The 114339-nt window shown below is 68.2% G+C and carries 100 protein-coding genes and 2 tRNA genes (2 of these 102 running past the window's edge); 31 read left to right on the forward strand and 71 right to left on the reverse strand.

The features are described 5' to 3' along the window. Nucleotides 1–495, reverse strand: partial view of a ribosome maturation factor RimM gene (gene rimM, locus AACX88_RS08215; protein WP_339392555.1) — the 5' portion only. Its footprint begins 6 nt before the window's first position; the window shows 495 of its 501 coding nt (coding positions 1–495); its start codon is at nucleotides 493–495; its stop codon lies off the left edge, out of view. 240 nt (nucleotides 496–735) lie between these two features. Between rimM and AACX88_RS08220 the strand changes: the two genes are divergently transcribed. Together AACX88_RS08220 and AACX88_RS08225 are read left to right on the forward strand one after the other, a co-directional pair. Next, entirely contained in the window at nucleotides 736–2223 is a 1488-nt protein-coding gene (locus AACX88_RS08220; RefSeq protein WP_339392556.1) for an outer membrane protein assembly factor BamB family protein, read from the forward strand. Beyond that, nucleotides 2220–3818: an outer membrane protein assembly factor BamB family protein gene (locus tag AACX88_RS08225; protein ID WP_339392557.1), complete on the forward strand. Its 1599-nt coding sequence runs from the start codon at nucleotides 2220–2222 to the stop codon at nucleotides 3816–3818. The genes AACX88_RS08220 and AACX88_RS08225 overlap by 4 nt, the downstream gene beginning before the upstream one ends. 195 nt (nucleotides 3819–4013) lie before the next feature. Here AACX88_RS08225 and AACX88_RS08230 read toward each other — a convergent pair whose 3' ends face one another. The 7 genes from AACX88_RS08230 to smc all read right to left on the reverse strand — a co-directional run bounded on the left by AACX88_RS08230 (nucleotide 4014) and on the right by smc (nucleotide 13526). Continuing rightward, nucleotides 4014–4244 carry an RNA-binding protein gene (locus tag AACX88_RS08230; RefSeq protein WP_009378338.1) on the reverse strand — a complete coding sequence of 77 codons (231 nt, stop codon included), beginning with the start codon at nucleotides 4242–4244 and terminating at the stop codon, nucleotides 4014–4016. Between the two features lies 1 nt (nucleotide 4245). Beyond that, nucleotides 4246–4719: a 30S ribosomal protein S16 gene (gene rpsP / locus AACX88_RS08235; RefSeq protein WP_339392558.1), complete on the reverse strand. Its 474-nt coding sequence runs from the start codon at nucleotides 4717–4719 to the stop codon at nucleotides 4246–4248. A 155-nt stretch (nucleotides 4720–4874) separates the two neighbouring features. Continuing rightward, nucleotides 4875–6476, reverse strand: coding sequence for a signal recognition particle protein (ffh, locus tag AACX88_RS08240; protein ID WP_339392559.1), 1602 nt, complete (start codon nucleotides 6474–6476; stop codon nucleotides 4875–4877). 197 nt (nucleotides 6477–6673) lie between these two features. After that, complete coding sequence (locus AACX88_RS08245; protein ID WP_339392560.1) at nucleotides 6674–7894, reverse strand: ammonium transporter; 1221 nt, start codon at nucleotides 7892–7894, stop codon at nucleotides 6674–6676. 185 nt (nucleotides 7895–8079) lie between these two features. After that, the gene (gene ftsY / locus AACX88_RS08250) at nucleotides 8080–9222 is read right to left on the reverse strand and encodes a signal recognition particle-docking protein FtsY (RefSeq protein ID WP_339392561.1); all 1143 of its coding nucleotides are present in this window, start codon (nucleotides 9220–9222) and stop codon (nucleotides 8080–8082) included. 123 nt (nucleotides 9223–9345) lie between these two features. Next, a complete protein-coding gene (locus AACX88_RS08255; RefSeq protein ID WP_211979015.1) occupies nucleotides 9346–9747 on the reverse strand; it encodes a hypothetical protein in 402 nt (133 codons plus the stop codon). A gap of 218 nt (nucleotides 9748–9965) precedes the next feature. Next, complete coding sequence (gene smc, locus AACX88_RS08260) at nucleotides 9966–13526, reverse strand: chromosome segregation protein SMC (protein WP_339392562.1); 3561 nt, start codon at nucleotides 13524–13526, stop codon at nucleotides 9966–9968. A 155-nt stretch (nucleotides 13527–13681) separates the two neighbouring features. On the opposite strand from smc, the gene AACX88_RS08265 reads away from it, so the two are divergent. Further along, on the forward strand, nucleotides 13682–15592 hold the full coding sequence (locus AACX88_RS08265) for a BCCT family transporter (RefSeq protein WP_339392563.1): 1911 nt from the start codon (nucleotides 13682–13684) through the stop codon (nucleotides 15590–15592). Nucleotides 15593–15699: 107 nt separating this feature from the next. Here the strand turns inward: AACX88_RS08265 and AACX88_RS08270 are convergent, their stop codons facing one another. From AACX88_RS08270 to AACX88_RS08290, 5 genes are all read right to left on the reverse strand, one after another. After that, nucleotides 15700–17472, reverse strand: a complete 1773-nt coding sequence (locus AACX88_RS08270; RefSeq protein WP_339392564.1) for an AIPR family protein — start codon at nucleotides 17470–17472, stop codon at nucleotides 15700–15702. A 186-nt stretch (nucleotides 17473–17658) separates the two neighbouring features. After that, complete coding sequence (mutM, locus tag AACX88_RS08275; RefSeq protein ID WP_339392565.1) at nucleotides 17659–18543, reverse strand: bifunctional DNA-formamidopyrimidine glycosylase/DNA-(apurinic or apyrimidinic site) lyase; 885 nt, start codon at nucleotides 18541–18543, stop codon at nucleotides 17659–17661. Nucleotides 18544–18562: 19 nt separating this feature from the next. Beyond that, nucleotides 18563–19267, reverse strand: coding sequence for a ribonuclease III (gene rnc, locus AACX88_RS08280; RefSeq protein WP_339392566.1), 705 nt, complete (start codon nucleotides 19265–19267; stop codon nucleotides 18563–18565). Nucleotides 19268–19270: 3 nt separating this feature from the next. Further along, nucleotides 19271–19474, reverse strand: coding sequence for a 50S ribosomal protein L32 (gene rpmF / locus AACX88_RS08285; protein WP_144588255.1), 204 nt, complete (start codon nucleotides 19472–19474; stop codon nucleotides 19271–19273). A 2-nt stretch (nucleotides 19475–19476) separates the two neighbouring features. Beyond that, nucleotides 19477–19995, reverse strand: coding sequence for a YceD family protein (locus AACX88_RS08290; RefSeq protein WP_144588252.1), 519 nt, complete (start codon nucleotides 19993–19995; stop codon nucleotides 19477–19479). Between the two features lie 298 nt (nucleotides 19996–20293). On the opposite strand from AACX88_RS08290, the gene AACX88_RS08295 reads away from it, so the two are divergent. The 3 genes from AACX88_RS08295 (at nucleotide 20294) to AACX88_RS08305 (ending at nucleotide 22172) form a co-directional block, all read left to right on the forward strand. Continuing rightward, nucleotides 20294–20974: a hypothetical protein gene (locus AACX88_RS08295; protein ID WP_339392567.1), complete on the forward strand. Its 681-nt coding sequence runs from the start codon at nucleotides 20294–20296 to the stop codon at nucleotides 20972–20974. After that, complete coding sequence (locus tag AACX88_RS08300) at nucleotides 20974–21615, forward strand: hypothetical protein (protein ID WP_339392568.1); 642 nt, start codon at nucleotides 20974–20976, stop codon at nucleotides 21613–21615. The genes AACX88_RS08295 and AACX88_RS08300 overlap by 1 nt, the downstream gene beginning before the upstream one ends. A gap of 101 nt (nucleotides 21616–21716) precedes the next feature. Further along, nucleotides 21717–22172, forward strand: a complete 456-nt coding sequence (locus tag AACX88_RS08305) for a hypothetical protein (protein ID WP_339392569.1) — start codon at nucleotides 21717–21719, stop codon at nucleotides 22170–22172. A 3-nt stretch (nucleotides 22173–22175) separates the two neighbouring features. Here AACX88_RS08305 and AACX88_RS08310 read toward each other — a convergent pair whose 3' ends face one another. From AACX88_RS08310 to AACX88_RS08325, 4 genes are all read right to left on the reverse strand, one after another. Beyond that, nucleotides 22176–23363, reverse strand: a complete 1188-nt coding sequence (locus AACX88_RS08310) for an MFS transporter (RefSeq protein ID WP_339392570.1) — start codon at nucleotides 23361–23363, stop codon at nucleotides 22176–22178. 3 nt (nucleotides 23364–23366) lie between these two features. Next, nucleotides 23367–23855 (reverse strand): pantetheine-phosphate adenylyltransferase, encoded by a 489-nt coding sequence (gene coaD, locus AACX88_RS08315; protein WP_339392571.1) that lies wholly within the window; start codon nucleotides 23853–23855, stop codon nucleotides 23367–23369. 52 nt (nucleotides 23856–23907) lie between these two features. Further along, the gene (locus AACX88_RS08320) at nucleotides 23908–24369 is read right to left on the reverse strand and encodes a hypothetical protein (protein WP_339392572.1); all 462 of its coding nucleotides are present in this window, start codon (nucleotides 24367–24369) and stop codon (nucleotides 23908–23910) included. 69 nt (nucleotides 24370–24438) lie between these two features. Beyond that, entirely contained in the window at nucleotides 24439–25188 is a 750-nt protein-coding gene (locus AACX88_RS08325; protein WP_339392573.1) for a GntR family transcriptional regulator, read from the reverse strand. Nucleotides 25189–25312: 124 nt separating this feature from the next. Between AACX88_RS08325 and ehuB the strand changes: the two genes are divergently transcribed. Genes ehuB through AACX88_RS08345 form a run of 4 tightly spaced genes read left to right on the forward strand, consistent with a single transcriptional unit; the run spans nucleotide 25313 to nucleotide 28498 of the window. Continuing rightward, a complete protein-coding gene (ehuB, locus tag AACX88_RS08330; RefSeq protein ID WP_339392574.1) occupies nucleotides 25313–26194 on the forward strand; it encodes an ectoine/hydroxyectoine ABC transporter substrate-binding protein EhuB in 882 nt (293 codons plus the stop codon). Nucleotides 26195–26215: 21 nt separating this feature from the next. After that, a complete protein-coding gene (gene ehuC / locus AACX88_RS08335; protein ID WP_339392575.1) occupies nucleotides 26216–27007 on the forward strand; it encodes an ectoine/hydroxyectoine ABC transporter permease subunit EhuC in 792 nt (263 codons plus the stop codon). Beyond that, nucleotides 27007–27663, forward strand: a complete 657-nt coding sequence (gene ehuD / locus AACX88_RS08340) for an ectoine/hydroxyectoine ABC transporter permease subunit EhuD (protein WP_222125959.1) — start codon at nucleotides 27007–27009, stop codon at nucleotides 27661–27663. Before ehuC ends, ehuD begins: the two co-directional genes overlap by 1 nt. Then, nucleotides 27650–28498: an amino acid ABC transporter ATP-binding protein gene (locus AACX88_RS08345; RefSeq protein ID WP_422614421.1), complete on the forward strand. Its 849-nt coding sequence runs from the start codon at nucleotides 27650–27652 to the stop codon at nucleotides 28496–28498. Before ehuD ends, AACX88_RS08345 begins: the two co-directional genes overlap by 14 nt. A 141-nt stretch (nucleotides 28499–28639) precedes the next feature. On the opposite strand, the gene rsmD is transcribed toward AACX88_RS08345, so the two are convergent. The 4 genes from rsmD to thiL all read right to left on the reverse strand — a co-directional run bounded on the left by rsmD (nucleotide 28640) and on the right by thiL (nucleotide 34187). Next, nucleotides 28640–29227 carry a 16S rRNA (guanine(966)-N(2))-methyltransferase RsmD gene (rsmD, locus tag AACX88_RS08350; RefSeq protein ID WP_339392576.1) on the reverse strand — a complete coding sequence of 196 codons (588 nt, stop codon included), beginning with the start codon at nucleotides 29225–29227 and terminating at the stop codon, nucleotides 28640–28642. Nucleotides 29228–29338: 111 nt separating this feature from the next. Next, entirely contained in the window at nucleotides 29339–31489 is a 2151-nt protein-coding gene (locus tag AACX88_RS08355; protein ID WP_339392577.1) for an ATP-dependent DNA helicase RecG, read from the reverse strand. After that, complete coding sequence (locus AACX88_RS08360; RefSeq protein ID WP_339392578.1) at nucleotides 31486–33156, reverse strand: DAK2 domain-containing protein; 1671 nt, start codon at nucleotides 33154–33156, stop codon at nucleotides 31486–31488. The genes AACX88_RS08355 and AACX88_RS08360 overlap by 4 nt, the downstream gene beginning before the upstream one ends. A 5-nt stretch (nucleotides 33157–33161) precedes the next feature. Then, on the reverse strand, nucleotides 33162–34187 hold the full coding sequence (gene thiL, locus AACX88_RS08365) for a thiamine-phosphate kinase (RefSeq protein ID WP_339392579.1): 1026 nt from the start codon (nucleotides 34185–34187) through the stop codon (nucleotides 33162–33164). Between the two features lie 32 nt (nucleotides 34188–34219). Between thiL and AACX88_RS08370 the strand changes: the two genes are divergently transcribed. Beyond that, nucleotides 34220–34813: a DUF3515 domain-containing protein gene (locus AACX88_RS08370; RefSeq protein ID WP_339392580.1), complete on the forward strand. Its 594-nt coding sequence runs from the start codon at nucleotides 34220–34222 to the stop codon at nucleotides 34811–34813. 28 nt (nucleotides 34814–34841) lie between these two features. On the opposite strand, the gene AACX88_RS08375 is transcribed toward AACX88_RS08370, so the two are convergent. From AACX88_RS08375 to leuC, 7 genes are all read right to left on the reverse strand, one after another. Next, nucleotides 34842–35957 (reverse strand): D-alanine--D-alanine ligase family protein, encoded by a 1116-nt coding sequence (locus AACX88_RS08375; protein WP_144588224.1) that lies wholly within the window; start codon nucleotides 35955–35957, stop codon nucleotides 34842–34844. Nucleotides 35958–36012: 55 nt separating this feature from the next. Then, on the reverse strand, nucleotides 36013–36546 hold the full coding sequence (locus tag AACX88_RS08380; protein ID WP_339392581.1) for a YbhB/YbcL family Raf kinase inhibitor-like protein: 534 nt from the start codon (nucleotides 36544–36546) through the stop codon (nucleotides 36013–36015). A 43-nt stretch (nucleotides 36547–36589) separates the two neighbouring features. Continuing rightward, the gene (locus tag AACX88_RS08385) at nucleotides 36590–37603 is read right to left on the reverse strand and encodes an NAD(P)H-dependent glycerol-3-phosphate dehydrogenase (RefSeq protein ID WP_339392582.1); all 1014 of its coding nucleotides are present in this window, start codon (nucleotides 37601–37603) and stop codon (nucleotides 36590–36592) included. Next, nucleotides 37600–38385, reverse strand: coding sequence for a lysophospholipid acyltransferase family protein (locus AACX88_RS08390; protein ID WP_339392583.1), 786 nt, complete (start codon nucleotides 38383–38385; stop codon nucleotides 37600–37602). The genes AACX88_RS08385 and AACX88_RS08390 overlap by 4 nt, the downstream gene beginning before the upstream one ends. Beyond that, a complete protein-coding gene (gene murA, locus AACX88_RS08395) occupies nucleotides 38382–39698 on the reverse strand; it encodes a UDP-N-acetylglucosamine 1-carboxyvinyltransferase (RefSeq protein ID WP_339392584.1) in 1317 nt (438 codons plus the stop codon). The genes AACX88_RS08390 and murA overlap by 4 nt, the downstream gene beginning before the upstream one ends. Nucleotides 39699–39817: 119 nt before the next feature. Then, the gene (leuD, locus tag AACX88_RS08400) at nucleotides 39818–40417 is read right to left on the reverse strand and encodes a 3-isopropylmalate dehydratase small subunit (RefSeq protein ID WP_339392585.1); all 600 of its coding nucleotides are present in this window, start codon (nucleotides 40415–40417) and stop codon (nucleotides 39818–39820) included. A gap of 9 nt (nucleotides 40418–40426) precedes the next feature. Then, complete coding sequence (leuC, locus tag AACX88_RS08405) at nucleotides 40427–41911, reverse strand: 3-isopropylmalate dehydratase large subunit (RefSeq protein WP_339392586.1); 1485 nt, start codon at nucleotides 41909–41911, stop codon at nucleotides 40427–40429. Between the two features lie 187 nt (nucleotides 41912–42098). On the opposite strand from leuC, the gene AACX88_RS08410 reads away from it, so the two are divergent. The 3 genes from AACX88_RS08410 (at nucleotide 42099) to AACX88_RS08420 (ending at nucleotide 44909) form a co-directional block, all read left to right on the forward strand. After that, the gene (locus AACX88_RS08410; protein ID WP_009378215.1) at nucleotides 42099–42815 is read left to right on the forward strand and encodes an IclR family transcriptional regulator; all 717 of its coding nucleotides are present in this window, start codon (nucleotides 42099–42101) and stop codon (nucleotides 42813–42815) included. 17 nt (nucleotides 42816–42832) lie between these two features. Beyond that, nucleotides 42833–43759: an aldose 1-epimerase family protein gene (locus AACX88_RS08415; protein ID WP_339392587.1), complete on the forward strand. Its 927-nt coding sequence runs from the start codon at nucleotides 42833–42835 to the stop codon at nucleotides 43757–43759. A 244-nt stretch (nucleotides 43760–44003) separates the two neighbouring features. After that, nucleotides 44004–44909, forward strand: a complete 906-nt coding sequence (locus AACX88_RS08420) for a DUF4282 domain-containing protein (RefSeq protein WP_339392588.1) — start codon at nucleotides 44004–44006, stop codon at nucleotides 44907–44909. 82 nt (nucleotides 44910–44991) lie between these two features. Here the strand turns inward: AACX88_RS08420 and AACX88_RS08425 are convergent. From AACX88_RS08425 to AACX88_RS08445, 5 genes are all read right to left on the reverse strand, one after another. Then, nucleotides 44992–45064: transfer RNA gene (locus AACX88_RS08425), tRNA-Glu, on the reverse strand. A 37-nt stretch (nucleotides 45065–45101) separates the two neighbouring features. Then, nucleotides 45102–45173: transfer RNA gene (locus AACX88_RS08430), tRNA-Gln, on the reverse strand. A gap of 192 nt (nucleotides 45174–45365) precedes the next feature. Continuing rightward, nucleotides 45366–46619, reverse strand: coding sequence for an alpha/beta fold hydrolase (locus AACX88_RS08435; RefSeq protein WP_339392589.1), 1254 nt, complete (start codon nucleotides 46617–46619; stop codon nucleotides 45366–45368). A gap of 41 nt (nucleotides 46620–46660) precedes the next feature. After that, nucleotides 46661–48127, reverse strand: a complete 1467-nt coding sequence (gltX, locus tag AACX88_RS08440) for a glutamate--tRNA ligase (RefSeq protein ID WP_339392590.1) — start codon at nucleotides 48125–48127, stop codon at nucleotides 46661–46663. A 65-nt stretch (nucleotides 48128–48192) separates the two neighbouring features. After that, a complete protein-coding gene (locus AACX88_RS08445; protein WP_339392591.1) occupies nucleotides 48193–48999 on the reverse strand; it encodes a fumarylacetoacetate hydrolase family protein in 807 nt (268 codons plus the stop codon). A gap of 79 nt (nucleotides 49000–49078) precedes the next feature. Between AACX88_RS08445 and AACX88_RS08450 the strand changes: the two genes are divergently transcribed. From AACX88_RS08450 to AACX88_RS08465, 4 genes are all read left to right on the forward strand, one after another. Beyond that, complete coding sequence (locus AACX88_RS08450; RefSeq protein ID WP_339392592.1) at nucleotides 49079–50098, forward strand: FAD-dependent monooxygenase; 1020 nt, start codon at nucleotides 49079–49081, stop codon at nucleotides 50096–50098. A gap of 59 nt (nucleotides 50099–50157) precedes the next feature. After that, on the forward strand, nucleotides 50158–52854 hold the full coding sequence (gene hrpB / locus AACX88_RS08455) for an ATP-dependent helicase HrpB (RefSeq protein WP_339392593.1): 2697 nt from the start codon (nucleotides 50158–50160) through the stop codon (nucleotides 52852–52854). 11 nt (nucleotides 52855–52865) lie between these two features. Further along, entirely contained in the window at nucleotides 52866–53789 is a 924-nt protein-coding gene (locus tag AACX88_RS08460) for a 3-methyladenine DNA glycosylase (RefSeq protein ID WP_422614422.1), read from the forward strand. A gap of 153 nt (nucleotides 53790–53942) precedes the next feature. Then, the gene (locus AACX88_RS08465; RefSeq protein WP_339392595.1) at nucleotides 53943–54998 is read left to right on the forward strand and encodes an alcohol dehydrogenase catalytic domain-containing protein; all 1056 of its coding nucleotides are present in this window, start codon (nucleotides 53943–53945) and stop codon (nucleotides 54996–54998) included. Between the two features lie 50 nt (nucleotides 54999–55048). On the opposite strand, the gene AACX88_RS08470 is transcribed toward AACX88_RS08465, so the two are convergent. The 11 genes from AACX88_RS08470 to AACX88_RS08520 all read right to left on the reverse strand — a co-directional run bounded on the left by AACX88_RS08470 (nucleotide 55049) and on the right by AACX88_RS08520 (nucleotide 67712). Next, nucleotides 55049–55627: a CG0192-related protein gene (locus AACX88_RS08470; RefSeq protein WP_339392596.1), complete on the reverse strand. Its 579-nt coding sequence runs from the start codon at nucleotides 55625–55627 to the stop codon at nucleotides 55049–55051. A 33-nt stretch (nucleotides 55628–55660) separates the two neighbouring features. Then, entirely contained in the window at nucleotides 55661–56446 is a 786-nt protein-coding gene (thyX, locus tag AACX88_RS08475; RefSeq protein WP_339392597.1) for an FAD-dependent thymidylate synthase, read from the reverse strand. Nucleotides 56447–56545: 99 nt separating this feature from the next. Next, the gene (locus tag AACX88_RS08480) at nucleotides 56546–56986 is read right to left on the reverse strand and encodes a hypothetical protein (RefSeq protein ID WP_339392598.1); all 441 of its coding nucleotides are present in this window, start codon (nucleotides 56984–56986) and stop codon (nucleotides 56546–56548) included. A 52-nt stretch (nucleotides 56987–57038) separates the two neighbouring features. Next, nucleotides 57039–57785 (reverse strand): Type 1 glutamine amidotransferase-like domain-containing protein, encoded by a 747-nt coding sequence (locus AACX88_RS08485; protein ID WP_339392599.1) that lies wholly within the window; start codon nucleotides 57783–57785, stop codon nucleotides 57039–57041. Then, nucleotides 57764–58843, reverse strand: coding sequence for a lipoate-protein ligase small subunit (locus AACX88_RS08490; protein WP_339392600.1), 1080 nt, complete (start codon nucleotides 58841–58843; stop codon nucleotides 57764–57766). Before AACX88_RS08490 ends, AACX88_RS08485 begins: the two co-directional genes overlap by 22 nt. Before the next feature lie 89 nt (nucleotides 58844–58932). Then, complete coding sequence (locus tag AACX88_RS08495; RefSeq protein WP_339392601.1) at nucleotides 58933–61152, reverse strand: prolyl oligopeptidase family serine peptidase; 2220 nt, start codon at nucleotides 61150–61152, stop codon at nucleotides 58933–58935. A gap of 20 nt (nucleotides 61153–61172) precedes the next feature. Next, complete coding sequence (locus tag AACX88_RS08500; protein ID WP_339392602.1) at nucleotides 61173–61823, reverse strand: N-acetyltransferase; 651 nt, start codon at nucleotides 61821–61823, stop codon at nucleotides 61173–61175. Between the two features lie 112 nt (nucleotides 61824–61935). Continuing rightward, nucleotides 61936–63621, reverse strand: a complete 1686-nt coding sequence (locus AACX88_RS08505) for an HNH endonuclease (protein ID WP_339392603.1) — start codon at nucleotides 63619–63621, stop codon at nucleotides 61936–61938. 162 nt (nucleotides 63622–63783) lie between these two features. After that, nucleotides 63784–65283, reverse strand: a complete 1500-nt coding sequence (locus AACX88_RS08510) for an MFS transporter (RefSeq protein ID WP_339392604.1) — start codon at nucleotides 65281–65283, stop codon at nucleotides 63784–63786. A gap of 173 nt (nucleotides 65284–65456) precedes the next feature. Continuing rightward, the gene (locus tag AACX88_RS08515; RefSeq protein ID WP_339392605.1) at nucleotides 65457–66548 is read right to left on the reverse strand and encodes a branched-chain amino acid aminotransferase; all 1092 of its coding nucleotides are present in this window, start codon (nucleotides 66546–66548) and stop codon (nucleotides 65457–65459) included. 123 nt (nucleotides 66549–66671) lie between these two features. After that, nucleotides 66672–67712 (reverse strand): 3-isopropylmalate dehydrogenase, encoded by a 1041-nt coding sequence (locus AACX88_RS08520; protein ID WP_339392606.1) that lies wholly within the window; start codon nucleotides 67710–67712, stop codon nucleotides 66672–66674. A gap of 315 nt (nucleotides 67713–68027) precedes the next feature. Between AACX88_RS08520 and AACX88_RS08525 the strand changes: the two genes are divergently transcribed. Continuing rightward, nucleotides 68028–68879: an HpcH/HpaI aldolase/citrate lyase family protein gene (locus tag AACX88_RS08525; protein WP_339392607.1), complete on the forward strand. Its 852-nt coding sequence runs from the start codon at nucleotides 68028–68030 to the stop codon at nucleotides 68877–68879. A 74-nt stretch (nucleotides 68880–68953) separates the two neighbouring features. Further along, nucleotides 68954–69577, forward strand: coding sequence for a phosphatase PAP2 family protein (locus AACX88_RS08530; RefSeq protein ID WP_339392608.1), 624 nt, complete (start codon nucleotides 68954–68956; stop codon nucleotides 69575–69577). A 9-nt stretch (nucleotides 69578–69586) separates the two neighbouring features. Here the strand turns inward: AACX88_RS08530 and AACX88_RS08535 are convergent, their stop codons facing one another. The 3 genes from AACX88_RS08535 to AACX88_RS08545 all read right to left on the reverse strand — a co-directional run bounded on the left by AACX88_RS08535 (nucleotide 69587) and on the right by AACX88_RS08545 (nucleotide 73418). Then, nucleotides 69587–70159 carry a DUF805 domain-containing protein gene (locus AACX88_RS08535; RefSeq protein ID WP_339392609.1) on the reverse strand — a complete coding sequence of 191 codons (573 nt, stop codon included), beginning with the start codon at nucleotides 70157–70159 and terminating at the stop codon, nucleotides 69587–69589. A gap of 136 nt (nucleotides 70160–70295) precedes the next feature. Continuing rightward, on the reverse strand, nucleotides 70296–71888 hold the full coding sequence (gene serA, locus AACX88_RS08540) for a phosphoglycerate dehydrogenase (protein ID WP_339392610.1): 1593 nt from the start codon (nucleotides 71886–71888) through the stop codon (nucleotides 70296–70298). Nucleotides 71889–72035: 147 nt separating this feature from the next. Next, nucleotides 72036–73418 carry a GNAT family N-acetyltransferase gene (locus tag AACX88_RS08545; RefSeq protein ID WP_339392611.1) on the reverse strand — a complete coding sequence of 461 codons (1383 nt, stop codon included), beginning with the start codon at nucleotides 73416–73418 and terminating at the stop codon, nucleotides 72036–72038. A 103-nt stretch (nucleotides 73419–73521) separates the two neighbouring features. On the opposite strand from AACX88_RS08545, the gene AACX88_RS08550 reads away from it, so the two are divergent. The 4 genes from AACX88_RS08550 to AACX88_RS08565 all read left to right on the forward strand — a co-directional run bounded on the left by AACX88_RS08550 (nucleotide 73522) and on the right by AACX88_RS08565 (nucleotide 79000). Next, nucleotides 73522–74481 (forward strand): ABC transporter permease, encoded by a 960-nt coding sequence (locus AACX88_RS08550; protein ID WP_339392612.1) that lies wholly within the window; start codon nucleotides 73522–73524, stop codon nucleotides 74479–74481. Beyond that, on the forward strand, nucleotides 74478–75473 hold the full coding sequence (locus AACX88_RS08555; protein WP_339392613.1) for an ABC transporter permease: 996 nt from the start codon (nucleotides 74478–74480) through the stop codon (nucleotides 75471–75473). The genes AACX88_RS08550 and AACX88_RS08555 overlap by 4 nt, the downstream gene beginning before the upstream one ends. Before the next feature lie 91 nt (nucleotides 75474–75564). Then, nucleotides 75565–77235 (forward strand): ABC transporter substrate-binding protein, encoded by a 1671-nt coding sequence (locus AACX88_RS08560; RefSeq protein ID WP_339392614.1) that lies wholly within the window; start codon nucleotides 75565–75567, stop codon nucleotides 77233–77235. Between the two features lie 4 nt (nucleotides 77236–77239). After that, complete coding sequence (locus AACX88_RS08565; RefSeq protein ID WP_339392615.1) at nucleotides 77240–79000, forward strand: dipeptide ABC transporter ATP-binding protein; 1761 nt, start codon at nucleotides 77240–77242, stop codon at nucleotides 78998–79000. A 174-nt stretch (nucleotides 79001–79174) separates the two neighbouring features. Here AACX88_RS08565 and ilvC read toward each other — a convergent pair whose 3' ends face one another. From ilvC to AACX88_RS08580, 3 genes are all read right to left on the reverse strand, one after another. Continuing rightward, on the reverse strand, nucleotides 79175–80203 hold the full coding sequence (ilvC, locus tag AACX88_RS08570) for a ketol-acid reductoisomerase (RefSeq protein ID WP_339392616.1): 1029 nt from the start codon (nucleotides 80201–80203) through the stop codon (nucleotides 79175–79177). Nucleotides 80204–80337: 134 nt separating this feature from the next. After that, a complete protein-coding gene (gene ilvN / locus AACX88_RS08575) occupies nucleotides 80338–80850 on the reverse strand; it encodes an acetolactate synthase small subunit (RefSeq protein WP_339392617.1) in 513 nt (170 codons plus the stop codon). Then, nucleotides 80847–82784, reverse strand: a complete 1938-nt coding sequence (locus tag AACX88_RS08580) for an acetolactate synthase large subunit (RefSeq protein ID WP_339392618.1) — start codon at nucleotides 82782–82784, stop codon at nucleotides 80847–80849. The genes ilvN and AACX88_RS08580 overlap by 4 nt, the downstream gene beginning before the upstream one ends. 367 nt (nucleotides 82785–83151) lie before the next feature. Between AACX88_RS08580 and AACX88_RS08585 the strand changes: the two genes are divergently transcribed. Both AACX88_RS08585 and AACX88_RS08590 read left to right on the forward strand, forming a co-directional pair. Further along, nucleotides 83152–85026 (forward strand): ABC transporter ATP-binding protein, encoded by a 1875-nt coding sequence (locus tag AACX88_RS08585; RefSeq protein WP_339392619.1) that lies wholly within the window; start codon nucleotides 83152–83154, stop codon nucleotides 85024–85026. After that, on the forward strand, nucleotides 85023–86918 hold the full coding sequence (locus tag AACX88_RS08590) for an ABC transporter ATP-binding protein (RefSeq protein WP_339392620.1): 1896 nt from the start codon (nucleotides 85023–85025) through the stop codon (nucleotides 86916–86918). Before AACX88_RS08585 ends, AACX88_RS08590 begins: the two co-directional genes overlap by 4 nt. Nucleotides 86919–86963: 45 nt before the next feature. Here the strand turns inward: AACX88_RS08590 and AACX88_RS08595 are convergent, their stop codons facing one another. After that, nucleotides 86964–87554, reverse strand: coding sequence for a protein-L-isoaspartate O-methyltransferase family protein (locus AACX88_RS08595; protein WP_339392621.1), 591 nt, complete (start codon nucleotides 87552–87554; stop codon nucleotides 86964–86966). Nucleotides 87555–87747: 193 nt separating this feature from the next. Here AACX88_RS08595 and AACX88_RS08600 point away from each other — a divergent pair, with 193 nt between their 5' ends. From AACX88_RS08600 to AACX88_RS08615, 4 genes are all read left to right on the forward strand, one after another. Further along, on the forward strand, nucleotides 87748–87975 hold the full coding sequence (locus AACX88_RS08600; protein WP_339392622.1) for a helix-turn-helix transcriptional regulator: 228 nt from the start codon (nucleotides 87748–87750) through the stop codon (nucleotides 87973–87975). Continuing rightward, nucleotides 87972–88532 carry a hypothetical protein gene (locus AACX88_RS08605; protein ID WP_339392623.1) on the forward strand — a complete coding sequence of 187 codons (561 nt, stop codon included), beginning with the start codon at nucleotides 87972–87974 and terminating at the stop codon, nucleotides 88530–88532. Before AACX88_RS08600 ends, AACX88_RS08605 begins: the two co-directional genes overlap by 4 nt. Before the next feature lie 56 nt (nucleotides 88533–88588). Further along, entirely contained in the window at nucleotides 88589–89107 is a 519-nt protein-coding gene (locus AACX88_RS08610; protein ID WP_339392624.1) for an adenine phosphoribosyltransferase, read from the forward strand. A 234-nt stretch (nucleotides 89108–89341) separates the two neighbouring features. Then, on the forward strand, nucleotides 89342–90163 hold the full coding sequence (locus AACX88_RS08615) for an aldo/keto reductase (protein WP_339392625.1): 822 nt from the start codon (nucleotides 89342–89344) through the stop codon (nucleotides 90161–90163). Between the two features lie 152 nt (nucleotides 90164–90315). Here AACX88_RS08615 and AACX88_RS08620 read toward each other — a convergent pair whose 3' ends face one another. From AACX88_RS08620 to cysK, 11 genes are all read right to left on the reverse strand, one after another. Further along, nucleotides 90316–90816 carry a MerR family transcriptional regulator gene (locus AACX88_RS08620; protein WP_339392626.1) on the reverse strand — a complete coding sequence of 167 codons (501 nt, stop codon included), beginning with the start codon at nucleotides 90814–90816 and terminating at the stop codon, nucleotides 90316–90318. 2 nt (nucleotides 90817–90818) lie between these two features. After that, nucleotides 90819–91856, reverse strand: a complete 1038-nt coding sequence (locus AACX88_RS08625; protein ID WP_339392627.1) for an SDR family NAD(P)-dependent oxidoreductase — start codon at nucleotides 91854–91856, stop codon at nucleotides 90819–90821. A 113-nt stretch (nucleotides 91857–91969) separates the two neighbouring features. Continuing rightward, on the reverse strand, nucleotides 91970–92911 hold the full coding sequence (locus AACX88_RS08630; RefSeq protein ID WP_339392628.1) for a D-2-hydroxyacid dehydrogenase family protein: 942 nt from the start codon (nucleotides 92909–92911) through the stop codon (nucleotides 91970–91972). Nucleotides 92912–92931: 20 nt separating this feature from the next. Then, nucleotides 92932–94644 carry a dihydroxy-acid dehydratase gene (ilvD, locus tag AACX88_RS08635; protein ID WP_339392629.1) on the reverse strand — a complete coding sequence of 571 codons (1713 nt, stop codon included), beginning with the start codon at nucleotides 94642–94644 and terminating at the stop codon, nucleotides 92932–92934. A 208-nt stretch (nucleotides 94645–94852) separates the two neighbouring features. Beyond that, nucleotides 94853–95812 (reverse strand): 2-hydroxyacid dehydrogenase, encoded by a 960-nt coding sequence (locus AACX88_RS08640; protein WP_339392630.1) that lies wholly within the window; start codon nucleotides 95810–95812, stop codon nucleotides 94853–94855. A gap of 29 nt (nucleotides 95813–95841) precedes the next feature. Further along, nucleotides 95842–96321 carry a MarR family winged helix-turn-helix transcriptional regulator gene (locus tag AACX88_RS08645; RefSeq protein ID WP_339392631.1) on the reverse strand — a complete coding sequence of 160 codons (480 nt, stop codon included), beginning with the start codon at nucleotides 96319–96321 and terminating at the stop codon, nucleotides 95842–95844. A gap of 2 nt (nucleotides 96322–96323) precedes the next feature. Further along, entirely contained in the window at nucleotides 96324–97031 is a 708-nt protein-coding gene (locus AACX88_RS08650; protein WP_339392632.1) for a CE1759 family FMN reductase, read from the reverse strand. Then, on the reverse strand, nucleotides 97028–98230 hold the full coding sequence (locus tag AACX88_RS08655) for an LLM class flavin-dependent oxidoreductase (protein WP_339392633.1): 1203 nt from the start codon (nucleotides 98228–98230) through the stop codon (nucleotides 97028–97030). Before AACX88_RS08655 ends, AACX88_RS08650 begins: the two co-directional genes overlap by 4 nt. A gap of 259 nt (nucleotides 98231–98489) precedes the next feature. Then, nucleotides 98490–99443 carry an endonuclease domain-containing protein gene (locus AACX88_RS08660; RefSeq protein WP_339392634.1) on the reverse strand — a complete coding sequence of 318 codons (954 nt, stop codon included), beginning with the start codon at nucleotides 99441–99443 and terminating at the stop codon, nucleotides 98490–98492. Nucleotides 99444–99744: 301 nt separating this feature from the next. After that, a complete protein-coding gene (epsC, locus tag AACX88_RS08665) occupies nucleotides 99745–100458 on the reverse strand; it encodes a serine O-acetyltransferase EpsC (protein ID WP_339392635.1) in 714 nt (237 codons plus the stop codon). A 220-nt stretch (nucleotides 100459–100678) separates the two neighbouring features. Further along, the gene (cysK, locus tag AACX88_RS08670; RefSeq protein WP_339392636.1) at nucleotides 100679–101608 is read right to left on the reverse strand and encodes a cysteine synthase A; all 930 of its coding nucleotides are present in this window, start codon (nucleotides 101606–101608) and stop codon (nucleotides 100679–100681) included. Between the two features lie 511 nt (nucleotides 101609–102119). On the opposite strand from cysK, the gene def reads away from it, so the two are divergent. Then, nucleotides 102120–102692, forward strand: a complete 573-nt coding sequence (gene def, locus AACX88_RS08675) for a peptide deformylase (protein ID WP_339392637.1) — start codon at nucleotides 102120–102122, stop codon at nucleotides 102690–102692. A gap of 42 nt (nucleotides 102693–102734) precedes the next feature. Here the strand turns inward: def and AACX88_RS08680 are convergent, their stop codons facing one another. From AACX88_RS08680 to AACX88_RS08720, 9 genes are all read right to left on the reverse strand, one after another. Then, complete coding sequence (locus AACX88_RS08680; protein ID WP_339392638.1) at nucleotides 102735–103796, reverse strand: hypothetical protein; 1062 nt, start codon at nucleotides 103794–103796, stop codon at nucleotides 102735–102737. Between the two features lie 181 nt (nucleotides 103797–103977). Next, nucleotides 103978–105459 (reverse strand): Asp-tRNA(Asn)/Glu-tRNA(Gln) amidotransferase subunit GatB, encoded by a 1482-nt coding sequence (gene gatB / locus AACX88_RS08685; RefSeq protein ID WP_339392639.1) that lies wholly within the window; start codon nucleotides 105457–105459, stop codon nucleotides 103978–103980. Then, nucleotides 105456–106955 (reverse strand): Asp-tRNA(Asn)/Glu-tRNA(Gln) amidotransferase subunit GatA, encoded by a 1500-nt coding sequence (gatA, locus tag AACX88_RS08690; protein ID WP_339392640.1) that lies wholly within the window; start codon nucleotides 106953–106955, stop codon nucleotides 105456–105458. Before gatA ends, gatB begins: the two co-directional genes overlap by 4 nt. Before the next feature lies 1 nt (nucleotide 106956). Then, on the reverse strand, nucleotides 106957–107262 hold the full coding sequence (gene gatC / locus AACX88_RS08695; RefSeq protein ID WP_339392690.1) for an Asp-tRNA(Asn)/Glu-tRNA(Gln) amidotransferase subunit GatC: 306 nt from the start codon (nucleotides 107260–107262) through the stop codon (nucleotides 106957–106959). 181 nt (nucleotides 107263–107443) lie between these two features. Then, a complete protein-coding gene (locus AACX88_RS08700; RefSeq protein WP_339392641.1) occupies nucleotides 107444–109840 on the reverse strand; it encodes a molybdopterin-dependent oxidoreductase in 2397 nt (798 codons plus the stop codon). Further along, entirely contained in the window at nucleotides 109837–110322 is a 486-nt protein-coding gene (locus AACX88_RS08705; RefSeq protein ID WP_339392642.1) for a hypothetical protein, read from the reverse strand. Before AACX88_RS08705 ends, AACX88_RS08700 begins: the two co-directional genes overlap by 4 nt. Before the next feature lie 86 nt (nucleotides 110323–110408). After that, nucleotides 110409–112637 (reverse strand): NAD-dependent DNA ligase LigA, encoded by a 2229-nt coding sequence (gene ligA / locus AACX88_RS08710; RefSeq protein WP_339392643.1) that lies wholly within the window; start codon nucleotides 112635–112637, stop codon nucleotides 110409–110411. A gap of 63 nt (nucleotides 112638–112700) precedes the next feature. Further along, a complete protein-coding gene (locus tag AACX88_RS08715; RefSeq protein WP_339392644.1) occupies nucleotides 112701–113855 on the reverse strand; it encodes a uroporphyrinogen decarboxylase/cobalamine-independent methonine synthase family protein in 1155 nt (384 codons plus the stop codon). After that, on the reverse strand, nucleotides 113812–114339 hold the end of the coding sequence (locus tag AACX88_RS08720; RefSeq protein ID WP_339392645.1) for a S9 family peptidase. Its footprint extends 1500 nt past the window's final position; the window shows 528 of its 2028 coding nt (coding positions 1501–2028); the start codon falls outside the window, past its right edge; it ends in the stop codon at nucleotides 113812–113814. The genes AACX88_RS08715 and AACX88_RS08720 overlap by 44 nt, the downstream gene beginning before the upstream one ends.

Consider the following 114339-nt stretch of genomic DNA (forward strand, 5'->3'; position numbering starts at 1 on the left):
GGCGTCGAGGAGACCGGCGGGCGGGGTGAGCACGATCCGCCCGGAGTCGGTGTCGACCTCGGGCACGATCGCGGTCACGAAGGGGATGAGGATCTCGCGGCCGTCGGTGTGCTTGAGGTGGAGGAGGTCCTGGGCGGTTCCGCTCGTGACGTCGACGATCTCGCCGACGGCGTCCTCGCCGACGTAGGCCGTCAGCCCGATGAGGTCATCGAGTGCCCACGCATCGTCTTCGTCGGTCTCGTCGTCCTGCTCGGCGAGGATGAGGGTGTTGCGGATCTCCTCGGCACGCGTGCGGTCGGGCACCTCGTCGAAGGCGAGGAGAAGACGATCACGGTGCCAGCGGGCGGACTTGAGGGTGAGCTCGCCGATGTCGGGGTCCGTCGCATAGGTCATTCCGGGCACGAGGCGCTCGTCGGGTCGGTCGGTGCGGACCTCGACGGTGAATTCGCCTCTGATGCCGTGCGGTTTGCCCAGGCGGGCGATCACCATGTCCATGCGTGCTCCTCATCGCGTGCGAGTGCTCGGTCAGCACCCCTCGATTCATGCTCGACCAGTCTAGTCGGACGTGCCCGGCGCCTCGTTCGGAGTCTGCCCGACCGTGCATGTGAGCCCACTCACCTTGTGATACTTTTGCTGTAGTCGGACCTGCCACCAGCAGTTTCGACCACTCTGCCCCTTGACGCCCCGACGACACCCACTCGAGACACCCGCGGTCCCCGCCACGAAGGAGCTCGCATGCGACCGTCCCCACTCGCCGCTCTCGCCGTCATGGCGCTGCTGCTCTCCGGATGCGGATCCGGGGCATCGGATGAGTCGGATCAGGCCTCCCCCACCTCGGCGCCGAAGGCGGAATGGTCGGACTGGATCGAGCTCGACGCGCCGATGGCGATCATGGCCGCCACCGCCGACTACGCGGTTCTCAGCGAAACGGGAGAACCGAACCTCGCCGTCTACGACCGGTCCGGCAAGGAGCTGTGGACGCTGCCCGAGCCGCAGGACTTCCGACCCGACCTGCCCTCGGCGACGATTGCGAGCAATGGGGAATCGGTGTTCGTCGTCGAACAGAAGGCCCTCACCGCGTTCGACTGGTCGACAGGGAAGCAGCAGTGGGCCTTCGACTTCGCTGAGTTCGGGGAGTGCGTCCTCCCCGCCGACGTCAGCCTCCTCACCTCTCGACTCACCGAGGCGGTGGGCACCGGTGGGACTCTCGTGCTCAACGCCAACGCCGCCGAGAGCTCGTACGATCGGCTCCCCCAGTCGTGCTTCGGTGAGATCACCAGCGACTTCAAGGACGTCGACGTCCTGGTCGGCATCGATGCGAAGACCGGCGAGAAGAAGTGGAGTCAGGCCGACAATCTCAATCACAAGCAGCTCGACGCCGCCCTCAGCCTCGACGGCAGGTTCGTCGACCGGGTCGTGACGAACAAGCTGCCCATCTATCTCGAACGCACTGAGATCGGCACCGGCAAGAAGAAGCGAGCTCGCCTCATGCTCGACGAATGGGGCTATTCGTTCCCCGACCCCGTCTTCATGAGCGATATGGGCCAGGACGAATTCGCCATCGACCTGGGCGGCAACGGGTTCGTGCTCACCCAGGTCGAGAAGTGGACAGAGAGCGTCGACGACGCGAAGTCGTTCCCTCCCGGCGACGCCGACCCGTGCGAAGTCGACGTCTCGACGTCACGGTCGGGAATCCAATACTGTCTCGAGGCACCCAACGGCGAAGGAGACTACCGGTCCAAGCTCGTCCGCGGACTCGCGGCCGACGGGACGCCGGCCCCGGTGACGACGCCGATCACCGATGCACCGTGGACCGCAGCAGGACCGACGAACGTGCCGACCGATCCCGAAACCTCCGGACCCGGCATCTTCGGCATCGATCCGGTCGCCCCACGCGACGGTGCTGACCCGCTCATCGGACTGCCCGGGAAGGACGCCCCGCTGCAGGGGATCAACCTGGCCTCGGGTGAGGTCGAATGGACCGTCCCAGGCGAGAAGGGGACTTACGCCGAGTACACGAGCTACGTCCCTCCCACCGGAGAGTTCGTCACGAGCATGGGCGGCGAGATCGTCGGCATCGACGCAACGAGCGGTGAGGAGACGTGGAGGGAGCCGGCTCCATTCGACGGTGCCTCGCCGATGAGCGCGCAGGGCCCGTTCGTCCTCGTCCGCAGCGAAGACGCGGGGCGGTCCGTTCTGAGAACAGTGGAGGTAACGCAATGAGTTCCAGGTCAGCCCGCGTGAGACGCTCCCGGTCGATCCGTGCGACGGTGGGGCTCGCCTGTCTGGGCGTCCTCGCGCTCGTCGTCAGCGGGTGCAGCAGCGATGAGGAGCCCGGTGACGCTCCTGACTCCGGTTCCGCCTCGGCGCCGGCGGGGAAATGGTCGGACTGGATGAGCTTCGACTCCTCCTCGGTGCTCGGGGCCAACGATGAGAGCTTCCTGCTGAGCACCTCCTCAGGGCGCCCCGCGATCCATACGCGTCGGGGCGAGCTCGTCGCCGAACTTCCGCCGGTCCTCGACGCGACATTCTCTCCCCGTGTCCAGGTCACCCCGGGGAGGATCATCGCCCAGCTCGACGACGACGCCGGCACCGTCGCGGCATTCGACTGGTCGGGGAAGAAGGTCTGGGACCTCGATCCGGGCACCATCGACGAGTGCGCCCCCGGCCCCTACTTCTCGATCCGCCCGTCGGAGTCGATGACGCAGAACATCAGCGCCGGTGCCCGGGTGCTGCTCAACTATCAGGAGCAGTACGCCGACGACGGCATCGTCGCAGACATTCCCGACCAGTGCTACGACGGCAGTCGCGCCGACTACTCCGATGCGACTCACGTCCTCGCTCTCGACCCCGACACCGGGAAGGAGCGGTGGCGGGTCAAGGAAAGAGTCGACGAGCAGGTCGACGGCACCTCTGTCGACCCCACCGGCCGCTTCCTCGATCGCGTCGTGTCCTCACGGGGATACCCGGCACTCGTCCGCACCGAGATCGCGACCGGGAAGTCCTCAGCGGCCTCCGTCGACCCTCTGGCCGTCGGCGGCGATTCCGCGCTGGGCAGCAGATACACGATCGACCACCTCGGCGATGATGTCTTCTATCTCTCCCCCTACGACACGGAGGGCAGCGGCGAACCGGCACCGGTCCGCGTGACGAAGTGGCGCGACGTGGATGCTCCGCCGGATCCGGACGCAGCGACGGGCACCGACACCGAAGTCCTCGACCCGCTCCCCCACGGCGCGTGCCAGATGAGCACGCGGGCCAGCGAATCCGGATTCGTGTACTGCCTTCTCCCGCCCGGCAACGGACCGGACTGGAGGTACAGCGGAGGTCTCGTCGCGACACCGGGGACGGACGCGATCACGCCGCGCACGGCACCGAAGGACCTCAAGCCGTGGTCGCTCGAGGCACCGCAGGAGCTCAAAGACGTTGACGCCGAGGACGAATCCCTGCTCTTCCTCGGGCCTGATCCCGTCATCGCGAGGCCGGGACAGGCACCGCTCATCGTGGTGCCGTCGGGCAAGAACACTGCGGTGGCCGTCGATCTCACCACCGGTGACGAGGTCTGGCGCAGCCCCGACCTCGGCAAGGTCGACCCGACCACGGCCGCCTACGTCGCACAGCCGACCTCTGTGCCGACGATCGGTGAAGTCGTGGTCGCCCACGGCGAGAAGCTCGTCGGCCTCGATGCCACAACCGGCGAGGTCGCGTGGAGCGAAACCGTCGACGGCGGGGTGCAGATGATCACCCACTCCAACGGGGTGCTCGCGGTCAAGGACTCTTCAGGTACGGCACGCGTGAGAGTCGTCGAGGGCGCCTGAGCGAGCGGCCGGAGCGGTGCCCGCCGGAGCGATGCCCACGGCGAGTGATCGCTCGGTTCGCATCCGTATGGCGTGGTCTGATCCACGCCATACGGATGCGAACCGAGCGGTTGCGGGAATCGGCGCCGCACCCCGCCCCGTGAATGCACGAAAGGGCGCCGGCGCATATGCGCCGACGCCCCCGTCGTGGTGGAACTACGCTTCGATGAGGTCCACCCGCACCGACTCACGGCCGGCAAGGGAGTTGATCACAGTGCGCAGGGCCTTCGCGGTGCGACCCGCGCGGCCGATGACACGTCCGAGGTCGTCGGGGTGAACCCTGACCTCGAGCGTCGTCCCACGCTGGGACGACCGGGACCGAACTGCGACGTCGTCGGGATGATCGACGATGCCGCGGACCAGATGTTCGAGCGAATCTGCCAACATGTCAGGCGTTGTCCTCAGCGGCTTCGGCCTGAGCGGCGTCCTCGGCCTCGACGGCCTTGGCGACGTCGTCGGCAGCGGTGTCCTCAGCTTCGACCTCGGCGGCGTCAGCCTTACCGGAGCTCTTCTGCGTGATGGCTTCCTTGATCACCGAGTCGGCGGTCGGAGCCACGAAGGCTTCCTTCTCCGGCTGCGGCTTCACGGTGCTGACGGCTTCGCCCTCACCAGTGAACTTCTGCCAGTCGCCGGTGAGCTTGAGCAGGTTGCGGACCTGATCGGTCGGCTGCGCGCCGACAGAGAGCCAGTACTGCGCCCGCTCCGAGTCGATCTCGATGACCGAGGGGTCGCGCAGCGGCTGGTAGATGCCGATCTGCTCGATCGCGCGACCGTCACGACGGGTGCGCGAGTCGGCGACGACGACGCGGTAGAAGGGTGCATGGACCTTGCCGATGCGGGTCAGACGAATCTTGACTGCCACTGTAGTGGTGTCTCCTTTTGTGTTCTGTTTGCACAGAGATACCGCACAGTCGTGGGGTTGACGTGACGGAGTCTGCGACCTGGACTATCGACTCGAGGCAGAAGAGAGGGCCCGCGCCGAGGCGAAAGTACAAGAGTTCATTGTGCCAGAAAGGGCTACTTCTTTCCACCTGGGAACATCCCGCCGAAGCCCTTGGGCAGCTTCGCGAGATCGAAGTCGTCGTCCCCGCCGAGGTCGACGCCGCCGAAGGCCGAACCGACCGGGTCCTTCGCCTTGCCCGACTTCCGGTCCTGGACAGCCTGCGCCTGCTCGGCGCGCTTGGCCGGGTTGCCCGACTGACCGCCCTTGCGGCCCTTCTTCTTCCCTGCGGCCTTCTTCTTCCGGTTGGCTCCCCCACCAGGCAGTGAACCCAGTCCCGGCATGCCGCCGGCCCCGGGCATGCCCGGCATACCGCCGCCGCGGCCCATGCCGCGCATGAGCTTCTGCGCCTGTGTGAAGCGCTCCATGAGCTGGTTGACCGCGGTCACGGTGGTGCCGGCGCCCTTCGCGATGCGGGCACGCCGGGAGCCGTTGAGGATCTTGGGGTTGCTGCGCTCGTACGGTGTCATCGATCTCACGATCGCCTCGACCCGGTCGACCTCGCGCTCGTCGAAGTTCTCGATCTGATCCTTGTACTGGCTCATGCCCGGCATCATGCCGAGCATCTTCTTCATCGAGCCCATCTTCCGCAGGCCCGCCATCTGGGTGAGGAAGTCGTTGAGGTCGAAGTCCTCGCCGGACTCGAACTTCTTCTGGAGCTTCGCAGTCTCCTTCTCGTCGAAGTTCTTCTCCGCCTGCTCGATGAGCGTGAGGATGTCGCCCATGTCGAGGATGCGGTCGGCCATCCGGTCGGGATGGAACTGCTCGAAGTCGGTCATCGACTCGCCGGTGGAGGCGAACATGATCGGTCGGCCGGTCACCTCGGCGACGGAGAGGGCGGCGCCGCCACGGGAGTCGCCGTCGAGCTTCGAGAGCACGACACCGGTGAAGTCGACGCCTTCGAGGAACGCCTCGGCGGTCTTCACGGCGTCCTGACCGATCATCGCGTCGATGACGAAGAGGACCTCGTCGGGGTTGACGGCGGCACGGATGTCCGCGGCCTGCTGCATGAGCTCTTCGTCGATGCCCAGGCGACCCGCGGTGTCGACGATGACGACGTCGTGGAGCTTCGACTTCGCGACCTCGATCGCGTCGGTGGCGACCTTGACCGGATCGCCCACGCCGTTGCCGGGTTCGGGGGCGTAGACGACGGCACCGGCCCGCTCACCGACGATCTGCAGCTGTCCCACGGCGTTGGGGCGCTGGAGGTCGGCGGCGACGAGCATCGGACGATGCCCCTCGGACTTCAGCCAGTGGGCGAGCTTGCCGGCCAGCGTCGTCTTGCCGGCACCCTGGAGTCCGGCGAGCATGATGACCGTGGGCGGGCGCTTGGCGAAGGTGAGGCGACGGGTCTGCCCACCGAGGATGGCGACGAGTTCCTCGTTGACGATCTTGACGACCTGCTGGCCCGGGTTGAGCGCCCCCGAGACCTCCTCCGACAGCGCCCGATCGCGGATCCGCCCGGTGAAGGCGCGGACGACGGGCAGGGCCACGTCAGCGTCGAGCAGGGCTCGACGGATCTCGCGGATGGTGGCATCGACATCGGCTTCCGAGAGCCTGCCCTTGCCGCGCAGATTCTTGAAAGTCGCGGTGAGCCTGTCGGAGAGGGAATTGAACACGTGCACGCCTTCTTCAGATTGGTCGACTCCCTAGCCTAACAACTCCCCCTGGGAGGTCCGAAACCCCGCCGGACACGAGAACACCCCACCTGCGGCGTCTGCTGGAACCGCGGGTGGGGCGTCCTGTGAGCACTCCGGCGTACTCCCCCGCCTCGGTGTCCGGCGAGACCGACCGGCGCCGAGGCGGGAGCATCGGGTCAGCGGAAGGAGTAGGCCCTCTCCGCGTGTTCGACGTTGTCGATGCCGTCGAGTTCGTCGCGCGGATCGATCCGCAGACCCATGGTCTTGCGCAGCACGAGCGAGATGACGAGGGTCACCGCTCCGGCGTAGACGATGGCGACGATGCAGGCTACGATCTGGGCGATGAGGAGTTCGAGTCCGCCGCCGTAGAAGAGTCCCGCAGCCGTCTCCGCGGTGGGCACGGCGAAGAATCCGATCATCACGGTGCCGATGATGCCGGCGACGAGGTGGACGGCGACGACGTCGAGGGCGTCGTCGTAGCGCAGGCGGTTCTTCGCGACGACCGCGAAGTAGGCTCCGGCGCCGGCGGCGATGCCGATGAGGATCGCGGCGTAGGGTTCGACGTCGGCACAGGCCGGGGTGATCGCGACGAGGCCGGCGATGAGTCCGGAGACGCTGCCGATGCTGCTCGGTCGTGAGGCCCGCAGGCGTTCGATGGTGATCCACGTGATCATGCCGGCGGCCGGGGCGACGAGGGTGTTGACCCAGATGAGTCCCGCCTGTTCGATCGTCGAGGCGGCTCCGCCGTTGAACCCGAACCAGCCGAACCACAGGAGGGCGGCACCCAGGACGGTGATGGGGATGTTGTGCGGCTTGTGCGGGGTGGAGAAGCGTGCCCGGCGGCCCATGACGACGACGAGGACGAGGGCGGAGATGCCGGCGTTGATGTGGACGACGGTGCCGCCGGCGAAGTCGATCGCGGGTCCGAAGACACTGCCGATCGCGCCGTCGGCCGACAGGATCCCGTCACCCCAGACCATGAAGGCCAGCGGGCAGTAGACGAGGGTGACCCAGGCGGCGGAGAAGACCAGCCACGTGGAGAACTTCGCACGGTCGGCCACGGCCCCGGCGATGAGGGCGATCGCGATCATCGCGAACGTCGACCCGTAGCCGATGGAGATCAGCGTCTCCGGCTGGTTGGCGACGGCGTCGGCGAGGCCGAGCTGGCTGAGCGGGTTGCCGACGATCCCGGCGATCGAGTCGCCCGAACTCAGGCCGTAGCCGTAGAGCACCCAGACCAGCGCCCCGACGGCCATGGCCGAGAAGACCATCATCATCATGTTGATGCTCGAACTGATCCGAGTCATCCCTCCGTAGAAGAAGGCCACGCCGGGGGTCATCAGCAGCACGAGCCCCGCAGCGACCATCATCCACACATTCACTGCATCGAGTTCCATGTCTCTGTCTCTCTGTCGTCTCAATCGGTTCCGGTGCGCCCAGTCTTCAGGGGCGAGGTCACGGGAATGATTCGACGATGTTTCGAGAATGTGACGAGGGCCTCAGGTGAGGCGGAATGCCTGGTCAGAGGCAGTGAGAAGCCCGCTGAGACCGATTGTTCGACTGTCTCAGCGGGCGGGATGTCTCAGTCGAGGAGAGCGTCGACGAACCCTTCGGCGGTGAATGGGGCGAGGTCGTCGGCACCTTCGCCGAGGCCGATGAGCTTGACCGGGACCCCGAGCTCGCGCTGGACGGCGATGACGATGCCGCCCTTCGCGGTGCCGTCGAGCTTCGTGAGCACGATGCCGGAGATGTCGACCGCCTCGGCGAAGACCTTGGCCTGCTGCATGCCGTTCTGCCCGGTCGTCGCATCGAGGACGAGGAGGACCTCGTCGATGTCGTGGCCCTCGCCGAGGGGACGGGTGGCCACGCGCTTGACCTTGCGCAGCTCGTCCATGAGCCCGACCTTGTTCTGCAGGCGACCGGCGGTGTCGATGAGGACGACGTCGGCGTTCTCCGCCTTTCCCTTCTCGACGGCGGCGTAGGCCACCGAGGCGGGGTCGGCGGCCTCCTCGCCGCGCACGGTCTCCACGCCCACGCGCGAACCCCAGGTCGTCAGCTGGTCGGCGGCTGCGGCGCGGAAGGTGTCGGCGGCACCGAGGAGGACGGACTTGTCCTCGGCGACGAGGACGCGGGCGATCTTGCCCACCGTCGTCGTCTTGCCTGCGCCGTTGACGCCGACGACGAGCATGACGGCAGGATCTCCTGCGGTGCCGGAGGTGGCGAGCTCACGGTCCATCGTCGGATCGACGAGCTTGATGAGCTCCTCGCGCAGCAGTCCCCGAACCTCGTCGGGATCGCGAGTGCCGAGCACTTTGACGCGTTCGCGGAGGGTGTCGACGAGTTCGGAGGTCGGCTCGACGCCGACGTCGGCGAGGATGAGGGTGTCCTCGATCTCCTCCCAGGTCGCCTCGTCGAGGGTGTCGCGGGAGAGCAGGTTGAGCAGTCCGCGGCCGAGCCCGGAGTTCGACTTCGCGAGCCTCTCGCGGAGGCGGACGAGGCGACTGGCCGGTTCGGTCGGCACCTCGGAGCCGGCCGCCTTCTCCTTCTCCTTGGCCACGGCCTCGGTGATGTCGTCGATCTTCAGTTCGCCGGTGAAGTCGGCGTCGATCGACTGGTCCTCGCCGAATCCCTTGCGTTGGGCGTTGATGCGCAGGCTGATGCCCAGCGCCACGACGAGGATGAAGACGATGGCTGCGACGATGAGCAGGATGATCGGCTGGTCCATTGCGGGACGTCCTCCTTGGTCTGCTGTCCTAGCGCCGTAAGGGTTACGGCCTGGTCTCCGTGAACGTGTCACGGGCGGTGCCGCGCGCGGACAGTCCCCTGCCCAAGGCGGTCAGGGGTGGTCTCAGGTGCCGCGGGAGCCGAAGAGCAGACCGGCGGTGGTGCGCCAGCCGGTGCCCGAATCGGGGATCTTCCAGTGGCGGGTGCGCGGCCGGACGGTGAGCAGCGAGGGTGCCGCATGTCGGCGCGGCTGCGGGCGGAGCACGTACGAGTGGTCGCGGATCGCGGTGACGGCGGCCTGTTCACGGGTGGCCAGGTGGGAGGTGCCGTCGTCGTGGCCGAAGAACTCGTGGACTTCGTCGTCGTAGCCGGTCCACTGGCCGGGCAGTCGGAAGCGCTGCACATCCGAGGAGTACCGCAGCCGTCCTTCCGCGCGCAGCCCGGGAAGGGCGACGAGGAGCACGACGACGAGGGCGAGGGCGAAGGAGATGGCGAGTCCGACGATGACGACGAGTACTGCATTCATGCCAGGCAGTCACCCCGTGGTTCAGCCGACTCGGCCATGGACGTCCCGCTCCTCATAAGTTCTCGACAGTGCTTCTTCGTCCCACAAGTCTATAGTCCCTGCACAGGGCTGGAGTCACACGGGGTGGCGTGGCCGCTGGAGAATTCCCTGGGACTCCGCTGAATGCCCCCGACACGCAGGCTCACCGCGCCCGGGCACGCGTGCCCCGACACTCAGGCTCACTCCTCGGGGCGGGTCGGGATGCGCTGGGAGATCACCTTCGAGACGCCGTCGCCGTGCATCGTCACCCCGTAGAGGGCGTCGGCGATCTCCATCGTCCGCTTCTGGTGGGTGATGACGATGAGCTGGCTCGAATCCTGCAACTCCCTGAACACCGTGAGCAGACGGGAGAGATTGAGATCGTCGAGGGCGGCTTCGACTTCGTCCATGACGTAGAAGGGGCTCGGCCGGGCTTTGAAGATCGCGACGAGCATCGCCACGGCCACGAGTGAGCGCTCCCCGCCGGAGAGCAGCGAGAGTCGTTTGACCTTCTTGCCCGCCGGCCTCGCGTGGACGTCAACGCCGGTGGTGAGCATGTCGTCGGGGTCGGTGAGGCTGAGGCTGCCTTCGCCGCCGGGGAAGAGGCGGGAGAAGATGTCCTCGAACTCGCGGGCGGTGTCGGCGTAGGCCTCGGCGAAGACGCGTTCGACGTGCCGGTCGACCTCGTCGACGAGCTGCATGAGGTCCTTGCGGGAGGATTCGATGTCGGCGATCTGCTTCTCGAGGAACTGGTGGCGCTCCTTGAGCGCTTCGTACTCCTCGAGGGCGAGCGGGTTGACCGTGCCGATCCGCGCCAGCTGCTTCGACGCCTCCTTGTGCCGCTTCTCGACCTCGGAGCGGACGTAGGGCCGCTCCTCCTCCCCATCCTCGAAGCCGGGCACCGGGGTGTCGGGTCCGAAGAGTTCGATGAGCCGGTCGATGCCGAGTCCCGTCTCCTGCTCGGCGCGGTGCTCGATCTCCTCGAGCTTGAGCCGGTACCGCTCCTTCGCGAGCTCGGCCTCCGCGGCGGCGTCCTTGAGCCGGCCCAGTTCCTTCCGCGTCTGACCCAGTTCCTCGCCGAGGCGGCCCTTCTCCTCCCGCAGGCCCGCGCGCTCGTCGACGAGGACGCCGATGGTCTCGGCGAGTTCGGTCACGGTCGCGGCGGCGAGTGCTGCGGCCTCCTCGGCGACCTCGGCGATCGTCAGCGCCGAGGCGGCGGCGGTGGTCTTGCGGACGATGGCCCGCTGCGCCTGTTCCCGGGCGGCCTCCTCGGCGGCGGCCTGCCGGGTGAGGGAGTCGACGCGGTCGCGGAGGAACCGTGCGCGGTCGGTTGCGGCCTTGTGTGCGATGCGGGTTTCGATGACGTCTTCGGAGGTCTGGGAGACCTCACGGCTGAGCGCGTCCCGGTGTGAGGTGTCGACGACCTCGTCGACGTCCTCGACCCCGGCCAGCGCCGCCTCGGCGGTGTCGGCGTCCTGCTGGGCTGCGGCGAGGCGGCGGCGGAGTTCGGTGTCGTTCTCCCCGGCCCGGCTCAGGCGGGTCTCGTCGGCGGCGATCTCACCGGTGATCCGGGAGACCTCCTCGGCGGCGGCCATGATCTGCGCATCGGAGGAGTGGAGGGCCTCGAGGGCCGCGGCGGTGACGGGTTTCGCCTCGGCGAGCCTCAGTTCGGTTGCGGCGATGTCGGCGTCGAGCCCGGTCACGGTCGCTTCGAGTCCGGCGATCGTCTCCTCGGTCTCGGTCAGCGCCGTCTGCGAGGCGAGCCGAGTGCCCGAGGCGGTGCGGGCGCGGCTGACCCGGGTCGAGGTGATGACCTCGCCGTGGACGGTGACGGCGGTGAGCTGCGGGTCCGCGTCGACGACGGCGAGCGCGGCGGCGGCGTCGGGGGCGCAGACGACGGCGGCCAGGGCGGTCCTGACGAGGGTGTCGAGGGCGGGGTCGTCGGCGCGGACGAAGTCGGCCAGGCGCTGGGGTCCGGCGTCTCCGCCCTTGCCGGATCCTCCCGCCGAGGCGGTCGCCTCGGCTGTGCCTGCAGGGGCCGGGCGGGTTCCGCTGGGGATGGTCAGGGAGACGTTGGTGTCCTCGCCGAGGTGGTCGAGCACCGTCAGTGCCGCCTGCCCGGAGTCGACGATGACGCCGCTCACGGTCGTCGACAGAGCCGCGGCCACGGCCATCTCGTACCCGGTGGTCACCGTGAGCTTCTCCGTCACGGCCGTCTCGACACCGGGCAGGCCGGAGGAGACGATGTCGTTCAGGTCGGCTTCGAGTGCCGTGCCGAGTGCCAGTGCTTCGGCACGGGCGCGGGCGGAGGCGAGTTCGGAGGCCGCCTCGGCGCGCTTCGCCTTCTCCTCCCGCAGCTGCGCTTCGAGGTCGGTCTGGGCTGCCTTCGCCGTCTCATAGGTCTCATCGAGGGTGGTCTCGCCCTCTTCGACGGTCTCGACGGCGGCTTCGGCAGCGGTGAGGGCTGCGCGTCGGTCGACGAGTCGGGTCTCGATCGCCTTGATCTCACTGCGGCCGGCTTCGATGCGGGCCTGCAGGTCGGTGATGCGGGAGCGTGCCTGCTCCTGGCGGGAGTGGAGGGTCGAGCGGTTCTTCACCGCCTCGGTGATGGCGATCTGCGCGGCCTTGACGTCGGCTTCGGCTGCGCGCAGGGCGGCGGCGAGTTCCTCTTTGCGGGCGTTCGCCGTCTCGAGGGCGGCCGTCGAGTCGGTGACGGCCTCATCGGCGGCGCTGAGCTCCGCCGTGATTCCCTCGGCCTGGCTGCGCAGCTCATCGGGTGAGCGGCCTTCGCGCCGGCCGAGGCTGGTGACCTCGGAGAGGAGGTGGGAGCGTTTGTCGCCGGCCCGGCTGGCCAGGCCGCTGGCGCGCACGGCCTGGGTCTGGGTGCGGGATTCCGCGGTGCGCATCTCCTCGAGGTCGCCCTCGACGGTGGCGAGCCGGGTCTCGATCTCGGTCAGCCGGGACTCCGCCTGCGCGCGGCGGCCTTCGAGGTCGGCGATCCTCTCCGTGTGGTCGCCTCCTCCGTCGGAGGCGGCGAAGAGGGAGGCCTGCAGGCGCACGGCATCGTCTGCGAGGAGTCGGGCGGTGGCATCGCGGAGGGTCGCCTGGACGGTGGCGGCCCGGGCGGCTGCCTGGGCTTGGCGTCCGAGGGGTCCGAGCTGCCGGTTGAGTTCGGTGCGCAGATCGCCGAGGCGGTCGAGGTTGGTCTGCAGGCCGGTGAGCTTGCGGACGGCCTTGTCCTTGCGGCGGCGGTGCTTGAGGACGCCGGCGGCCTCTTCGATGAAGCTGCGGCGTTCGATGGGGTCGGCGTGGAGGATCGCGTCGAGGCGGCCCTGGCCGACGATGACGTGCATCTCTTTGCCGAGCCCGGAGTCGTTGAGGAGCTCCTGGATGTCGAGGAGTCGGGCGGGTGCCCCGTTGACGGCGTATTCGCTGCCTCCGGTGCGGAAGAGGGTCCGGGAGATCGTCACCTCGGTGTAGTCGACGGGGATGGCTCCGTCGGAGTTGTCGATGGTCAGGGTCACCTCGGCGCGGCCGAGGGCCTGACGCTTCGAGGTGCCGGCGAAGATGACGTCGTCCATCTTCCCGCCGCGCAGGTTCTTCGCCCCCTGTTCGCCCATCACCCAGGAGAGGGCGTCGACGACGTTGGATTTGCCTGATCCGTTGGGGCCGACGACGCAGGTGATGCCCGGCTCGAACTTCAGGGTCGTGGCCGAGGCGAAGGATTTGAATCCGCGCAGGGTCAGGCTTTTGAGATGCATCGTGCCCTCAAGCATAGCGGGGGCCGGACCTGCGGCCCGGACGCTCTGTTGCCTGGGTCACATATTTTGGTAGTGTGCCTCTCACCTCGCCGTCGAGACCAGGAAGGATCGCCGCGCACGGCCGTCTGAGGCGACCCGATGCGGCAACCGAACCCATGAGCGATCCATCGAACACCTCCGGCAGCGCAGACGACTCCGGCCTCGGAGCCGGCAACGGCTTCGACCGCACGCGCGAACTCATCACCCACCTGCAGAATCCGCCGACGAAGAAGCGGTACCTGCGCCGGATCGGCCTCGACAAGCCGGTCTTCTTCACCGCCGGGTTCCTCGCGGTCGCCTTTGTCGTCTGGGGCTTCATCTCGCCGGAGAGCCTCGGCGTCGTCGCCGGTGCCGCCCTGACCGGGGTGATGGACAACTTCGGGTGGCTCTTCGTCATCGCCGCCACGGTCTTCACGATCTTCGTCATCGTCGTCGCCGTCAGCCGGTTCGGGCGGATCCCGCTCGGCAGGGACGGGGAGAAGCCGGAGTTCCGCACCTCCTCGTGGATCGCGATGATGTTCGCCACCGGCATGGGCATCGGCCTCGTCTTCTCCGGGGTGGGCGAGCCTCTGTTCTTCTACATGTCTCCCCCACCGAACACCGTCGACGGGTCGACCGCCGAGGCGATGGGCACGGCCATGGGCACGACGCTGTTCCACTGGACCCTCTACCCGTGGGCGATGTATGCGATCGTCGGCCTCGGCGTCGCCTACGGCTCGTTCCGGCTCGGGCGCTCCCAGCTCTTCTCCTCGATGTTCACCCCGCTCTTCGGCGAACGCGTGGTCAACGGCGTCGGCGGGAAGATCATCAACATCCTCGCGATCCTCGCCACCCTCTTCGGCTCGGCGTGCTCGCTCGGTCTCGGGGCCATCCAGATCGGCGGCGGCATCCAGACCGCGGGCATCCTCCCCGATGTTTCCTCCCCCGTGCTCGTCCTCATCATCGCGATCCTCACCGCGGCCTTCGTCGCCTCGGCCGTGTCCGGGGTGGAGAAGGGCATCCAGTGGCTGTCGAACATCAACATGGTCCTCGCGGTCATCGTCGCCGCGATCGTCTTCATCGGCGGACCGACGCTGTTCATCCTCAACGTCATCCCCTCCTCGGTGGGCTCGTTCATCGAGGATCTGCCGCAGATGGCCTCGCGGACGGCGGCCAACGGAGTCGGCGTCAACGAATGGCTGTCCTCGTGGACGGTCTTCTATTGGGCATGGTGGATCTCGTGGTCGCCCTTCGTCGGCCTCTTCATCGCCCGCATCTCCCGGGGTCGGACGGTGCGTCAGTTCGTCACCGGTGTCCTCATCGTCCCCTCGGTGGTCTCGACGATCTGGTTCGCGATCTTCGGCGGCGGCGCCATCGGCATCCAGGAGCGCGCGGAACGCGGTGAGGGCACTGTCCGGGCGCTTGCGAGCATCGTCGACGGCGAACCGGACATCAAGATGGACACGATCCTCTTCGACCTCCTCGGCGCGCTTCCCCTGCCCAATCTCATCGCGATCATCCTCATGATCGTCACGGTCATCCTCATCGCGATCTTCTTCGTCACGGGAGCCGATTCGGCGTCGATCGTCATGGGCACGCTCTCGGCCAACGGGGCACTCGAACCGGGCAGGCGGCTCGTCATCTTCTGGGGTGTCGCGACGGGTGCGGTCGCGGCGGTGATGCTCCTGGCCGGGGGCAGCGATCCCTCCGAGGCGCTCAACGGGCTGAAGAACATCACGATCGTCTCCGCGCTGCCGTTCGTCATCGTCATGCTTCTGCTCTGTGTGGCCCTGTGGAAGGACCTGTGTCAGGATCCCCTCGTCATTCAGCGGGAGCTTGCGACCCATCTGCTCGACCAGTCCGTGGCGACCGGTGTCAATGAGTACGACGGCGGCGTGTTCGGTCTGGCCACCTCGGAGTTCAGCCAGGTCCCCGGTGACAGGGGCAGGCTGGACGGCTCAGACAGTTCGGACAGTCCAGAATCCATCCGGACCCGTTCCGGAGTCGGGAAGAGCGGAGACGCTCCAGCCGCGAACAAATCCAAATAACATCACAATCGCACATAACAGGAGAGTCGGAAACATAGAACGATACTAAACGATCAGCCCCCAATAAACCAACGCTTTCGAGCATTTCCAGAGCATAGTGACCCCATTCATAACGATTCAACCTTAACTCGCTTCGCGAAATCAACGAACGCATCTGGCTGAAAATTCAATAGAGCCCTAAATAATCCTTCAAACGCAATAAAAGCATCCTCCTTCCCCTCCCGTGTGACTCGCCCCTTATTGAAAGCCCCGCGAAGCTGATCCTTCAAAGGAAGAATTGTATCTATAACTATATTCCAATATCCCGCCGCCTTCGCCAAACCAGGATCCGATTTGAATCTTAAACCAAATCTATTAGGAATCGTTTTGCCTAAGATTGACTCCAAGGAACGCGCAACGACCTCCACGAGGAGGTAGTTAGCTCCCTTTAGCGACAGAAAGTCAAGTTCGTCTTCTTCGGCGTCAGTTAACGATTCATTTGGATTGCGTGATTTACTCCGAAGATCTATGACTCGAGTCGTAATAGCATCATAAAGCGAGTATGTGAAAAGAATATGAGACGCCGTGGTACGTTCCGAAAAGACTCTTGAGTACATGGTATCATCCACCCAAATTTCGGCTTTCTTATCGTATGCCGCTACCGGATCACCGTGAAACGCCGTAAGAACCTGACCAACCGTATATGATGCGAGCGACGTTCGACTACGTTTGATTGCATCGCTGGACCCTCCTCTTCGACCACCCTCATAGGTAACACCAGGCATTGCAGCAAACTCGGAACGCAATCGGTTTTGAATTTCGTCGCCGCTTCGGAAATCTGCTGCTTGAACCTTGTTCTGTAGGTTGTTGAACCGCACAATTTGATCAATGAGCTGTTCATCGCTCGACTTCACAAATCGAATTGGAACAAGTAGCTCAACTGGTGGCTTCGCTTCGAGAGATCCCACCGACCCGGTTGTCTGCGCACCGTTAACCACCGAGATCCCGGTTATGTTAAGTCGGCGCCCGGTTTTTGAACGGGGTCCCAGCTTATAGTCCAAGACAAGCGCAGTAACTCCGTTGTTGTAAACGGCAAAATCTGATGGCTCAGACTTTGCAGTCTCCTTAATTCCGTTATTGATGTTAGCGTCACTCCGACGAGACCCCAGATAATCGCGCACGTTTGCCGAAAATAGGTCTTCTTTGTGCTCTGCAAATAGATTGTACAGCCACGTGCCAGAAACCAAAGTAGTCACAGCGCTCCAACGATCTGTCGAAGCTTCAATAGCGTCAGAAACTCGGAGTTCAAACTGGTCGTTAACTTTGATCGCACGACGAGAGCCTAAATACCACCGCTCTAGGGTCTCGGCACCAACCTGAGCACCCAACACTTGAACTGTTCCCCGTTTAGACAACAGGCGACTTGCAGTCTTTTCTGCATTCGAAACTTCCGAAGCAGCATTCTTCGATTCAGGTGCGTTATGGACATACCAAAGGTGAAAGTCACGAATTGACCCTGCATCTAAAGCGTCCCGAACTTCTTGAACTCTGCTTCGAATTCCATCGGGAACTGATTCTAGGTCCGCACTCAATAGCCACGCAACTGCGGTATTAAGATCAGATGCCTTATTTGCCGGTGCGGATGATTTCTTCACTGGCGACTCAAAGCATTGAGCTACGACCAATAGGCTTCGACTCAAATCCACGTAAATAATATCGAGCTTCTTGTCATCGCCGCCTCCAGTGATTGATTCGGCTGCAGCGGAGCGCACATCGTCAATACCGAACTTTTGATCAACAGCGAACAGTCCTATTCCGTCGGACCCTAACTCGTGACTTTCAGAGAAATGTTTATAGGCAGATTTCCAGGTTTCTTTGCCTTCAACTGACTTCAATATCATCTATTTTCCCCTGACTGACATTATAAGCTGCCCTGTTCGCCACTAAAGCAGTGTGCGAATAGCGTTATCTTTCGCTTAAGACTTTGTGAACGAAGCTCGTTTACATACCTTAGACTACACTAGTCTCAATAGCTTGAGGTTTGTTCCACGGGAAATCCCTACCTGCAGCGTTGAACGCCGCCCAGCTCACCGGTACCGCGGCGGCTTCTGGCAGTTCGGGCAGAAGTGGCTGCCGCGACCGGCGACGGTGAGCTTGGCGATCTCCCCGCCGCAGCGTACGCACTCCTGACCCCCGCGGCCGTAGACGAGCAGCGAGCGGTCGAAGTACCCGGACTCCCCGTTGACGTTGACGTAGAGGTCGTCGAAGCTCGTCCCGCCCACAGCCAGCGCATCGCCCATCACGGTCGTCGCCGATTCGAGGACGGCAGCCAGGCGGTTCCGCCGCGTGCGGGCCGCGATCGCCAGCGGATGGATGCCCGCCCGGAAGAGCGCTTCGTCGGCGTAGATGTTGCCGACCCCGCTGACGAGAGTCTGATCGAGCAGGGCCGCCTTGATCGGGCTGCGCTTGCGCGCCAAGGCCGCAAGAGTCGCGTCGATGTCGAAGGCGTCCTCGAGCGGATCAGGTGCGATGTGGATCGCCGAGGCGGGCACAAGCCGACCGTGTGCGGGCACGAGCGGCTGCACGCTGAGATGGCCGAAGATCCGCTGGTCGACGAAGCGCAGATCGAAGCGCTCCTCGACCCGTTCGAGGCGGAACACCGCACGTGTGTGCCGGTGCGCCTCCTCCGCGGCGAGGTGGACGCGCATCTGTCCGCTCATGCCCAGGTGGACGAGCAGTCCGTCCTCCCCATCGAGCGTGAGCCACATGAACTTCCCGCGCCGCTCTGCCCCAGTGATGAGACGGCCGGTGACGGTGCGGACGAAGGCTGCGGCAGCGGTGTCATCGACCCGCCGCGCCGAGGTGGTGCCGAGGATCCGGGGATCGACCACCTCAGCGCCGGTGATGAGGGCACCCGCGGTCCACTCGTCGACGCCGCGGCGGACGCTTTCGACCTCGGGAAGCTCGGGCATCGCAGCCGTGAACTGCGCGTCAGCGCTTGTAGTCGGGGTAGAGCGTGCGGATCGCCTTGACCGCGACTTCCGCGGCAGCCGCCTCGGCGGCCTTCTTCGATGATCCGTCGCCTGAACCCCAGCCGTTGTCACCGAGGCGGGCGTGGGCGGTGAAGACCATCGCATGGTCGGGGCCGGTCGAGGTGATCTCGTAGCTCACGGCACCCAGGCCCAGGTCGGCGGCGGCCTCCTGGAGGGTGGTCTTGAAGTCCATGCCGGCGCCGAGGTTGACGGCGTCGGCGAGCATTCCGTCGATGAGGCGGTGGACGAAGGCGAAGGCCGCGTCCCGGCCCGAGGAGACAAAGGTCGCGCCGATGAGGGCTTCGACGGTGTCGGCGAGGATCGAGTCCTTGTTCCGTCCGCCGGTGAGCTCTTCGCCCTTGCCGAGGAGGATGTGGCGGCCGATGTCGTGACGGCGGGCGATCGCGGCCAGGGCACGCGTGTTGACGACGGCCGAGCGCATCTTCGCCAGCTGCCCCTCGGGCAGGTCAGGGTTGTCGTAGTAGAGCGACTCGGTGGCGACGAGGCCGAGGACGGAGTCGCCCAGGAACTCGAGGCGCTCGTTCGTCGGAATGCCGCCGGCTTCGAAGGCGAAGGAGCGGTGGGTCAGCGCAAGACGAAAAGTCTCGGGATCGATGTCGATCCCGAGACTCTTCTGCAGTTCTGCTGTGGTATCAGTGTCCACAGGTCAGACGTCAGCGACCTTGCGTCCCTTGTACTCAAGGAACAGCGGGGTGCCGGCTGCGTCTTCGACGACCTTGGCCTGGTGGGGGCGCGAGTACACAACGCGACCGTTCTCCACAGTCTTGACCAGGTTCGGAGCCTGGGCCTTCCACTGCGAACGACGGTGGCGGGTGTTGCTGCGCGACATCTTACGCTTGGGAACAGCCACGTCTAGCTCTCTTTCTTCTCATCCAACAAGTTCTGAAGCTGTGCGAACGGCGAATCGGATTCGCTCTCGCCCTCCTCGATGTCCTCACCGAGGGTGTAGCTGAACTCTTCGCTTCCGTCCTGTGAGGGACTGAAGGGCAGAGCCATCACGACAGCGTCTCTGATCGCGGGTTCGAGGTCGAGGTGATCCCGGTCGATGACGTAGGAGTCCTCGTCGCCCTCGGCCTGCTCATAGACGTACATCTCGTTGATGTCGACATCCATGGGCAGCTCGATCTCGTCGAGCGTCCTCGCGTCCTCGCCGCGGGCCACGGTCGAAACCGTGCCCGAGACGTAGATCCCCTCGGAAACGCTCTCGAACATGAGCTCGAGGTTCATCGGCGTTCCTTCGGCGACCCCGATCACTTCGATCTTGAGATCCGCCGGAGCCGGCACTGTGGCGTTGACACGTTCCCACTCACCCGGATGACCGAGCAATCCCATGGATCGGAGATCGTAGACGAACTCTGACCGCTTCTTCATGCTCTCTCCTCCGTATGCGAATGAGATGCCGCTCCTGCGTTCACACGCGACTCATCATTCTAATCAACTCCGCCGACCATTGCCAATCGTCGCCCGGACCTCGCCGAGGTGTTCCTCGTCACCCCGATTCCGTGCCGTTGCGCCAGGCTACCGCACCTCATGGCATGAGCGCCGAGGTTGTGCATCGATCCGATATCGGTTCCACCGGAGGCTGCCGCACCGGTGGAGGCTCACGCGTGCGCTCGGGTAGTCTCCGGACGGTGCAGACCCCAGCCCTACTGTTCTCCCCTGACCCATCATGACCCTGCAAGAACTCCTCACCACCGCCTTCGCCGACATCTCCCCCGACGACCTCAAGCCGGTGTGGGCAGAGGGCATCCTGGAGATGTCCGAGCTGTCGTTGGATCAGACCGTGCCCGACGGATCGATCGTGTCTGTCGAGGCGCCAGGCATTCTCGTCGTCGACTTCAAGAGCGAGAGCACTCAGACCGAAGGGGACCGTTCGTCGCAGGCCGAGCCCGAAGCTGGTCAGCTGCGGCTGAGGATGGAGATCGATGAGGTCACCTTCGGAGACGTCACACGGGTGGACTACCTCTGCGCACTTCGCTTCTCTGAGTTCGTGGAGAAGTACAGGTTGGAAGTCTCCGTGGAGCCGGACGGGATCTACCCGCACCATGAAGCTGCCGATCCCTTCTTCCCGATCGTCCAGATTCTCACTGGTGCCGACGTGCTCGTCGAAATCATGTTCCCACGCTTGAAAACCGTCACAGCTCCTGGCCACGCAGTGCCGGGCGAAGGCATCCGAGTAGACGTTCCCTGGCATATCCGAGGACTGATCGCACTGCTGACCCCGCCGGTCACTCTTGTCCAAGCGACTGTCGTCGACGGCGATCTCACTGTGTCGCGGCGTCCGCTGACCACAGAAGAGCTGTCGTTCGGAAGCCCACCCTTTGTGCCCGAACGCCCGGATGTCGTGTGATGGCACAGCCTGAAACCGACGACAGAGACGACGGCCGAGTGCCCACCGCCTCCGATCAGGACGATGTTTCGGACCGCGTTCGGTTCCCCGACGTCGACTTCCCCATTAGGCGCTCATGGTGGTCGACGTGGTTGTTTCCGAAGCCCCTCATCAACCTTGCGCACGCGGTGTGGGTGAGCTTTGCCGTGCTTCTGCTCGCTGCGGTGACCACCATCGCGGCAGTGTCCTTGTCCGATGTCGAAACGGCCTTCTCCGAGGGCATGACGCCGGGAACGTTCACGCCCGTGCAACGCGAATGCTCTGACGGCTGGCGAGGCGGTGAGCCGTCGTGCTCGTGGTTGGGCACCTACACCGATGACGATGGCACGACGATCGACGGAGTCCTCCTCGACGAGGAGCTGACGCCGAGCGCCGCGGGGGTCGAGCAGCGGGTGCGCTGGAACGGGGATCGCGAAGAGCCCGTTGTCTTCGCCGATGACAGGGAGTCGCAGAGCGGAGTCGTCATCCTCATTGTGACTGTGTGGACTGGCGTCGCCGGAACATGCGTTTACATCGTCATCCGCAGTCATCGCCGCAGGAAAATTGAACTCGTGCGCCTCGACCGCGCGAAACGACCCCGCTCCCACCGGCATCACCTCTGATCCTCGGGGCAGCTCGTCGTCATTTTCCAGGGTCGCCTCAGTCTTTACGCCGCCCGAATCGGTACTGTGATCGCGTGACGTCGAAACAGACCATCAACACCATGAGCACCGTCTGGGTGTCCATCGTCGCCCTCCTCCTCACAGTGACGACGATCCTCGCCATCTCCGCCGCGATCGATGTCGCCAAGATCTTCGTCGTCGGCGTGGAGACCGGACAGTTCAAAGCCCTCACCCGCGACTGCGGTCTGCCGAAGAACGGCGAGGTCCTGTGCGCCTGGCGCGGAACCTACACCGGCACCGACGGCACAACCGTGAAGAACGCCCTCCTCGGCGAGGACCTCTCACGCGAAACCGCGAGCGAACCGCAGCAGGTGCGCTGGAACGGCGATGAGGTCAATCCCGTCGTCTACCTCGACGACCCGCGGTCGGTGTGGAAGAACCTCGCCATCATCGCCTTCATCTGGTCCGTCTTCACCGGCCTCTACGCGTACCTGATCATCAGCAGCCTCAGCCGCCGACGCCGGAAACTGGAGAGGCTCGGCAACCCGAACCCCTGACCCTCACCACTTCTCGTGACTGTTGCGCCAGGTCACGCCGCCGGCGAGGAGGAGCAGCGCCCCGGAGATCGTGAAGACGACACCGGAGCCGGCGATGATCGTGAGCACCGAGGCGATCGAGGGGATCACGACCTGACTGAGCCGGTTGCCGGCCAACCGGATCGAGAGCACCGCCGCCCGGTTCGCCGGGTCCGAGAGCGTCGAGACCCACGTCATCGTCAGCGGCTGGGTGAGCCCGAAGCAGAACCCGGCAATCGCCAGCAGGATCGCCAGGCTCCATGTCTGGGTGAGCACGGGGATGAGGATGACGCAGATCCCCGCCGCCGCCGAGGCGGTCCACAGCAGCGAGAGACTCCCCCACCGGCGAGCGAGCATGCCGATGATCATCCGCGAGATCACCGAGGCGAAGGTCCGCAGCGCTAGCAGCCACGTCACCGTCGTCACGCTCAGCCCGTTCTCCTGCCCGATGAGCGGCAGGTACGCGGTCATGAGGTCGACGGCGGCCAGAGTCGCCATCGACGCGAGGATCGCCGGCTTCATCCCCCGGATCCGCAGCAGAGCCCACGGGGTGCGGACACTCTCGGCCGCCTCGGCGCGGGAGACATGCGGGGTCCGCCCACGCAGCATGACGATGACCGCCGCGATGAGGGTGAGCGCGGAGAACCCGGTCATGAACCACAGGGCGCCGACGATGTGCGGGGAGCCGCCGGTGGCGTCGGCGATCATGCCGGCCAGGGGCAGGCCGATCGTCTGCCCGATCGACACCCCCAGGGTGAGGTGGCCGAACTTCGCGGTCAGGCGGGAGGCCGGGAAGCTCTGCGGGATGAGCGCCTGCGAGGCCACGGTGGTGAGCAGCTGACCGAAGCCGAGGCTCATCGTCGCAACGAGAAGCACGCCGAGGTTGGGGGCGATGGCCGCGAGCGCGACGGGGAGGATCGAGAGCACGGTGCCCACCCAGAGCACCGCGGTCGCATACCCCCGGTCGACGAGGCGGCCGACGAAGAGCGCGGTGAGCAGCGGGACGAGCGAATAGCACGCGGTCATGAGGCCGAGCACGACCCCGGTGCCGCCGAGTTCGAGGGTGCGGTAGGAGATGAGCACACGCACGCCGTTGTACGTCGCGTGCGCGAGGACGGTGTGGACGACGAGGCCTGTGAACCAGGCCCGGGACGAGGAAGGAGTCGCCTGCATGCCTTACGAGTCGGCGCTCAGCGCGGCGAGCACGGGCTCGGGCACAAGGCCGGTGATGTCCCCGCCGTTCCTGTGGACCTCTTTGATCAGCGAGGAGGAGACATGCTCGAACTCGGGGTTGCCGGGCACGAAGATCGTCTCGAGGTCGGTGAGGTGCTTGTTCATCAGCGCCATCGGCAGCTCGTAGGCGAAGTCCGTGCCCGAGCGCAGACCCTTGACGACCGCGGGTGCCCCGATCCTCGCGCAGTAGTCGACGAGGAGGCCGCCGGGGACGACGTCGATCGTGATGTTCCCAGCATCCCGGGTGCGCTCATCGGCGTCGAGGGAGGCACGGATGAGCCCGGCGCGGGTGTCCGGATCGAACCGGCCCGTCTTCGACGGGTTGTGGACGACGGCGACGACGACCTCGTCGAAGAGCTTCGCCGCACGGGCGATGATGTCGAGATGACCCATGGTGATCGGATCATAGGAACCGGGACTGACGACCTTCATGGCCTCATCGTATCCCGCACGCCGAGGTGGTCCCGGTCGGTCCGTATGACGTTCAGTCGGCGCGGAGGTCGTAGGGCGGCTGCTGTTCTTTCAGCGCCGACCACCCGTGCCAGGCCGCGGCGACGACGACCATGGTGCCGAAGATGATGAGCGAGCTGTAGCTCTGGATCATCATGGCGAGTTTCGCCGATTCCCACCCGCCGGCCGACGCGAAGCCCATCATGGCGCCGATGGAGAGGACAGCGCCGACGAGACCGACGACGCTCACCCAGGCGACACGGATGACATGCGAGTGCTCTCGGCGAGGCCGGGCGGCGACCAACCCGAGACCGAGAGCGGCGACCACGGCGGACACGGCGAAATCGAACCCGTACACGGTGAGCACTCCCCCGTAGACGCCGAAGAAGAACTCGGTGAGGACGACAACGAGGGCCATGGCCACGAGCACCGTGACGACTGCTTCGCGCACAAGCGCCCAGTAGCGTGCGCCGAACGACCGCCCGTGAGGATCCATGCCCCGATCGTATCGCCGAGCGAATCGACCGGGCGCACCGCCCCTATGCTCCGGCGCTCCGCGCGACGATCACTCTCGCAAGCTCGCCCACTGGTCGTCAACACCGGACTCGCCGTCCTCCCCGCGGACGACGACGGCTTCGGGTTCGGAGGCGGGATTGCGCAGGCGGGCGACCGCCTCGGCGGAGATCCGGGCGACGATGCCCACTGCCTGCTCCTCGTCTCCGGCGGCGATCGCCTCGGCGAGGCTGCGATGGACGTCGATGAGATCGCAGCGGACCTCGTACCCACCGGGCGCCGACAGGGAGAGCAGCCTCGTGTGGACCATCGACGCCTTCATCAGGGTCGTCAGCCGCGGTGACCCGGAGCACGCGACGATCGCGTGATGGAAGTCGAGGTCGGCGTCGCCGATGACCCGGGCGACGCTGCCGTCGACGACCGATTCGAGTGCCTCGAGCGCCTCGTCGATGAGCGCGGTGGCCCGCTGCCCGCGGATGATCATCCGCACGGCCTGGACCTCGATCGCCTCGCGCACCGCGTAGACGTCGTCGATGTCCTCGGTCCCCATCCGCTTGACCCACGCCCCGCGTCCCGGGGCATGACTGACGCTGCCCTCGCTGACGAGGCGCTGCAGCGCCTCCCGCAAGGACGGCCGGGAGACCCCGAGCAGCTCCGCGGTGCGCACCTCGTTGATCGCCTGCCCCGGCAGCAGACTGCCGCGGTAGATCGCATTGCGGATCTCCTCGGCGACGAGGTCGATCGTCGAGGAACGCACGACGCGACGCAGCACGGGCAGCTCCGAGGTGTGCGGCTGAGACATGTCACGAGCATATAACGTTGTCAGACAGTGTGACATCCGGACTGTCAGAGGTTTGAATGGGGCGATGAGACGCACGTCACCCACGTCGTCACCGACCACGGAACTCCCCAGGAAAGGACCCGCCATGACCTCCCTCAAAGGACTCGCGGCCGCGACCTCGATCCTCGCCCTCACGCTCACCCTCGGTGCGTGCAGCGGCGGCGGCTCCGACAAGAGCACCCTGCAGCAGGCCATCGACGACGGCAAGATCACCGTCGGCTTCGCCGGTGAGGCCCCCTACAGCTTCGAGGAGGGCGGCGAACTCCAGGGCGCGAGCGTCGCCCTGGCCAAGCAGGTCTTCAAGAACCTCGGCGTCGACAACGTCGACGGCGTCAACACCGAGTTCGGCTCCCTCATCCCCGGCCTCAACGCCGAGCGCTTCGACGCGATCTCCGCGGGCATGTCGATCCTGCCCGACCGCTGCAAGCAGGCGTCCTTCGGCAACCCCGAGTTCATGTACACCACGGCCCTGATGACGAAGAAGGGCGAGAACGAGGGACTGAAGAACCTCGACGAGGTCAAGGAGAAGGGCCTCAAGCTCGCCACCATGACCGGTGCCGTCGAATCCGACTACGCGAAGGCCCTCGGCATCGAGTCGCAGCAGGTCGGCACCCCGCAGGACGGCATGGACGCCGTGACCACGGGCCGCGCCGACGCCTTCGCGCTCACCGGCATCTCGCTGAACTGGATGGCGAAGAACACCCCGAACGCCGACGTCGCGGTGAGCGAATCGTTCGTCCAGGAGATCGACGGCGTCCCACAGGTCGGTGCGGGCGCCACGGTCTTCCGCACCGAAGACACCGAACTGCGCGACGCGTGGAACAAGGAGCTCGACAAGATCGTCGGGGACGAGAAGGCCTACCTCGACATCGTCGGCGACTACGGCTTCACGAAGGAGGAGCGCCCCGACGGCTCGATCACGACCGATCAGCTGTGCAAGGGCGAACTGCCGACCGCTGACTCCTGAGCCGCAGCCTGACCCGCGCTCATGACCGATCAGCTCAGCGCGCTCCTGGAGTTCCTTCCCGCCGTGTGGGAGGGAATCCAGGTCACGCTCATCCTCACTCTCGCCGGTGCCGCCGGTGCCCTGGTCATCGCGATCGTCCTCGGGCTCGCGATGACCTCGGCGCATCGGTGGCTGCGGATCCCTGCCCGGATCGTCGTCGAGTTCTTCCGCGGCACGTCCCTGCTCGTCCAGCTGTTCTGGCTCTTCTACGTCCTCCCCCTCCTCGGCGTCCAGCTCGATCCGATGGCATGCGGAATCGGTGCCCTGTCGCTCAACTACGGTGCCTATGCCGCCGAGGTGGTCCGGTCCTCGATCGCGACCGTGCCCAAGGGCCAGTGGGAGGCGGCCATCGCGCTGAGCCTCTCCCCGGCCAGACGGATGCTGCGGGTGATCTTCCCGCAGGCGTGGGCGCTGATGATCCCGTCGCTGGCGACGCTCCTCATCCAGCTGCTCAAGGGCACCGCGGTCGTCTCCTTCATCACGCTCTCCGACCTCACCGACAAGATCGGGCAGCTGCGGATGTCGACGAACGACACGTTCTTCGCCTATTCCGTGGGTCTGCTCATCTACTTCGTCATCGCGTGGCTGCTCCAGGAGTTCATGAACCTCCTCGAACGCCGGGCCGTCCGACGGCTGGGCCGGCGTCGTCCGGGCTCGCGCAATGACCGCCGGCGGGCCAGACGGGATGCCCGTGTCGGCTCGACCGAGGTGACCGGTCCCCGCACGGCCGCCGGGCAGTCGACGGGCAACGTCGGATACGGACAGCCGCTGTGATCTGGAACTGGGAATTCGCCGCCGAGGCGCTGCCGATCCTCCTGCGCGGCTTCGTCAACACGCTCATCGCCACGGTCGTCGGCACGATCATCGCCGCGATCCTCGGCCTCCTCCTCGCCGTGGCCATCCGCGCCCTGCCGCGGTGGATCAACTGGGTGGTCCGGCTCTTCGTCGCCTTCGTCCGCAACACCCCGCTCGTCGTCCAACTCGTCTTCGTCTACACCGCCTTCGCGGAGATCCCCGCATTGGCGAGCATTCCCGCGCTCGTCGTCGGCTCCGGGGTCATCGGCGTCCACTACGCGACGTACATGTCCGAGAGCTACCGCGCGGGCATCGACGCGGTCCCACCGGGTCAGCGGGAAGCGGCGATCGCCCTCTCCCTGCCTCCCGTGCGGACGTTCACCGCGGTCATCCTCCCGCAGGCGCTGCGGGCGACGATCCCGTCGCTGGGCAACTACGCGGTCGCGATGTTCAAGGACACTCCGTTCCTCTTCGCGCTCTCCGTCGTGGAGCTCGTCACCTCGGCGCAGCAGTTCGGGGCGGCGAAGTTCGCCTACACCGAGGCGTTCACCCTGGCCGGGCTGATCTTCCTCGCCGCCAGCTACCCCACCTCCCTCCTCATCCAACGATTGGAGCGGCGCCTTGCCACCTACTGAGAACACCCCGTCCCCGCACCTCGACACCTCTGCGCAGACCGGAGCCTCCCGGCACATCGACACTGAGGCGAGCGCCCCGGCGATCGAGTTCAAGGACGTCGAGAAGCGGTTCGGGAAGACGACGGTGCTCGAGAACCTCAACTTCACCGTCGCCCCGGGCGAACGAGTCACCCTCATCGGGCCGAGCGGTTCGGGCAAGACGACGATCCTCCGGCTCGTCATGACCCTCGAGGAGCTCACCGGCGGTTACATCTACATCGACGGCAGGCCGCTTACCTTCGAAGACAGGGACGGCAAACGGGTCGAACTGCCGAAGAAGACGACTCGGGCGATGACGACGCGCATCGGCATGGTCTTCCAGCAGTTCAACCTCTTCCCCAATATGACGGTGATCGAGAACATCATCGAAGCCCCCATCCATGTGCTGGGCAAATCGAAGGACGAAGCGGTCGCCGACGCGAAGTCGCTGCTCGAGCGGGTGGGTCTGAGTGAGAAGGCCGATGAGCACCCGACCCGCCTGTCAGGCGGTCAGCAGCAGCGCGTGGCGATCGCCCGGGCACTGGCGATGAGCCCGGAGATCCTCCTCCTCGACGAGGTGACCTCGGCCCTCGACCCGGAACTCGTCGGCGACGTCCTCGCGGTGCTGCGCGACATCGCGGAGACCACGGACATCACGATGCTCCTCGTCACCCACGAGATGCAGTTCGCCCGCGAGGTCTCCGACCGGGTGATGATGTTCGACGGCGGTCTCGTCCTCGAGGAGGGTCCGCCCGACCTCATCTTCAACGACCCGAGCCACGAGCGCACCCGGTCGTTCCTCTCCAGCGTGCTCTGAGCCGCTTCGACGCGGTGATCCGACACCAGCACGGTGAACCGACACCAGCACGGTGTTCCGACGAGCGCAGAATTATCAGCATGGTGTTCCGACGCCAGCAGGGTGAATGCACCGTGCCAGTGTCGGAACACCGTGCTGGTGTCAGTGCGCAGCGTCCTCGACGGTGAGCTGGACGAAGTGGAGCGCGGTCTCCCCGAAGGTCTTCGAGCGGAAGACCTCGAGGCCGCCCGGCATCGTCGGCTCCGGGGCCCGGGAGGAGCGTTCGATGACGACGATCGACTCCTCGTCGAGGTGGCTGCGCAGTCGCCCGAGCACCTGCGTGACCGCGTCTTCCCCCAGCGGGTAGGGCGGATCCATGAACACGAGGTCGAAGACCCGTGACTCGAGTTCGCTGGGATCGGGCAGGTTCGACAGGAATTGGAGGACGTCGGCGCTGCTCACCGCCGTCGAATGTCCGATGCCGAGCTTGTCCGCGTTCGCCTCGATCGCCCGCACCGACGCCAGCGAGGAATCGACGAAGACGACCTGCGCCGCGCCTCGCGACATCGCCTCGAACCCCAGTCCCCCGGAGCCGGCGAACAGATCGAGGACGTTGGCCGCCTGGAGGACCCCGTAGCCTTCGAGCATCGAGAACAGCGACTCCTTGACCCGGTCCGAGGTCGGACGGGTGGCGTTGCCGCCGGGAGTGACGAGCCGTGATCCCTTGTGCGCTCCCGCGATGATCCTCATGTCGCCCTCCTCGATAGTCCTTCGGCCCGTGTCCTTCGACCCGCGTCATCCAAACTGCGTCGCTCGGCCCGCATCACCCAGCCCGCGCGGTCCCGCACGACGGTCTGTCTCTCAGTCTGCCTCAATGAAGTGCGCGGCGTCGGCAGGCAGCACCCTCTGGATGAGCTCCCGCAGTTCCGGAGAGTCCTCGAGGAACTGGTCGGCGGCGATGATCGGTTCGGCTTCGGCCTTCGCCTGGGCGAGGATCTCCGTGTCGCGGAGCACGGAGAGATGCCGCAGCGACGACCCGCCCCACTGCGAGGACCCGAGCACATCGCCCTCGCCGCGGATGTCGAGATCGTACTCGGCGAGCGCGAACCCGTCGAGGGTCGCCGCGACCGTGCGCAGCCGCTCGAAGCTCTCATCGGCCTCGGAGAACTCGGTGAGCAGGAAGCACATCGCCGGCGACCCGTCACGACCGACGCGACCGCGAAGCTGGTGGAGCTGGGCGATGCCGAAGCGGTCCGCCTCGGCGATGACCATCATCACCGCGCGGGGCACGTCGACCCCGACCTCGATGACTGTCGTCGAGACGAGGATGTCGATCTCACCGGTGCTGAACGCGTGCATGACGCGGTCCTTCTCCGCGGTCGGCATCCGCCCGTGGAGGAGCCCGAAGCGCCGCGAGGCCAGCTGCGGTGAGTTCTCAAGGGACTCGAGGTACTCCTCGATGCCCTGGCGCATCTGACCCGTCGGCTCACCCGATTCGGGGTCGTCGATCTCGCTGGGTTCGATGCGGGGGAAGACGACGAATGTGCCCTTCCCCGCTGCGGCGGCCCGATCGATGAGCTGGAGGATGCGGTCCATCCAGTGCGGGTGGTCGGCGAGGGAGACCGCGTGGGTGGTGATGTCCTTGATCCCGGCGGGCATCTCGGCAAGTGTGGAGACGTCGAGGTCGGCGAAGACCGTCATCGCCACCGTCCGCGGGATCGGCGTGGCCGACATGACGAGGGTGTGCGGGACCGTGAGCCCGCCCTTGCCTCGCAGCGCCTCCCGCTGTTCGACGCCGAACCGGTGCTGCTCGTCGACGACGATGAGCCCGAGGTTGTCGAACATCGTCGACTCCGACAGCAGTGCGTGCGTGCCGACGACGATGTCGATCTGACCGGTCGCGAGGTCGAGGGCGAGCTGTTTGCGCTCCCGGGCCGGCATCGACCCGGTGAGCAGCGCGACCCGCACCTGGTCATCGCCGGAGAGCAGCGGGGAGAGGGCCATCTGCTCGCCGAGGAGCTTCTCGATCGACGCGAAATGCTGGGAGGCGAGCACCTCGGTGGGGGCGAGCATCGCGGCCTGGGCGCCCGAGTCGACAGCCATGAGCATCGCCCGCAGCGCCACGACGGTCTTGCCGGAGCCGACGTCGCCGTGGAGGAGCCGGTGCATCGCCGTGGTCTTCGCGAGATCAGCCGCGATCTCCTTGCCGACCCTCACCTGGGACGAGGTCAGCGAGAACGGCAGGTCGTCGTCGAAGCGCCGGCTCCGCTCCCCCACCGTGAGCAGGGGTGCGGCCACGAGCTGACCGTAGGCGGACCGGCGGGCGACGAGCTCGGTCTGCAGGGCGAGTGCCTCCTCCCACTTCCACCGCAGGTTCGCCCGCTCGGTGGCCGCCGTCGAGGTGGGCCGGTGCATGTCGTTGAGCGCCGTGCGCAGGTCCGGCAGATCGTACTTGGCCCGCACCGACTGCGGCAGCGGGTCGACGAACTCCGCCGGGTCGGCGACGTCGAGGAGGACCTTGATCGCCTTCCACAGCCTGGTCTGCGCGATCCCCTTGACCCGCGGGTAGACGGGGAACGGGGAGTTGAGCTCCTCGGGCGTCCATTTCGTGTCGTGTTCGTCCCGGTTGAGCCACACCGGGGAGTTGAGCGTGAGCTGCCCCCGGTACTCCTCGACCTTGCCGGCGAAGACGACGACGAGACCCGGCAGCAGCTGTGCGTCGAGCCACCCCTGGTTGAAGAACGCGATCTTCATCGACCGCTGACCGTCGTGGACGATGACGTCGGTGATCGTCCCCCGCCGCTGCCGCATCCGCCGGGTCTCGACGGAGATCACCTCGGCCTGGATGATCGCGGTCTCCCCGAGCGGCAGGTCGCCCAGCGGGGTCTTCTCCCCGGGGACGAGGAAGCGCCGGGGGAAGAAGCGGAAGAGCTCGCCCACCGAGGTGATCCCCCGCTTCTTCAGGGCACCGCGGTCGCGTGGGGAGAAGTAGTCCTCGAGCCGCGCGCTCATTCGACTCCCATGATGAGCAGGGTCGCCCGATCGCGGGACTCGATCTCCTGGAGGCGCACGTGCTCGTGGGACTTCGCGAGCCACTCCCGCAGGTGTGCGAGCACCTCGGGGGCACATCCGGGCCCGTGGACGACGGTGACGAGTTCTCCGCCGGCTCCGAGGAGACGGTCGGCGAGCTTCTCGACGAGGCTGGTCAGCTCCGTGCTCTGCGACTTCGCCTTCCCGTCAATGACGACCCGGTAAAACTGCGAAGGATGGCCCGCCGAGGCGGCCGTCCGTTCCGCCGGCGCGTCCTGAGCATCCGCCGAGGCGGCTGTCCCTTCCCCGATGACGGGCAGTGCCCCGGTCGGAGGGTTGAGGGCGAGTTGTTCGGCGGAGACGATCGTGCCCACCCGGGTGCCCGCCGCGGCATCGGTCATATCGTTGAAGATCTCACCCGCCGGGGCGTAGGGGTCGTAGACGGCGAGGGCCGAGAGCAGGGTCGCGACGTTGCGGGAGCGGACGATGAGCGCGCCGGTGATGCCCGTGAGTGCCGCGAGCGTCGTCGAGGAGCTGGGGACGACGATGACGTCACGCTCCTCGTCCGCGATGACCTCGGCCACCGCCTCGGCGAGGGGACCGGAATCCGTGTGCCGGGACAGGGCCGGCACGATGTCGGGGGCGATGACCGCCGGGTCGAGGACGGTGGCGCCGTTGAGCGCGCAGTGCAGCTGGAGACCGGTGCCGCCGACGAGGGCGAGCAGCTTCGTCGCCCCGGCCTCCTCGTGCAGCCGCAGGTCCTCCATGTCCAGGCGAGCGATGCCGTGGGAGCCGAGCAGGTCGAGCACCGTGGCAGCGGCGGCTTCGTCGGCGACGTGGACGTGGACCTTCGCGCCGTTGAGGACGATCGAGGTCCCGCCGAGGTTCTCGAGCGCCTCGGGCAGCCCGTCGTCGGGGGCCCGGCGGAGGACAGCGACGATCTCGAGCTCCTCGGCGCGGGCTTCGTGGACGATGCGCGGGGTCTTCGCGACCTCCCCGATCATCGAGCCCTGGTTCGTGCGTCCGGTGACGGTCGCGTAGAGGAGGTCGAAGAGTTCGACGATGCCCGTCGATCCGGCGTCGACGACGTCGGCCTCCCGGAGGACGGTCAGCTGCGCCGTCGTCTCCCGCAGGGCCTCCCGGGAGCGCAGGCGCACAGCGGAGATGAGGTCGACGAGGGCGGCGCCGTCATCGGCCTGCTCCCGGGCTTCGGTCGCCATCGCGTCGAGGACGGTGAGCATGGTCCCGTCGACGGGTCGGGCCACGGCCTTCCGCGCCCGCGCAGAGGCGAGTTCGAGGGCTGCGGCCATCGCCTCGGGGGTCGCCACGGTCACCCCGTCGAGGGCGTCGGCCACGCCTTGGAGGGCGACGGAGAGGATGAGCCCGGAGTTCCCGCGGGCTCCGCGTCCGGCACCGGCGGCCATGGCGGCGACGACCTGAGGCAGGGTGACGGGTCCGGAGAGCTCTTCGACGGCGAGGTAGGCGGCACGCAGCGTGTGGTACATGTTCGTGCCCGTGTCGCCGTCGGGGACGGGGAAGACGTTGAGCTCATCGATCTCACCGCGTTCGCGGCGCAGCCGATCGACCGCGCGCCGCGCCCACCGCGCGGCCAGGCGCCCGTTGAGTCCGATGGCCGGATTGGGTCCCACGTCCGTCACTTCCCGAAATGGCTGAAACCGCTCGTCGGCACCGGAGCGCCGTCGAGGCCGACTCCGCTGCCTGCCTGCATCTCACCGATTCTCCGCCAGCCTACCGGGTCAGCGGCGCTGACCGGGGACGACGCGACGAAGCCGTGGTCCTCTCCCCCGTCGAGCACCCAGTGCAGAGCGAGCGCCTCGACGGCATCGTCGGTGGGGTTCGCGTCCGCGGCCGCCCGCGCCGCCAGGACGTACCGGGCGGCCGGGCGCAGCGGGGCGACGAGTTCATCCAGGGCCGCCCGGTCGATCTCGGCATGGACTCCGGACGCGTCCGCGATCCGACCGAGGTCCGTGCTCAGTCCGTCGGAGACGTCGATCATCGCCGAGGCGACCGGCCGGTGGGTCATCGCCGCGTAGTCCGGCTGCGGGGCGAGTTGGGTCGCGATGAGCGAGGCGAGCCCCTCGGGCAGGTCGTCCTCGGGGCGGGCGCCTGCGAAGAGGAGGTCGAGTCCGGCCGCCGCACGCCCAAGCGTGCCCGCCAACCAGATCCCATCACCGGGCCGGGCGCCGGAACGGGTGAACGCCCCCTCCTCGGCGCTCACGGTTCCGAGTGCGGTGATCGCTGTGACGATGAGACCGGAGGAGGAGAGGTCGCCGCCGATGATCGGCACGGCATACCCGAGCTCCCGCCCGGCGCGCTCGGCCTCGGTGACGATCCCGGCGAACAGCGCCTCGAGGTCCTCGACCTCGGTGGAGTCCGGCACGGCAAGGGAGACGAGGAGTCCGTGGGGTGCGGCACCCATCGCACAGACGTCGGCGAGGTTCTGCGCGGCGGCTTTGACGCCCAGCCGCGACCAGTCGAGCCAGTCGCGGGTGAAGTCCTCGCCTTCGACGAGCATGTCGGCCGTCGAGACGAGGTCGCCTGTGATCTTCGTCACCGCCGCATCGTCGCCCGGACCGACGACCTCGTGGGATCCTGCCCTGCGGTGGGCGAGCAGACGGCGGAGCACAGCGGATTCGCCGAGTTCGGACAGTCTGGTCATGCCACCACCCTATCGGGCGATACGCTGGAACCATGCGTTCGAACACCCGCCGCTCGACCGGCGCCTCCTCGCCTGCCCTGCGTGCCGTCGCCGCCCTGACCATCGGCGTGCCCGTCCTCGCAGCGGCCCTGTCCGGGTGCGCGCGCACGGTCATCGTCGAACCCGCCGCCGATGCGGCGAACCCGAAGTGCGCCGACATCATGCTCCGCCTGCCCGACCAGGTCGGCGGCGAGCAGGAGCGCACCACCTCGTCCCAGGGCACGAAGGCGTGGGGCGACCCGAACGTCGCGGTGCTCCGCTGCGGCGTCACCCCTCCGGGACCGACAACGGACAAGTGCCTGAGTGTCAGCGGCGTCGACTGGATCTCCAAGGGCGGCGAATCCGATGACACCTGGGTGTTCACGAGCTACGGCCGCACCCCGGCCGTCGAGGTGCTCGTCAACCGCAAGCTCGGTTCGGGTGCCGATGTGCTCGCCGGCATCTCACCGGCCCTGCAGGCCTTCCAGCCCGAACGTCAGTGCATCGGCGCCGAGGATGTCGACGCTCCCCCTGCAGGCTCGGCCCCAGAGGGTTCCGCCCCTGCAGGCTCTGCCCCTGAGGGTTCGGCCCCGGCGACGGCTCCCTGAGGTCGCGACCCGCCGGCTGCCCTGAGCCTCAGCCCTTCCGCGCGTGGTCGACGAGCGCGATGCCGATGAGTTCGCTGATGAGGTCCGGGTAGTCGATCCCGGAGTTCGCCCACATGAACGGGTACGCCGAGGTGGGGGTGAAGCCGGGAAGCGTGTTGATCTCGTTGATGAGCACGTCCCCGGAGTCCGTGACGAAGGTGTCGACGCGGGAGAGCCCGGTGCAGTCGAAGAGCCGGAACACCGCGGCCGAGAGTTCCCGGATCCGCGCGGTCGTCGCCTCGTCGACGTCGGCGGGGCACGTGAGCTTGGCATCGGCGAGGTCGAGGTACTTCGCGTCGAAGTCGTAGAAGTCGTGGTCCCCGGAGACTTCGATCTCCCCGGGGTACGAGGTCCGCAGCTCGACGTCATGGAGGGAGCCGAGCACGGCGCACTCGATCTCGCGGCCGATGACCTGCGGTTCGACGATGACCTTCTCATCGTGCTCGTACGCTGCGACCAGCGCCGCCTCGAGACCCGCCGGTTCGGCGACCCGGCTCACTCCCATCGACGACCCGGCCCGGGCGGGCTTGACGAAGACGGGGAAGCCGAGGGCCGCCACACGCGCCTCGGCGTCGGGGCGATCGGTCTCCCACATCGTCTGCGTCACCAGCTCCCACGGGCATGTGGGGATGCCGGCGTGGGCGAGCAGCGACTTCGTGTAGTGCTTGTCCATGCTCGCCGCCGAGGCGAAGACCCCGGAGCCGACGAACGGGGTGTCGCTGAGTTCGAACAGGCCCTGCAGGGTTCCGTCCTCCCCGAACTGGCCGTGGAGGACGGGGAAGAAGACGTCGACGGTCTCCAGCTCGGAGTAGCTGCCCGCAGCATCGCGGTGGATGAGCGGGGCTCCGGCGGCGGAGACCCGCGGGATGACCTCGGTGCCGTCGTCGGTGACCTCGGGCATGTTCTCCGGGTCGAAGCGCATGCTCTCCCAGTCCTCGACGATGCGCCACACCCCGGTCTTCGTGATCCCGATCGGCAGGACCCGGTAGGCCTCGTCGTCGATGGCGCTGATCACCCCGGCGGCCGTGACGCAGCTGACGGAGTGCTCGCTCGATCGTCCTCCGAAGAGAACTGCGACGAGGGGCCGGTGATCGGTGTCTGACATACCTGTCCTTGCTCGGGGTCGTGCTGTCGTTCCCGCAGGGGGAACCGGGGATGGCTCAGCGAGCCTCGTAGGTGCATTCGAGCCAGGCGCGGCCGATGCCCTTGAAGTACATGTTGAAGCCGGCGAAGGCCGGGGTGGCGGTCTCGTCGATGCCCAGCGGCTCGGAGAGCGCGGTGACGATGAAGTAGTAGCGGTGGGGTCCGTGGCCCTGGGGCGGGGCGGCGCCGACGAACCGGGGCTGACCGGCGTCGTTGTTCAGCGTCACGGCTCCCTCCGGCAGGAGGCCTGCGTCGGGGTTGCCGGCGTCGGCGGGCAGGGAGGTCACCGAGGCGTCGAGGTCGGTCACCGTCCAGTGCCAGAAGCCCGACCCGGTGGGGGCGTCGGGGTCGTAGCAGGTGACGGCGAAGGCCTTCGTCTCCGCGGGGAAGCCCGACCACGACAGCTGCGGGGACCTGTCCTCACCGCCGGGCACGGCCATCGCGCCGGAGGCCTGAGCTGCGGGCAGCTCGGCTCCGTTGACGATGTCGGTGCTGGTCAGGGTGAAGGTCGGCAGCTCGGGAAGGTTGTAGAACGGTGAGTTGACGCTCATGTGCGCTCCTTGGCTCGTGGGCTTCGCGGGGGTCGATTCCAGCCTATGCGGGCGGGCCTTCGTGCTTACGCTTCCGAGACAACAGCAAACCGGCGAGTTCGTCAACCTGCAGCCGACCGGCGAGGACCGCGCTCACCGCCTCGGTGATCGGCAGGTCCACACCGTAGCGCCTGCCCAGGGCGAGGACCGCGGGTGAGGACTTCACCCCTTCCGCGGTCTGCTCGGTGTGCGCGATCGTCTCCTCCAGGCTCATCCCTTCGCCGAGGTGGCGCCCGAAGGTCCGATTCCGTGAGAGCGGGGACGCGCACGTGGCGACGAGGTCGCCGAGTCCGGCCAGCCCCGAGAGCGTGTGCGGCTGGGCGCCCATGGCTGCGGCGAGCCGTGAGGTCTCGGCGAGCCCGCGGGTGATGATCGAGGCCTTCGAGTTGTCGCCGAGGCGCTGGCCGTCGGCGATGCCCACGGCCAGGGCGATGACGTTCTTCACGGCCCCGCCCATCTCGACGCCGACGACGTCGGTGTTCGTGTACGGACGGAAGTACGGGTTCGCGCTGATCTCGGCGACCACCTCGGCGGTGGCGATGTCGGAGGCGGCGACGACGGTCGCGGTCGGCTGCCGTTCGGCGATCTCCCGGGCGAGGTTGGGGCCGGAGACGACGGCGATCCGGGCGGGGTCGACCTCGGCCACCTCGGCGATGACCTCGGACATCCGCTTACCGGTCTCGACCTCGATGCCCTTCATCAGGCTGACGAGGATGACGCCGGGTTTGAGGTGGTCCTTCCACCGGCTGAGGTTCTCCCGCAGGGTCTGCGCGGGCACGGCGAGGATGATGACGTCGGCGTCGGTGACGGCGGCGATGTCGTCTGTCGTCGCGGTGATCGTGGCCGGCAGCTCACGCTCGCCCAGGTACCGGGAGTTCGTGTGTGCGGTGTTGATCTCCTCGGCGGTCTCGGCCCGCCGGGCCCAGAGGGTGAGCGGGAAGCCGGCGTCGGCGATGACCGCGGCGTACGTCGTTCCCCACGACCCGGCGCCGAGCACGGCGATCCTGTCCACGCTCATGAGCCTGCCTCCTCGGTGCGGAACCTCTCCGGCAGCTCACGGCCCGAGAGATCGGCGACCATGCCTGCGATGGTGTTCGTCAGTCGCTTCGTCAGCGTCGTCATCGAACTCTTCTCTCCTCTGTGCTCCCAGAGGTCTGCGTAATTAAGCGGTTCTCCGAAGCGCACGACGCTGGTGTGGGTGAGCGGGCGGGGCCGGGGAATGAGGGTGCCCCGCGGTTTGACGTTCTCGAGTCCCCAGTGGGCGACGGGGACGATCGGGGCCCCGGTCTCCAGGGCCAGTCGGGCGGTGCCGGATTTGAAGTGCTGGGGCCAGAAGTGCTCGTCCTTCGTCAGCGTCCCCTCGGGGTAGATGACGACGGTCTCGCCCTTGCGCAGGGCCTCCTTCGCGTATTCGAGGGAGTCGCCTGCCTGCGCCGAGGCGCGCAGCACCGGGATCTGGCCGAGGCCTTTGAGGACGATGCCGAGGGGACCGGAGAACAGCGTCGACTTCGCGAGGAAGTGCGGGAGCCGACCGCTGCGCCACAGGGCGAGCCCGACGAGGATCGGGTCGAGGTGGTTGGCATGGTAGGCCGCGACGATCGTGCCCGTGCCCTCGGGCAGGGCCCGGGCGTTCTCGATGCGCATCTTCGAGGTCAGGCGGAAGAGCCCGTACGCCGTCGAGGCGACTCCGAAGGCGACGACCCGCTGGGAGGCGACGTCCTTGGGTTCGAAGGAGACGATGTGCTCCCCGGGGCTGCGCCTGCCGCCGCGATCCTTGCCCGCACGGTCGCTGCCGCTCATGCCGAGACCTCCGCGCCGAGGCCGAGGAGCTTGTCGAGGAAGTTCTCGTAGCCGCGGTTGATCAGCTCGATGCCGTGGACCTCGCTCGTGCCCTGGGCGGCCAGGGCGGCGATGAGGTGGCTGAAGCCTCCGCGCAGGTCGGGGACGTCGATGCGGGTCCCTTTGAGCTCGGTGGGTCCGGAGATGACCGCGGAGTGCTCGTAGTTCCGGCGCCCGAAGCGGCAGGGGGTGCCGCCGAGGCATTCGCGGTAGAGCTGGATCTTAGCCCCCATCTCGACGAGGGCATGGGTGAAGCCGAAGCGGTTCTCGTACACGGTCTCGTGGATGATGGACAGTCCTTCGGCCTGGGTCATCGCGACGACGAGCGGCTGCTGCCAGTCGGTCATGAAGCCGGGGTGGACGTCGGTCTCGAGGGCGAACGAGGAGAGCCTGCCGCCGGGGTGGCGGAAGCGGATGCCCGACTCCTCGACCTCGAATTCGCCGCCGATCTTGCGGAAGACGTTGAGGAACGTGATCATCTCCGGCTGGGAGGCGCCTTCGACGAAGATGTCGCCGCCGGTGGCCAGGGCCGCGGACGCCCAGGAGGCGGCCTCGTTGCGGTCGGGCAGGGCCCGGTGGATGAACCCGTGGAGCGAGTCGACGCCTTCGATGCGCACGACCCGGTCGGTGTCGACGGTGATGATCGCGCCCATCTTCTGCAGCAGCGCGATGAGGTCCATGATCTCCGGTTCGATGGCGGCCCCGCGCAGCTCTGTGATGCCCTCGGCGCGCACGGCCGTGAGCAGGACCTGTTCGGTCGCTCCGACCGAGGGGTAGGGCAGTTCGACCTTCGTTCCCTGGAGGCGGCGCGTCGTCGAGAGCATGATGCCCCCGGCGGTCTTGTCGACCTCGGCGCCGAACTGTCGGAGCACGTCGAGGTGGAAGTTGATGGGCCGGTCGCCGATGTGGCAGCCGCCGAGGTCGGGGATGAAGGCCTGCCCGAGGCTGTGGAGCAGGGGCCCGCAGAAGAGGATGGGGATCCGGGAGGATCCGGCGTGGGCGTCGATGTCGACGATCGAGCCCTGCGCGACCTCGGAGGGGTCGAGGTGGAGCTCACCGTCGGGGTTCTGCCCGTCGGCAGCCTGGGTGACCCGCACGCCGTGGAGTTCGAGGAGGCCGGTGACGATCTCGACGTCGCGGATCTGCGGTACGCCGCGGAGGACGGACGGGGTCTCTCCCAGCAGGGAGGCGACCATCGCCTTCGGCACCAGGTTCTTGGCGCCCCTGACCCGCACGGTTCCCCCGAGCGGATTTCCGCCGCGGACTTCGAGCATGTTCCTCCCCCTGGTCGTCGATCACGCACACGTGTCCGCGCGGTCGCGGGGGTCTCCCGCACCGTTTCCGGACTCGTCCAAGACTAGCGCAGACCGACCCGCGAACCGGAGTCGGACGATCAGACCTTCGCGGGCAGGGTGCGGGGTTTGTGGGCGGGCCGCTGCTCCTCGAAAGCGGCGATCCGGTCCTCCTTCGCCAAGGTGAGGCTGATGTCGTCGTGTCCCTCGAGCAGGCGCCAGCGCGTGTAGTCGTCGATCTGGAAGGGCACCGTGAGCGAGTCGCATGTCACGGTCTTCTCGCCCAGGTCGACGGTGATCGAGGTGCCCGGATGGTTCTCGAGGATCTTCCAGATGAGTTCGATGTCGGCCTGGTCGAGCTGGGCGGCGAGCAGTCCCTCCTTGCCGGAGTTGCCGCGGAAGATGTCGCCGAAGCGCGAGGAGAGCACGACCCGGAACCCGTAGTCCTTGAGCGCCCACACGGCGTGCTCGCGGGAGGATCCGGTGCCGAAGTCGGGGCCGGCGACGAGCACGGAACCGGCTGAGAAGTCGGGGTCGTTGAGGACGAAGTCCTCCGCGGTGCGCCAGCGGGAGAACAGGGCGTCCTCGAAGCCGGTGCGGGTGACCCGTTTGAGGAACTTCGCGGGGATGATCTGGTCGGTGTCGACGTTCGAGCGGCGCAGGGGCACGCCGATGCCGGTGTGGGTGGTGAAGGCTTCCATGGCTGCTCCTTAGGCCGTCGCCGAGGTGGGGGTGAGGGTGAGCGTCGGGCGCTCCTCGGTCCAGGGCACCGGTTCGGCGTCGCGGGGCAGATCGGCGACGTCGCCCGGGGAGGACAGGGTGCCGCGCACCGCGGTCGCGGCGGCGACGAGCGGGGAGACGAGGTGCGTGCGCCCGCCCTTGCCCTGCCGGCCTTCGAAGTTGCGGTTCGACGTCGAGGCGCAGCGTTCACCGTCGGAGAGCTGATCGGGGTTCATGCCCAGGCACATCGAGCAGCCGGCGAAGCGCCATTCGGCGCCGAAGTCCTTGAAGATGCGGTCGAGTCCTTCGGCTTCGGCCTCGAGGCGGACCTTCGCGGAGCCGGGGACGACCATGAAGCGGACGTTCTCGGCCTTGCGACGGCCGCGGACCACCTCGGCGGCGGCCCGCAGATCCTCGATCCGGGAGTTCGTGCACGAACCGAGGAAGACGGTGTCGACCTCGATCTCCCGCAGCGGGGTGCCCGGGGTCAGGCCCATGTAGGCGAGCGCATTGGCGGCGGCGACCTTGTCGTTCTCGTCGGCGAAGTCGTCCGGGGACGGGACGGCGGCCGACAGCGGCAGCCCCTGGCCGGGGTTCGTGCCCCACGTGACGAAGGGTTCGATGTCGGCGGCCTCGAGGACCACCTCGGCGTCGAAGGTCGCGTCCTCATCGGTAAAGAGGGTCTTCCAGTACTCCACGGCCGCGTCCCAGTCCGCGCCCTCGGGGGCGTGCGGGCGGCCCTTGACGTACTCGAACGTCGTCTCGTCGGGGGCGACCATGCCGGCCCGGGCGCCGGCTTCGATGGACATGTTGCAGATCGTCATCCGCGCCTCCATCGACAGGGAACGGATCGCCGAACCGCGGTACTCGAGCACATAGCCCTGCCCGCCGCCGGTGCCGATCTTCGCGATGATCGCGAGGATGATGTCCTTGGCCGTCGAGCCGTCGGGCAGGTCCCCGTCGACGGTGATCGACATCGTCTTGAACGGCTTGAGGCTCAGCGTCTGGGTGGCAAGCACATGTTCGACCTCGGAGGTGCCGATGCCGAAGGCGAGCGCCCCGAACGCACCGTGGGTCGAGGTGTGGGAGTCACCGCACACGACCGTGGTGCCGGGCTGGGTGAGTCCGAGCTGGGGGCCGACGACGTGGACGATGCCCTGATCGGCGTCGCCGAGGCTGTGCAGCCGGATGCCGAACTCCTCGGCGTTCTTCCGCAGGGTCTCGATCTGCGTGCGCGAGGTCGGTTCGGCGATCGGCTTGTCGATGTCCCACGTGGGCGTGTTGTGGTCCTCGGTGGCGATCGTGAGGTCGGGACGGCGCACGGGGCGCCCGGCGAGTCGGAGTCCGTCGAAGGCCTGCGGGCTCGTCACCTCGTGGACGAGGTGGAGGTCGATGTAGATGAGGTCGGGGGCGCCGTCCTCGCCTGGGGAGACGACGTGATCGGCCCAGACCTTCTCGGCCAATGTGCGTGGCATGGTTCCTCCCGCCGGTGCGGAGGTCCTCCGCACACGTTGTGGTTCTCTCAGGCGGCCGGAGTGCGACCGACGCAGGGCATCCGATCGGCTCGCCGGATGCTCACCGATGGGTGTGCTGAGGAATCTACTCGTCCGTATCGCATTTCGAACTTGCATCTCGCTCAATGAGACGCGCACAATGGTGTCTATGACAAGCAATGGTAGCGGCGTCGGCGTCATCGACAAGGCCGCAATGGTTCTCTCCGCCCTCGAGGCCGGACCTGCGTCTCTGGCCGAGCTCGTCTCGCTCACCGGGCTCGCTCGACCGACCGCTCACCGTCTCGCCGTCGCCCTCGAGTTCCACCGCATCGTCGGCCGCGATCTGCAGGGCAGGTTCGTGCTCGGACCGCGTCTGGCCGAGCTCTCGTCCGCCGCCGGCGAGGATCGTCTCCTCGCCGCCGCCGGACCGGTGCTCGGGCAGCTGCGCGATCAGACCGGTGAGTCCGCACAGCTCTTCCGCCGGCAGGGCGATCTGCGGCTGTGCGTCGCCGCAGCCGAACGTCCCGTGGGTCTGCGCGACTCCGTGCCGATCGGGGCGACCCTGAGCATGCGGGCCGGCTCCGCCGCCCAGGTGCTGCTGGCCTGGGAGGAGCCCGACCGCCTCCACACGGGTCTGCGCGGGGCACGGTTCTCCGCGACCATGCTCTCGGGAGTCCGGCGCCGAGGCTGGGCCCAATCGATCGCCGAACGCGAACGCGGCGTCGCCTCCGTCTCCGCTCCCGTGCGGGGGCCGAGCAACCGCGTCGTCGCAGCCGTCTCGATCTCCGGTCCTGTCGACCGGCTCACCCGGCAGCCGGGTCGCCTCCATGCGAAGGCCGTCGTCGATGCCGCCCGTGCGCTCACCGAGGCGCTCGTCCGCGGCTGACCATTCTCCGGCGCCGAATGACCGACCTCATCGACCTCGTCCACGGTTCGAGCTCCGCTCTCGTCTCCCCCGTCGGCGCGGGTCTGCACGCGTACACGGTCGCCGGGCGCCCCGTGGTCGTCGCGACGGGCACGGTCGACGGTGCCGTGCTCGCACCGTGGCCCAACCGGATCGCCGACGGTCGCTACGAGTTCGGCGGCACGGTCCACCAGCTTCCGATCACAGAGCCGGAACGCACCACCGCCCTGCACGGGCTGGTGACCGAGGTCGAATGGGACGTCGTCTCGGTCTCAGGGGCATCGGTGACGCTGGAGACGCGACTCGACCCTTCACCGGGCTATCCGTTCCGGTTCCTCCTCACCGTGACCTACGACCTCGGTGAGGACGGACTGCGGGTGCACGCGAGCGCTCTCAACACCGGCACCGAGGCGGCTCCGTTCGGCTTCGGCTTCCACCCGTGGTTCCACCCGGGCGCCGAGCTCGTCGATGCCGCGCAGCTGGTCATTCCCGCCGAGACCTGGCTCGTCCCCGATGAGCGCCTCATCCCCGTGGAGAGCCGTCCCTTCGACGACGGCTCCGAGGTTCCGCTCGACCACGATGCGGAGATCACCGCATGTCTGAGCTGCAAGGACTTCCGGGCCCTGCGGAGTGTGGACGGGACCGTGCTCGACGATGCGTTCGGTCGGCCGCGCCGCGACGACGACGGCCGGTCGCGGGCACGGCTGAGAGGCGCGGACGGTCGGGAGACGATCGTCGACATCGACTCGGGGTTCCGCAACTGGCAGGTGTACACGGGCGACGGGCTCAGCGAGGGACTCGCCCGCCGCGCACTGGCGATCGAGCCGATGACCTGCCCGCCCAACGCCTTCGCCACCGGTGTCGACGTCGACATCGTCGAACCCGGCGGGACGCTCGCGGTCGACTGGGGCGTCCGGCTGGTCTAGTCGGCTGGTCTCATCGCTGCCGGCTCGTCCCGGCTCTGCCTCGTCGGGTCGGCTCTGCCGCGTCGGGTCGGTTCCGACGTCTCCGCAGCGGATCAGGAAATCTGTGTGTTCGCGTGGGACTTCCCCCTCAGTCGGCTGACACCCACCATGTGCCGATGCTGCCCTGATACATTGCGAACACGTAGGTGGGCGGCATCACACCGCCCTCCAGCCGACCAGCAGCACCGAGAGAGAGGTCGACATCATGACGTCATCACCGCAGGACCCGAGCCGCGACGAATCATCGTCACCGGACGATCAGACACCGAGCTCCGAGCAGCACGATGAGACCTCGACCGAGGCGGCCGGGAGTCAGCGCTTCAGCGACCAGAACGGCAATGACAACGACAGCGGTCGACGGTACGAAGAGCAGCTCGCCCAGAACGCCGACCACCCGAGCCCAGGCAGCCGACCGGTCGACGATCAGCCGACAGTCCAGCCGGGCGGCCAGCACTACGGCAGTCAGCCGAGCGGCGCGCAGTACGGGAGCCAGCCTGGCGGTCAGCAGTTCGGAAGCCAACAGACTCAGCCCGGCCACCAGGCTCAGCCCGGTCAGTACGCCCAGTCCGATCAGCACTCGCACGCCGGCACCTACTCGCAACCCAACGACTACGGACAAACCGGCAACTACGGACAGTCGGGCGGCTACGGCCAGCCGGGCCCCTACGGGCAGGCCGGGACCCACGGGCAGAACGTCCACTATGCCCAGAACGCCCAGTCCGCTCAGGGCGCCGATTACGGCGCTCAGCCCGGCGGTTACGGACAGTCGTCCGAGCCGGGATTCTTCAAGTCGCTCTTCGACTTCCGGTTCGAGCGCTTCGTCGCCGTGCGGTGGGCAGGCATCATCTACCTGATCTCGGTCATCGTCGCGGCCCTCTGGTGGCTCGGGGCGGTCGTCACGGCCATCGGCATCGGGGCCGCAGCGAGCAGAGCGACGTACTGGAATCCGGAGCCCGAGTTCAATGCCTGGCCGCTCATCATCGCGATCCTCTTCGGCTGGATCGTCCCGGCCCTGTGGGTGATCTTCGTCCGTCTCGTCCTCGAGCTCATCGTCTCCAGCGTGAGGACCGCCGAGCACACGAAGCGCATCGCCGACTCGACCGGGAACTGAGCGAGAGCGCAGAACCGAGCTGCGCGCACCGGGCGGAAATAGAGTGAGCCCCGCACCGATGGATCGGTGCGGGGCTCAACCGTACCCCCGAGCAGATTCGAACTGCCGTTACCGCCTTGAGAGGGCGGCGTCCTAGGCCACTAGACGACGGGGGCCGATGAACAGATCCTCAGATCGCTCTGAAGCTGTCCGCTGGGGTACCAGGACTTGAACCTAGACTAAGTGAACCAGAATCACTCGTGCTGCCAATTACACCATACCCCACTGCTATGCGGGACTTCCCTGGAGGAATTCCCCTCAGCAACGAGATACAACTCTATACGAGCCTCGCCCCCGCCGACAAATCCAGACGGTCACTTTTCGTGTGACCTTCTTAACACCCTGCGGCGGCGTTGATTCCGCACAGCGGTGCGGGCCCGAATCGGGGCCCGCACCAGCATGAACTCGACCGAGACCTCAGCCCCGGGCGAGCGAGATGAGCCGGTCGAGGACCCGGTAGCCGTCGGCGCGCAGTCCGTTGTGCTCGTACTCGTTCGTCACCCACGGCCGCACCCCCTCGAGCAGCTCCGCTGTGGCCAGCGAATACTCGCACGGAACGTACGCGTCGTCGAAGTACACGGCCGCGGCCCCGCGCACCGGGGAGGCGCGAAGCGCATCGACGTCGTAGAGCGCAGGCCACTGGCGGGCGGCGATGAGCTCGGCCACCTCGGCGAAGGGAGCGAGCTCCGGATCCTCGACGAACGACTCCGGTCCCGCATGCTCTCCGGCGAGCAGGGTCGGATCCGCCCGCACCTCGTCGGGCATGGCCCGCCGGGCCGCCCAGTTCGTCACGGTGCCGTCGGCCCAGCAGGACTCGTGGATGACCGCGTAGAGCGGGTTGCGTCCCGAGAACGGCAGGGCACCGGCGAGGTCGTGGCGCAGCCCCGCCGCGGCGGGGTCTAGGTCGAGGAGGTAGTGCAGGGCCTCAGGTCCATCGGAGGCGCCGAGGTAGTGCCCGAGCAGGCGCAGACGCTCGGTTCCCACCCGTGCTCCTCCCGGCAGCGCGATCCCCTCATCGGCGGCGAGTGCTGCCAGTTCGGCCATCTTCTCGCGGTCGCCGGGGAACGCCCGGTAGTGGCGTTCTGATTTGCGCATCATCGTCGCCCACGTCGTCCGGTAGACGTCGACGGGGTCGACGCCGATCGCCGGCAGTCCGCCGGTGAAGTACGCCTCGGTGAGTGAGCCCGAATGCGCGGAGACGTAGCGCAGTGCGGTGAACCCGCCGAAGGACTGCCCGAGCACCGACCACCGATCGACGCCGAGGTGCGCCCGGAGGAGTTCGGCGTCCTCGACGATCGAGTCGGCGCGGTAGCAGTCGAGCACCTCGGCGATGTCGGACGAATCCTCCCCGGCGACATCGAGTCCCGTGATCCGGCCCTCGACGGAGCCGATCGGGCTCGACTTCCCGGTGCCGCGCTGGTCGAGCATGACGACCTGGAACTCCTCGAGCGCGCGGGCCAGCCAGGATCCTGCCCCGACCGGGGTCGTCGGACGCGGGGCCTCGAATCCGGGTCCGCCTTGGAGGAAGACGAGGTAGGGCTTGTCGCTGTGGGCCTCGCTCGCGACGATCCGGGCGAAGACCTCGATCCGCGCCGAGGCGGCCGCAGAGTCCGCGTCCAGACGTGAGAAATGGTCGAGGGGAGCCTCGAACGTCACATCGCGGAAGTGCACTCCCCCACGACTCCACGTCTGAGACGTCAGCGGCTCGGCACTCACAGCTGTGCCGCCAGGGCGCGCAGGCGGGTGAGCGAGGACTCCTTGCCGAGGATCTCGAGGGACTCGAACAGCGGCGGGGAGACCCGGCGGCCGGAGACGGCGACGCGCAGCGGGCCGTAGGCCAGGCGCGGTTTGATCTCCATCTCGGTCACCAGCTTCGCCTCGAGCGCTGCCTGCAGGGTCTCGGTCCTCCAGTCCTCGACGCCCTCGAGGACCTCGATCGAAGCGGCGAGCACCTCGGGCGCGGAGTCCTTGAGCGTCTTCAGCCCGTCTTCGGACATCGTCAGCTCCGCATCGGGGGTGAAGAGGAACGCGAGGAGGTCGGGGGCCTCGCCGAGGAGGTTCATCCGGGTCTGGACGAGCGGTGCCGCCTCGGCGAGGATCGCCAGCTGGGCGTCCGTCGGTTCTGCCGGGAGCACCTCGGCGGCCTGGAGGTAAGGGACGAGGCGGGAGGCGAAGTCGGCGGGGGCGAGCATCCGGATGTGGTCGGCGTTGATCGCGGTCGCCTTCTTGATGTCGAAGCGGGCCGGGTTGGGCAGGACGTCGTGGACGTCGAAGGCCTCGGTGAATTCCTCGACGGTGAAGACGTCGCGGTCGGGGCCGATCGACCAGCCGAGCAGTCCGAGGTAGTTGATCAGGCCTTCGGGGATGAAGCCGTGCTCGCGGTGGAGGAAGAGGTTCGACTCCGGGTCGCGCTTGGACAGCTTCTTGTTGCCCTGGCCCATGACGTAGGGCAGGTGGCCGAATTCGGGGGTCGCGGCCGCGATGCCGATGTCCTTGAGCGCCTCGTAGAGGACGATCTGGCGCGGGGTCGAGGAGAGAAGGTCTTCGCCGCGCAGCACGTGGGTGATGCCCATGAGCGCGTCGTCGACGGGGTTGACCAGGGTGTAGAGCGGCTGACCGTTGGCGCGGACGACGACGAAGTCGGGGATCGTGCCGGCCTTGAAGGTGATGTCCCCGCGGACGAGGTCGGTGAAGGTGATGTCCTCATCGGGCATGCGCACACGCCACACGGGTTCGCGGCCTTCGGCGCGGAACGCGGCGATCTGGTCGGCGGTGAGGTCGCGGTCGAAGCCGTCGTAGCCGAGCTTCGGGTCGCGGCCGGCCGCGGTGTGGCGGGCTTCGACCTCCTCGTTCGTCGAGTAGGACTCGTAGATGTGTCCGGCGTCCTTGAGCTTGTCGATGACGCCTGCGTAGATGTCACCGCGCTGCGACTGGCGGTAGGGGCCGTCGGGTCCGCCGACCTCGATGCCCTCATCCCAGTCCAGTCCCAGCCATTTCATCGCCTCGACGACCTGGGAGAAGCTCTCCTCGGAGTCGCGGGCGGCGTCGGTGTCCTCGATGCGGAAGACGAAGGTGCCGCCGGTGTGCTTGGCGTAGGCCCAGTTGAACAGGGCGGTGCGGACCATCCCGACGTGCGGGGTTCCGGTGGGAGAGGGGCAGAAGCGGACTTTGACGCTCATGTGGTGATCGGCTCCAAGGAGTGGTGGTGAATATTCGGGGTGGACGTGCTGGGGCTGTCGAGAGCTCAGGCGTCCATGACGGGGTTGGCGAGCACGCCGAGGCCGCTGACGGCGATCGCGACGCGGTCGCCGGCGACGATCTTCCCGACACCGGCGGGGGTGCCGGTGAGGATGACGTCGCCGGGCAGCAGGGTGATCGTCTCGGAGATGTGCTCGATGAGGGTGGGAATGTCGAAGATGAAGTCGGCGGTCGATCCGTCCTGCTTGATCTCGCCGTTGACCCACGAGCGGATGCTCACATCGTCGACGTCGAGTTCGGTCTCGATCCACGGGCCCAGCGGGCACGAGGTGTCGAAGCCCTTGGCCCGGGTCCACTGCGTGTCCGACTTCTGCAGGTCGCGCAGGGTGACGTCGTTCGCCGAGGTGTAGCCGAGGACGTAGTCGAACGCGTTCTCGGCCTTCACGCCCTTCGCGACCCGGCCGATGATGACGGCAAGTTCGGCCTCATAGGAGACGTGTTCGCTCACTGCGGGCAGGCGGATGGGGTCGCCGGGACCGATGACCGCGGTGTTGGGCTTGAAGAAGGTCACCGGGGTCACGGGGACCTCGTTGCCGAGCTCGGCGGCGTGGTCGGCGAAGTTGCGGCCGACGCCGACGACCTTCGAGCGCGGCAGGATCGGCGAGAGGAGGCGGACATCGTCGAACTTCAGCCGCTCTCCCGTCGATTGGGCGGGCGCGAAGAAGGGGTCGGAGTCGAGGACGGCGAGGCTGAGCCCGGAGGTGTCCCACTCCCCGTCCTCGATCGGGGGGACATCGCCTTCGACGACTCCGTAGGCGGGTTCGTCCTTGTGCACAAATCTCGCAATACGCATGGTGCCCAGTCTAGTGGTCGCCGTGCTCCCCGAGTACGGGCGTGCCGAGGCTTCGATCGGCTCGCGCTATCGTGACAGCATGACCACGGTGCGGATCATCGGCGGCGGCATCGCCGGAGCGACTCTGGCGGCGACTCTCGAGCGCCCCGACTGGGCGGTGACCGTCCACGAACGCCGTGCGCAGACCCCGGCACTCGACACGGCCTTCGCTCTCTTCCCTCAGGCACTCCGGGCCCTGCAGCCATCGGGCCTCCGCCCGGCGGTCGAAGCAGCGGGAGTCCGCATCGACGCCGCACAGATCCTCACCGCCGAGGGCCGACCGCTTCTCAGGCCACCCCGCCTCGGCGCGCTCATGATCGGACGCGCCCGCCTCCACTCGCTCCTGTCCGCCGCCCGTCCGGCCTCGACCGTGCTCGACCTCGGCGAGGTGGACGCTCCGGAGGACCTCGACGCCGATGTCCTCGTCGGAGCCGACGGTGCCCAAAGCATGGTCCGCCGGACGACCTGGGGTGCCAGGTCGGCTCCTCGGCGCCCGCCGCTCACGGTCATCCGCGGGGTCGTCGATGCCGATCTCTCGAACGGTTCGGTCACCGAATACTGGGGCGAACGCATGCTCTTCGGCATCACGCCGCTGCCGGGTGGGCGGACGAACTGGTTCACGGCGTTCCCGGAACGGCGCTTCGCCTCCGTCGCCGACGGCCTCGACCACCTCCGCACGGCGGCTCGGGTCCTCCCGGACCCGGTCACCGACGTCGTCGATGCCGCGACCGTCGAGCAGTCCGTCATCAGCGGCATCCACCTCTCCCGTCCCCTGCCCTCCTTCGTCCGGGGTCGAACAGTGCTCATCGGCGATTCCGCCCACGCGATGCAGCCCAACCTCGGACGGGGCGCGTGCGAGTCGATCATCGATGCCGCCGCACTCGCCGAACTCCTCAACGCTCATCCACCGGAGCGCGCTCTCTCCCTCTACCGTCGCCGCCGACTCCTCACCCCGCAGCTCGTCCGCGAGGCCGCCGGCGTCCTCTCGCACGTGGCCCTCGCGGGAGGACACGCGGCCCGGTTGCGCAACCGGGTGCTGACGACGATCGCCCGCAGCTGATCCGGGTCGCACCCGGGCCAAGCCGCCGACGGGTCGGGTCGTCCTGAGAGACTGGGGTCATGGACCATTTCGACCTCGAGGCGATCGGCGCCGGACTCCCTGCCGCGGCGCTCATCGACCGCCTGCCGGCCGACCCGTTCCCGCGCCTCGTCGTCGAAGCCCCACCGGGCACCGGCAAGACCACGCTCATGCCCCCGCTCATCGCCGAACATCTGCGCACGACTGCCGGGCATCTGCGCACGACCGCCGGCCCTGACGCGGGGTCGGGCCGGATCATCGTCACCCAGCCCCGACGGATGGCCGCCCGCGCCGCAGCGAGGCGGCTGGCCCAGCTGACGGGCACCCGCCTCGGCGAGGAGGCCGGCTTCACGGTCCGCGGGGAGTCGACGACCTCGGGCCGCACCCGGATCGAGTTCGTCACGACCGGGGTGCTGCTGCGGCGGATGCTCGCCGACCCCGAACTCGCCGGGGTCTCCGGCGTCATCCTCGATGAGGTGCACGAACGCCACCTCGACACCGACCTCACATTCGCGATGTGCCGGGAGCTGACCGAGCTGCGCGAGGATCTCAGCCTCGTCGTCATGTCCGCGACCCTCGACGCCGCCGACTGGGCCGCCCGACTGGGCACGCCGGACCGGCCGGCACCCGTGCTCGCCCTGACCGCGGCCACGCATCCGCTGCGCATCGCCTGGGCGCCTCCGCGTGACCGCGCCCTCGATGCCCGCGGGGTGAGCCGGAACTTCCTCGACCACCTCGCACAGACGACGGTGCGCGCACTTGAGCCGGCGGATGCGGGAACGGCCGGGGACGTCCTCGTCTTCGCCCCCGGGGCCCGCGAGGTCGACGAGGTCGCGGCACGGATCACGTCACTCCTCACGCGGACCGGGGACGCGGTGAGCGTGCACACGCTCACCGGGCGCACCCCGGCGAAGGAGCAGGACGCGATCCTCCGGCCGCACGGTGTCGGCTCCGGGTCCGGGACCGGCACCGGCACCGGCGGGCACGAGCTCGATCCCGGTCGGCGGGTCATCGTCACCACCTCGGTGGCTGAGTCGGCGCTCACTGTGCCGGGAGTCAGCATCGTCGTCGACTCGGGTCTCGCGCGGGGTCCTCGGCTCGATGCGAAACGGCGCATGTCGGGACTCGTCACCGCCCGCGAATCGAAGGCCGCCGGCATCCAACGCTCGGGGCGTGCGGCGCGGCTCGGCCCTGGGGTGGCATATCGCTGCATGTCAGAGGCCGACTGGGCGTCCCTGCCCGAGGCGGCTCCGGCGGAGATCGCGAGCTCCGACCTCACCTCGGCACTCCTCGACCTTCTCGTCTGGGGCGGCGATCCGGCCCTCCTGCCCGATCCGATGCCTCCCGTGGCCCTGCGCCTCGCGGTGTCGAACCTCGTCGGGCTCGGGGCCGTCGAGGTCCCGGGAGTCGACAGCTCGGACGGCCTGGTCGGCGACGTCCGGCTCAGCGATCTCACCGTCACCGAACTCGGGCGCGCGATCGCCCGGGTTCCGGCCTCCGTGTGGTCGGCGCGCGGACTCCTCGACGGTGCGGCGATGCTCGGGCCCCGTGCCGCCGCCGAGGCGGTCGCCGTCATCGAATCCGACCGCCGCTCCCCCGGCGCCGATCTCACCGCGGTCCTCCGGGACCTCCGAACCTCCCGCGACCACAGGTTCGCCCAGGACGTCGACCGGTTCACCCGCATCGCTCTCGATCACACCGGGGCCGACAGGCGCGGGTCAGACAAGGTCGCGGGCGAGCGCCTGCGCGCCGATGACCTCGGGCTCGTCGTCGCCCTCGCTTTCCCTCACCAGATCGCCCGGCGGCGCAGCGACGCCGAGGCAGACTACCTGCTCGCCTCCGGCACGGCCGCCTCCCTGCCGCGGAACTCCTCCCTCGCAGGCAGTCAGTGGCTCGCGATCGCCGAGGTGGGGCTCGCGAACGGGCGCCCGATCATCCGCGCGGCCGTCCCGATCGATGCGGACACGGCCGAACTCGCCGGTGCCGGCCTGCTCACGACGACGGAGACCGCGACATTCGCAGGCAAGGTGCGCGCGGTGCGGGAGACCCGCCTCGGCGGGATCACCCTCACCTCGACCCCCATCACCGCCAGCCCGGAGCTGGCGAGGGAGGCCATCGCCCGGTCGGTCGAGGAGCGTGGAGCCCGCGAGGTGCTGACGCCCAGTCCCGCGTTCGAGCAGCTGCGGGCGAGACTCGGACTGCTCCGGCAGGTCTACGGGGAGCCGTGGCCGGACGTGCGGTGGTCGCATCTGGCGCACACTCTCCCGCAGTGGTGTCCCGAGGCCCTCGACCGGATCGCGCGCGGAGCCGATCCCGGTGCCGTCGACCTCGTCGGGGCCCTGCGGTCCCTGCTGCCGTGGCCGCAGGCGTCCCGGCTCGAGGAGCTCGTGCCCGAAGCGATCGAGGTCCCCACCGGTTCGCGCATCCGCCTCGACTACCCTGATCCCGATGCGGCCGACGGTGCTCCTCCCGTCCTCGCCGTCAAACTCCAGGAGGTCTTCGGGTGGACCGAGGCACCCCGCGTCTGCGAGGGCAGAGTGCCCATCGTCCTCCACCTCCTCTCCCCCGCACGCCGACCGCTCGCGGTGACGAGCGACCTCGCCTCGTTCTGGGTGAACGCCTACCCGCAGGTGCGGGCGGAGAACCGCGGCCGCTATCCCAAGCATCCGTGGCCCGAGGATCCGCTCACCGCGCCCGCGATGCGCGGCACGAAGCGGTCTGGGACAATGGGACGGTGACTTCGACCCTCATGCCCGCCGACCGTGCGGCAGGTCCTGACCCGGCCGCCGACCGCGGGACCGTGCTGCCCGCCGCCGTATGGCGCGGGCTCGTCGCGGACCATGAGACGCAGATCGGGCAGCGCACCGATGCCCATGCGGCCCGGCGGCTGGCCGGGCAGAAGCACCCCGTCGAGGACTTCCTCTTCACGTACTACCCGTTCAAGACCGGGCAGCTGAAGAAATGGAATCCCGGAGCCGGGATCCGACTCGAACTCGAGACCGACGAGGACCGCGCCTACGTCGACCGCCGGTGGTATCGCACGACCGGCAACCTCACCGAGGTGGACCTTGAGTCCTGGTCGACCGACCGCGGAGATGGGGCGAGGTTCATCGCCTCGCTGCTCGCCTCGACCCTCGACCGGGAGGCGAACTTCGGGTGCTTCGGCCTTCACGAATGGGCGATGGTCTACCGGATGAGCGAGGACGAACGCCGGCACCAGCAGGTGCCGCTGCGGCTGAGCCCCGCGGAGACCGATGCCGTCGTCGAACGCCACCGCATCCAGTGCTCCCACCATGATGCCTTCCGCTTCTTCACCGCCGCGGCCCGTCCGCGCAACACCCTCCAGCCGACCCGGGAGGGCATGGTCGGGGCCGAACAGCCCGGGTGCCTGCACGCCGGGATGGACCTCTACAAGTGGGCGATGAAGATCGGCCCGATCGCGCCCTCGGCGCTCGTCGTCGACTGCTTCGATCTCGCCCTCGACATCCGCACCCTCGACATGGAGGCCTCGCCCTATGACCTGCGCGGCTGGGGCTACGGGGTCGTCGCGATCGAGACCGCGGCGGGCAAGGCCGAGTACATGGAACGCCAGCAGGACTTCTCCCACCGCGCCCAGGCACTGCGCAGGCGTCTCCTCGCGGCACTCGCGGCCGCCGAGGTCCACCCTGTCTGAACACGCCCAGTGTTCCGGTCGGCGGTGCTTCTGGCCGGCGACGTCCCGGGCGACGACGGCTCCGACAGACGACGGTTCCGTCACACACCGAAGCCCGGAGTCCACGACTCGGTCAGCTGCGAAACACCTGGTCACCACCGCTAGGATGCCCGGGTGCGCGCAATCATCGTCGATCAGTTCTCCGCCCGTCCGCAGCTGCGGGACCTTCCCTCACCAGGTGCCCCCGACCATGGGGTCGTCATCGCCGTCGAAGCCACCGGTGTCTGTCGCAGCGATCATCATGCCTGGTCAGGCCATGATTCGACGGTGAGCCTGCCGTACGTGCCCGGTCATGAGTTCGTCGGACGGATCACCTCGGCGGGGTCGAAGGTCACGGACTTCACACTCGGTCAGCGGGTGACGGTGCCCTTCGTGTGCGGGTGCGGGACGTGCCGGTGGTGCACCTCCGGCAATGCGCATGTCTGCCCCGACCAGACGCAGCCGGGCTTCACCCACAACGGCTCGTGGGCCGAGGAGGTCGTCGTCCACCATGCCGACGCCAACCTCGTCGCGGTCCCCGAGGACCTTCCCGCCGCCGCACTCGTCGGACTCGGTTGCCGGTTCGCCACAGCCTTCCACGGACTGCGTGTGCGGGCCCGGCTGATGCCGGGTGAGACGGCGGCCGTGTTCGGCTGCGGCGGGGTGGGGCTGTCGGCGATCATGATCGCCCGCGCCCTCGGCGCCCGGGTCGTCGCCGTCGACATCAGCGACGCGGCTCTCGAGCGCGCCCGAGAGCATGGGGCGCACGTGTGCGTGAGCGCATCAGGGACCTCACCTGCGGAGCTCTCCGCCGAGGTGGTCGCCCGGGCCGCAGAGATCTCCCCGGCCGGGGTCGCCGTCACCGTCGATGCGCTCGGTCTCGAGGACACGGTCGCCGCGGCGATCGGTTCGCTCGCCCCGTTGGGTCGGCATGTCCAGATCGGGCTGCTCACCGTGCCGCCGATGCTCGACCTCTCCCGGGTCATCGCGCTCGAGCTGTCCGTGCTCGGCTCCCACGGAATGCCGGCGGCCGACTACGGGGAGCTCGTCGATCTCGTCGCGGACGGCAATCTGGCCCCGCAGGATCTCGTCACCGACACGATCGGCCTCGCTCAGGCGCCCGCCGCGATGCTTGCGATGGATGCTCCCGGGCAGGCGCCGGGGATGACGATCATCGACCTCGGCCGGTGACGTCCGACCTCGCCCGGTGACCTCCGACTTCGGGCCGTGACCTGAGCGCCTCAGACCATGACGGCGAGGACGACAGAGGTCTCCTGCCCGGGCCAGCGGCCGAGGAGGAGTCCCGCCTCGGCGGCCGCCGGGGTCGAGTCGAGGGTGAGCTCGCGGAGCATCTCGACGTCCCCGGCGCCGGGCAGGGGGCCGGTGCCCACGGCATGGGCCACCTCGGCGATCTCGTCGATCCGGTTGCCCTCGTCGTTGACGCGGTACTGCCTGGCGGAGGTGCCGGCGGTGGCGATCGTGTGGTCGAGCCGCTGCCGGAAGAGAGGATCACCCATGCCGGCGTAGACCCAGCGTCGACCGAGGACGGAGTGCTCCATGGTCGACACGAGGGCCGCCTCGGCGCCGTCGAGCGGGGCACCGCGGTAGGACAGCGGGACCTGGAGGACACGGTCGCCGGCCCGGACGATGTGGACTTCGAGCCCGACCTCGCCGGCGGGGTCATCGAACCGGTAGGCGGAGACCTTCTCGAGCGGGGTCGCGTCGAGGTCGATGTCGGCCGCCCAATCCTGGCTGCGCAGCCAGTCGGCGATGACCTCGAGCTTGCCTGGGGTGAGCTCCGCGTCGTAGATGTCAGCCATGTCGTCTCACGCCTTCCTTGGGTTCGCTGCGGCTTACGCCTTGCGGGTGCCGGGGATCCATTCCCCGTCGACGATCTCGTAGTCGGCGAAGATCGCGGGCGCTTCGGCCTGCATGATCTCTCCGATCTTGTTGAACACGAGGCGGATCTCCTCCTCGGCGCCCTTCGCGGTGCGCATCTCGATGACGTGACGCAGGGAGCGGAGGTTCGCGGTGTAGACGATGCCCGTGGCCAGGCCCTCGGGGGCGAAGCGGCGCATGAACGAGGTCATGTGCTTCTTATGCGCGAACTTCGTGCCCTCCTCGTCGAGGCCGAAGTGATCGGCCATCCACTTCTGGTGCTCTTCGAGGGTGTCGAGGACGGAGAGCGAGCGCTCCATGAGCTCGGGATCCTCGCGTGCCCACTCGGGGAACCAGAACGGGATGTCGGCGAGGCGGACGTAGCGCAGCGATTCCTGCGAGAACGCGGATCCGGCACGGTGGCGGATGAGTTCGTGGGTGAGCACGCGGGAGACGTTGTGGAGGACGAAGGTGAAGTTCGCATGCTCGAGGACGGAGCCGTGCTGGGAGGAAATGACGTTGCCGAGGTAGGACGCCGAATCCGTGCGCACCCGGGAGACGTTCGGGTTGAGTCCCGGCTCCCACGACCGGTAGCACATGCGGCCGGAGAACTCGAGGAGATCCTCGGCGTCCGGGGACTCCGCTTCCTCGACCCTGTCCGCCCACGAGGTGCCGCCGACCTCGTCGAGGTACGCCCTCATCGCCTCCCAATCGATGCTGGGCTTGGCGAGCAGTTCAACGGACGGTTCGACCTGGCGCATGGCTCTCCTTGGAGGACGGTGAGGGTGTGCGTCCCAATCCTACAGAGTCCCGGGTGCTCCCACCGAGTCCCCGTTGCTCCCTGATATTCCCTGGTCCTCCTACTCGGGCTCCGATTCGTCGGGCGGCATCCGGTTCGGCCGCATCCGGAGTGCCAGCAGCACGCCACCGCCGCCGAAGAACACGACGCCGACGGCTGCGATGACGGTGAGCGCCGACTGGGGCACCAGCGTCGAGCCGATCTGCACCCCCATGATCGCGAAGCCGACGATCGCCGCGCACGCTGCGGCGAAGGCGAGACAGCCGATGATGAGCAGGCGCAGGCGAACACGCATGCTCATCGACGGCAGCCGCATCAGCCCGGCGAGCAGACACGCGCCGAAGAAGAGGACCACGACGATCGCGAACAGCTCCCCCGTGAGCGCGAGCATCGCGCCGAGGACGACGAAGACGGAGGAGACGATGATGAGGGCGAGCGCGCTGCGCAACTCACTGCGGGCACGACGCTGCGCGGGACTGCGACGGTTCCGCTTGCCGACCATGGCGCCCAGCATAGTCGGACCCGGGTGAGAGCCCGTCAGGTGAGCAGCCGGGTCAGGTGAGCGATGTCGTCGGCAGGGTCGTCTCCGTCTCCCGCGTGATGAGGGAGGCGTGGGCTCCTGCCTCCTCGGCGATCACCGAGGTGACCGTCCCGTCCTCGATGACCACGGCGGCGCCGTCGTCGATGGCCAGTCCCGGCGAGGGGAGCGCCCCGTTTCGCATCCAGTCCCGGAAGGATTCGGCGCGGCCCTCCTCACTGTGGAAGTGCGGGCAAGCGCTGCCGGGGACGAATCCGAGCCCGTCGTGCAGCGGGGCGAGCGGCCCGAAGGAATCGGTCGAGGACCCCGCGAACCAGCAGTTCGCGCCCGCGCTGATGCCGGCCAGGACTGTGCCCTGGGCCGCGGCCTCGCGCATGATCCGGTCGACCCCGTGCAGGCGCCACAGGGCGAGGAGGTTGACCGTCGAGCCGCCGCCGACGTAGACGAGGTCCATGCTCCGCAGCATCGACGGGTCCGCGTACTCCCAGGGACTCTGCCCGAACAGGGAGAGGACATGCGTCTGCGCACGCCCGGCAAAGGCGGCCTCGAAGCGTTCGATGTAGTCGCGACTGTCACCAGAGGCGGTCGGGACGAAGCACACGCGCGGCCGTGCCGGACGCTGTACTGCCGCCCGGCGACCCGCGAGGTCGAGCAGCCAGTCGTCGATCGCCGACTCGCCGGTCTCCGACATCGAGAAGCCACCGCCGCCGAGGGCGACGATCGTGCCGCGGAACGCCCCGGTCATGGCACGCGGTGGGTCCATGCCTCGGTGCCGAACTTCTCCGCGACGAGTTCGCGGGCACGGGCGAGTTCAGCGTCCGTGTAGGTGTCCGGGTTCGCGCCGTAGCGGTCGATGAACGTCGACGCCATGGTCTCGATGATGTCGGCCCGGGACTCACCTGTCTGGCTGCGCAGCGGGTCGACGCGCTTCTTCGCACTCGCCACGCCCTTGTCGGAGATCTTCGCCTGGCCGATGCGCAGGATCTCGACCATCTTGTCGGCGTCGATGTCGTAGCTCATCGTCGCGTGGTGGAGCAGCGTCCCGTCCCGCAGTCGCTTCTGGGCGGCCCCGCCGATCTTGCCCTGGGTCGATGAGATGTCGTTGATCGGCTTGTAGAACGCCTCCACTCCGAGGCCCTTCAATGCCGCGAGCACCCACTGGTCGAGGAAGACGTAGGACTCCTGGTAGTCGAGTCCGGCGACGAGCGAGGGCGGGACGAACATCGAATACGTGATGCAGTTGCCGCCTTCCATGAACATCGCTCCCCCGCCGGAGATGCGGCGGACGACCTCGACGCCGTACTTCTCAACGCCTTCGGGCCGGATCTCGTTGACGTAGGACTGGAAGGCGCCGATGACGGTGGCGGTGTCGTCCCACTCCCAGAACCGCAGGGTCGGCGCCCGGCGTCCCGCCGAGACCTCTTCCAGGAGGACCTGATCGAGGGCGACGTTGACCTGCGTGGGCAGGACCTCGCCGCGGATGATCTGCCAGTCGAAGTCCGTGAAGTCCGCGGCCGAACCGAGCGCCCGCCGCACGACGGTGGCGACATCGGCGGTGGAGAAGCCGTGCATCGCCAGCTCGGAACCGTACTTCGCCAGGGCTGCGTCGAGGCGGTCGCGCAGCTGAGAATTGTCCGCGGTGACGCTGGCGCCTAAGAGGGCGGGAGCGAGATCGAAGTAGGCGTCTTCGGGTTCGAGGAAGAAGTCGCCGGAGATCTTCAGATCGGTGATGACCTGGCCGTCGGTCTCGACGTCGGCGACGACGAGTTTGCCGCCGATGACCTTGTATTCGGCGTGGAAGTCCTGGGTCTCATTCGTCATGGCTCCACGCTACGCCGCCGCCAGGAGGCCTGCCAGTGAACCTGCTCACTCCACTGTCGGCAGCGGCGCCAACCGGCGGATCTGCGGCCTCACTCCCCGGTCAGGGCGTTCCAGAGGAAGCGGTAGCTGAGCGCGCGGACGAATGCGGCCTGCTTGTTGTCCGAGGCCGCGGAGTGCCCACCTTCGGTGTCTTCGAAGAACCACACGTCGGGCACGCCCATCGACTGCATGCGTGCGGCCATCTTGCGTGCCTGGACGGGTCCGACGCGGTCGTCGGAGGTCGCGGTCCAGAAGAGCACCGGCGGGTAGTCGACGTCGCGCCTGAGCAGGTGGTAGGGCGAGAAGTGCTGGATGAACGCCCAGTCCTCGGGCACGTCAGGGTCGCCGTACTCGGCCTTCCACGAATATCCTGCGCTGAGCTTCGTGTACCGGCGCATGTCGAGCAGCGGCACCCCGCAGGAGACGGCGCCGAAGAGCTCCGGGTACTGCGTGAGCATGTTGCCGACGAGCAGGCCCCCGTTCGATCCGCCCGCACACCCGAGGTCCTCGGTGCGGGTGACCCCGCGGTCGATGAGGTCCCGTGCCACGGCCGCATAGTCCTCGTACGCGCGCATCCGGTTCTCCCGCATCGCCGAGGTGTGCCATTCGGGTCCGTACTCGCCGCCGCCGCGGATGTTGGCGAGCACGTAGACCCCGCGTCTGCCGGCGGGGATGTCGTGGCCGCGGCCGACGCCGCGCCCTTTCGTCTCGCGGGTGAGCCAGCCGAGGCCGACGACCGGGGAGTAGACCGGGGTGCGACTGACTTCGAAACCGCCGTAGCCGTCGAGCAGGGTCGGGTTGTTGCCGTCGAGGGTGAGTCCCGCCTCGGCGATCTGGAAGTACGGTATCCGGGTGCCGTCGGCGCTGGTGGCGAAGTGCTGTTCGACGGTGAGCCCGTCGGCGTCGAAGAGCGCGGGAGAGGTCTTGATGACGGTCGTCTCGCCCGGTTCGGAAGCCTCATCGAGGCTGTCGGACGACCCGCCGAGGTTGCCATAGGAGAGGGTCGACGGGGTGAGGAAGCCGGTGCTCACGAGCCAGAAGTCGTTGGCTGTGGCGTCGTCGTCGGGGTCGACTGGGCCGAAGCCGACCATGTGGTTCGCGGGGACCCCGGGAAGCGGGGTGGAGGCGAAGTCCTGCTGGGGGTCGAGGACTAGGAGTTCGGACTGGACGTCCGTGAGGAGTTCGAGGACGAGGTGGTCGCGGGTCCACGACCATGAGCGCAGCGCCGTGTGGGCGTCCGGGGAGAAGATCAGCTGCGGGTGGATGGTGCCGGCCTTCACCTCGGCGGTGGGGGCTGCGGCGAGACCGCCGGCGGGGACGACGATGTCGCCTGCGTCCCATGCCGACTGCGGGCGGAAGAGGACGAAGTCGTCATCGATGCCCACCGAGACGTCGGTGGGGACGTCGATGTCGATCCAGGCGGATTCCCACGCCGAGGCGGTGGTCGGCAGGGTGCCGTCGGCAGCGCGCAGGTCGTCGAGTTCGATGAAGCTCGTCCGCGAATTGAAGAAGTCGATGGCGTCGACGGCGACGACACGGTCTCGGGTGCGGCCGTTCGGCGCTCCGACGTCGCTGCCGACGAAGACGGCGACGTGGTCGCGGGGCACCTCGGCGACGATGGGGGCGGTGTCGATGGCTTGGCCGCGCCCAAGGAGGCGGGCCTGACGCGGATAGGACGAGGTTGTCAGCGAGTCCGGTCCGGTGTCGGTGGCGACGAGGATGGTGTCGTCGTCGATCCATGCGAGCCGGGTCTTGGCGGTGGGGATGTCGAAGCCGCCGTCGACGAAGGCCTTCGTCTCGAGGTCGAATTCGCGGACGCGGTGGGCGTCGCCGCCGTCCGGGGAGAGCGAGATCAGCGCACGGGTGTGGTCGGGGCGGCGCACGGTCGCACCGGCCCACACCCATGGTGTGTCCTCGGAGCGGGCGAGGTCGTCGACGTCGAGGAGGATCTCCCAGTCGGGACTGTCGGTGACGTAGCTGTCCCAGGTCGTGCGGCGCCACAGTCCCTTCGGGTGCGATGTGTCCCGCCAGAAGTTGTAGAGGTGGTCCCCGCGCTTGGTGACCATCGGGATGCGGTCGTCGGAGTCGAGTGCGGTGAGGATGTCCTCGGACATCTGCTCGAAGAGGTCGTCGCGGAAGCGGGCGAGCGTGGCCGCGTTCTCCTCCCGGACCCAGTCGAGTGGGGCGTCGCCGTTGATGTCTTCGAGCCAGAGGAACTCGTCGTCGAGGTCGGGTGCCTGGTCATGGGATTCTGCCGAAGCGCTGTGCATGATCCCATCCTGCCAGGTCGTCAGGTCTGCTGCGGCGGGCGGTACATGACGAGCCCGGGTTCCCCGTTGGGTGCCTGCGGGCCGTGGCCGATCGCCGTGAAGCCGAGGCTTTCGTACAGTCGCCTGGCCGGGCTGTCGATGTCGTCGGTCTGGAGCCAGCAGCCGTAGCCGGAGATGCCGCTCAGCCAGGTCTCCAGCGTGCGGCGACCGAGTCCGGCAGTTCGGAGGTTCGGGTCCCGGGCGAGGAGGTTGAGCGCGAACGTCCATTCGATGACGGGGGCGGTGTCGCCGAGGCGGTCCTTGAGTTCGTAGGCCCAGTCGTAGTCCTGTTCGGCCCATGCCCAGAAGTGTCCGTAGGCGAGGGCGCGCAGCCGTCCGTCGGCCGTCGAGCGGGCGAGGGCGGCGAGCACCTGGCCTTTGCGCACGGAGGCTTCGTAGACGTCGGCGAAGAGAAGTGCGTACTTCCGGTCTTCGTTGAGCGGCGGCTCTGCGGCAGCTGCGCCGTAGAGGTCGCCGACCTCGGACGGCGGCGGCAGGACACCGTACACCCCGGCCGCCGATTCGACCGGTTCCCAACGGTCGCCGAGCCCGCCGGGAAGTCCCCAGACGAGTTCGACCGGTTGGATCATGTCCACGGCCCTGTTGGTGCCGGCCCCGGAATGGTCATTCATATGTCCAGCTTAACGACTTGGGTAGTCGAATCACTGAACAGAAGGCGAACTGGTGCCGTGGAATTCCTCACGATGCACTCCGCCGGTCCCGATGGGGCGCGCACTCTCACTGTCAGTCGGCGGCAGCGAGCTCGCTCCGCAGTCGCAGCTCGACGGGACTGTCGTCGTCGGTATGTGGTCGAGTTGAACGATTTCCGGCGCGTCGTCTGCGGAAACCGCCTCCGGATCGCTGACCTCGGGCGGATCGAGCCGGTCGAGCTGACGCCGAGGGTTCCGCGCGGTGCCGGAGGTGCATTCCGAGCATCGATCCATCGATGAGAATTCGAGCATCGTGCGGTAGGGACGTCGTCTCCGCAAGGACGACCACCGGCCGGGAGTGCTGGTCGTCGTTTCCATCCGAGCAGGACGATGCAGGCAGATCGTGTCGGTCCGGCGGGCGAGAGAGCGCAGAGCTCTCCTCCGGTTCCCGTTCGTCGGGCCGGCGGTCTCCCGGAGCTCGAGCCGGGGCGTCCGACAACGAGGCATCCCGAGAGGTGCCGGTCCATCGCGCATCTCCGGGCCGGGCGTCGATCGGGCGCGTGTTCACGGTGTAGCGGTGACCCGTCGGAGTGGTGACCGACAGCCGGGTCGCGGTGGCCCGGTGCCGCCAGCCGGGCAGCTCCTTGAGGAGGTTGCATGCTGCGCACAGACCGGAACCGTTGTCCCAGCTGGTCGCCCCGCCGGCAGCGCTGGGCGTGGCGTGGTCGACGTGCCTGATCGTCGCCTCGCACCAGGGTGTGCGACAGACGTCGTCGCGCACGGTGATCATGCGTCGGAGCAGTCCGGTGAATTCGCGACTGCTCGAGTCCATCTTCACAAGTTGGCCGTCGGAGGGTCGTGTGTAGAGCCGCCGGAGGAACACGGCGCTGTCGTTGTCGGAGATGAGCGACTTCGCCGACCCGGCGGGGATCGACCCGAAGCCCGGCAGCCAAGCGGGTTCGTCGCCATCGTCGAACATGGTCTCGTCATTCATCACGAGGAGGACTTCGAGCGGAATCGCCGACGCGCTGTCCTGACCGGTGATGCGCTCGACGAGGAGATCGGCCATGCTCTGCCGCTGCGTGCAGCCGTTCGACTCGCCGGTGCCCACCCGTGCGGCAGCAGCCTTCGAGAGATTCGCATAGGCGGCGACAGCCTGCGGCATCGGCAGGAAGGCGGTGAGGTAGGCCATGTTGCCGGGTGCCGGTCGCACGCTCACGCACCGTTCCGTCGTGGCGTGGTCGAGGTGCTTGACCGCGGCAACCTGGTCGAGCTTCTGCGCCAGGGCTCGGACTTCGCTGCCGAGGCGGCGGACACCCACCTCGGCGAGGCGGTCGGACATGCGCTCATCGAGCTGCTGCCGCTTCTCGCGGGGCAGCCACGAGGACTCGGTCGCGACCGTGCGGGCCTTCTCCTCGGAGATGGACCCGGCGGACAGTGCCGCGTAGGTGCGCGGCAGGTCCATGAGCAGAGCACGCGAGAATCCGACGAGCTTGGCTCCGCGCGCTCGCGAGACCTTGCGGGCGAGCCCGATCTCCGCTCCGACACCGCGGCCCTGCTTGTCGCTGGGCACCCCGTCCTCGGCCTCGCGGTTGCGCCGGTGCATGTCGAAGGTGAGGGTTTCGCGCGCCTGGGCGGCTGCTGCTGCGGAGGTGAGCTCCTCGAGAGCCGTGATGCGGTCGATCGCTTCGGACTCGGTCCGTGCGGGAGGCAGATCGGCCAGCGCGTCGCGCCAGCGGACGATGTCCGCGATGACGTCTGAAACCGACTCTGCTTCCATGACACTCACACTAGACCTCGGCACTGACACGAGATTCCGAACGCGGTCCTCCGGCGTCGACTGAGACGGATAAACCCTGGTCAGAGTGCCTAAGTGCCGTGCAATGCCGCCGAGAGACCACGCACTGCACGGGGCATCGGACTCCGCCGCCGCACCTGTCCCTCAGGTGAGCTTCTCCCCCGTCGTCTCTCGTGCGAGCACGGCCATGAGCACGACCGCGACGACGACGAGCACCCCGGTGAGCGCGAAGGTCGGCACGAGCCCGAGCACCGGCCACATGTAGGCGCCGAAGACCAAGGGGGCGATGCCGGTGGCGATCCGCGACGCCGCCGACGCCCAGCCGAACCCGGATCCGCGCAGCCGCGTCGGGTAGAGCTCGGAGACATAGGTGTAGAGCGTGGGAATCGCGATCTGGATGACGAAGCCGAAGCCGATGACGCTCGCCTTCGCAGCGAAGCTCAGCTCCGAACCCGAGGCTTCGATGAACACGGCCACGCAGACGAGGAGCACCGCCGAGGCGATCGCAGTGACCCCGAGCACCCACTTCCGGCCGAACCGTTCGACGACGAGTGCGGAGACGATGACGCCGAGGATGCCGACCGCTGTCATCGACCCGGTGACGAGGAACGCCGCCTGATCGCCGAGCCCCTGCTTCTTCAGGATCCCCGGCAGCCATGTCAGTGCCGCGTAGTAGACAAGGAGGACGGAGACGAAGAGCGCCCACGACACCAGCGTCGTCTTCGCCGAGTACTGCCAGAGTTGCACGAGCTGACCGCTGGCAGCCCGCAGCTGCCCATTGACGGAGGTGATGACACCACCAGAGGAACCGACAGAAGTGCTGCCTGCGCCGTCGTGGCCTGAGCCGTCGACCAGATCGTCCCGTGTGCCCTGACCGTCCCCTTCGCCGAGGCTGTCCGCCGTCAGGGGGTCCGCCGAGGCGGGTGCGTCGTGCGTCCATTCGCGCACGTCAGCCCCCGTGCGTTCGACGAGACGGGCGATGATGGCATCCGCCTCGGCGTACCTGCCGACGGAGGCGAGGTAGAGCGGCGACTCGGGGATCCCGAAGCGCACGGCGACCGTGAGCAGGGCTGGGATGATCATGACGAGCATGATGAGCCACCAGTCCCCCATGGTCAGCAGCCAGGCGGAGACGAAGGCGCACAGCGAGGCGCCGATCGGCCACCAGCCGTCCATCGCGGTGAGCACGCGGCCGCGGTGGCGCTTGGGAGTGAACTCCCCGACGAGGGCGTAGTCGACGGGGATGCAGCCGCCCAGCCCGAAACCGGCGAGGAAGCGGAAGATGATGAACCACGTGAACTCGGGCGAGAACGCCCCGGCGACGGTGAAGATCGAGAAGACGAGCAGCGTGAGGGTGAAGGCCTTCTTGCGTCCGATGACGTCGGCGATGCCGCCCCAGATGAACGCGCCGAGGGCCATGCCGATGAGGTTGGCCGTCGCGATCCACGCGGCCTGGCCCAGGCTGAGGTTCCAGTGCTCGCTCAGCAGCGGGATGAGGAACCCGTTGAGAGCGACGTCCCAGGCGTCGAACATGAAGCCGAGGCCGCCGATGATGAAGATCGCACCCTGGGTGTTCCACTTCCACGGCAGGTTGGCGATGACGTCGGACGCGGTGGGCGTCGAGGTCGAAGAGGCTGCAGTCACGAGCACACACTACAACGTTTAACGCACTTCCGCGCAAAAACATTGCTTCTAGCGTAAGTGCAACCGAACAGCAGAATGGTGGGTTCCGCTCGAGAATCGGCGATCGTTCGAGCAGAACCCACCATCGGGGCGGTCGGGGCAACGTCAGCTTCCGGCCACCCGCCCCGCAGACCTCAGGCGAGGCGGACGAGCCAGTTGTGCTTGTCCTCGACCCGGCCGTACTGGATGTCGAGCAGGGCCTTGCGCAGGGCCATCGTCTTCTCCCCCGGGGTGTCCCCGTGGTCGATCGTGAAGTCGTCGGAGACGAGCTTGCTGATCGGGGTGATGACGGCGGCGGTGCCGCACGCGAAGGCCTCGACGATGTCGCCGCTGGCCGCGCCCTCACGCCATTCGTCGATGGTGAGCTGACGCTCGACCGGCTCGAGGCCGAGCTCCGGAGCGAGGTCGAGCAGCGAGCGACGGGTCACGCCGTCGAGGATCGTGTCGCTGAGCGCCGGGGTGAGCAGCTGCCCGTCCTTCGTCACGAGCATGAGGTTCATGCCGCCGAGCTCGTCGATGTACTTGTGCTCCTCGGCGTCGGTGAAGAGCACCTGCTGGCAGTCGTTGTCCGCGGCTTCCTTCTGCGCGAGCAGCGAGGAGGCGTAGTTGCCGCCGCACTTCGCGAAGCCCGTTCCGCCCGAACCCGCACGGTTGAGGCGCTTCGAGAGCCAGATCGACACCGGCTTGATGCCGCCGGCGAAGTACGGTCCGGCCGGCGAGGCGATGACGTAGTAGTCGACCTCATGGCTGGCCCGCACGCCGAGGAACCGCTCCGAGGCGATCATGAACGGACGCAGGTAGAGGCTCGACTCATCGCCGTCCGTGCCCGGCGTCGGAACCCAGGCCTCGTCGGTCGACACGAGGGCCTTCAGCGAGTTGATGAAGTCCTCTTCCGAGATCTGCGGCAGCGCAAGCCGCTCGGCCGAACGGTTGATCCGCGTCGCGTTGCGCTCGGGACGGAACGTCCACACCGAGCCGTCGGCATGACGGTAGGCCTTGAGGCCCTCGAAGATCTCCTGCGCATAGTGGAACACGGCGGCCGCCGGATCGAGCACGAGCGGACCGTAGGGCTTGACCTGGTGCGCCTGCCACCCGTCCTCGTTCGTGTACCGGATGTGCGCCATGTGGTCGGTGAAGTACTGCCCGAAACCGGGATCCTTCTTGATGTCCTCGCGCACCAGCTCGGGCTGCGGCTGGATGTTCTTGAGGATGGCGAATTCAGTCATCAGTGCTCTTTCGACGTGTGTGAGGCGTGACACGTCTCAGGGTAGTCGATCCCCTCCGCCCGCGCGCACCGGGGGTCCGCCTCCCCGACGACTGGGCTTTCCCTCGCCGAGGCGGCCGCCCCCTCACCCCAATCGTGCGGCGATCGCGTCGCCCACCTCGGCGGTGGACCGCTTCGCGTCCCCGCGTTCGGCGAGGTCGGCCTCGACGGCGGCTTCGATCGACTTCGCGACGACGTCGAGTCCGAGGTGCGAGGCCATGAGGGCGCCGGAGAGGATCGAGGCCGTCGGGTCGGCGATCTGCTGGCCCGCGATGTCCGGAGCCGAGCCGTGGATGGGTTCGAAGAGGCTCGGGGCGGTGCCTTCGACGTTGAGGTTGCCCGAGGCGGCCAGCCCGATGCCCCCGGTCACGGCGGCGGCGAGGTCGGTGAGGATGTCGCCGAAGAGGTTGTCGGTGACGATGACGTCGTAGCGCTGCGGATCGGTGACCATGTAGATCGTGCACGCATCCGTGTGCTCGTAGTTGACGGCGACCTCGGGGAACTCCTCGCCGACCTTCTCCACGACCCGGCGCCACAGGTGACCGGCATGGACCATGACGTTGTGCTTGTGGACGTAGGTGAGCTTCTTCCGCCGCGACTGCGCGCGCTCGAAGGCGTCGCGGACGGCGCGCTCGACGCCGTACCACGTATTCACCGAGACCTCGGTCGCGACCTCATGCGGAGTGTCGGTGCGCACGGATCCGCCCATGCCCGTGTACGAACCCTCGGTGCCTTCGCGGACGACGACGAAGTCGATGTCCGGTCGCGCCGCGAGCGGGGATTCGACACCGGCGAACAGCTTCGCCGGCCGGAGGTTGACGGCATGGCCGAGGCCGAAGCGCATCTTGAGGATGACGCCGCGCTCGAGCACCCCGGAGGGCACGCTCGGGTCGCCGCATGCGCCGAAGAAGATCGCGTCGTGGCTGCGCAGCGATTCGAGCTCCTTGTCGGTGAGCGTCTCGCCGGTGGCGTGCCAGCGCTTCGCGCCGACCTCGTAGTCGGTGAGCTCGAGTTCGACGGGTTCCCCGGAGACCTCGATCGCCCGCTGGAGGACCTTGAGCCCTTCGGGGACGACCTCGGTGCCGATTCCATCGCCGGGCATGACCGCAATTGAGAACGTCTTCATGCCGCCAGACTAGAACTCATCTCATCATGCAACTACGCCGTCCTACTATGTGGACACGCGGCGGGGCAGGGCAGGCAGCGTACGCAGGACCTGCGGACCGCCTCGGCGGATCGATGATGCCACACATTGCGACGTGGACAATTTCACGTCCCAATCTTGGACTCCGACTACACAATCCTCGGTCGACCGACGAAAATGGGGGTCAGCCGCCGCGGTCGCTGCGGCCTCGGTCGACCTTCAGCCGCCGCGGTCGCGCTGCCGGTCGATCGCGACCGCTGACTCGCCGACTCACCGCTTCCGAGAGAAAGTCGATCCTTGACAGACACGATCCGCAATCGTCGCGCCGCTTCCCTTCCCGCCAAACTCTCCCGCTCGTGGCTGCTCGTCAATGCGGCGAAGGCGGACATCTTCGCGCGGGCCCAGGCCTCGGAGGCCGATTCGGTGATCTTCGACCTCGAGGCCTCTGTCGCTGAGGACAACAAGCTCGAGGCCCGCGACAACGTCGTGCGCGCCCTCGAATCCGGCATGTCCGCCTGGGTGCGGATCAACAAGATGGAATCGGAGTTCTGGGACGACGACCTCGCCGCCGTCGCCACGCTGCCGGGACTGCGCGGCGTCATGCTGCCCGAGACCGAGCGCCCCGAACAGGTCTCGTACTCCGCGATGCGTGCGAAGGCCGGCCTGCCCGTCATCGCCCTCCTCGAATCCGCCCGCGGGGTGGAGAACGCGACGAAGATCGCCGAGGCGCCCGGCACCTTCCGCCTCGCCTTCGGCACGAACGACTTCCGCAAGGACACCGGCTTCTCCGGCGATCCGATGGCACTGGCCTACGCCCGTTCCCGCCTGACCATCGCCTCGCGCATGGGCGGTCTGCCCGGCGCCATCGACGGCCCTTCGGCCGCCGATGCCAGCGATGAGCAGGTCCGCAAGGACGCCGACGTCACCCACATGATGGGCATGACCGGCAAGCTCGTGCTCAACGTCGACCAGGTCAACGCCCTCAACGAGGCGATGAGCCCGAGCGAGGACGAGCGCACGTGGGCCCGCCAGATGCTCGCCGCCGCCGAGGGCGGGACCGAGATCACCGACGGCTCGTACCTGCCCCGTCTGGCCAGGGCGAAGAAGATCGCCTCCCTTGCCGACACCTACGGTCTCTGGAACGCCTGATCCGCCCGCCCACAGACTCCCCTCGCCCCATCGTCCCCCTTCCCACGTGGACGCTGTGGGCGACCCTGCCCGCGATGGCGGTGGTCCTCGGCTTCGGCCTGTGGCTGCGCCTGAGCGGCACCGCGGGCACCGTCGTCGACGAACGCTGGCTCCACCTCGTCGGCCTCGACGTCGGTTCCGTGCCGTACTGGATCGCCGTCACCCTCGCCGAGGTGGGCGGGGTCAACGGCGCCATGATCTGCACAGGTCTGGCTGCCGCCCTCCTCGTCCTCCTGCGCCGGTTCCGGGCAGCGGTCGTCCTCGTGACGACGATGCTCCTCGGCGTGGCCCTATCCGAGATCATCAAAGCGCTGGTCATGCGGCCGAGACCGCACGACCAGCTCTACGATTCGCTCGGCTTCTCCTACCCTTCGGGGCATGCGATGGGGGCGACGGCGCTCGCGATGGGACTTGCGCTCATCGCGACCCGCGCGCACATGGACCGCAGCGCCGATCCCACCCGGTGGAGATTCCACTGGCCGTTCGCGCTGGCGGCGGTGTGGATCCTGGCGATGATGTGGTCGCGCACGGCCCTCCAGGTCCACTGGCTCACCGACACGATCGCCGGGGTACTGCTCGGGCTCACCGTCGTCGTCCTCGCCGATGCGTTCTGGACGGTCATCGCCGCGCGGACCAGGCTGCCCGCCCTGCGCCGGTAGCTCGGCGGCTCAGTTCCGGACGTCGAAGCGCGCGCCTTCGGGCTTCGAGGCGAAGAACATGAGGACGAGCACGATGAGCGAACCGACGAACGGGATGAGGATGAGGAAGATCATCGGCCCGGGCATGTTCGCGTCGTGGAGGCGGCGCACCGTGACGGCGAGGAAGGGCACGATGACGGCGAGGAAGACGAGGAACAGCAGCACGAGGCCGATGATGATGAGCGTCGCCGCAGGGGCATGGTTCATGATGCCCGGGGACTGTTCGAAGGTGATCGCTTCGCCGTTCGCATCGACGCCGAGCTCGGTGACCTTCGGGTTGGCCGCCGCCCAGGCGGTGCCGATCGAGACGCCGGCGATGACGAGGATGTAGGGAACGAGCGTGAGCACGGCGACGAGCAGGTAGGACCACCAGAACTCGCTGCGCGAGGCGCGACCGGTGAAGGTCGTGTACTTCTTGAAGAACCGTCCGGCAGCCTGCTTGAGGCTCGCGCCCGGCAGCGGCTGGGAGAGGTCGCCGAGGCCGTTGGCGGAACGGCGGGTCGGTGCGGTCGAGGAATGAGGGGACGATGCAGAGTCGGTCATGGGTTCCTTCGTGGTGTGCTCGCAGGCGCGGTGACGCGCACGCACATCACCGGACCGGCGATGGTCTGCGCACGACGATCGTCGTGCGCAGACCATCATAGGCGGTGACCGGCGCCTGAACGGTGACCCGCGCGGCTCAGTCCTCCTGCAGTGAGACCGCAGAGAACGCCGATGCATTGACGGCCCCGGCCACGGTCCGGACGACCTCTTCGGGCACAGCCGAGTCGACGGCCATGACCGAGAGCGCCTCATTGCCTTCGTCCGAGGGCGAGACCTGCATCCCGGCGATGTTGATCTCGTTCGCCCCGAGCGCGAGGCCGAGCTGGCCGATGATGCCGGGACGGTCCTCGTAGCGGAAGATGAGCAGGTTGTCGGTGAGCTCGATCTCGAGGTCGAAGCCGTCGACCTCGGTGAGCTTCTGGACGAGCTTCGGCCCCGTCACGGTGCCCGCGACCGTGATCCGCTGACCGTCGCCGGTCGTCGCGGTCAGGCGGGTGATGTTGCGGAAGGACTCGCAGTACGGATCCGTGGTGAGCTCGACGCCGATCCCCCGCTCCTCGGCGAGCAGCGGGGCGTTGACGTACGAGACCTGGTCGGACACGACGTCCTTGAACAGTCCCTTGAGCGCCGAGAGCTTGAGGACGGAGACGTCCTTGTCCGCGATCTCGCCGTTGACCTCGACCTTGAAGTGCGTGACCGAGGACTCCGCGAGCGCATTGACGACCCGGCCGAGTCGCTCGGCGAGCGGGATGCCGGGACGGACGTCCTCGTGGATCGCGCCGCCGGCGACGTTGACCGCATCGGGCACGAGTTCCCCGGCGAGCGCCTTGCGCACGGACTTCGCGACCGCGACGCCGGCCTTCTCCTGGGCCTCGGCCGTCGAAGCGCCGAGGTGGGGGGTGACGTTGACGGCGTCGAGCTCCATGAGCGTCGAGTGCTCGGGCGGTTCGACGTTCCACACGTCGATACCGGCCCCGCCCACGGTGCCGGCGGCGACCGCCTCGGCGAGGGCCTCCTCATCGATGATGCCGCCGCGGGCGACGTTGACGAAGCGGGCACCGGGCTTGGCCTGCGCGAACTGCTCGGTGCTGATCATGCCGAGGGTCTCCGGCGTCTTGGGCATGTGCACGGTGACGAAGTCGGAGACCGCGAGCAGGCCCGGCAGGTCGAGCACCTCGACGCCCATCTGCGCGGCGCGGGCCTGCGTGATGTAGGGGTCGTAGCCGACCAGGCGCATCCCGAAGGCCTTCGCGCGCTCGGCGACGAGTCCGCCGATGCGGCCGAGGCCGATGATGCCCAGCGTCTTCTCGTAGAGTTCGACGCCGGTGAACTTCGAGCGCTTCCACTCCCCCGCCTTGAGCGAGGAGTTGCCGGCGCCGAAGTAGCGGGCGGAGGCGAGGATGTGGGCCATCGTCAGCTCGGCGGCGGAGATGATGTTCGACGTCGGGGCGTTGACGACCATGACGCCCGCCGAGGTGGCAGCGGGGACGTCGACGTTGTCGAGACCGACGCCGGCGCGGGCGATGACCTTGAGCGACTTCGCGGCCGCGATCGCCTCGGCGTCGACCTGCGTGGCCGAGCGGACGAGGATGGCATCGGCATCGGCGATGGCGGAGAGAAGCTGGGAGCGGTCAGCGCCGTCGGTGTGACGGATCTCGAAGTCGCCTCCGAGTGCGTCGATGGTGGCCGGTGACAGGTTTTCGGCGATGAGCACAATGGGCTTGGGCACTGGTTACTCCTTAGGGATCCGGGACGGGTTCATCCTATGAGAGTGAGTGAAAGCTTTCACAAAGTCTCAGGATCTGGGAACGTCGTCCGGGGGCCGAGAGAGGACGTCGACCGAGGTTGTGCTCCCCGCGCAGTCCCCGCGCGTCCCTCAGAACCCGTTGGGCGAGTACGGCATCCGGCCGAGGCTGAACATTGCGCTCGCCTGCACGGCGGCCCCCGGCGTGTTCTCCTCGATGCGTCCGGCGCGGACGAGGATGACGGGGTCGGCGCCGCCGAAGTAGAGGGAGCCGAGTTCGGCGATGCCGAGGCTGAGGTCGGCCGGCGTCGACTCCGAGGCCGTCTCGACGGTCGCGTTCTCCCCGTCCGCGGTGATCCGGAACTTCCCTCCGGCCAGCTCCTGCGGATCGTCGATCTCGAGCACGAGCTCGCCCGCGACGTACCAGGGCCTGGCCTCGAGTGCGGCCTTGACGTCGAGGACGCGGATCCAGATGTTGTCCTCCGTCGACGTCGTGCGCACCCGCCGGGAGTCCGTGAGCAGCCACGGCAGCGGCGAGTCCTCGGCGGATTCGCCGAACGTCACCCGGCTCGAGAGGTCGATCGCGGCGAGGAACGACCACAGGGAGGCATAGGCCGCATCGGTGGCGGCGACGAAGTCGATGAGCTCGATCGTCGGCGGTTTGACCGACCAGCCGGCGAACTTGTAGGACACATAGCCGTCGGGTTCCCCGTCCTCACCGAAGTGGAGGGCCGCCCGCACCCCGCGGTCGGCCTCCCCGGTCTCCGGGTTGAGGTCGCCGGTGGCGCGTTCGATGTAGGTCTGCTGCCGTTCCATGGCCCCGGGCGAAGTGCGCATGAACTCGCCGTAGATCTTCGGGGCGAGCTCGCGCAGGACGCTCGGCAGGCACATCTCGACCCGCCGGTCGGGTTCGCGGATCATCTGGAAGCCCGGCGAGGTGTCGACCTCGATCGCATGCGACCACGTCGCGACTCCGAAGCCGTACCGGGAGTAGATGCCGCCTTCGGTCGCGGTGAGTGCGGCGAACGGGTAGCCGGCGGCCTTCGCCTCGGCGAGGTCGGTCGTCATCATCGACCGCAGCAGACCCCGCCTGCGGTGCGTGGGCCGCACCGTCACCCACGTGATGAGGTGGGCCGGGACGAGCCGGCCGCCGCCGACGTTGACGAGCTTGTCGAACCACGCGAAGGTCGCCACGGGGATGTCGGCGCCCAGCGCGTACTCGTATTCGCTGTCCGCATAGACCGCGGTGAGGTGCCGGCCGTCGTCGATCGCGCGCTGGACGCGGTTCTTCAGCGCCGCCTCGGTGGACCGGGAGTCGTGGAAGCCGACGCTCGTCGAGGCGAAGTAGCCCTTCGTCCGCTCGTCCGGTTCGCCGGTCGAGGCGTCGAAGGCGGGGGTGAAGCTCTCGAAGCGGTAGTTCGTCACAATGTCGCCTTCCTCGTCGACCGGCCTGCCGTTCCCTGCCTGCGACTCTAGCACCGGCGCGCTGACCTGGACCTTGTCACGGAACTTCATGACTTTGCACAGAGGACGATCAGGCGCATAATTGTTGAGCAGTTCGGCGATCCCGGACGCACGCCCACCGCCCGTCCGAGCGACCACGAATCGAAGGACCACGATGACGACAGCCCCACCCGGCCGCAGCCGCCGCGCAGACGGCGTGTGGTCGCGGCTCAAGCGCTCCCGGCCGGCGATGATCGGCCTCGGACTCGTCGTCGTCTTCGTCCTCCTCGCGGTCCTCGCCCCGGTGTTCGCGGCCCTCACCGGCAACAGCCCGTACGCCTACAACCCCGAGCTGCTCGGCCCCGACACGGCTCCCGCGGGACCGCTGGGCGGGATGAGTGCTCAGCACTGGTTCGGGGTCGAACCGCGCACGGGACGCGACCTCTTCGCGATCGTCAGCTACGGCGCGCAGGTCTCCCTGCTCATCGGCCTCGCCGCGACCGTCGTCTCCGTCATCGTCGGCGTGGCGATCGGACTCATCGCCGGCTTCTACGGTCACCTCGCCGACCGGCTGCTGTCCCGGCTGACCGACATCGTCTTCGGCTTCCCGTTCCTCATCTTCGCGATCGCGCTCTCGGCGACGGTGCCCGCGAGCTTCCCGCGCCCGCTCCTGCTCATCCTCGTCATCGGGTTCTTCGGCTGGCCGCCGGTGGCCCGCGTCGTGCGCAGCGAGACCCTGTCCCTGCGCGAACGCGGCTTCGTCCGGGCCGCGGCCGCCCAGGGCACCGGCAGCGCGCGCATCATCGTCCGGGAGATCCTGCCGAACATCGTCGCCACCGTCATCGTCTTCACGACCGTCTCGATCCCCGGCAAGATCGGCGCCGAGGCGGCCCTGTCCTTTCTCGGCGTCGGCGTCTCCCCGCCCACGCCCTCGTGGGGTCGGTCGATCTCCGACGCGATCTCCTGGGTCCAGGTCGACCCGATGTACCTCATCTTCCCCGGCATGGCGCTCTTCCTCGTCACGCTCGGGTTCAACATGTTCGGCGACGGCCTCCGCGACGCCCTCGACCCCGCCGAGAACCGCACGGGTGAGGCCGCCCGGATCGACCCCATGAGCGCGGGAGGTCAGCCGTGAAGCTGCGTTTCATCGTCTCCCGGATCCTCGGGGCGATCGTCGTCCTCATCCTCATCGCCGCCGCCTGCTTCGCGATCTTCTACCTCATGCCCACCAACCCCGCCCAGCTCTCATGCGGCAAGCCCTGCTCCCCGGAGCGCCTCGCCGAGGTGGAGCGCTACCTCGGCGTCGACCAGGCCTGGTGGAAGCAGCTCGGAGACTTCCTCGCCGGCATCATCGGCGGGCGCACCTTCGGTGAGGGCGCCACCGCCATCCACTGCAACGCGCCGTGCTTCGGGTACTCGTTCCGGCTGCGCGACTCGGTCACCGATCTCATCATCCAGCGTCTGCCGGTGACGCTCTCGCTCACCCTCGGCGCCGCGGTGCTCTGGGCGATCGGCGGCATCGCCGCGGGCCTCATCGCCGCACTCAAGCGGGGCACGTTCACCGACTCCGCGGTCATGGGGGCGGCGATCACGGGGATCTCGGCCCCGACGTACCTGCTCGGCCTCCTCGGCGTGCTCCTCTTCGGCTTCACCCTCAACGTCCTGCCGATCGGCGGGTACGTCCCGCTCACGGAGAATCCGGCGCTGTGGGCCTTCCACCTCATCCTGCCGTGGGTGGTGCTCGCGATCGCCAACGGGGCGATCTACGCCCGGCTCACGCGGGGGCAGATGCTCGAGGTGCTCAGCCAGGACTACATCCGCACGGCCCGGGCGAAGGGCCTGAGCGAGACCGTCGTCGTCGGCAAGCACGGGCTGCGCAACCTGGTCGTGCCCCTGACGACGCTGTTCGCGATCGACATCGGCGGTCTGCTGGGCGGGGCGGTGATCACGGAGAAGGTCTTCGCCCTCGGCGGGGTGGGCACGCTGCTGCTCGAATCCGTCTCCGCCCTCGACATCCAGGTCATCGTCGGGGTCACGCTCTTCGCCGCGGCCGTCGTCATCATCGCCAACCTCCTCGCTGACCTGAGCTATTCGCTCCTCGACCCGCGGATCGGGGCCGCACGATGAGACGCCCGATTCGACGCGCCCCCGACCGGCGCCGATGTCCGCGCCCCCAGCCTCCGACCACCTCAGACCTCACTCCACGCAAAGGACCATCATGAAACGCATCGGCCTCGCCGCCGCAACACTCGCCCTCGGCCTCGTCCTCACCGGATGCAACGCCAACCCGGGGCTGAACGACGACTCGCAGGGCAACACGCTGGGCGAGACGACGAAGGGCGGCACGCTCAACATCTTCTCCGAGGACCCCGACATCGACTTCGACCCCGGCAAGAGCCAGGGCCTGGCGATCACCTCGCTCTCCCTCGTCCACCGGCGTCTGACGACGTGGGACATCCAGCCGGACAAGCCCGGCAAGGTCGTGCCCGACCTCGCCACGGACACCGGCAGGGTCAGCGACGACGGGAAGACGTGGACGTTCACGCTCAAGGACGGACTGAAGTACGAGACCGGTGATCCGATCACGACGAAGGACATCAAGTACGGCATCGAACGCTCCTTCTCCACCGAACTCTCCGGCGGCCTGAGCTATCACAAGGGGCTCCTCGAAGGCGGTGCCGAATACCAGGGACCGTTCAAGGGCGAGGACCTCAAGTCGATCGAGACCCCGGACGACAAGACGATCGTCTTCCGCCTCAACTCGTCCTTCGGCGACTTCCCGTGGATCGTCTCGATGCCGGCCTTCTCCCCCGTCCCCGAGGACAAGGACGACCCGAGCAGGTACGGTCTCGACCCGATCGCCTCGGGCCCGTACAAGGTCGAATCGAACCGCTCGGGCGCCGAGGCGGTGCTCACCCGCAACGACCAGTGGAACCAGGACACGGATCCTGTGCGCACCGCCGGACCCGACTCCGTCGTGTTCAAGCTCGGGCAGGACGCCTCGGTGACCTCGCAGGCGCTCATCTCGGATTCCGGGGATGCGAAGAACGGCTTCTCCGCCAGCTTCGTCCCCGCCTCCCAGCTCGCGCAGGTCCAGGGCGACCCGAACGCGAAGTCGAGGCTCGTGACCTCGGGTCCCGGTGCGCTCGCGTACCTGGCGATGAACACGCAGCGCGGGGCGCTCAAGGACGTCAAGGTCCGGCAGGCAATCAACTACGCCGTGGACAAGAACACGTTCCGCATCGCTGGTGGCGGGGAGATCTCCGGTGACTTCGCGACCACGCTCATCACCCCGGGCATCCCCGGCCGCGTCGACTACGACCTCTACCCGGCCGAACCCGCAGGCGACGTCGAGAAGGCGAAGTCACTGCTCAAGGAGTCCGGGGCCGACCTCGGCACGCTCACCCTGCTCACGCAGAACTCCGCGACCTTCGTCGCCCAGGCCGAGGCCATCCAGCAGGGACTGAAACGCGCCGGCATCGACGTGAAGATCAAGTCCGTGGACTCGAACACGTACTCCGCCGACGCCACGGACGACCAGGGCGACTACGATCTCGCGCTCGGGTCCTGGCAGCCGGACTTCCCCTCGGCCAACGGCAACATCCAGCCGCTCTTCGACTCCTCGCAGATCGGCGGCGGGAATTACAACATCTCCCGCTACTCGAACAAGGACGTCGACGCCCTCATCAGGAAGGCGACAGAGACCGTCGACCCGGCCGAGGCGCAGAAGGTGTGGGCCGAGGCGGACAGGCGGATCATGGAGGACGCTCCCGTCGTGCCGCTGACGTACAACAGGAACTCGTTCCTCCACGGCTCGAACGTCGAGAACTTCATCATCGGCGAGTTCCCGGCCTACCCGGTGTACTTCAAGGCCTCCCTGAAGGGCTGAGTCGATGAGCGAGCCGATCCCCGCGCTCAGTTACCGGGACTACTCGGTGGCGTTCGGCGCGCGCCAGGTCACCCGGGAGGTCTCCTTCGACCTCGTCCCCGGTTCGATCCTCGCGCTCGTCGGCGAGTCGGGGTCGGGGAAGTCCGTCACCGCGCTCGCCCCGCTCGGTCTCGTCCCCGGGGCGAGCCAGGCGGGGTCGGTGCTCCTGCGCGATCCGGTCGGTCCCACCCCGGCCGGGGGCGCGATCGAGCTCGTCGGCCTCGACGCCGAGGCGCTGCGGCCGATCCGCGGGGAGCGGATCGGCGTGGTGTTCCAGGAGCCGATGAGTGCGTTCAACCCGATGTTCCGCATCGGCCGTCAGATCGCCGAGGCGGTCCGTGCGCATGCCGCGAGCGCTGGGTCCTCGGGCCGGTCGGCGGGGTCATCTGGCGGGTCGGGGTCGTCCTCCGACATCCGGGAGCGGGTGCTCGCGCAGCTGCGCACCGTGGGGCTGAGCGATCCCGAGCAGATCGCCCGCGCCTACCCGCACGAGCTCTCCGGCGGTCAGCTCCAGCGGGCGATGATCGCGCTTGCGACGATCAACGACCCGCAGGTCCTCATCGCCGACGAACCGACCACCGCCCTCGACGTCACCGTCCAGACCGGCATCCTCGACCTCCTCCTGGCTCAGGCGCAGGCCGGGCAGGCGGTCCTCCTCATCACCCACGACATGGGCGTCGTCGCCGACATCGCCGACCGCGTCGCCGTGATGAAGGACGGCCGCATCGTCGAGACCGGTTCGGTCACGGAGGTCTTCGACCACCCGAGCACCGAGTACACTCGTCAGCTCCTCGCCGCCGTCCCCCGGCTCTCGGCCGTCGTCGACCGCGGTGGGCCCGCTCCCGCCGAGGCGGACGCCGGGTCCTCGGGTGACGCCGGGTCCCGCGCCGGCGCGGAGTCGACCACCGGCTCGGAACCGGTCCCGGCGGCCGAACTCCGGAACGCCACGGTCGTCCACCGCACCTCGGGCCGGCAGGTCGTCGCCCTCGACGATGTCAGCCTGAGCATCCCGGCGGGCACGATCATGGGCCTCGTCGGTGAGTCCGGGTCGGGGAAGTCGACGATCGCGAACGTTCTCACCGGCGGTCAGGCGCTGACCTCGGGTGAGGCGTTCGTCGCCGGAACTCGGGTGTCGACGCGGTCGAACCGGCGGCAGCGGAGACTGCGCGCCGAGGTCGGGGTCGTCTTCCAGGACCCGCGCGGTTCGCTCAATCCGCGGCGCTCGGTCGGCAGCCAGATCGCCGAACCCCTGCGCGTCCACACCGACCTTCCCACCCGGGAGATCGAGGCCCGGGTGCGCACCCTGCTCGAGGACGTCCAGCTGCCCGCCGACTTCGCCGAGCGTTACCCGCATGAGCTCTCAGGCGGCCAGCGCCAGCGGGTGGCGATCGCCCGGGCGCTCGTCCTCGACCCCAAGCTGCTCATCGCCGACGAACCGACCTCGGCCCTCGACGTCTCCGTCCAGCGCGGGGTCCTCCGTCTGCTCGCCGACCTCCATGAGGCGCACGACTTCGCGTGCCTGTTCATCAGCCACGACCTCGCTGTCGTCGAACAGCTCGCGAGCAGCGTCGTCGTCCTCCGGGACGGGCGCATCGTCGAAGAGGGCTCGAGTCTCACGGTGCTCACCGACCCCCGGCAGGCCTACACCCGGGAGCTCATCGAGTCCGCCCCCGTGCCCGACCCGCGGATCCAGGCGGCCAGGCGGGCGGCGCGGCTCGCGGCTTAGGAGCCGGCGGCCGGCGCTCGCCGGGGGTCGCCCCGCGGCGCGGTTTGCCGTCGGTAGCCGAACGATGCCAGGACATGCCGAAGGCGCCGATGGAAACCATCGGCGCCTTCGGCCTCGGTTCGGTCAGTGCCTTTCGGTCAGTGCCGTTCAGCAGCGCCGTTCAGCGGCGACTCATCAGCGAGCGGCGGTGCCCTCGGTGTAGTCGTCGTCGGTGTCCTTGAGCCACGCGAACATCTTCCGCAGCTCACGGCCCGTGGCCTCGATCGGGTGCTTCTCCTCCTTGGCGCGCAGCTCCTTGAACTCCGTGCCGCCGTTCTTCTGGTCGGTCATGAAGCGCTCGGCGAAGGTGCCGTTCTGGATGTCGACGAGCACGCTCTCCATGTTCTCCTTGACCTCGGGGGTGATGACCCGGGGACCGGAGACGTAGTCGCCGTACTCGGCGGTGTCGGAGATCGACCAGCGCTGCTTGGCGATGCCGCCCTCGACCATGAGGTCGACGATGAGCTTGAGCTCGTGGAGGACCTCGAAGTACGCGATCTCCGGCTGGTAGCCGGCCTCGGTGAGGACCTCGAAACCGTACTGGACGAGGTGCGAGACGCCGCCGCAGAGCACGGTCTGCTCGCCGAAGAGGTCCGTCTCGGTCTCCTCGGTGAAGGTCGTCTTGATGCCGCCGGCGCGCAGACCGCCGATGGCCTTCGCGTAAGAGAGCGCGAGCTGCCAGGCCTGACCGCTCGCGTCGACCTCGACGGCGACGAGCACGGGCACACCGCGGCCGTCGACGTACTCACGACGGACGACGTGGCCGGGTCCCTTCGGGGCGATCATGACGACGTCGACGCCCTCGGGGGCCTTGATGTAGCCGTAGCGGATGTTGAAGCCGTGGATGAACACGAGCGCCTTGCCCGGGGTGAGCTGGTCCTTGACCTCGTTCTCGAAGATCTCGGCCTGCACCTGGTCGGGGGCGGCGATGGTGATGACATCGGCCCAGGCGGCCACCTCGGCGGGGGTGCCGACCTCGAGCCCTTCGGCGGCGGCCTTGTCACGGCTCGACGACCCCTCCTTGAGTCCGATGCGGACCTCTGCGCCGGAGTCGCGCAGGCTCAGTGCGTGGGCGTGGCCCTGCGAGCCGTAGCCGATGACGGCGACCTTCTTGCCCTGGATCAGGGACAGGTCGGCATCGTCGTCGTAAAAGCGTTCTGCCATGGTTCGTGCTCCTTCGAGGTTTCGGGGTGATGACCCCATTGTTTCACAGTTCGGTACGGATGTTCATTTATTGAGACGCCTGTCGTTCCACGGAATGGAACGCGGACTCGGTGCCGCGGCCGCGCCGGCCGCGCTCAGCTGCGCAGGGCACGGTCGGTGATCGACTTCGGACCGCGGCCGATCGCCACGGTGCCCGACTGGACGATCTCCTTGATCCCGAAGGGCTCGAGCACCTCGCGCAGGGCCTCGACCTTGCCGAGTTCGCCGGTGGCCTCGACGCACACGGAGTCCGTCGAGACGTCGACGATCGAGCCCCGGAACATCTCCACGGCAGCCGCGACCTGCGGCCGGGTCGCGGCGTTGGCCTTGACCTTGTAGATGACGTGGGCCCGGCGCACCGAGGAGGCGGGTTCGAGTTCGACGATCTTGATGACGTTGACGAGCTTGTTCAGCTGCTTCGTCACCTGCTCGAGCGGGACGTCGCCGACGTCGACGACGACGGTGATCCGGGAGAGCTCGTCGTGCTCGGTCACGCCCACGGCGAGACTGTGGATGTTGAAGCCGCGGCGGGCGATGAGGCCGGTGAAGCGCGTGAGCACGCCCGGCTTGTTCTCGACGAGCACGGAGAGGGTGTGCCGGCTGTTCATTCCAGGCCTCCTTCGATCTGAGCCACGGAGCGCAGCGTGTCGTTGTCCTCGGGGTCGCCCTCTTCGATGACCGATTCCACGGGCTCGTCCCCGTCGCCATCGAACTCGGGGCGGATGCCGCGGGCGTATTCGATCTCGTCGTTCGAGACCCCGGCGGCGACCATCGGCCACACCATCGCATCGGGCGGGACCGTGAAGTCGAGGACGACAGGCCGGTCGTTGACCTCGAGGGCCTGCTGGATCGCGGCATCGACGTCGTCGTTGCTGTCCACGCGCAGCGCAAAGCAACCGTACGCCTCGGCGAGCTTGACGAAGTCCGGGATCCGGATCGTCTCATGTCCCGTGTTGAGGTCGGTGTTCGAGTAGCGGCCGTCGTAGAACAGGGTCTGCCACTGGCGCACCATGCCCAGGGAGGAGTTGTTGATGATCGCGACCTTGATGGGGATGCCGTCGAGGGCGCAGGTCGCGAGCTCCTGGTTGGTCATCTGGAAGCAGCCGTCGCCGTCGATCGCCCACACCACCCGGTCGGGTTCGGCGACCTTCGCGCCCATGGCAGCGGGCACCGAGTAGCCCATCGTGCCCAGTCCCCCGGAGTTCAGCCACGAGCGGGGACGTTCGAATTCGACGAACTGCGCAGCCCACATCTGATGCTGGCCGACGCCGGCGGCGTAGACCGCCTCGGGGCCGGTCAGAGCCGAGATGCGGGAGATGACGTACTGCGGATCGCAGAGTTCGCCGTGCTTCTCGTAGCCGAGCGGGTACGTGCGCTTGAGGCGGGAGAGGAAGCGCCACCACGGTTCGCGCTGGCGATCGAGGGCCTGCGGGTACTTGCCGCGCAGCTCGGTGAGGATCTCCGAGAGCACCTCACGGGCGTCGCCGACGATCGCGACCTCGGCGGCCCGGTTCTTCCCGATCTCCGCGGGGTCGATGTCGGCGTGGATGACCTGCGCGTGCGGGGCGAACGAGTCGAGGTTGCCGGTCACCCGGTCATCGAAGCGGGCGCCGATGGCGATGAGCAGGTCGGCCTTCTGGAACGCGGTCACCGCGGGCACGCTGCCGTGCATGCCCGGCATGCCCAGGTGGAGCGGATGGGAGTCGGGGAACGCGCCGCGGGCCATGAGCGTGGTGACCACGGGGATGTTCGTCGCCTCGGCCAGGCGCAGCAGCTCCTTCTCCGCCTCCGAGCGGATGACGCCGCCGCCGATGTAGAAGACGGGACGGTGGGCCTCGGAGATGAGGCGCGCGGCCTCGCGGATCTGCTTCGCGTGCGGCTTGAGGATCGGCCGGTAGCCCGGCAGCTGGGCCTCTTCGGGCCAGACGAACGGGGCCGTGCCGGTCTGGGCGTCCTTCGTGATGTCGACGAGCACGGGGCCGGGCCGGCCGGTCGTGGCGATGTGGGCGGCGTTGAGGATCGCCGCGGGAATGTCCTCAGGCTTGGTGATGAGGAAGCTGTGCTTGGTCACCGGCATCGTCATGCCGACGATGTCGGCCTCCTGGAAGGCGTCGGTGCCCAGCAGCTTCGACGACTGCTGACCGGTGATCGCAAGCACGGGCACAGAGTCCATGTGGGCGTCGGCGAGCGCCGTGATGAGGTTCGTCGCCCCGGGCCCGGAGGTCGCGATGCACACGCCGAGCTTGCCCGAGGCGGCCGCGTACCCTTCGGCGGCGTGGCCTGCGCCCTGTTCGTGGCGGACGAGGATGTGGCGGATCTTGTCGGTCTCGAACAGCGGATCGTAGGTCGGAAGGATGGTGCCGCCGGGCAGGCCGAAGACGGTGTCGACGCCGAGGCGCTCGAGGCTGCGGACGATCGCCTGCGCTCCGGTGAGGACCTCGGGGGCCGAGTTCCTTCGCACGCTGGACGGGGTCGGCTTCGCAGGCGCTGCGCTCTGCGCAGTTCCGGCGGCCGCCTTCTGGGCCGGGGGCGTGGCTGCCATCTCGTTTCCTTCCTGGTTTGACCCGCTCGCACCGTTCCCCGCATGAAAAAAGCCCCTCCGGTTTCGGTAGGGGCGCGCGGAACGTGTCGTGATGACAGGCTACGGTTGATCCGCGCGCTGGCTAATGACGACGACGAGAAGGTGAGTCATGCCTCAATGGTTCACCGCCCCTCTCAGTGAGTCAAACTGCAGAAACGAACGTCTCGCAATTTGGGACATCCTACGCCTGTCTGGTGAGATCGGGACCCGGCGACCACCTCGGCGAGGCCGTCCAGAGTCTCTCGCGGATAAATAAAACCCCACTTCAGACGACCCGAATTCCGCATCGCGAGACCATAGACGCAGGGGTTCCGCGGGACTAGGCTTGATGTCCGTGCGCCCCCTCCTCCGCTTCTGGCCCGATCTGCGATCGCGGATCGGCATCTACGCTGTCGTCCTCGTGCTCACCCTGCTCGCGAACGGCATCCAGCTCGTCGTCCCGGTCATCACCGGCTACATCATCGACGGTCCGATCACCGACGGCGACCTCTCGGGCCTGTGGCTGCCCGTGCTCGGGGTCCTGGCGATCGGCATCGCCGAGGCGGTGGCGATGTGGGCGCGGCGGATGATCGTCGCCCCGGTCGTCTCCGCCTGGGAGATCAGGTGGCGGGCCCGGCTCTTCGACCGCCTCCAGTACACTTCGGTGGCGATCCACGATTCGTGGGAGTCCGGTCAGCTGCTCTCGCGGGCGACGAACGACCTCTCACAGCTGCGGCGGTTCTTCGCCTTCGGCCTGCCGTTCCTGCTCGCCACCCCGGTCGTCCTCCTCGTCGGCACGATCATGCTCTTCGCCCTCCAGCCGGTCTTCGGCATCATCGTCATCGCCATGGCGGTGCCGACGATCGTCTCGGCGGCGATGTTCGAACGCCGGTACCGGGAGGCCTCGCGGCTCTCGCAGGACACGGTCGGGGAGATCACGACGGACGTCGAGGAGTCGATCCAGGGCATCAGGATCCTCAAATCCTTCGGCCGCTCGCCCTGGGCGGCTGAGCGCTTCGCCCTCCTCTCCCGGAGGTTCCAGGGCCTCGAGGTGCGCAAGGCGAAGCTGGACTCGTGGTTCTGGGCCGTGCTCATCCTCCTGCCCACGCTCGGGCAGGCCGGGATCGTCGGCGTCGGAACGTGGGGCGTGGTCCAGGGGTGGACGACGATCGGCACGGTCGTCGCGGGCGTGACGATCTCGATGGTCCTGCGGATGCCCATCGAGATGCTCGGCTTCCTCCTCGCCGATGCGCTCATGTCGATCACCGCCGCCGGCAGGTACTGGGAGGTCATCGACATCCGGCATGACATCACCGACTCCGGCGGCGGTATCGACGACGACCCGGACGTCGGCCGCTACCGCGGAGAGCTGACCTTCGACGACGTCTCCTTCCACTTCTCCGACACCGACCGGCTCACCCTCGAGCACCTCGATCTGCACGTCGCCCCCGGTCAGACCCTGGCGCTCGTCGGGTCCACGGGGTCGGGCAAGACGACGCTCGCCTCGCTCGTGCCGCGCCTCCAGGACGTCACGTCCGGGGCCGTGCGCATCGACGGCACCGACATCCGCGATCTGCCTGTCAACGAGCTGCGCCATCTCGTGTCCGTGTCCTTCGAGGATCCGATCCTCTTCTCCGCGAGCGTGCGCGACAACGTCGTCATGGGCTCCCCCGGTGCCGATGACGACGCGGTCCGACAGGCGCTCGAGATCACCGCGGCCGCCGACTTCGTCTCCCGCCTGCCCGAGGGGCTCGACACGCAGGTCGGCGAGCAGGGGCTCTCGCTCTCCGGCGGTCAGCGGCAGCGGCTCGCTCTCGCGAGGGCCGTGATCGGCAAGCCGCGCATCCTCGTCCTCGACGATCCGCTCTCGGCCGTCGACGTCGACACGGAGGACCGGGTGCAGCAGGCGCTGCGGGAGATCCTGCCGGATTCGACCACCCTCATCATCGCCCACCGCCCCTCGACGGCGGCACTTGCCGACGTCGTCGCCGTCCTCGACTCCGGGCGCATCGTCGCCCAGGGCACGCACGAGGAGCTGCTTGAGACCTCCGACCTCTACCGCGAACTCATGGGGGCGGGGATGCAGGCGACCGCCTCGGCGCGGGGCACCGGAGCGACCGCCTCGGCGGGACGCTGCCCGGCGGGTGCCGACCTGCCCGGGGACAGCCTTGACGGGGACAGCCTCGGCGGAGGCAGCGACAGCAGGGAAGGAGGCCGGGCATGAGCGCTCCGCGACTCGCCGCCGACGACGAGGTCGAAGCGCTGCCGCCGGACATCGCGGCGAAGGCCAGGGCGCTGCTGTTCTCGCTCGTGCGTCCGCACCTGCCGATGGCGATCTTCCTCCTCGTCATCGTCGTGCTCACTTCGGCCGCGCTCGTGGCCGGACCGATCTTCATCGCAGATGCCCTCGACACGGGCATCCCGGCCGCCGTCGACGGGGACACGGGACCGCTCGTGCGGGCGGTCGTGCTCTTCGTCGCCTCGGCGGTGGCTGCGGCCCTGTGCTCGTTCACGGCGACCCGGCTGGTCGGGATCACCGCGCAGAAGATCCTCTTCGCGCTGCGCTCGCGGGTCTTCACGCATGTCCAGCGGCTCGACCTGGGCTATCACGAGAAGTCGACCTCTGGCAGGCTCGTGTCCCGGCAGACCTCGGACATGGAGTCCGTGCAGCAGTTCCTCTCGTACTCGCTCTTCGAGACCGCGCTCGCGGTGCTGCAGATGCTCTTCATCGCCGTCACGCTCATCGTCCTCGATGTGCCCTTGGCGATCGTCGTCTTCGCCGGGTTCGTTCCGCTGTTCTTCATCACGAAGGCAGCGCATTCGACGCAGCGGGCCGCCTACCGGCGCACCCGCACGTCGATCGCGAAGGTCATCGTCCACTTCGTCGAGACGATGGGCGGTATCCGCGCCGTCCAGGCCTACCGGCGCCAGCCCGACCGGCGGGGCACGCTGCGGGAGCAGGATTCGGCGTACCGGGACGCGAACACCGACGCCCTGCGGGGAGTCGCGTGGTTCGCCGGGTGGACGCGTCTGGTCGGCAACCTCACGCAGACGGTCATCATCGTTCTCGGCGCGTGGCTCGTCATCGAGGGGTGGACGCAGGTCGGCGTGCTCGCGGCCTTCATCCTCTACCTGCGCCGCTTCTACGGTCCGCTCGACGAACTCGTCCAGTCCTTCAACCTCTACCAGTCGGCCTCGGCGGCGCTCGAGAAGATCGCCGCCGTCCTCGACACCGACCCGGGCGTGCCGCCCCCGACGTCGCCGAAGCACCTGCCCGCGCATGCGGTGGTCGAGAGCGCCGCGGGTATCGCCTCGGTGGGGGCGACGGACGGGGGTGCCGCCCCGGCGGGGGCGACGGATGGGGGCACCGCCTCGGCGACGGGACGGTCGATCACTCTCACCGACGTCCGCTTCGCGTACGCGGACGGACCCGATGTCCTCCCCCGGTTCGATCTCACGATCCCGGCCGGCCAGATCGTCGCGCTCGTCGGGGCGACCGGGGCGGGCAAGTCGACGCTGGTCAAGCTCGTCACCCGGTTCTACGATCCTTCCGAGGGCACAGTCAGCCTCGACGAGGTCGACCTGCGGGACCTCGACGATGCGGAACTGCGCTCGAGCGTCGTCATGGTCACGCAGGAGTCGTTCCTCTTCGCGGGAACGATCGCGGACAACATCCGCATCGGCAACCCCGAGGCCACCGATGAGGAGGTCGTCGCCGCGGCCACCGCCGTCGGCCTCGACGCTTACATCCGTCGCCTGCCGAACGGCTACGACACGGATGTGAAGAAGCGCGGCGGGCGGCTGAGCTCGGGGCAGCGGCAGCTGGTGTCCTTCGCCCGTGTCTTCCTCGCCGATCCTGACGTCGTCGTCCTCGACGAGGCGACCGCGCACCTCGACATCCCGTCCGAGCGGCTCGTGCAGAAGGCGCTGGCGACGGTGCTCGAGGGCAGGACGGCGATCATCATCGCCCACCGCCTCTCGACCGTCGAGATCGCCGACAGGGTGCTCGTCATGGATGCCGGGCGCATCGTCGAGGACGGCACGCCCGATGAGCTCATCTCCGGCACGGGCCGGTTCGCGCAGCTCCACCGCGCGTGGCGCGACTCGCTCGTCTAGCGCCGGGCCGGCGGGGCCACGAGTGGCCTGCCGCTCGAAGTGCGGTCACTCCACGATGAGGGGGACGAAGCGGTAGCGGCCATGTCGGGTGATCGACACGGCATCACCGGCCTCGCCGGCGCGTTCGACGCGCAGCATCTCACCTGCGACCGGGATGACCATCACTCCCCCGACACCCAGCTGGGCGACGAGGCTGTCAGGCAGGTTGGCGGCACCGGCGGAGACGAGGATCCGATCGAACGGGGCTCGCTCGGGCAGGCCGAGAGTCCCGGCGACCGCCTCGGCGAACTCGATCGACTCGATCCCGAGACCGTCACAGGCAGCGATCGCACCGTCGAGGAGTTCCCGGTGCCGTTCGACTCCGACGACGCTTCCCTTCTCACCGACGAGGACGCCGAGGAGCGCCGTCGTCCAGCCCGAGCCCGAGCCGAGGTCGAGGACCCGCTGCCCCGGAGAGACCTCGAGGAGCGTGAGCATGTCGGCGACGGTGCTCGGCTGCGAGTTCGTCTGATCGCATCCGATCTCGAGCGGGATGTTGCTCTCAGCCCACCCCTGCTGATCATCGGGAAGGAAGCGCCTCCGGGGCACACGCGCGAATGCCTGGGCGAGGGAGATCGGATCGTGCTCAGCATTCATACGACCTCCTCCGGACCCGGTGATGACGACGATACTCCTGCATGCCGCCCTGCGTAATGCCTCTGTTCGTGGACTCGGGACGGCCGCCTGTTTGTGGACGCGCAAGAACTGTGAAACGGTGACAATGTCAAAGATCTTTGACTTGTTCAACGCAACTGACGATCACGGCGATGCGGAAGGAAAGGTGTCGAAGATGCTCACTCGCCTGCGTGCGCGGCGCCGTGAGCTCGGCCTGACTCAGGCCCACCTCGCCGAGGCGGTCGGTGTCTCCCGACAGACGGTCATCGCGATCGAAGGCGGGGACTACTCACCGAGTGTCTACCTCGCACTGCGCATTGCCGCGACCCTGGAGTCGAGCGTCGAGGAGCTGTTCTCGACCCAGGACCCGCCGACTCCGACAAGGAAGGACCGATCCCCATGAGTTCGCATGATCGCAACCCAGACGAGACTGCCTCCGGCGGGCGTCGCTCATCGTGGTCGCGGATCGACGACACTCTCGAACGCAGCGCCGGCATCGATCACATGCCCTTGAGCGACGAACGCGAGCAGCAGGTCATCGTTCGAGCTCTGGCCGTCGGCTATTCGGCATTCCGTTGGATCGCCCTTGCAGTTGCGCTCGTCCTCCTCGCGTCCGGGCTTCTCTTCGCCGCCGTGCTCATCATGGTCACCGCCGATATTCCGCGCCTCATCGCGACCGGCTATGCGCGACGTCGAGGCGTCGAGCTCCAGTCGCAGTCAGGCCTCGCGCGCAACGCCGCCCGGCCGATCGAGCTCATCGCCACGCTTCTCTACATCGGTGTGGTCGCCGGTCTCATCGCCTTCAATGCCGCGTTCGGCCACCCCCTGATTCCGTGGTCGTGGCGATTCGAGTTCGAGTCGTTCGACGCCTTTCTCATCATCCCCTTCGTCGGTGCCGCGATCGGAGCATTCTTCGGCTGGCGGCTCCGGCGGAGACGTTACTTGGCTTCGCTCAAGTGATCAGTGCGACGGCCGCCCGCTCCATCGGGAAGAGTCCGCCCGAGTAGGGTTGACCCGTGACGAACGCACATCTCGACCGCGCGCAGGCCCTCATCACCTCGATCCCCGATTATCCGGAGCCGGGGGTGAACTTCCGCGACATCTCTCCGCTGCTCGCCGACGGTCCCGCCTTCACCGCCGTCACCGAGGCGCTCGTCGCCCCGTTCGTCGGGCGCTTCGACTTCGTCGGCGGACTCGAAGCGCGCGGCTTCCTCTTCGCCGGAGCGATCGCCGTGATGACCGGCGCCGGCATCCTCCCCATCCGCAAGGCCGGGAAGCTGCCGAAACCCGCGGCCGCCGTGTCCTACTCGCTCGAATACGGTACCGCGACGATCGAAGCCCCGGACGTGCTTCACCCCGGCGACCGCGTCCTCCTCGTCGACGACATCCTCGCCACCGGCGGCACGCTCACCGCCGCCCAGGCACTCGTCACGGAACTCGGCGCCGAGGTGGTCGGCTCCGCCGTCGTCCTCGAACTCACCGACTTGGTCGGCCGCGCCCACACCGGAGACGTCCACACGGTGTTCACCGCCTGACCAGGGCGACCGCCTGACCGGGCCATCGCCGACTGACCAGGGCGACCGCCTCGGCGAGGACAGGAGTCCCTCTCCCGTTGAACGGGAACCTCGGAGAAATCGGCCGGATCGGGGAATGCCCCAGGCGCCTTGTGTCGTTGTACGCTCGGACGGGTGCCGGAGAACGGCAGCCGTCCTGTCGAAGCGCCCCAGCGGGCGCCGACCAGACTCCCATCCGTGACGAAAGGCGACACCATGTCGGTACCCACTCTCACTCTCAACGACGGCAAGACCATCCCCCAGCTCGGCTTCGGCGTTTTCAAGGTCGACCCGAAGGAAACCGAGCGCATCGTCACCGACGCCCTCGAGGTCGGCTACCGTCACATCGACACCGCAGCGGTCTACGGCAACGAGGAGGGCGTGGGCCGAGCGCTGAAGAACTCGGGCATCGCCCGCGAGGACCTCTTCGTCACGACGAAGCTGTGGAACGACCGCCACGGTGCCGCCGAGTCGCGCCGCGCGCTTGAGGAGAGCCTGACCAAGCTCGGCCTCGACTACGTCGACCTCTACCTCATCCACTGGCCGACCCCGGCGCAGAACAACGCCGTCGAGACCTGGGAGGCCTTCCCCGGCTACCGCGATGCGGGCCTGACCCGGTCGATCGGCGTGTCGAACTTCGACTATCGCTACCTGCCGGAGATCCTCGAGACCGGCATCATCCCGGCCGTCGACCAGATCGAGCTGCACCCGCAGTTCCAGCAGATCGACACCCGCCCCCTGCTCGCCGAGAACGACATCAAGATCGAGGCCTGGGGGCCGCTGGGCCAGGGCAACGTCGACTACGCGTCGACCGTCATCGGTGAGATCGCGGCCGCACACGGCAAGTCGTGGGCCCAGGTCATCATCCGCTGGCACCTGCAGCGCGGCCACATCCTCTTCCCCAAGTCGAACAACCGCGAGCGCATGGCCCAGAACATCGACGTCTTCGACTTCGAACTCACTGACGCGGAGATGGCGTCGATCGATGCCCTCGAGAACGGCGGTCGCGTCTCCGCCGATCCCGCCGAGGTGAACTGACCGGTCCGTTTCGGGTCTGTCCTCGCCGAGGTGGAGGATCCTCGCCGAGATGGGCTGAGGTGACCGTCCTCGCCGAGGTGGACCGACCCGAGCCGCAGAACGCGGGCGATGCTGCGGCATCGTCCGCGTTCGGCGTTCTCGGGCGCAGAAGCTCAGGGGGTCTCGGTCGCCGGGGACTCGTCGCCCGTGCGACCGCCGTAGGTCGCGATCTTGTACTCCGTTGCCGCAAGCGAAAGCGTGAGTTCGCGGATCCGCCGCCGGACCGTGTCACGGTGCTCGAGCAGGAGGTCGAGTCTCTCCGGCACCGTCTCCTCCCCCTGCTCGACGAGCTCGACGTAGTGCGCGAGGTCGCGCATCGGCATCCCGGACAGCCGCATCCGGGTGAGGAAGACGAGACGCCGCTGCGCCGCGGTGTCATAGACCCGGTGCCCGGCCGAGTCACGGCCGACCGTGACGAGACCCTGGCTCTCGTAGTACCGCAGGGTGTGGGCGGAGAGGCCGAGCATCTGCGCCACCTCGGCGATCGACATGGGCGAACCGCTCTCCCCCGAATCGACGAGGCGGTGGATGACCTCGACCGGCAGCGTCCCGTCGACCTCGACGAAGTCGCCCAGATCGGCGAGGATCCGACTCATGAGATCGTCCGTCGCCATACTCACACCGCCCTTCTCGATGGCGGCATCCCCGGGAAGTCGGCGCTGGCGGCAAGCTCGGCCCACCGGTCGACTTCGGCCGCGTTCCCACTGTACGCCGCGCGCAGACGCCGCACCGCCTCGGCGCCGAGGGGAAGGCGCAGGGGCAGCTGACTGCGATTCGCGAGTTCCTCCTCGACGAGGTCGACGATGATCCGGGCGGCACGGACGGGATCGCCCTCCTGCTTGCCGTCGACCGCGGTGAGGTCCGCGCGCGCAGGTCCGACCGTGTCGGCATAGGCGCCTGACTCGGCCACCGTGCGAAGCGAATGCGCCGTGTTGAACCCGGTCCGGAACCGGGAGGGCTCGACGAGCATCACGCCGACGCCCAGCGGCCGGACTTCGGCTGCAAGCGCCTCCGACCAGCCCTCGAGCGCGAACTTGCTCGCCGAGTACGCTCCGGCCGCGGGAAACGAGACCCTGCCGCCTTGACTGCTCATCTGCACGATCGCTCCGCGGGACCGCGACCGCATCGACGGAAGGACCGCGCGTGTGAGTGCGGCCGCCGCGAAGAAGTTCAGCTCAAGCTGCTCTCGCAGTTCGCCGAGGCTGATCTCCTCGACCGCCCCGACGATCGCCCGCCCGGCGTTGTTGACGAGCACATCGACGTCGCGGGCCGCGATCGCCTCACCCAGCTCAATGACGGAGTCGGGGTCGCGCAGATCCGCGGTGAGGACCGTCAGCCGGTCACCGACCTCTGCGACGGCACCGTCAAGGGACTCGCGGGAGCGGACCACCGCGATGACGTCGTGACCTCGGCGCAGGACCTCGTCGGTCAGCGCCCGGCCGAAGCCCTGGGAGGCCCCGGTGATGGCCCAGCGCGCGGGGCGGCTGGATGCGGGGTCAGGGGTCGCGGTCGCCGAGGTGGCGCCCGGGGCCGCGGTCGCCGAGGTGGCGGTGTCCTTGGCGGCGGGCGCCGAGGTGGCGATCGTTGGGGTCGGGATGGTGGTCGTTGGAGTCGGGGTACGGGTGGGTTCTGGGGTCGTGTCATTCGTGGTCATGACGATGACGCTACGAGTTCGAGCGCGCTCGAACGCAAGCCCCGGACGCAGGATTCTCAGCCAGGTCGACCCCGGATAGGCGCAGCTCGACCCCAGGTGGGCACAGCTCGGCCCTATGTGAGCACCCGGATCGGCTCCCCCGCCATCCACGCGGCGATGTCCTCGAGCGCCTGCGGGTAGAAGATCCGATAGGTTCCCTCGGTGACGTAGCCGAGGTGCGGGGTGAGCACGGTGCGCGGCAAGCTCCGCAGCGGATGGTCCACCGGCAGAGGCTCCGAGTCGAAGACGTCGATGCCGGCCCCGCGGATGCGGCCAGCCTCGAGCGCGCTGACCAGCGCATCCGTGTCCACGAGGCCCGCACGCGAAGTGTTGATGAGGATCGCGTTCGGCTTCATCAGCGCCAGCTCCGGCGCCCCGATAAGACCCCGGCTCCGTTCGCCCAGCTTGTAGTGGATCGTCACGACATCGGAGGTGGCCAGCAGCTCGGCCTTCGACACCGCCTGCACACCGACCTCGGCGGCGCGCTCCGGGGTGAGGTTCTCACTCCACGCGACGACGTCCATCCCGAAGGCCTGCCCGATCCGGGCGACCTGCGACCCCAGCCGACCGAGACCGATGACGCCGAGGCGGGACCCGGCGAGGTCTCCCCCGACCGTCTCCTGCCAGCCGCCGGCCCGCAGCCTGGCATCCTCCGCGGGAATGTGGCGGAGCACGGCGAGGATGAGCCCCCAGGTCAGCTCCGGTGTGGCGGTGCGCGGGGCCTCGGTGCCGCACACCGTGACGCCGTGCTGCCGGGCAGCCTCGAGGTCGATCGACGCGTTCGCCGCCCCTGTGGTCACGAGCAGCCGGAGGTCGGGCAGCCGACCGAGACGGTCCGCGTCGAAGACGGTGCGTTCGCGCATCGCGACGACCGCCTCGGCGCCGGTGAGCACGGACACCAGGTCAGCGGTGTCGACGATGGGACGGGTGACGACCTCGACCTCGGCGCCGAGGGTCGACCAGTCCGCGAACGTGCGGGACACGTTCTGGTAGTCGTCGAGGACAACGACGCGCATCGAGTGAGACCGACCGACGGTCAGCGGCACACGGCGCCGGTCGAGGCCGACTGGACGAGCTTCGCGTACTTGCCGAGGACGCCGGTGAGGCGGTGGTTCTCCGGGATCGTCCACGACTTGCGGCGTTCGGCCAGGACCTCCTCGTCGACGTGGAGGTCGATCGAGCGGGCGGCGATGTCGACGGTGATCCTGTCCCCGTCCTCGACGAGGGCGATCGGGCCGCCGTCGACGGCCTCAGGCGCGACGTGGCCGATGCACAGGCCCGTCGAGCCTCCGGAGAAGCGACCGTCGGTGATGAGGAGGACGTCCTTGCCGATGCCTGCGCCCTTGATCGCTCCCGTGATCGCGAGCATCTCGCGCATACCGGGACCGCCCTTGGGGCCCTCGTAGCGGATGACGACGACGTCGCCCTTCTTCAGCTCGCCGTTCAGCACGGCGTCCATCGCCGGTTGCTCCTGGTCGAAGACACGGGCGGTGCCCTCGAAGACGTCGGCGTCGAAGCCCGCAGACTTGACGACGGCACCCTCGGGGGCGAGCGATCCCCGCAGGACGGTGAGGCCGCCGGTCGCGTGGATCGGGTCGTTCAGCGCCCGGAGGATCTTGCCGTCGGGGTCGGGCGGGTTGATCGCGGCGAGGTTCTCGGCCACGGTCTTGCCCGTCACCGTCATGCAGTCGCCGTTGAGCAGACCCGCGTCGAGGAGGGCCTTCATGACGACGGGGACGCCGCCGATCTTGAACACGTCGTTCATGACGTACTCGCCGAAGGGCTTGACGTTGCCGAGGTGCGGGACCTTGTCGCCGATCCGGTTGAAGTCGTCGAGTTCGAGGTCGACCCCGGCCTCCGCGGCGATCGCGAGGAGGTGGAGGACGGCGTTGGTCGATCCGCCGAAGGCCATGACCACGGCGATCGCATTGTGCAGCGACTCCTTCGTGATGATGTCCTTCGTCGTGATCCCCTTGCGCAGGAGGTTGACGACGGCCTCACCGGACTGGCGGGCGTAGATCGTGCGGTTGCGGTGGATGGCCGGCGGGGCCGCGGAACCGGGTAGGGACATGCCCATCGCCTCGGCGGCCGAGGCCATCGTGTTCGCCGTGTACATCCCACCGCAGGCACCCTCACCAGGACAGACGGCGCGTTCGATGGCGTCGACGTCCTCCCTGGTCATCGTGCCCGCGCGGCACGCGCCGACGGCTTCGAAGGCGTCGATGAGGGTGACTTCCTTCTCCGTGCCGTCGGAGAGCTTCGCGGTGCCGGGCATGATCGAGCCGTTGTAGAGGAAGACGCTCGAGAGTCCGAGGCGGGCGGCGGCCATGAGCATGCCGGGGATCGACTTGTCGCAGCCGGCCATGAGCACGGAGCCGTCGAGGCGTTCGGCGCTCATCACGGTCTCGACCGAGTCGGTGATGACCTCACGGGAGACGAGCGAGTAGTGCATGCCCTCGTGTCCCATGGAGATGCCGTCGGAGACGGAGATCGTGCCGAACTCGAGCGGGTAGCCGCCCGCGGCGTGCACGCCCTCCTTCGCGGCTCCGGCGAGACGCTGGAGCGAGAGGTTGCACGGCGTGATCTCGTTCCACGAGGAGGCCACGGCGATCTGCGGCTTCGCCCAGTCGTCGTCGCCCATGCCGACGGCCCGGAGCATGCCGCGCGAGGCGGTGCTCTCGAGTCCGTCGGTGACATCGCGGGAACGGGGTTTGATGTCGGGTCGGGAAGTGTCGGTATCGATGCTCATGGGGGCACTCTACGCCCCTGTCCGCGATACGTCGGCGTCATTCTCGCATCGTGGAACCAGGGTTTCGGAGCACCTGCAACGCAGTCTCCTCCACGTCGGACAGTGCCCGAAATGCACCCGCTCCGATGTCTCGGCGACGGCCCGGCACCGGCCCTGACGTGGGGGTTCAGCGCTCGACGCTCAGCCCTCGAAGCTCAGTCCTCGACGCTCAGTCCTCGACGACGACGTTGAGCAGGCGTTCGCCGTCGTTGATCCGCCGCACCTGCTCGGCGAGGATCTTGACGACCCGGGGCTCGAACGCCGAGGTGTCACCGCCGACGTGCGGGGTGATGAGCGTGTTCGGGGTCCCCCACAGCGGGTGGTTCTCCGGCAGCGGCTCCGGATCCATGACGTCGAGGGCGGCATGGAGTCGGCCGGTCGAGAGTTCGGCGACGAGGGCGTCGGTGTCGACGACCTTGCCGCGGGCGACGTTGACGATGAGCGCATTGTCGGGCAGCTGCCGGAGGAACTCCGCGTCGACGAGGTGCTGCGTCGACTCGGTGAGCGGGGTGATGAGGACGACGACGTCGGTGTGGGGCAGGAGGTCGGGGAGTTCGTCGACGCCGTGGACGACGCCGCGCTCGTCCTCCCTGGCCGTCGTGCCCACCCGGGTGAGTTCGACCTCGAAGGGCGCGAACCGATCGGCGATCGCCCGCCCGATCTCCCCGACCCCGATGATCATGACCCGCCGGTCCTGCAGCGACCGGTGACGCCGGTGGTCCCAGGTCCGGGAGACCTGGCTGCGCACCGCGTCGTCGATTCCACGCAGGCTCGCCAGGGTGAGCGCGAGCGCGAGCTCCGCCGTCCCGCCCGTGTGGACACCGGAGGCCGTGGCGACCTGGATGCCCTGTTCGGGCAGGTGCGCGACCGGGTCGTAGCCCGTCGTCTGGGTGATGACGAGCCGGAGGTTCGGCAGCTGCGGCAGCAGTTCGATCGTCCCCGCCGAATCCATGTACGGCAGGACCACGACATCGACGTCATCACGGCTGAGCTTCGCCGACTTCTCCTTGTCGGAGTAGACGACCAGGTCGACGTTGGCCCGCTGGTGCGCGGGGATCCTGGCGATGACGCGATTGCGCAGCTCGGAGTCGGGGAAGGCGATGGTCGTGATCGTCGAGGTGTCCGTCATAGGGCCATTGTGACACGAGTCTCAGAGGCTCACGGAAGGGCTTTCGCGATCCGGGAGAACACCGTCTCGATGACCTCGAGCTCCGCGTCGTCGACGTGGGAGAGGAACACCTCGTCGACGGCCCTGCTGTGGAGTCGGGCGGCGTCGAGGAACCGACGTCCCCCCGCCTCGGTGAGGCGGATGTTGTGGGACCGTCGATCCTCGGCGCACGCGAGCTTCTCGACGAGACCGGCGTCCTCGAGCACCTTGATGCGGTAGTTCAGCCGCGAGGGCGAGAACACGAGCCGTTTGGCCAGTGCCCCCATGGTCAGCGTCCTCTCGGGCGCCTCCCACAAGAGCAGGAGGGCGTTGTAGTCGCTCACGCTCAGCCCTGCCTGCTCCTTGAGCCGGTCGTCGAGCACCTGCCGCAGGCGCTGCGAGGTCTCGAAGTAGGTCCGCCACGCCTGCTGGGCACGTTCTTCACGGCCGCGCCCGAACCGGATGATCGGGGCGGCCGTCGTCTCGGACACGCTCAGCCCTCGAGCAGCTGTGCGAACGGGGTGATCCGGTCGGGATCGAACTCGTCGCTGCCGCCGCGCTTCCCACCGCGGCCGATCGTGATCCGGTGCGGGGCCAGGCTGTCGGGTCCCTCATTGCCCTCGGAGGTGTCCGTGGAAGCCGCCTCGGTGCCGGTGTAGCCGCGGACGGCCGCCGTGAGGTCGATGAGCTCCTCGGCGGACTGCCGCACCCGGGAGGTGAGTGCGCGCGCCCCTTCGGCACTGCCCCAGTCGTCGGTCGCGGCGAACACCGTGGTCGGCACGACGATGCCCTTGAGGTAGGTGAGCATCGGGCGCATCCCGGTGTCACCGGCCAGCGAATGGCGGGCGGTGCCGCCGGTCGAGGCGATGAGCACGGGGGTCCCGGCGAGCACCTGTTCGTCGATGAGCTGCCAGAACAAGGTGTGCAGTCCCACCGGGGCGACCTTGTAGACCGGGGTGACGGTGATGATCGCGTCCGCCTCGGCGACCTTCCGGTACGCGGCCTCGAGCTCCTCGGACCGGAACCCGGTCAGGGCCATGTCGGTCAGTGCCGTGCTCAGGGCGCGGACGTTGATGCTGTCCGTGGTCGTCTCGATGCCTGCGGCCTCCCCCGCCGAGGCGGCCGCCTCGATGATCCTGTCCGCGAGCTTCTGCGTCGTCGAGTCCTCGCTCAGCGAGGTCGTGACTGCGAGGATCTTCATTCGCTCTGCGCTCCTGTCTCGGCTGCTTGGGCCTCTTCGGCCTTCATCGCCTCGGCGGCACGGGCCTCGCGGTCCTCGTAGGCACGCGAACCGGGGCCGCCTCCGGGGATGGGGTCCTTGCCCTCACGGTGCCGGATGACCAGCGACTCGTGGGTCGGGGCGTCGGGGACGTCGGCCGGACGGTTCTTCGCGAACTCCTTGCGCAGGACCGGCACGACCTCCTCGCCGAGGATGTCGAGCTGTTCGAGCACCGTCTTCTGCGGCAGGCCGGCATGGTCGATGAGGAACATCTGACGCTGGTAGTCACCGGCCCAGTCGCGGAAGCTCAGGGTGCGTTCGATGACCTCCTGCGGCGAGCCCACGGTCAGCGGGGTCTGGGACGCGAAGTCCTCGAGGCTGGGGCCGTGGCCGTAGACGGGGGCGTTGTCGAAGTAGGGTCGGAACTCCTTGATCGCGTCCTGCGAGTTCTTGCGCATGAACACCTGACCGCCGAGTCCGACGATCGCCTGCTCCGCGGTGCCGTGGCCGTAGTACTCGTACCGCTGGCGGTAGAGCTGGACCATGCGCGCGGTGTGCGAGGTCGGCCAGAAGATGTTGTTGTGGAAGAAGCCGTCACCGTAATAGGCGGCCTGCTCCGCGATCTCCGGGCTGCGGATCGACCCATGCCACACGAACGGCGGGACGTCGTCGAGCGGCCACGGGGTGACCGTGAAGCCGTTGAGCGGGGTGCGGAACTTGCCCTCCCAGTCGAGGTTCTTCTCCCGCCACAGGCGGTAGAGGAGGTTGTAGTTCTCCACTGCCAGCGGGATGCCGGCGCGGATGTCCTTGCCGAACCACGGGTAGACGGGCCCGGTGTTGCCGCGGCCCATGATGAGGTCGAGGCGGCCGTCGGCGAGGTGCTGAGCATACGAGTAGTCCTCGGCGATGCGCACGGGGTCGGTCGTGGTGATGAGCGTGGTCGCCGTCGAGAGGTTGATCTTCTCGGTCTGGGCGGCGATGTTGGCCAGCAGCACGGGCGGGTTGGCCGGTGCCGCGAAGGGCGGGTTGTGGTGCTGACCCGTGGCGAAGACGTCGAGTCCGACCTCTTCGGCCTTCTTCGCGAGCTCGACGGTGTTCTTGATGCGCTGGTGCTCCGAGACGGTCTCGCCGTTCGTCGGGTCGGTGGTGACATCCCCGATGGTGAAGATTCCGAATTCCATGACTGCTCCTCGTCTCTGTGGTCAGCCTCGTGTGGGGCCAGCCTACAGTGGTTAAAACTTCAGTTTTGAAGTAACTTGTTGAAATCTTAACAGTCAAGGTTCCGGATGTATTCCCGTGGTCAGCGAGCGCAGTCCGGGAGGCGTTCCCAGCCCGCGCTTTCAGATGCTTAAGTGGAGGATCCACGTCGATCCACGGCCGGATCTCGCGGTGGATCCTCCACTCAACTCGGGCACCCCGACCGAACGAGTCGGGACGCGGTCACTGCAGGCCTCCTCGGCGAGCCATATGGGTGGACAGCGACCGTGAGAACGCCCCCATGTCGGTGCGCTTGGCCACCCGCAGAACGACCCACCCTTCGGCTTCGAGGAGTTCGCGGCGGCGGATGTCGGCGGCGAAGGCATCGGGAGAGGTGCGGTGGTGGTCGCCCTCGTACTCGATGGCGATCCGCAGTTCCGGGTAGCCCAGGTCAGGGTGGAGGATGCACCTCCCGACCTCACTCGGCACGGCCGGGTGCACGGCGGGTTCGGGGAAGCCGTTGGCGATCAGCCAGAGGCGCAGCCACGTCTCCCGCGGTGAGTCGACGGTCGGACGCATGAGCGAGAGCGCTTCCTCGAGCTTGTCACGCGATCGGAGTCTCGGATGGTCGAGGACACTGCGCTTCAGCTCGTCGAGCGAGATGTAGGGCGCACCTGCCTGCCGCCCGATCGCCGCGTCGCCGAGCTGGACGAGTTCGTCACGCGTGAGATCCGGCGCCAGCTCGACAAGCAGCAGCGGAACGGTCACCAGCGAGACGTCGAGGAGTGCGATGTGTTCGGATGCGAAGCGACGTCGCCGATGGAGGCGAACACCGGGGCGCTCGATACGCATCGCCATATCGCCGGTGCTCACGTGCAGGTCCTCTGAGTTCATCCGATTCGGCAGCGGCAGCCCGTAGAGCCGCGCCGCGGTCGCGTGGCCCCCAGCGAGCCCGGGATGCAGCAGGCGGATGCTGCGGAGCTCGATCCATGCGCGGTTCCATCGGCTGTCCGCCCACGCCGGCACTGGAACTGCGTCGGCATCCGAGGTGTCGATCCATACGCCCCGGAAGACCTGCTCGTACCGGGGCTCGAATGACAGGGCGTAATGCGTGACGCCCCTGCGAGGGAGATCCTTCGCGGTGAACGGGGTCGGCACGGGGCGCAAGGCCACCGGTCCGTTGCGTGAGTTCCACATGAGCGAAGCGTCCACCGGATCGCCGCCGGTGACCACCGCCGATCAGGGGCCTGTGGACAGCCTCGGCCGATCCACAGCACGGAGAGCACGAGTGGGTGCGGTGCCTTCTCAGTCCGCTCACCGGAGCCTGGTTCGGTGTGAACTCGTATCGACTCGCCCCGGCGCCCTCCTTCGTCCACAGGCTCTCAGCACATGAGTCGGCGCAGGCACAGGCGTTGAGTGGAGGATCCGAGTTGAAATCGGCCCGTTCAGCGAGACGGATCCTCCACTGAGCGACATGCGGGCACGAGGACGCGCCCTTTCAGATCCAGATGGCGGGGTCGAAGAGCTCGAAGTCCGCCTCGTCGGAGGCGCGCTCCGGCGTGCGCTTCGCGTCCGGAGCTGCGCTGGCAGTCTTGGGCGTCGGCACCGATTCCGGCGCGGCACCGGTGCGCTTGGGACGGACCGTAGCGGGGATGCCGACCGCGCTCGAATCCGGCGCGACATCCTTGACGACGACGGCGTTGGCTCCCACCGACGAGTTGTCGCCGACGACGACGGGACCGAGGATCTTCGCCCCCGAACCGACGAGGACGTGGTTGCCGAGCGTGGGGTGCCGCTTCGTCTTCTCCATCGACGTCCCGCCGAGGGTGACCTGGTGGTAGAGCATGACGTCGTCGCCGATCTCCGAGGTCTCCCCGATGACGACGCCGTTCGCGTGATCGATGAAGAACCGTCTGCCGATCGTCGCCCCCGGATGGATCTCGACACCCGTGAGCGTGCGTACGACTTGGGAGAGGAGGCGAGCGGGGATCTTGAGCTCATCGTGCTGCCACATCCGGTGGAGCCCCCGATGCGCCCAGATCGCATGGAGTCCGGGATAGGAGAGGATCGAGACGAAGTCGTTCGACGCCGCCGGGTCACGGCGCTGCACCGTATCGAGATCCTCGCGCAGAGCCTCCCGGACGCCCTTCCGACTCAACCCGTAGGCCGCCGCTCCTGCCGCTGCCGCCGCCAACGTCCACAGTGCCTTCATCTCAGCTCTCTCCTTCGCCTCTCTTCTCCGACCCTACCCAGCCACCGCCTCGGCGAGTGATCCCGTCCGCCCGACGATCGAGCCCCACTTCCGAGGTTGAGCAGCGGTCCGAACGACCGAGGGGGCGTCGAAGTCCGACGCCCCCTCGGTGCGGTCCCCGCGTTCACGCACCCGGTACGCCCGAGCACTCGGTCACGCGAGCACCCGGGCCCTCGTTCACTCAGTCGTCGAGGTACTCGGAGAACAGCGGGGTCGAGAGATAGCGCTCGCCGAAGTCCGGGAGGATGACGACGACGCGCTTGCCGGCGTTCTCCGGGCGCGAGGCGACCTCCTCGGCGGCGACGAGTGCGGCACCCGAGGAGATGCCGACGAGCAGCCCTTCCTCGAGGGCGAGATTGCGGGCACGATCGAAGGCGGCGTCGTTGTCGACGTCGACGACCTCGTCGTAGATCTTCGTGTCGAGGATCGCGGGCACGAAGTTCGCGCCGATGCCCTGGATCGTGTGCGGTCCGGCCTTGCCTTCGGTCAGCAGCGGCGAGGCCGAGGGCTCGACGGCGACGATCGTGACGTCGGGCTTCGCCTCGCGCAGAGCCGCGCCGGCACCGGAGATCGTACCGCCGGTGCCGATGCCGGCGACGAAGATGTCAATGTCACCGTCTGTGTCGGCGAGGATCTCAGGTCCGGTCGTCGCCTTGTGGATCGCGACGTTGGCCTCGTTCTCGAACTGGCGGACGAGGACGGCGCCGTCGGCGGCGATCTCCTCGGCCTTCTCGACAGCGCCCTTCATACCCAGGGCCTTGTCGGTGAGGACGAGTTCGGCGCCGAAGGCGCGCAGCAGCGCCCGGCGCTCCTTCGACATCGATTCGGGCATCGTGAGCACGACCTTGTAGCCGCGCGAGGCTCCGACCATGGCCAGGGCGATGCCGGTGTTGCCGGAGGTCGCCTCGACGATCGTGCCGCCGGGCTGGAGCTGACCGGACGCCTCGGCGGCGTCGATCATGGCCACACCGATGCGGTCCTTGACGGAGTTCGCGGGGTTGTACGACTCGAGCTTCGCGATGATCTCGGCGCCCGTGCGCTCGCTCGCCTTGTTGAGGCGGATCAGCGGCGTGCGGCCGACCAGTTCGGAGACGTTGCTGTAGATGGTCAAGTCAAGTCCTTCCAGGTGTGCTTGCCTGCGGTGCTGTGCACCAGCGCGCCGGTCCGCGGCACGTGGCCCTGTCATCTCGTGGAACGAGACGTCGTACGGCCCATCTTAACCACGCGACCCGAACGTTCGCCTCCTCACGGGTTGCTCAACAATCCGTGTTCGCTGGGGGCGAAATAGTTCGACACATGGCGACACATTCACGTCATCGCCAGGTCACCCCGGCGACACCGGCTCGGGCGACGTGCGCGTCTTCCCGTGAACACACCAGAACCGCTGAGCAATCATCCCTCGCCGAGGCGGGGCACCGACCCTGCCCGCGTACCGACCGCGCGGTGCCGGGGCGGGCACCGGGCGCCGGAATCTGAGATGCGCGCGGGGCGAGCGCGTCGGGGTACGGTGGCAGGGTTTCGGGGCGCAGAGGTGGGCCGCGGGGGCGAGCGCGTCGTCTCGGTGGCCACGCTCACGTGCAGGCGGCAGGGAATGCCGCCGCGCACTGGATACGATGGAGTCCATGACCGTTCATCCCATCGTCATCTACGGCGAACCCGTGCTCCACCGTCCCGCCGAGACCGTCACCGACTTCGACGACGAACTGCGCACGCTCGTCGCCGATATGCACGAGACCCTCGATGCGAGCAACGGCGTCGGGCTTGCGGCACCGCAGATCGGCGTGGGCAAGCGGATCTTCGTCTACCACGCCGACGACGACGCAGGCGTGCGCCGCCGCGGGACCTTCATCAACCCGGTGCTCGTGTCCTCACGGATCCCCGATACCCGCCCCGACCCCGCCGAGGAGACCGAGGGCTGCCTCTCGGTCCCCGGCCTCGACTTCCCGCTCAAGCGGGCCGAGCGGGTGACGATCAACGGCGTCGACGAGTTCGGTGAGCCGGTCTCACTGAGCGCCGAGGGATGGTTCGCCCGGATCATGCAGCACGAGTACGACCATCTGCTCGGCACGCTCTATGTCGACCGGCTCGACAAGCGCTGGTCGAAGAAGTGGAAGAAGGAGCAGGCCGCCGCAGGCTTCAACGAGCCCGGACTCTCGTGGATGCCCGGAGTCGACCCGGACCCGTTCGGCCACTGACGTCGGGCCGCCCGGGTCGCTGACCTCGGGCCGGGGCCCCGGTCACTGCGCCGGCTGCTGCGGCCCCGGTCCCGTCTCGGTCTCGAGGGACTTCTGAGCCGCGGCGAGGCGGGTGTCGAAGTCGTCGAAGGTGTCGGCGGTCTGCTCGAGTTCGGCGAGCAGACCGGAGATGACCTCGGACTGGGAGTCGGCATCGATGCGCAGCTCTCGGAACTGCCAGTCGGCGGAATCGTCGGCGGCGGTGCGGGAGAGCACGTCGAGGACCCGGTCGCCGAGTTCGCGGGAGCGCTCCGAATTGTGGAGCAGGACGAGCTGCTGATCGAGTTCGAGCAGCCGCAGATAGTACTCGTGCATCGACACGACCCGGTTCGCCATCGAGGTGAACGCGACCGCGAGCTTCGTCAGGTACGCCTCGACCGTCGCCGCCGTCCCTGCGTCCTTGATGCTCTCGATCTCCTCGCGCAGCCGCACGAGTTCGGCCAGGCGCACCCCGATCGACGCGACCGCGTGGTCGAGGTCGACACGCGAGACATGGTCGGTGAGGATCGGATGCGTCCACGCACGGGTGCGCACGATCTTCCGTGCGGTGGTCACCGCAAGGTGGAAGAGGCGCTGCTCGTCGGTGTCCCGGCCTTCCTTGCGCCCCGGCAGATAGCCGAGACTCGCGGGCGTCAGCCATTCGGCGCCGGCGGCGCGCTGCCGATTGCGGCGGTTGAGTCGTTTGGGGTCCCGGAGGTACTTCGGGGCCGTGACCGCGGCGTAGACGCCCGTGCCCACGGCTGTCGCCCCGCCGAGGATGCCGAACGTCAGCGCGGCATCGAAGAATCCTGTGATCAGGGCCAGCCCGCCGGGGGCGGCGAAGCCCACGGTGACCGCGCTGCCGGCTGCGGTGCCGCCCTTGAACATCGCACTCGAGCGGAAGAAGTTCCGCCGCATCGCACCGGTGAGCATGATCGCGCTCGGAGACCCGGCCGTGTACCGGTAGCCGCGGGCCTTCCACGCCTCGAGGATCTCATCGTTGACGCTCTCGGGAACGAGCACGCGGTAGATCGGCACGGTCCTGCCGCATTCGCTCTTCCACAGTGCCTTCCACGCATGGGCCATCGCGTCCACCTCCACGCTCTGCACGATGACGACGACTGCTCATCCGACGCCGCCACCACGGAGAATGCGAGAAGCCACACCCTCCGACTCATCCATGGGAGCCGGATCCGAGTCGGATCCCGACTCCCTTTCGGGAGAGTCTAGAGGGTGTGGCTGGACCAACGCTGAGTCCGCCGGAGCCTCAGCCGTTGATCTTGGCGAGGATGAGCTCCTTGGCCTTGCCGGCGTCGGCCTGGCCGCGGGTGGCCTTCATGATCGGTCCCATGAGCGCGCCGATGGCCTGCATCTTCCCGCCCTTGATCTTCTCGACGACGTCGGGGTTGCCCGCGATCGCCTCGTCGACGGCGGCCTCGAGCGCACCGGTGTCCTCGACGATCTCGAGTCCCCGGGCGCTCATCACCTCGGCGGGTTCGCCCTCACCGTCGGCGACGCCTGCGAGGACGTCCTTCGCCAGCCGGTCGTTGAGCTTGCCGTCGGCGAGCAGCGCGGTGAGCGCGGCGACCTGGGCGGGGGTGACGAGTTCGGTCGGGTGGATCTCGCGCTGGTTGGCCAGGCGGGCGATCTCACCGGTCCACCACTTGCGGGCCGCCGGTGCGGGGCTGCCCGCGACGACGGTGTCCTCGATGGCCTCGAGGAGACCGGCGTTGACGATGTCGCGCATCTCGAGGTCGGAGAAGCCCCATTCCGCGGTCAGCCGGCGGCGCTTCTGCGCCGGCAGCTCCGGCAGGGACGCCTTGATCTCCTCGACCCATTCGCGGGACGGGACGAGGGGAACGAGGTCGGGTTCCGGGAAGTACCGGTAGTCGTCGGCGTCGGACTTCACGCGCCCCGAGGTCGTCTCCCCCGTGTCCTCGTGGAAGTGCCGGGTCTCCTGGACCACGGTCTCCCCGGCCTCGAGCACGGTGGCCTGCCGGGCGATCTCGAAGCGCACGGCGCGTTCGATCGACCGGAACGAGTTGACGTTCTTCGTCTCGGTGCGCGTACCCAGCGGAGCCTCGGGGCTCTCACGCAGGGAGACGTTGACGTCGGCACGGACGTTGCCCTGCTCCATCTTCGCCTCGGAGACCCCGAGGGCGCGGAAGATGTCGCGCAGGGTCCGCACATAGGCGGCGGCCACCTCGGCGGCCCGCTCCCCCGTGCCCGTGATCGGATGGGTGACGATCTCGACGAGCGGAACCCCGGCCCGGTTGTAGTCGACGAGCGAATGGTCGGCTCCGTGGATGCGCCCGGCGGCACCGCCGATGTGCGTGTTCTTCCCGGCGTCCTCCTCCATGTGGGCGCGCTCGACGGGGATCGTGAACGCGGTGCCGTCCTCGAGTTCGATCTCGACGGAGCCTTCGGAGGCGATGGGCTCATCGGACTGGCTGGTCTGGAAGTCCTTGGGCACGTCGGGGTAGAAGTAGTTCTTCCGCGCGAACCGGCAGGATTCGGCGATCTCGCAGCCGAGCGCCAGCCCGATCCTGATCGCGTACTCGACGCCCTTGGCGTTGACCACCGGCAGCGAGCCGGGCAGACCGAGCGAGGTGGGGGTGATGTTCGAGTTCGGGCCCCCGCCGAAGGTGTTCGGGGCCGCGTCGAACATCTTCGTCGCGGTGCCGAGCTCGACGTGGACCTCGATGCCGATGACGGGATCGTACTTCTTGATCGCCTCGTCGTATTTCACTTCGTCAGTCCTTCCGCAAGGGTGTTGAGCACGCGGGATCCGGCAGCTTCGAGCGCCGCCTCGAGCGGACCGGCCACCGCGTACATGCGGGCGTCCTCACGGGCCGGGGCGAGGATCTGGAAGCCCACGGGCAGGCCGTCGGAGAGCCCGGCCGGCAGGGAGAGTCCGGGGATGCCGGCGAGGTTGGCCGGCAGGGTCGCGACGTCGCCGAGGTAGAGGGCCATCGGGTCGGACGCGGACTCCGCGCCGAACCTCAGGGCCGTCGTCGGGGCCGTCGGGGAGACGAGGACGTCGGCGGAGGCGAAGGCCTTCGCGAAGTCCCGCTGGACGAGGGTGCGGATCTTCTGCGCCGAACCGTAGTAGGCGTCGTAGTAGCCGGCCGAGAGCGCGTACGTGCCGAGGATGATGCGGCGCTTGACCTCGGCGCCGAAGCCGGCGGCACGGGTCGCTGACATCACGGTCTCCGCGGTCACCGGGCCGGTCTCGGGTTCGACGCGCAGACCGTAGCGCATGCCGTCGTAGCGGGCGAGGTTCGAGGACACCTCGGAGGGCATGATGAGGTAGTACGCGTCGAGGGCGTACGAGATCGCCGGGCAGTCGACCTCGACGATCTCGGCGCCGGCTGCCGCGGCGACGTCGAGTGCGGCGGTGAACGCAGCGGTCACCCCGGCCTCGTAGCCGTCGCCGATGAGCTGCTTGATGACGCCGAGCTTCTTGCCCTTGAGGCTGCCGTTCTTCGCGATGCTCACGAAGTCGGCGACCGGGTCGGGCAGTGAGGTCGAGTCGAGCGGGTCGTGTCCGGCGAGGAGGCCGTGGAGGGCTGCCGCGTCGGCGACGCTGCGGCCCATGGGGCCGACCTGGTCGAGGCTCGAGGCCATCGCGATGATGCCGTAGCGCGAGATCGACCCGTAGGTGGGCTTGACGCCGACGGTGCCGGTGAAGGCGGCGGGCTGGCGGACGGAGCCGCCGGTGTCGGTGCCCACGGACAGGGGCGCCTGGAACCCGGCAAGGGCCGCGGCCGCGCCGCCGGAGGAGCCGCCGGGGACATGGTCGAGGTTCCACGGGTTGCGGGTGGTGCCGAACGCCGAGTGCTCGGTCGTCGAGCCCATCGCGAATTCGTCGAGGTTGGTCTTGCCGAGCACGGGCAGTCCGGCGGCCTTGACCTTGAGGTGGACGGTCGATTCGTACGGCGGCACCCAGTTCTCGAGGATCTTCGAGGCTGCGGTCGTGCGCACGCCTTCGGTGACGACGAGGTCCTTGAGCGCGATCGGCACTCCGGCGAGCGCGTGGAGGTCCTCACCGCGGGCGCGACGGTCGTCGACGTCCTTGGCCGTCGTCAGGGCGAGGTCGTCGGTGACGGTGATGAACGAGCCGAAGTCGTCCTCCGTCTCCCGGATGCGGTCGAGGTGGGCCTGCGTGACCTCGACGGAGGAGAACTCGCCGGAGGCCAGTCCTGCGGCGAGTTCGAGGGCGTCGGCAGTGATGAGTTCGCTCATGTCACTCCTCCCCGAGGATCTGCGGGACGAGGAACTTCTCATCCGCCGAGGCGGGGGCGGCCGCGAGCGCCTGCTCGCTGGTCAGCGTCGGTCCCACCTCGTCGGGGCGGAGCACATTGGACAGGGCGATCGGGTGGCTCGTGGCCGGAACGTCGTCCCCGGCGACCTCGTTGACCCGCGCCACGTTCCCCACGATCGTGGTGAGGTCGCCGGCGAGTGCGGCCAGTTCGTCTTCGCTCATGGCGATCCGCGACAGCGACGCCAAGTGCGCCACCTGTGCGGGGGTGATTGCGGAGGACTCCGTCATTCCCTGCCTTTCATCGTCGTTCAACACTGCGACAAGTCTAGTCTCTCCCCTGCCTGCGCCCGTGCAGTCCGCACGTGATCTCCTCCTCGCCGAGGTGCTCCCCCGGTCCGTGCGAGCCCGGGCTGAGGGACCGGCTGGGGTGGGTCCGTCGAGAGTGGGCGGGCTCGGTGCCTGCGCCGACTCAGTCGACGAAGGTCGGGGGCCTGCTCGTCACGGTCACCGCGGGTGCCGCATCCCGGTGGGCTTCGACCCGCACGAGCGTCGAGAGCGCCGCGGGTCCCTGTCCGAGCCGGGAGGTTCCGCGGTCGCGGGTGAGGACGTTGGGGTTGCCGTGGATCTCGAGGGACCCGTCGACCGTGGGGTCGGCTGCCTGATACCAGGCGCCGGCGGAGAGCTGGATGACGCCGGGCCGGACGTCCTCGCTCAGGCGGGCTCCGGCCAGGCACGCGCCGCGGTCGTTGAAGACCCGGACGATGTCGCCGTCGGCGATCCCGCGTCGGGCGGCATCGGCGGGGTTGAGTCGGCACGGTTCGCGTCCTGAGACCTTCGCGGACCGGCTGCCGCCGGACATGTCGAGTTGGCTGTGGAGTCGGTGCTCCGGCTGGTTGGACACGAGGTGGAGGGACCCCGGCGGGGCGTCGGCAGCGCCGAGCCATTCGCCGGGTTCGATCCATGCCGGGTGACCCGGGCAGTCGTCGTAGCCGAAGCCGGCGATGGTCTCGGAGAAGAGTTCGATGCGTCCGCTCGGGGTCTCGAGCGGATGCGCATCCGGGTCGGTGCGGAAATCCTCGAGCAGCACGGTCGAGCCCTGCGGGATGTCGACGCCTCCGGCCTCCCAGAAGGTCGCGAAGTCGGGCAGGTCGATGCCGTGGGCGGACGCGGCGGCACGGGTGCTGGTGTAGAGGTGCTCGATCCACTCCATCTCGTCCCGGCCGGCCGTGAAACCATCGGATTCGCCGAGGCGGGCGGCCAGCGCTCGGAAGATCTCCCAGTCCGAGCGCGCCTCGTGGCGGGGGGTCAGCGCCCGGTGCATCGCGACGATCCGCCTGTCGCCCGAGGCCGCACCGAGGTCGTTGCGCTCAAGGCTCGTCGTCGCCGGGAGCACGATGTCGGCGTGCCGGGCCGTGGCCGTCCAAAACGGTTCGTGGACGATGACGGTCTCGGGGCGCGTCCACCCACGGCGCAGCCGGTTGAGGTCCTGATGGTGGTGGAACGGATTGCCGCCGGCCCAGTAGACGAGCCGGGTGTCCGGGTAGCGGCGGACCTCCCCGTCGAACTCGTACTCCTCACCGGGGCCCAGGAGCATGTCGGCGATCCGGGCGGCGGGGATGGGGGCGGTCACGGGGTTGTCACCGACCGGCAGCCTCGGCGAGGGGAACGGGTGCTGCCAGCTGCCCATCGTCCCCGTCGCCCCGTATCCGTAGCCGAAGCCGCCGCCGGGCAGACCGATCTGCCCGAGCATCGCGGCCAGCGCGAGCGCTGCCCAGAACGGCTGCTCCCCGTGGTCGGCGCGCTGCAGCGACCAGGCGACGGAGATCATCGTCCGGTGGGCGGCCATGTCCCGGGCGAGGGCGCGGATGGTCTCAGCCGGGATCTGTGTGATCGCCGCCGCCCAGTCGGCGTCCTTGACGATGGTGTCGTCGCCGGCCTCGCCGAGGAGGTAGTCGCGGAACCGCTCCCACCCCACGCAGTGCGTGGTGAGGAAGTCCGCGTCATGGAGGTCCTCGACGAGGAGGGTGTGGGCGAGGCCGAGCATGAGCGCGGTGTCCGTGTTCGGTCGGATCGGCATCCACTCGGGGTCGACGACATCGGGGGCGTCGTCCCTGATCGGTGAGACCGAGACGAACCGGCAGCCGTGGGCCCGGGTCTCGCGCAGCCGTTCGGGAATCGGGTGGGCCGAGAGGCCCCCGGATTCGAGCTGCGTGTTCTTCATCGCCAGGCCGCCGAACATCACCCACAGCTGCGTGTGCTCGGCGACGACGTCCCAGCTGCTCAGCCGGCCGTTGGCGAACTGGGCGGGCCCGAGCACATGGGGCAGGATCGCCGCGGCTGCCCCGAAGCTGTAGTTGCCGACCTGCGAGGTGTGGCCGCCGATCGCGTTGAGGAAGCGGTGCAGCTGGGTCCTGGCATGGTGGAAGCGGCCGGCGCTCGCCCACCCGTAGGACCCGCCGAAGATCGCGGCGTTGCCGTGGACGGTCCGCACCCGCTCGAGTTCGCCCGCGACGAGGTCGAGGGCCTCGTCCCAGTCGATCTCGACGAAGGGGTCGGATCCGCGCAGGTGCGTGCGCCTCTCCTCGCCGAGGTGGCCGGGGCCGTCGTGCTCGTCGAGGTGCTGCTCGCCGAGGCGGTCCTCGGAGGGCCGTACGTGAGCTTCGCGCCGGGCGCGCACTGCCTCGAGCCACGAGGAGCGGACGGCGGGGCGGCGCACTCGCAGCGGTGAGTCGACGGATTCGGCGAAGTCGCGCAGCATCGGACTCGGGTGGGCGTCGTCGGCGGGTGGACGGATCTCGGTGACGGCGTCGTCGGTGACGACGGCGGTGAAGGCTCCCCAGTGCGAACTGTGCGGAATCGTGCTCACACGCTCGCCCGTTCCGGCCAGGTCCTCTCTCCGCGGATGTAGGAGGCCATGTCGCCGAGCACTCTGTCGGCGTCGGCCTGGGTGATCTCACCGGCATCGACCCCGGATTGGAGGTCGGCGGCGAGTTCGAGAACCCGGGTTTCGGCCGATTCCGCCCCCGACCCTGCCGCGATCGAGGAAGTCGTTGTCGAGCGCTCCGGCACCGTCGAGTCGAGGGTGCGCGGGGTGACCGGGGCGACGCCGGCGGTGTCGAGGCCCCCGGGCGATTCCTCCGCCGGACCGCCGAACCACGGCTCCGCCTCCACGAGGTCCCCGGCCGACCGGCCCTGGGCGGGACCCGCGGTGAGTTCGGCGGCTGGTCGTTTGCCGTGCTGGGCCGGGTTGAGCACGAGGTCGGCGAGCCCGGCGGACAGCGGTGCGGCGGTGAGGACGGCGGCGAGGACGACCGCCGTGCCGGCGATCACGCGGGGAATGGCCTTCATGTCCTCCACTCTTCCAGACGAAACTGTCCGAGGTCTTGGCTCTGTCTGTGTTCTTGCTTGATCGGTCCGGTCGCCGCCGCCTGCGATCAGTCGAGGCTGCCGGTGGTGAGCAGGTTCCGGAATCCCTCCTCGTCGAGCACGGGCACCCCGAGGGATTCGGCCTTCTCGAGCTTCGAGCCGGCGTTCTCCCCGGCGACGACGTAGTCGGTCTTCTTCGACACCGAGCTCGCGGCCTTGCCGCCGGCGGCGAGGATGGCCTCTTTGATGCCGTCACGGGTGAACGTGCTCAGCGACCCGGTCGCGACGATCGTCAGACCGGCCAGGGTCTGCGGGGCGGATTCGCCGGCTTCGTCCTCCATGCGCACGCCCGCCTCCTGCCACCGGTCGACGATCTCCTCATGCCAGTCGACTGAGAACCAGTCGTGGATGGACTGCGCGATCGTCTCCCCGATGCCGTCGACGGCGGAGAGCTCCTCGAGGCTCGCCTCCCGGATCGCTGCGAGGGAGTGGAAGTGAGCGGCCAGCGTCCGCGCGGCCGTGGGGCCGACGTGTCGGATCGAGAGCGCCACGAGCACCCGCCACAGGTCCTGGTCCTTGGCTTTGTCGAGTTCGGCGAAGAGTTTGACCGTGTTCGCACTCGGTGCACTCGGCTTCTTCGCGGTCCCGCGCGTGTAGAAGTAAGGGACGAGTTCCCGCTCCCCGGTCTCGACGCCCTTGACCCGCTTGTTGCGCCAGATCTTCACCTCGGCGAGGTCCTCGGGGCGCAGGTCGAAGAGGAACGCCTCCGAGGTCAGCGGCGGTGTCTCGGGTTCGGCGGGGGCCGTGAGCGCGACGGCGGCCTCCTCACCGAGGGCTTCGATGTCGAAGGCCGCGCGGGAGGCGAGGTAGTACACGCGGTTGGCCAGCTGTGCCGGGCACGAGCGTGCGTTGGGGCAGCGGACGTCCTTGTCGCCCTCCTTCTGCTCCCCGAGCAGGGTTCCGCACGAGGGGCAGTGGGTGGGCATGACGAATTCGCGTTCGGAGCCGTCGCGGGCGGCGACGACGGGACCGAGCACCTCGGGGATGACATCGCCGGCCTTGCGCAGGGTGACGGTGTCGCCGATGAGCACGCCCTTGCGCTTGACCTCGTAGCCGTTGTGGAGGGTGGCGCGTTCGACGGTGGAGCCGGCGACGGTGACGGGCTCCATGACCGCGAACGGGGTGACCCGGCCGGTGCGTCCGACCTGGACCTGGATGTCGAGCAGCTTCGTCGTCACCTCCTCCGGCGGGTACTTGTAGGCCGTCGCCCACCGGGGTGCCCGGGAGGTGTAGCCGAGGGCCTCTTGGACGGCGAAGTCGTCGATCTTGACGACGATGCCGTCGATCTCGTGGGTGACGTCGTGGCGGTGGTCGCCGTAGTAGGAGATGAACTCCTCGATCTCGTCGAGCGTGGGAAGGACCTTGTAGTACTCGCTGATCGGCAGCCCCCACTGCCGGAACTGCTCGTAGACCTCCGACTGGTGAGCGGGTTCGGGGTGGGAGTCGTCGGCGGGCGTCCAGGCGGCGATGCCGTGGACGAGCATGTGCAGGGGCCGGGAGGCCGTGACCGCAGGGTCCTTCTGCCGCAGGGACCCGGCTGCGGAGTTGCGGGGGTTGGCGAACGGGGGTTTGCCCTCGGCGACGAGTTGGGCGTTGAGTTCGGCGAACTTCTCGACGGGGAAGAAGACCTCCCCGCGGATCTCCACCTCGGCGGGTGGGAACTCGGTGTCGAGGCGCTGCGGGATGTCGGCGATCGTGCGGACGTTGGCCGTGATGTCCTCGCCGATGCGGCCGTCGCCGCGGGTGGCGGCGCGGACGAGTTCGCCGTTCCGGTAGAGGAGGTTGACGGCGAGTCCGTCGATCTTGAGTTCGCAGAGGAACTTCGACTTCGCACTCACGGCGTCGCGGACACGGTCGTGCCAGGCGCGCAGCTCCTCGAAGTCGAAGACGTTGTCGAGGCTGTACATCCGGCCGATGTGCTCAACGGGCGCGAACGTCGAGGTGTCGACGCTGCCGCCGACGGTCTGGGTCGGCGAGGAGTCCGTGACGAGTTCGGGGAACTGCTCCTCGAGTGCTTCGAGGCGACGGGAGAGTTCGTCGTATTCGGCGTCGGAGACCAAGGGCTGGTCGTCGCGGTAGTAGGCGCCGCGGTGGGTCTCGATCTGCTCGGCGAGCTCGGCGTGCAGCTTCGCCCGGGCCGCCGCATCGCTGAGGTCGACCTCGCTGCGGTCGCTTTCGCCGCTGCCGTGGTCAGCGTCTCCCTGGCTTGTGGTGCCGTCCTTGACCGTGTCGTCCATTCGTCCCTCTCCTGTCTCGCCCGATGTCCCTGCTGCATGCTCACTCGACGCTGGTCCGCCCATCTACGCCTCCTCGAGGGCGCGGCGCAGCCCGGCGGCGAGCCGCATCGCCGGCTGGTCCGCCCGTGCCGGTGACGCGGCAGGGTCGAGCAGCGGCGGGTGGCTCAGCGGCAGCTCCTCACCGGTGAGCACGCCGAAGCGGGACAGGCTGGCGGTACCCATGCCGACCCGGTGCCACGGTTCGGCGATACCCTCGAGCCATCGCCTCACCTCCTCCGACCGTGCCCCGGCCTCCGCCGGCAGTCGCAGCCACGTGCCCACACCCGCCTCGGACAGCGTCGCCAGCTGCTCCCATCCTGCTGCCCTCAGACTAGCCAACGGCACTGACACGGCGGCGGCACCGGTGCTGCGGACCACCTCGGCGGCGGGGATCGATTTGCCCCGCACATTCAGCGGTGCGAGGTCGGGGAGGCTGAGGATGACCGGCGGGAGGTGGCGCAGGGTCGAGGTCAGGGCAGCGTAGACCTGGGCCTCGCCGATCGCGGGCAGGCTCGCGAACCCGGAGACGGTCGGCCAGGTGCCGGTGAGGACGGGGTCGAGGCGCATCTCGGCGAAGCGGACGACGGAGGACAAGCCGAGGCGCCGCAGGCGTTCGGCGAGGTCGGCGATCCCGAAGGCGTAGGACTGGATGACGTCGCGGCGGGCGCCCGGGTCGCCGAGCACGCGCACCCCCGAGGAGAGGCTGAGCGCGGTGACGAGCGTCCACGGGCCCGGCAGGGAGATCTGGACCGGGCCGGCGAATCCCTCACCGTATTCGGCGACGGCGTCGAGGGCCTCCCCGAGACCCGAGGCTTCGAGGCGTTCGTCCCGACCGGCCGTGCTCGTCAGCCGCCACCCGTAGGAGACGCGGTCGACGTGGAGGTCGCGCAGGAGTCCGACCGCCCGACCGATCGCGTCGGCGCCCCACCGGTCGCCGGAGGGGCGGGCGATGAGCGGGACGGGCGGGAGACCGTCCGAGAGCAGGCCGAACCCTGCCGAGGCGGCCTGCCGAGAGGCCTGCCCGGGACCGAGGTCGAGGGCCTCGGGGATCCACACACCCGTCGTCGTCGCCGAGGGTGCCGGTGCGCTCGGACCGGCGTCCGACCGGCCCGAGGTCACCGCCTCGCTCCCCCGCTCAGGGGTGCCTGCGGCTGCGGGGGATTCCGAAGACGTCGACATAGAAACGGAACTCGCTTTCGAGGGAATCGATGATGGTCTCGGTGCGGACGAAGCCGTGGGATTCGCCTTTGTACAGACGGTAAATGTACTCCACTCCCGCAAGCCTGAGCATGTCGACGAACTGGGCAGCCTGATTCGGCGGGACGATCGGGTCCCGGTCGCCCTGCATGATCGCGACGGGCACGCTGATCTGCGTGGTGCGGTGGATCGGCGACCGGGAGAACAGCTCGTCCTGGGCCTCCGGCCAGGCGCCCACGAGCCCGTCGACGTAGTGCTTCTCGAAGTCGTGGGTGTCGACGATGAAGCGCATGAGGTCGGTGACGCCGAAGTACGAGGTGCCGCACGCAAAGACGTCGGAGGAGGCGAGCGCCGAGAGCGCCGTCCAGCCTCCCGCCGAGCCGCCGGAGATCGCGATGCGCTTGGGGTCGGCGAGGCCGTCGGCGACGAGCGCCTTCACAGCGGTGACGATGTCGTCGACGTCGAC

The organism is Brevibacterium metallidurans (assembly GCF_037101285.1).
Taxonomy (GTDB): domain Bacteria; phylum Actinomycetota; class Actinomycetes; order Actinomycetales; family Brevibacteriaceae; genus Brevibacterium; species Brevibacterium metallidurans.

Excerpts from the sequence above, each read along its gene's own strand:
- AACX88_RS08220 (WP_339392556.1), top strand. The coding sequence starts at position 736 with ATGCGACCGTCCCCACTCGCCGCTCTCGCCGTCATGGCGCTGCTGCTC.
- AACX88_RS08225 (WP_339392557.1), top strand. The coding sequence starts at position 2,220 with ATGAGTTCCAGGTCAGCCCGCGTGAGACGCTCCCGGTCGATCCGTGCG.
- AACX88_RS08230 (WP_009378338.1), bottom strand. The coding sequence starts at position 4,244 with ATGTTGGCAGATTCGCTCGAACATCTGGTCCGCGGCATCGTCGATCAT.
- AACX88_RS08245 (WP_339392560.1), bottom strand. The coding sequence starts at position 7,894 with ATGGAACTCGATGCAGTGAATGTGTGGATGATGGTCGCTGCGGGGCTC.
- ftsY (WP_339392561.1), bottom strand. The coding sequence starts at position 9,222 with ATGGACCAGCCGATCATCCTGCTCATCGTCGCAGCCATCGTCTTCATC.
- AACX88_RS08255 (WP_211979015.1), bottom strand. The coding sequence starts at position 9,747 with ATGAATGCAGTACTCGTCGTCATCGTCGGACTCGCCATCTCCTTCGCC.
- smc (WP_339392562.1), bottom strand. The coding sequence starts at position 13,526 with ATGCATCTCAAAAGCCTGACCCTGCGCGGATTCAAATCCTTCGCCTCG.
- AACX88_RS08265 (WP_339392563.1), top strand. The coding sequence starts at position 13,682 with ATGAGCGATCCATCGAACACCTCCGGCAGCGCAGACGACTCCGGCCTC.
- AACX88_RS08270 (WP_339392564.1), bottom strand. The coding sequence starts at position 17,472 with ATGATATTGAAGTCAGTTGAAGGCAAAGAAACCTGGAAATCTGCCTAT.
- mutM (WP_339392565.1), bottom strand. The coding sequence starts at position 18,543 with ATGCCCGAGCTTCCCGAGGTCGAAAGCGTCCGCCGCGGCGTCGACGAG.
- AACX88_RS08290 (WP_144588252.1), bottom strand. The coding sequence starts at position 19,995 with ATGAAGAAGCGGTCAGAGTTCGTCTACGATCTCCGATCCATGGGATTG.
- AACX88_RS08295 (WP_339392567.1), top strand. The coding sequence starts at position 20,294 with ATGACCCTGCAAGAACTCCTCACCACCGCCTTCGCCGACATCTCCCCC.
- AACX88_RS08300 (WP_339392568.1), top strand. The coding sequence starts at position 20,974 with ATGGCACAGCCTGAAACCGACGACAGAGACGACGGCCGAGTGCCCACC.
- AACX88_RS08305 (WP_339392569.1), top strand. The coding sequence starts at position 21,717 with ATGAGCACCGTCTGGGTGTCCATCGTCGCCCTCCTCCTCACAGTGACG.
- AACX88_RS08310 (WP_339392570.1), bottom strand. The coding sequence starts at position 23,363 with ATGCAGGCGACTCCTTCCTCGTCCCGGGCCTGGTTCACAGGCCTCGTC.
- coaD (WP_339392571.1), bottom strand. The coding sequence starts at position 23,855 with ATGAAGGTCGTCAGTCCCGGTTCCTATGATCCGATCACCATGGGTCAT.
- AACX88_RS08320 (WP_339392572.1), bottom strand. The coding sequence starts at position 24,369 with ATGGATCCTCACGGGCGGTCGTTCGGCGCACGCTACTGGGCGCTTGTG.
- AACX88_RS08325 (WP_339392573.1), bottom strand. The coding sequence starts at position 25,188 with ATGTCTCAGCCGCACACCTCGGAGCTGCCCGTGCTGCGTCGCGTCGTG.
- ehuB (WP_339392574.1), top strand. The coding sequence starts at position 25,313 with ATGACCTCCCTCAAAGGACTCGCGGCCGCGACCTCGATCCTCGCCCTC.
- ehuC (WP_339392575.1), top strand. The coding sequence starts at position 26,216 with ATGACCGATCAGCTCAGCGCGCTCCTGGAGTTCCTTCCCGCCGTGTGG.
- rsmD (WP_339392576.1), bottom strand. The coding sequence starts at position 29,227 with ATGAGGATCATCGCGGGAGCGCACAAGGGATCACGGCTCGTCACTCCC.
- AACX88_RS08355 (WP_339392577.1), bottom strand. The coding sequence starts at position 31,489 with ATGAGCGCGCGGCTCGAGGACTACTTCTCCCCACGCGACCGCGGTGCC.
- thiL (WP_339392579.1), bottom strand. The coding sequence starts at position 34,187 with ATGACCAGACTGTCCGAACTCGGCGAATCCGCTGTGCTCCGCCGTCTG.
- AACX88_RS08370 (WP_339392580.1), top strand. The coding sequence starts at position 34,220 with ATGCGTTCGAACACCCGCCGCTCGACCGGCGCCTCCTCGCCTGCCCTG.
- AACX88_RS08375 (WP_144588224.1), bottom strand. The coding sequence starts at position 35,957 with ATGTCAGACACCGATCACCGGCCCCTCGTCGCAGTTCTCTTCGGAGGA.
- AACX88_RS08380 (WP_339392581.1), bottom strand. The coding sequence starts at position 36,546 with ATGAGCGTCAACTCACCGTTCTACAACCTTCCCGAGCTGCCGACCTTC.
- AACX88_RS08385 (WP_339392582.1), bottom strand. The coding sequence starts at position 37,603 with ATGAGCGTGGACAGGATCGCCGTGCTCGGCGCCGGGTCGTGGGGAACG.
- AACX88_RS08390 (WP_339392583.1), bottom strand. The coding sequence starts at position 38,385 with ATGAGCGGCAGCGACCGTGCGGGCAAGGATCGCGGCGGCAGGCGCAGC.
- murA (WP_339392584.1), bottom strand. The coding sequence starts at position 39,698 with ATGCTCGAAGTCCGCGGCGGAAATCCGCTCGGGGGAACCGTGCGGGTC.
- leuD (WP_339392585.1), bottom strand. The coding sequence starts at position 40,417 with ATGGAAGCCTTCACCACCCACACCGGCATCGGCGTGCCCCTGCGCCGC.
- leuC (WP_339392586.1), bottom strand. The coding sequence starts at position 41,911 with ATGCCACGCACATTGGCCGAGAAGGTCTGGGCCGATCACGTCGTCTCC.
- AACX88_RS08410 (WP_009378215.1), top strand. The coding sequence starts at position 42,099 with ATGACAAGCAATGGTAGCGGCGTCGGCGTCATCGACAAGGCCGCAATG.
- AACX88_RS08415 (WP_339392587.1), top strand. The coding sequence starts at position 42,833 with ATGACCGACCTCATCGACCTCGTCCACGGTTCGAGCTCCGCTCTCGTC.
- AACX88_RS08420 (WP_339392588.1), top strand. The coding sequence starts at position 44,004 with ATGACGTCATCACCGCAGGACCCGAGCCGCGACGAATCATCGTCACCG.
- gltX (WP_339392590.1), bottom strand. The coding sequence starts at position 48,127 with ATGAGCGTCAAAGTCCGCTTCTGCCCCTCTCCCACCGGAACCCCGCAC.
- AACX88_RS08445 (WP_339392591.1), bottom strand. The coding sequence starts at position 48,999 with ATGCGTATTGCGAGATTTGTGCACAAGGACGAACCCGCCTACGGAGTC.
- AACX88_RS08450 (WP_339392592.1), top strand. The coding sequence starts at position 49,079 with ATGACCACGGTGCGGATCATCGGCGGCGGCATCGCCGGAGCGACTCTG.
- hrpB (WP_339392593.1), top strand. The coding sequence starts at position 50,158 with ATGGACCATTTCGACCTCGAGGCGATCGGCGCCGGACTCCCTGCCGCG.
- AACX88_RS08460 (WP_422614422.1), top strand. The coding sequence starts at position 52,866 with ATGCCCGCCGACCGTGCGGCAGGTCCTGACCCGGCCGCCGACCGCGGG.
- AACX88_RS08470 (WP_339392596.1), bottom strand. The coding sequence starts at position 55,627 with ATGGCTGACATCTACGACGCGGAGCTCACCCCAGGCAAGCTCGAGGTC.
- thyX (WP_339392597.1), bottom strand. The coding sequence starts at position 56,446 with ATGCGCCAGGTCGAACCGTCCGTTGAACTGCTCGCCAAGCCCAGCATC.
- AACX88_RS08480 (WP_339392598.1), bottom strand. The coding sequence starts at position 56,986 with ATGGTCGGCAAGCGGAACCGTCGCAGTCCCGCGCAGCGTCGTGCCCGC.
- AACX88_RS08485 (WP_339392599.1), bottom strand. The coding sequence starts at position 57,785 with ATGGACCCACCGCGTGCCATGACCGGGGCGTTCCGCGGCACGATCGTC.
- AACX88_RS08490 (WP_339392600.1), bottom strand. The coding sequence starts at position 58,843 with ATGACGAATGAGACCCAGGACTTCCACGCCGAATACAAGGTCATCGGC.
- AACX88_RS08495 (WP_339392601.1), bottom strand. The coding sequence starts at position 61,152 with ATGCACAGCGCTTCGGCAGAATCCCATGACCAGGCACCCGACCTCGAC.
- AACX88_RS08500 (WP_339392602.1), bottom strand. The coding sequence starts at position 61,823 with ATGAATGACCATTCCGGGGCCGGCACCAACAGGGCCGTGGACATGATC.
- AACX88_RS08505 (WP_339392603.1), bottom strand. The coding sequence starts at position 63,621 with ATGGAAGCAGAGTCGGTTTCAGACGTCATCGCGGACATCGTCCGCTGG.
- AACX88_RS08515 (WP_339392605.1), bottom strand. The coding sequence starts at position 66,548 with ATGACTGAATTCGCCATCCTCAAGAACATCCAGCCGCAGCCCGAGCTG.
- AACX88_RS08520 (WP_339392606.1), bottom strand. The coding sequence starts at position 67,712 with ATGAAGACGTTCTCAATTGCGGTCATGCCCGGCGATGGAATCGGCACC.
- AACX88_RS08530 (WP_339392608.1), top strand. The coding sequence starts at position 68,954 with ATGGCGGTGGTCCTCGGCTTCGGCCTGTGGCTGCGCCTGAGCGGCACC.
- AACX88_RS08535 (WP_339392609.1), bottom strand. The coding sequence starts at position 70,159 with ATGACCGACTCTGCATCGTCCCCTCATTCCTCGACCGCACCGACCCGC.
- AACX88_RS08545 (WP_339392611.1), bottom strand. The coding sequence starts at position 73,418 with ATGAAGTTCCGTGACAAGGTCCAGGTCAGCGCGCCGGTGCTAGAGTCG.
- AACX88_RS08550 (WP_339392612.1), top strand. The coding sequence starts at position 73,522 with ATGACGACAGCCCCACCCGGCCGCAGCCGCCGCGCAGACGGCGTGTGG.
- AACX88_RS08560 (WP_339392614.1), top strand. The coding sequence starts at position 75,565 with ATGAAACGCATCGGCCTCGCCGCCGCAACACTCGCCCTCGGCCTCGTC.
- AACX88_RS08565 (WP_339392615.1), top strand. The coding sequence starts at position 77,240 with ATGAGCGAGCCGATCCCCGCGCTCAGTTACCGGGACTACTCGGTGGCG.
- ilvC (WP_339392616.1), bottom strand. The coding sequence starts at position 80,203 with ATGGCAGAACGCTTTTACGACGACGATGCCGACCTGTCCCTGATCCAG.
- ilvN (WP_339392617.1), bottom strand. The coding sequence starts at position 80,850 with ATGAACAGCCGGCACACCCTCTCCGTGCTCGTCGAGAACAAGCCGGGC.
- AACX88_RS08580 (WP_339392618.1), bottom strand. The coding sequence starts at position 82,784 with ATGGCAGCCACGCCCCCGGCCCAGAAGGCGGCCGCCGGAACTGCGCAG.
- AACX88_RS08585 (WP_339392619.1), top strand. The coding sequence starts at position 83,152 with ATGTCCGTGCGCCCCCTCCTCCGCTTCTGGCCCGATCTGCGATCGCGG.
- AACX88_RS08590 (WP_339392620.1), top strand. The coding sequence starts at position 85,023 with ATGAGCGCTCCGCGACTCGCCGCCGACGACGAGGTCGAAGCGCTGCCG.
- AACX88_RS08595 (WP_339392621.1), bottom strand. The coding sequence starts at position 87,554 with ATGAATGCTGAGCACGATCCGATCTCCCTCGCCCAGGCATTCGCGCGT.
- AACX88_RS08600 (WP_339392622.1), top strand. The coding sequence starts at position 87,748 with ATGCTCACTCGCCTGCGTGCGCGGCGCCGTGAGCTCGGCCTGACTCAG.
- AACX88_RS08605 (WP_339392623.1), top strand. The coding sequence starts at position 87,972 with ATGAGTTCGCATGATCGCAACCCAGACGAGACTGCCTCCGGCGGGCGT.
- AACX88_RS08615 (WP_339392625.1), top strand. The coding sequence starts at position 89,342 with ATGTCGGTACCCACTCTCACTCTCAACGACGGCAAGACCATCCCCCAG.
- AACX88_RS08620 (WP_339392626.1), bottom strand. The coding sequence starts at position 90,816 with ATGGCGACGGACGATCTCATGAGTCGGATCCTCGCCGATCTGGGCGAC.
- AACX88_RS08625 (WP_339392627.1), bottom strand. The coding sequence starts at position 91,856 with ATGACCACGAATGACACGACCCCAGAACCCACCCGTACCCCGACTCCA.
- AACX88_RS08630 (WP_339392628.1), bottom strand. The coding sequence starts at position 92,911 with ATGCGCGTCGTTGTCCTCGACGACTACCAGAACGTGTCCCGCACGTTC.
- ilvD (WP_339392629.1), bottom strand. The coding sequence starts at position 94,644 with ATGAGCATCGATACCGACACTTCCCGACCCGACATCAAACCCCGTTCC.
- AACX88_RS08640 (WP_339392630.1), bottom strand. The coding sequence starts at position 95,812 with ATGACGGACACCTCGACGATCACGACCATCGCCTTCCCCGACTCCGAG.
- AACX88_RS08650 (WP_339392632.1), bottom strand. The coding sequence starts at position 97,031 with ATGAAGATCCTCGCAGTCACGACCTCGCTGAGCGAGGACTCGACGACG.
- AACX88_RS08655 (WP_339392633.1), bottom strand. The coding sequence starts at position 98,230 with ATGGAATTCGGAATCTTCACCATCGGGGATGTCACCACCGACCCGACG.
- AACX88_RS08660 (WP_339392634.1), bottom strand. The coding sequence starts at position 99,443 with ATGTGGAACTCACGCAACGGACCGGTGGCCTTGCGCCCCGTGCCGACC.
- epsC (WP_339392635.1), bottom strand. The coding sequence starts at position 100,458 with ATGAAGGCACTGTGGACGTTGGCGGCGGCAGCGGCAGGAGCGGCGGCC.
- def (WP_339392637.1), top strand. The coding sequence starts at position 102,120 with ATGACCGTTCATCCCATCGTCATCTACGGCGAACCCGTGCTCCACCGT.
- AACX88_RS08680 (WP_339392638.1), bottom strand. The coding sequence starts at position 103,796 with ATGGCCCATGCGTGGAAGGCACTGTGGAAGAGCGAATGCGGCAGGACC.
- gatA (WP_339392640.1), bottom strand. The coding sequence starts at position 106,955 with ATGAGCGAACTCATCACTGCCGACGCCCTCGAACTCGCCGCAGGACTG.
- gatC (WP_339392690.1), bottom strand. The coding sequence starts at position 107,262 with ATGACGGAGTCCTCCGCAATCACCCCCGCACAGGTGGCGCACTTGGCG.
- AACX88_RS08705 (WP_339392642.1), bottom strand. The coding sequence starts at position 110,322 with ATGAAGGCCATTCCCCGCGTGATCGCCGGCACGGCGGTCGTCCTCGCC.
- ligA (WP_339392643.1), bottom strand. The coding sequence starts at position 112,637 with ATGGACGACACGGTCAAGGACGGCACCACAAGCCAGGGAGACGCTGAC.
- AACX88_RS08715 (WP_339392644.1), bottom strand. The coding sequence starts at position 113,855 with ATGTCGACGTCTTCGGAATCCCCCGCAGCCGCAGGCACCCCTGAGCGG.